Consider the following 112,082-nt stretch of genomic DNA (forward strand, 5'->3'; position numbering starts at 1 on the left):
CGCAGTCTGACAAAACGAGGTGATCCGGAGGCGCGCCGACTTTTGCACAATGCAGCCATGTCGGCCAGCCGAACAGCAGCCTGGAAAGGTTTTTATGAAGAGCAACGAGCTAAAGGGTTCAGCACCACTCAGGCACTGGTGATTCTGGCCCGTAAACTTGCTCGGGTCGTATTCGCGCTACTGAAGGGGCAGAGCGAATACCAGCCGAAAGCAAGTTGAGGGTTTCCCCTCAACCATAGAATCTCCCACGCTCTGCGTGGGAATGATCGGGGTCGGGAATTCAGGGATACTCCAGCACCGCTTTAATCTGCCGCAGATTACGCTCGATCCACCCCCGATCAATCGCCCCCCACTCGCGAATTCGATAGCGCCCCGCGTGGTTGCGCGCGCCTTCTTCCTGCTCGAATTCACAAACGATATCCAGATCCGCCAACGCCGCGATGGTGTCCTGAGCCGTGCGTCGGGGCATGCCGGTCACTTCGGTCAATGCAGGGACGTTACTGGCCAGCCCGCTGTCGATCAGGTACGCCACGTACAATCGGCGGTAGAAGCTGCTCTTGGTCTTGCTCACGTCCATCCATGCGCTCCTTATTAGAAGATCTTCAGTGCATATCCCGCCAAGTCAGGTACACCCGCAAATCGAACTCCACCTGGTGATACCCCGGCAACATGTGTTCGCACAGTTTGTAGAACGCCTTGTTGTGATCCGACTCTTTGAAGTGCGCCAGCTCATGCACCACGATCATCTTCAGAAACTGCGGCGCCGCGTCCTTGAACAGCGAGGCGATGCGAATTTCTTTCTTGGCCTTGAGCTTGCCGCCCTGCACCCGTGAGACAGCAGTGTGCAGACCGAGCGCGCGGTGGGTCAGGTCCAGGCGGTTGTCGAACAACACCTTGTCGATGGCCGGGGCGTTACGCAGGTATTCCTGCTTGAGGTCCAGGGCATAGGCGTACAGCGCCTTGTCGCTCTGCACCCCGTGTTTTTCCGGATAGCGCTGGCTCAGGTAATCGCCCAGCCGACCTTCGGCGATCAGTTGGCGCACCTGGTCCTGCAACGCGGCGGGATAAGCCTGGAGGTATTTCAACACAGTCATTGGAGCGGCAACACGCGTCACGAAAAGGTCGCCAGTGTAGCGAATTCAACTCGTCAGCGCGCCCCAGTCGAACGGCTCGACAAAGTGACCGGTGTCCTCGGCCATCAACGGCCGCGCCACCAGGAAACCCTGCACATACTGGCAACCGTTGGCTTGCAGCCACTCATACTGCGCCACCGTTTCAACCCCTTCGGCGATCACCAGCAGCCCTAACCGTTTGCACAAATCGATGACACTACGTGCCAGCGCCGCATCCCGTTCGGATCCCGGCAGCCTGGCGATCAAATGCCGGTCGAGTTTGAGTGTGTCCAGTTCCAGGTCCCGCAAGTGCGCCAGCGAACAAGCCCCGGAGCCGAAATCATCCAGCGCCACCCGCACCCCCAGATTGCGCAATAAACGCAGTTGTTTGCGGGTCTCGTCGGGGTTAGACATCAAGGCCTCTTCCGTGACCTCGACTTCCAGCTGCTGCGGCTTCAGGCCATGGCGTTCCAGCACCTGACGCAGCTCGGTGACCAGATTGGGCAAACCGAATTGCGTACTGCTCAAACTGACGCCCAGCACCAGATCTTCGGCAAACAAGGTTTCCCAGGCTTTGCGCTGTTTGGCCCCGCGCTGGTAAATCCAGCTGCCCAGGCGACTGATCAACCGCGCCTCTTCCAGCAACGGCAAAAACAGCCCCGGCGGCACATCGCCGACACTCGGGTGCTGCCAGCGCAGCAACGCTTCGAACCCGCGGATCTGCCCATCGGCAATCGCTACCTGGGGCTGATACACCAGGTTGAAATCGCGGTTCTCGATGGCCGTGCGCACGCTCTCTTCAAGCATCAGCCGCGAGCGTGCCCGACCGTTCATTTCGTGATCGTAGAAGCGATATTGCTGACGCCCGGCGCGCTTGGCTTCGTACATGGCAATGTCGGAGGCGCGCATTAATCCGTCCAGATTAGCCCCGCAATCGGGATAAGTGGCAATGCCGATGCTCGCGCCCAAGGCGATGTCCATACCTTCGATCTGCTGACAGATCGATACCCGCTCGATGAGCTTCTCGGCAATTTTTGCCGCCTGTTCGGGAAGCTCAAGATCCAGCAGCGCAGTGAACTCATCGCCCCCCATCCGCGCCAGAATATCGAAGGGCCGAAGGCATGCCTTCAACTGCTCGGACACCCAACGCAGCACCCGGTCGCCGGCATCGTGGCCGAGGGAATCATTGACCCGCTTGAAGCCGTCGAGGTCCAGGTACAACAGCACCCAAGTGCTGCCGGAGCGTTCGCCACGCAGCAGCAGGTTTTCAACGGTCTGGTAGAAACCCCGGCGATTGAGCAGCCCGGTCAGCGGGTCGGTCACCGCCTGAAACTCCAGTTGCTGATGCAGATGGCGCACCACCGACATGTCCAGCACCGTCACCACCATGGCATGTTGTTCGGCGGGCAAAGGCGCGCAAGACAACGCCACCGGCACTTGCTGGCCGGACTCCGTACGCAGCAGCGCATCGTGCAGGCGCAGGGTTTCACCGCGTTTGTAACCGGCAAACAACTCGGAATCAGCCCAGATCGGGATGTGCGGTTTTTGCAGAAAATCCAAAAACTCTTTGCCTTGCAGGTCATGCACCTTGGCATTGAGCAGGCGCGACATCGCCGGGTTGGCAAAGCGAATCAACCCGTCCTCGCCCACCACCAGAATGCCTTCGGCGGCATTATCCAGCACCGAGGCATTGAAGGCCCGGGCGACTTCCAGATCATGGCTCAACCGCTGCAAGGCACGACGATTACGCTGATGCTCGAGCAACGCCTGGACTTTGGGCTTGAGAATTTGCGGGTCGAACGGTTTGAACAGGTAATCCACCGCGCCACTGGCGTAACCCTTGATCACGGCGTCCTGGGTTTGTTCGTTGGCGGTAAGAAAAATGATTGGCGTAAGACGGGTTCGCTGGCTGCCGCGCATCAAGCGCGCCACTTCAAAACCGTCCATGCCCGGCATCTGCACATCCAGCAGCACCAGGTCGACATCGTGTTCGAGTAACAGGCCAAGGGCTTCAAAACCGGAAGCCGCGGTCATGACCTGCCAGTCCTGGCGTTGTAACAACGCGCGCATGCTGATCAGGTTTTCAGGGTAATCATCGACAATTAACAGGATTGAGTTGCCTTCAGCTGGCGTAAGTTCTGCGCATTCCATGCTGCATCTCTTGTTCGGGACGTCAGGCCGGCTTTTGTTAAAACCGGTCACCTATTGCGACTTCACTCTAGACCCGGATCCGGGAAAGCAGAAGCCGCTGATATCCCATCACTTCGGTAAAGTTTCATATAGCCGACTAACGGTCAGTCCTACAGGCCTTATAAACCGGGAAGGATGGCATTTCGACAGGTTGTTGACGCCAATCATCTGCCAGACGGGCATTAACAAACAAGCTTTCAGCGCTTATAAAGACCGCCTAGAAGGCGCGAGCTAGAGCTTCTGGCACGCACGTGCAGTCAAAAATGTGGAAGCTTGAATTATGATCGATCTCGCAACCTGGAACCTCAGCGTTCCTGTCGGCAGCCCGCCGTATACCGTCGAAACAGCCAAGCTGGTAGACGGTTTCAAGGATCAATACTTCCACTCCGACACCGGCACTTTATTTTTCTGGTCCCCGGTCACCGGTTCCAAAACCGAAAACGCGATCTACCCGCGCACCGAACTGCGCGAAACCTACAGCAACGGCACGCTGAAAAACTGGTACTACCCTGACGCAGACAACTCCCTGCGTGCCACCCTCTCGGTCAGCCAGGTGCCCAGCTCGGGCAAGATCGTCATTGGCCAGATCCACGCCTTCAACAGCCAGAAGCCCATGGTGAAGGTCGAGTATCAATACAAGGACTACAGCGCGACCGGCAACATCGTCGCCAAAGTCCGCATGCACCCCGACGACGACACCGCCCGGGTCATCACCATCGCCACCGGCGTGAAACTCAATCAGGAATTCTCCTACCTCATCCACCTCAGCCCAGGTGGTGCATTGGGCATCAGTGCGGCGGGGTATCAATGGGACACCGACATCAGCACGATGTGGCGCGACAAACCGTTGTACTTCAAGGCCGGGGTTTATGTGCAGGACAACACCGGGTACACCACTGAAGGCGGGGAGGTGACGTTCAGCCATCTGGATATCGATCACGATACGTAATCCCTGAAAGACCGCAGGAATCCACCCTTTGTGGCGAGGGAGCTTGTTCCCTCGCCACAGGTTCTTTGTGTCCAACGCCATCTCTTCTCTGATTGGCATCAGGCCCCACTTAAACGCCAACGTTTAAAGACACGCAGCGTTACTTCATGAGGCCTACAACGGCTTGCGTCACCGCCTACAGGTACGCCAGAATCCGCCGGCTTGTGCGCCTGGGAGCCCATCGGTAACTTGATTCGTGTCACTGATTCACAGTGATCGGGTTTAGTAGCCCGTGGTTTCGAGCTTGGTGCACAAGCATCTGTCAGTCAGGGATTTCGATTCCTGCGCTTGATGGTAACTGTGCGCAGGGCACCTTCGGGTGCGCCGGCTTGCTCGAAACCCCGGTCTACTAACCTGCGTACAGTTGCCTCCACTTTGATTAGTAGCCAGAGAGGGGCACTCCAATCAGGTTTCGAGCAAATGACTAAATCAACGCCGCATCCGCCGGTCACAGACCCGGCCTCCCCCTACGAATCCCCCGATTCAAAGAAATTCCACGAAGCCGCCGAGCGCGCCCTCGATCATTACCTCAACCCGGCCGCCAAAATCATGGCCACCACCCACGAACCCGAGCCCATGTACTTGGCCAATCCGAAGTACAACACCGAAGCCCTGCTGGCCAACGCCAGCGAAACACTGGGCTCGGCCACCGAAATGCTCAACAATTTCGCGGCGCTGCTGGAGACCTCACATCGCAAGACCGCGTTGGGCATCGCCCAATTGGTCATGATCGGTGAACTGGCGGTGAATCAGGCGCTGGATCACGTCGAACCGAAGGAGTAATCGCGGCTCGGTTGGTGCAAGGCGAGCAAACTTTCTTCCAATAAAAAACCCGCCTTTCGGCGGGTTTCTTATCAACGCAGCTTAACGCTCGGGCTTAGTTAACCTCGATCCCTGTGTCGCCGATGGCCGTGGACTTAAATACGACGTAGATAAAATGTTGCGTATACGCTACATTTAGCTATAAATGTTACGGAAGCGGAACATGGATTATTTTCTGTTGATCAGCCGTCTTGGCAACCAAATACGCGAAAAACGTATAAATCGCGGGCTGACGCAAGCACAGCTTGCCGACCTCGCGGGACTGACACGATACAAAGTCATCGCAGTAGAGAAAGGTACTCTGTCTGTCGGCATGATCGCCTATGCGCGCGTCCTTGGCGCTCTGGATTGTGAGCTTGCTGTCGTTCCAGCTGCCATGCCGACCCTTGAAGAGCTTGGGGATTTATTCGAATGAAAATGTCCTCTCTCAAAGTCAGCACGCCCGAGGGGCGTAGCGGCAGGCTTTTCAGCGATGCCGAAGACTTCACATTCCGTTATCACGACGATGCATCGCCAGAAATGGCTATCAGCTTGTCGATGCCAGTAAGGCATAACGAGTTTCGTCGGCGCGAACTCCATCCTGTTTTTCAGATGAATCTGCCGGAAGGCTATGTATTGGAGCAACTGCGCAATCGATTGGCCAAGACCGTGAATGTCGATCCGATGCTTTTGCTGGCGCTTTCCGGCAGCACTTCGCCCATTGGCAGGGTGCAAGTGCGGTCTGAAACGGTTGACGCCTTGCTGGAGGAGCAACAATTTCCGGGGGAGAAACTCGAAGAGATTCTGACATGGGACGGCACGGAAGATATCTTCGCTGACATTCTTGATCGCTACATCCTGCGTGCCGGCATTTCCGGCGTTCAACCCAAAGTGTTGGTACCGGAACGCCTGGAAACCGGATTGCCACGGGTGACATCGAAAACCTCGGACCTGATTATCAAAAGTGGCCGAGACGAATTTCCCGGTCTGGCAATCAACGAGTTCCTTTGCATGTCCATTGCGAAGGAGGCCGGTATTCCCGTTCCGCCGTTTTACCTTTCCGATAATGCCAAGCTGTTTGTCATGCGTCGCTTTGATCGCGACGACCAGCTCAACCCAATTGGATTTGAAGACATGGCGGTGTTGATGGGGCTATCGGCTAACCAGAAGTACAGCAAAAGCTATGCGGCAATCGCCAAGGCTATTCGTGTGTTCTGCCCGACTAAGCATTTACGCACCTCCCTTGATCAACTCTTCGATAGCGTTGCCCTGAGCTGTATTGTCGGGAATGGCGACGCTCATTTGAAAAACTTCGGATTGCTCTATTCCGACCCTACGCAACGCGATGCACGCCTGGCGCCAGCCTACGACATCGTTAACACCACGGCCTATATTCCGGAAGATGTGTTGGCTTTGGATCTGGCGGGCAACAAGTCAATGTTTGCCTCGCGGCAAGGACTGCTTGAGTTTGCGCGCACCTGTGAGATCGAGCGACCTCAGGAGCGCATTCAGCAATTGCTTGCCTCGGTTGAAGCAGTACTTGAACGCTATCCTGAGTATCGGGAACAGGCGCCTCATGTGGTCAGTGCCATTGAGCAAGCGGCAGCGCCATTTTCTCTGACTTTTGGGTAGTTATTGTGCGCAAAAATCCCTGCCCAGAAAAAACCCGCCTCTCGGCGGGTTCTTCACAACACGGGTCAAATTCTAAGGCTTAGTTCACCTTAGCGTTCAACTCGCCTTTCAGGTAACGCTGGAACATCGCTTCCAACGAAATCGGCTTGATCTTCGAAGCATTACCGGCAGTACCAAACTGCTCATAACGCGCGATACACACGTCACGCATCGCAGTCACAGTCGCGCCGAAGAATTTACGCGGGTCGAACTCGCTCGGGTTGGTGGCCATCAGGCGACGCATCGCACCGGTGGACGCCAAACGCAGGTCGGTGTCGATGTTGACCTTGCGCACGCCGTGCTTGATGCCTTCGACGATTTCTTCAACCGGCACGCCGTAGGTTTCTTTGATGTCGCCGCCGTACTGGTTGATGATCGCCAGCCACTCTTGCGGAACCGAAGACGAACCGTGCATCACCAGGTGGGTGTTCGGGATGCGTTTGTGGATTTCTTTGATGCGGTCGATGGCCAGCACGTCGCCGGTAGGTGGCTTGGTGAACTTGTAGGCGCCGTGGCTGGTGCCGATGGCGATGGCCAGGGCGTCGACCTGGGTCTTCTTGACGAAGTCCGCGGCCTCTTCCGGATCGGTCAGCATTTGGCTGTGATCCAGAACGCCTTCGGCGCCGATGCCGTCTTCTTCACCGGCCATGCCGGTTTCCAGCGAACCCAGGCAGCCCAGCTCGCCTTCTACCGAGACGCCGCAGGCGTGAGCCATGGCCACGGTTTGTTGGGTAACGCGAACGTTGTACTCGTAGTCGGTCGGGGTCTTGCCGTCTTCGCCCAGGGAGCCGTCCATCATGACCGAGCTGAAGCCCAGTTGAATGGAGCGCTGGCAGACGTCAGGGCTGGTGCCGTGGTCCTGGTGCATGCACACCGGGATGTGCGGGAATTCTTCGATGGCCGCCAGGATCAGGTGACGCAGGAACGGGGCGCCTGCGTATTTGCGGGCACCGGCCGAAGCCTGGACGATCACCGGGGAGTCAGTCTTGTCAGCGGCTTCCATGATGGCGCGCATCTGCTCAAGGTTGTTGACGTTGAAGGCTGGAACGCCGTAGCCGAACTCGGCTGCGTGGTCCAGCATCTGGCGCATGCTGATAAGTGCCATTGTGTGTGTCTCTCCCGGTTGAGGGTCGTTAATCGTGCCAGCCTGCCGTAGCGGCGGCGGCTATTCAAGTTATTGCAGATCGGGGGTTGGCCCGGACTGCGAATTCGGTGTCACTAAAATCTCAAGAACTACACAGAACCACTGTGGGTCCGTGGTGTGTCAATTACTGCGCTTTACAACCGCGGCCGATCAAATCATTGGTGGCGACCCAGTACACCAGGCCTTCCTCACCTTTTACGTGAAACGCCAGCATGTCGTTGCTGTACAGCGAACCTTCGGCGCCCGGCTCAAGCTTCAGGCGGTAGACCTGATCGGCGCCGCCCAGGCGAACGTCGACTTCCTTGCGGCTCACATCAGTGTAGCGCCAGAGCACTTTGGCCTGGCTGTCGCAGGTCCAGGTGGCCCAGTTGTCCGTTGATGCGGCAGGCTTGAACAGGTCGAAATTCGAACAACCTGCCAGCAATACCAGCGCCGAAAGGGCGATAAAACCTTTCATCCATGTTCCTCGACTGACGGCGCATGCCGCCAGCCCTGAGTAAAGAGTCAGACCCGTCAAGGGCAGCCATGTTCCTTGGCCGGGGTCTGTGTCTCGTATTTGTCCAGGCCATCGGGCCCGGACCGCTTGTTGATCACCGGGTTGGTTTCCGCTTGCCAGTCAGCCTGGTAGCAACCCTTATCCGACGCAGATGGCTCGGGTTCCGGCGTGGCTTTCGGGTTACTCCCGCAAGCCGCCAGCATGCCCGCGGCGATCAACAGCATTAATGTCCTGACCATCTGAACACTCCTTTGCCTGGTCAAATGGGCAACCTCAGGCCTTGGCCCGGCTTTCCAGGACTTCAACGGCCGGCAGCACTTTGCCTTCGACGAATTCGAGGAACGCGCCGCCGCCGGTAGAAATGTAGGAGATTTGATCGGCAACGCCATATTTATCGATGGCCGCCAGGGTGTCACCGCCGCCGGCAATGGAGAACGCCGAGCTTTCCGCGATGGCCTGGGCCAGCACTTTGGTGCCGTTACCGAACTGGTCGAATTCGAATACGCCCACCGGGCCGTTCCACAGGATGGTCTTGGACGACTTCAGCAGCTCGGCGAAATTCGCCGCGGTCTGTGGGCCGATGTCCAGGATCATGTCGTCTGCAGCCACGTCGGCGATCAGTTTGACAGTCGCGGTCGCGCTTTCAGCGAATTCCTTGGCGACCACCACGTCCACTGGCAATGGCACGCTGACTTTCGCCGCGATTTCACGGGCGGTGTCGAGCAGGTCCGGCTCGTACAGCGATTTGCCAACCGGGTGACCGGCAGCGGCCAGGAAGGTGTTGGCGATGCCGCCACCAACGATCAGCTGGTTGCAGATTTGGCTCAGGCTGTTGAGCACGTCGAGTTTGGTCGACACTTTGGAACCGGCAACAATGGCGGCCATTGGCTGAGCCGGGGAGCCCAGGGCCTTGCCCAGTGCGTCCAGTTCGGCGGCCAGCAACGGGCCTGCGGCGGCGACTTTGGCGAATTTGGCCACGCCATGGGTCGAACCCTCGGCGCGGTGAGCGGTGCCGAAAGCGTCCATCACGAACACGTCGCACAGGGCGGCGTATTGCTTGGCCAGTTCGTCGGCGTTCTTTTTCTCGCCCTTGTTGAAGCGCACGTTTTCGAACAACACGATGTCGCCGGCTTTCACGTCGACGCCGCCCAGGTAATCGGACACCAGCGGCACTTCACGGCCCAGGGCCTTGCTCAGGTAGTCAGCCACTGGCTTGAGGCTGTTCTCGGCCGAGAATTCGCCTTCGGTCGGACGGCCAAGGTGCGAGCAGACCATCACGGCCGCGCCTTTTTCCAGGGCCAGCTTGATGGTCGGCAGCGAAGCCAGGATTCGCGCATCGCTGGTGACAACACCGTCCTTGACTGGGACGTTGAGGTCTTCGCGGATCAGTACGCGCTTACCTTGCAGATCGAGGTCGGTCATCTTCAACACGGTCATGGGTCGCATTTCCTGGATAGCTGTTTTAGAGAGCAGGTTTTTGAAAGACAGATTGTGGAGTAGCAGCTGCTTGTAAATAGTGTTCTGCAACGTCCAGCATTCGATTGGCAAAACCCCATTCGTTGTCGAACCAGGCCAGGATGTTCACCAGCCGTGGGCCGGAAACGCGGGTCTGACTGGCATCGACGATGGCCGAATGTGGGTCATGATTGAAATCACAACTGGCGTGAGGCAACTCGGTGTAGGCCAGAAGGCCTTTGAGCGGGCCATGGGTGGCGGCCTCGCGCAGAATCCGGTTGACCTCGGTGGCGTCGGTATCGCTTACGGTCTGCATCGTAATATCGAGGCAAGACACGTTAACCGTCGGCACCCGCACGGCTTTGGCCTGAATTCGCCCGGCAAGTTCCGGCAGCAGGCGTTCAATGCCTCGCGCCAGACCAGTGGACACCGGAATCACCGACTGGAACGCCGAACGGGTGCGGCGCAGGTCTTCGTGGTGATAGGCGTCGATCACCGGCTGATCGTTCATCGCCGAGTGGATGGTGGTGATCGACACGTATTCCAGACCAATGGCCTGATCCAGCAGGCGCAACAGTGGAACGCCGCAGTTGGTGGTGCAGGACGCGTTGGACACCAGCAGCTCGTCGCCGGTCAGGCAATCCTGGTTCACGCCATAGACGATGGTGGCGTCGACATCCGCCTCGCTGGCCATCGGCTGGGAAAACAGCACCCGTGGCGCACCGGCGTCGAGAAAACGCTGGCCATCCTGACGGGTGTGATAAGCGCCGGAGCACTCCAGCACCAGATCGACGCCCAATGACGCCCAATCGATGCCTTCGGGGGTGGCACTGCGCAGGACCTTCACGCAGTCGCCCTTAATATGCAGACAATCGCCCTCAACCCTCACTTCACCGGGAAACCGCCCGTGAGTGGAGTCGAAGCGTGTCAGGTATTCGATGCTGGCCATGTCGGCCAGATCGTTGATCGCGACAATTTCAAACCCAGCCGTCGAGCCTCGCTCAAACAACGCACGCAAGACACAACGACCAATCCGGCCGTAGCCGTTGAGTGCAACTTTGTAAGGACGCGGTTGAGGCATGGGGTTCTCGATAGTCGCGGCAGACGAATTCTTGCTAACAACACAAATCCCTGTAGGAGCTGGTAGGAGCTGGTAGGAGCTGTCGAGTGAAACGAGGCTGCGATCTTTTAAAATCAAGATCAAAAGATCGCAGCCTGCGGCAGCTCCTACACAGGGAACGCGGTGGCCATAAAACCACCGCGGCGTGCCTTAGTCTTCCAGCAGCTCTTCAGCCTGACCCAGGATGTTTTCCAGGGTGAAGCCGAACTCTTCGAACAAGGCCGGCGCAGGCGCCGACTCGCCGTAGGTGGTCATGCCGATCACGCGACCTTCCAGGCCCACGTACTTGTACCAGTAGTCCGCGTGGGCGGCTTCGATGGCGATACGCGCGCTGACCTGCAATGGCAGAACCGATTGCTTGTAGCCGGCGTCCTGTGCTTCGAAGACACTGGTGCATGGCATCGAAACCACACGTACCTTGCGACCTTGCTCGGTCAGTTTGTCGAAGGCTTGAACGGCCAGGCCGACTTCCGAACCGGTGGCGATCAGGATCAGCTCAGGCTCGCCTGCGCAGTCCTTCAACACGTAACCGCCACGGGCGATTTCTTCGATCTGGATCGCATTGCGGGTTTGATGCTGCAGGTTCTGACGGGAGAAGATCAGCGCCGAAGGGCCGTCATCACGCTCCAGGGCGAACTTCCAGGCCACCGCCGATTCAACGGCATCGGCCGGACGCCAGGTGTCGAGGTTCGGGGTGCAGCGCAGGCTGGCCAGTTGCTCGATCGGCTGGTGAGTCGGGCCGTCTTCGCCCAGACCGATGGAGTCGTGGGTGAACACGTAGACGATGCGTTTCTTCATCAGCGCCGACATGCGTACCGCGTTGCGGGCGTATTCCATGAACATCAGGAAGGTCGCGCCGTAAGGCACCAGGCCGCCGTGCAGGGCCACGCCGTTCATGATCGCGCTCATGCCGAACTCGCGAACGCCGTAGTACATGTAGTTGCCGCTGGCATCTTCGGCGGTGACGCCTTTGCAGCCTTTCCACAGGGTCAGGTTGGAACCGGCCAGGTCAGCCGAACCGCCAAGCAGTTCCGGCAGCAGCGGGCCGAACGCGTTCAGGGCGTTCTGGCTGGCTTTACGGCTGGCGATGGATTCGCCTTTGGCCGCGACTTCAGCGATGTAGGCCTGGGCCTTCTCGGCGAAATCGGTCGGCAGGTCGCCGCTCAGACGACGAACCAGTTCGTTGGCCAGCTCAGGGAACTCAGCGGAGTAAGCCGCGAAACGCTGATCCCACTCGGCTTCGGCAGCGCGGCCGGCTTCCTTGGCGTCCCACTCGGCGTAGATGTTGGCCGGGATTTCGAACGGGCCGTAGTTCCACTTCAGCGCTTCACGGGTCAAGGCGATTTCCGCGTCACCCAACGGGGCGCCGTGGCAATCTTCCTTGCCTTGCTTGTTCGGCGAACCGAAGCCGATGGTGGTCTTGCAGCAGATCAGCGTCGGTTGTGCGCTTTTGCGCGCGGTTTCGATCGCGATCTTGATTTCTTCCGGGTCGTGACCGTCGACATTGCGGATCACTTGCCAGTTGTAGGATTCGAAACGCTTCGGCGTGTCGTCGGTGAACCAGCCTTCGACTTCACCGTCGATGGAGATGCCGTTGTCATCGTAGAAGGCGATGAGTTTGCCCAGGCCCAGCGTACCGGCCAGGGAACTGACTTCGTGGGAAATGCCTTCCATCATGCAGCCATCACCCAGGAATACGTAGGTGTGGTGATCGACGACGTTATGGCCAGGACGGTTGAACTGCGCCGCCAGGACTTTTTCCGCCAGGGCGAAACCGACTGCGTTGGCCAAGCCTTGGCCCAGTGGACCGGTGGTGGTTTCAACGCCCGGGGTGTAGCCATATTCCGGGTGACCCGGGGTACGGCTGTGCAGCTGGCGGAAGTTTTTCAGGTCATCGATCGACAAGTCGTAGCCGGTCAGGTGCAGCAGCGAGTAGATCAACATCGAGCCGTGACCGTTGGACAGCACGAAGCGGTCACGGTCGGCGAACGATGGATTGCTCGGGTTGTGCTTCAGGTAGTCACGCCAAAGTACTTCGGCGATATCCGCCATACCCATAGGGGCACCGGGATGGCCGCTGTTGGCTTTTTGCACGGCATCCATGCTGAGGGCACGAATGGCGTTGGCGCGCTCACGACGGCTGGGCATCGCTGATCTCCTGCGGATATTGAATCGAGAGTGAATAAAACGAAACGGAAAAAAGGCGAGCATTTTCCCTCACCGACCGCCTTCGGGGCAATGACAGATAGTCATCTGAAGGCGTTTTTCCAATGGATAACGACGTATTCGACTGGTGAAACCTTTCTGCCGTTCGTTTGCTGACTGAACCTAACGCTGAGAAGTGCCATCTATCGAGCAATATCAAAACTTTTTGATATTGCTCTTGCGGTGATTTCTGAGCGTCACTAGACTGCTGGCCTTATGAATTTACGCGTGCCTTCCATTCAACATGACGATTGCGATGAGCTGGCGGCCCTGTGCAAGGCCGGCGGCGATCCTCTGCGGCTGAATGTATTGCGCGCGCTGGCCAACGATTCGTTCGGCGTACTGGAACTGGCGCAGATCTTCGGCATCGGTCAGTCCGGCATGAGTCATCACCTCAAGGTTTTGGCCCAGGCCGACCTGGTGGCGACCCGCCGTGAAGGCAATGCGATTTTCTACCGTCGCGCCCTGCCCCACACCGATCTGCTGGGCGGCAAGCTGCATACCGCGCTGCTCGAAGAAGTGGACAACCTGACCCTGCCGACTGACGTTCAGGCGCGGATCGGTCAGGTCCACGGGCAACGTGAGGCGGCCAGCCAGGACTTTTTCTCACGGGTCGCGGAGAAGTTTCGCGCCCAGCAAGACTTGATCGCCGGCCTGCCGCAATACCGCGAAAGCGTGGTGGCACTGCTCGACAAGCTGAGTTTCGTCCCCGGCGCCACGGCCATCGAAGTGGGCCCCGGCGATGGCGCTTTTCTGCCGGAACTGGCGCGTCGCTTCACTCAGGTCACGGCGCTGGACAACAGCCCGGCGATGCTCGAACTGGCCCGCCAGGTCTGCGAACGTGAAACGCTGGCTAACGTCAGCCTGCAATTGGCCGATGCATTGAACGGTGTAAGCCTTCAGGCCGACTGCGTTGTATTGAACATGGTGCTGCACCATTTTGCCGCGCCGGCCGAAGCGCTCAAGCACATGGCCGGTTTGCTGCAACCAGGCGGTAGCCTGTTAGTGACAGAGTTATGTAGCCACAACCAGAGTTGGGCCAAGGAGGCCTGCGGTGATCTCTGGTTGGGGTTTGAACAGGACGATCTGGCCCGTTGGGCCACCGCTGCGGGACTCGTTCCCGGGGAAAGCCTCTATGTAGGCTTACGTAATGGTTTCCAGATTCAGGTCCGCCATTTTCAGCGACCGGCTGGCGACACTCACCATCGGTAAATTCAGGAAAAAATCGAGATGAGCGAATACTCCCTCTTCACCTCCGAGTCCGTGTCTGAAGGGCATCCGGACAAAATCGCCGACCAGATTTCCGATGCGGTGCTGGACGCCATCATTGCAGAAGACAAGTTCGCCCGCGTGGCGTGCGAGACTCTGGTGAAAACCGGCGTGGCAATCATCGCAGGTGAAGTCACCACGTCGGCCTGGGTCGATCTGGAAGACATCGTCCGTAACGTGATTCTCGACATCGGCTACAACAGCTCCAATGTCGGCTTCGACGGCGCGACCTGCGGCGTGATGAACATCATCGGCAAGCAGTCCCCCGACATCAACCAGGGTGTTGACCGTGCCAAGCCTGAAGATCAGGGCGCCGGCGACCAGGGCCTGATGTTCGGCTACGCCAGCAACGAAACCGACGTGCTGATGCCAGCACCGATCACCTTCTCGCACCAACTGGTTCAGCGCCAGGCCGAAGCCCGCAAGTCCGGCCTGCTGCCTTGGTTGCGTCCAGACGCCAAGTCGCAAGTGACCTGCCGCTACGAAAACGGCAAGGTTGTCGGTATCGACGCCGTTGTACTGTCGACCCAGCACAACCCGGAAGTGTCCTATAAAGACCTGCGCGAAGGCGTGATGGAACTGATCGTCAAGCACGTGCTGCCTGCCGAACTGCTGTCCAAGGACACCCAGTTCCACATCAACCCGACTGGCCAGTTCATCATCGGTGGCCCGGTGGGCGACTGCGGCCTGACCGGTCGCAAGATCATCGTTGACAGCTACGGCGGCATGGCCCGTCACGGCGGCGGCGCGTTCTCCGGTAAAGATCCATCGAAGGTTGACCGTTCGGCGGCCTACGCCGGTCGTTATGTGGCCAAGAACATCGTGGCTGCCGGCCTGGCCGAGCGTTGCGAGATTCAGGTTTCCTACGCAATCGGCGTCGCTCAACCGACTTCGATTTCGTTGAACACCTTCGGCACCGGCAAGATCAGCGACGACAAGATCGTCAAACTGGTCCGCGAAGTGTTCGACCTGCGTCCATACGCGATCACCACCATGCTCGACCTGCTGCACCCGATGTACCAGGACACCGCTGCGTACGGCCACTTCGGTCGCACCCCGGAAACCAAAACCGTGGGCGACGATACGTTCACCACGTTCACCTGGGAAAAAACCGACCGCGCCGACGCTCTGCGTTCTGCTGCCGGCCTGTAAGACTTTCCCGGCTGTACAAAAAGCCCCGCACGGTTCGCCGTGCGGGGCTTTTTCATGAAGAAGATCCCACCTCGAAACACGCAGAATTACACCTCTGCACTCCACACTCGAAACCTGACTAGCCTTGAAAGCATCCCAACGAGCAAGGACGCTCTCGATGCTGCCCAACCTGCGCCTGTTTTTCGGTTTCCTGCTGACCCTCACCTGCCTGACCGCCAATGCCTCCGACTGCCCCGATTGGCCGCCGGCCCGCGCTCTGGACGAAATCAACGCACTGCAAAAGCGAATCGACCTCTGGGACGACAGCTATCATCGCGAAGGACGCTCTTTGGTCGCCGATGAACTCTATGATCAATCCCGCATACGACTAAGCGAATGGCGCGAGTGTTTTGACTCAGGCCCTTCAGCCGAACCGTTGCGCACTGCCGGTGGCACGATTGCTCACCCGATCGCCCACACCGGCCTGGAAAAACTGCGCGATGGGCGCGCCGTCGAAGCCTGGCTGAAAAATCGGGATGAGGTCTGGATTCAACCCAAGGTCGACGGTGTGGCTGTGACGTTGATCTATCGCAACGGCTGGCTGCACCAGGCGATCAGTCGTGGTGACGGGATAACCGGCCACGACTGGACTGCCTCAGCGCGCCAGATCGCCGCCATCCCTCAAAAACTTCCACAACCGCTCGACCTGCTGTTGCAAGGCGAACTCTATTGGCGCCTGACCGAACACGTGCAAGCCGAGGCCGGCAGCCTCAATGCCCGCGCCACGGTGGCCGGGTTAATGGCACGCAAGACGCTGACCCCCGAGCAAGCCGCCGGTATCGGCGTGTTCGTCTGGGACTGGCCACAAGGCCCGAAAAGCCTGCCCGCCCGCGTGGCGGCTCTGGATGAGCTGGGATTCCCGAGCACCGCGCCCTACAGCCAGCCGATCGAGGCATTCGCCGATGCCGAACGCTGGCGCGATCACTGGTATCGCTCGCCCCTGCCCTTTGCCAGCGACGGCGTCGTTTTACGACAGAACCAGCGCCCACCCGCCGAGCGCTGGCAGGCGAAAACGCCTTTCTGGAGTGTCGCCTGGAAGTACCCCTTCGCCCAGGCGTTGGCCGAGGTGCGCAAGGTCCACTTCAAGATTGGACGGACCGGCCGGATCACACCGGTGCTGGATCTGGCACCGGTGATGCTCGATGACCGGCAGGTCAAGCGTGTCAGCGTCAGCTCCCTGCAGCGCTGGGAGGCACTGGACATTCGCCCCGGCGATCAGGTCGCCATCAGTCTGGCGGGGCTGACCATTCCCAGGCTCGATGGTGTCGTATTACGCAGCACCGAACGCCCTGAATTGAACGTACCGCTGGCAGCAGATTTTCATCCGTTGAGTTGCTGGCAGCCGACGCCCGGATGCGAAAGTCAGTTCCTCGCACGCCTGGCCTGGCTCAGCGGCAAACAGGGGCTGGCCTTGCCGCATGTCGGGCCGGGCACCTGGGAGAAACTGCTCAAGGCCGAACGTCTCGACAACCTGCTCGATTGGTTGACCCTCGATGAGCAAGAGCTTGCTAACATTGACGGCTTCGGCGAGCGCAGCAGTGCTCGTCTTTTGAACAGTTTCAACAGCGCCCGACAACGCCCGTTCGCTCGCTGGCTCAATGCCCTGGGCTTGCCGCCGACAGGTCAGGCACGCCTCGCCGATTCATGGCAGGTGCTGGCACAACGAAACACCGAACAATGGCAGGCTGAAACCGGCATCGGCCCGGGACGCGCGGCGCAATTGAGCGCATTTTTCCGCGACCCGCAGGTCCTGGCCTTGAGCGAGACATTACGTGTTGCCGGGATTGACGGTTTTTAGCAGCCGGCGACGCCCGCCAGCCTGGGAACCCATATGTGCGGATGCGCTCAAACAGCCCATCGCTACATCGATTTTTTCACCTGGAGCTTTTATGAAACTTCTTTCACCGCTCGCCTTGTTGACCCTGTGCAGCGTGATGGCCGCTCCATTAATGGCCGACGAAGACGCCCCGGGCCTCACTGGCTGCGCCGCGAAAAAACAAGGCATCATCAACCAGATCGAACTGGCCAAGTCTCACGGCAACGCCGATCAACAGGCTGGCCTGGAAACCGCCCTGAGCGAAGTCACCGCCCATTGCACCGACGCTTCCTTGAAGAAGGAACGGGAAAACAAGGTGCTCGACGCCAAGCACGAAGTCAGCAGGCGTCAGGCCGACCTCGACAAGGCGATGAAAAAAGGTGACGCCGAGAAGATCAACAAACGCAAAGACAAACTGGCTCAATCGCGCAAGGATTTACAGGACGCGCTCGACGAGCTGGATAAGTAATCCGGTTTAAGTACGCCGCTTCAATGATCCCGAAACTCTTTATGGCAGGCACTACAGGCATCTTCGACTTTCTGTACCGCCGGCCCCAGGTTGCTGGCCTTGTAAGGTTGAACCTGGCTGGCGATCACCAGTTCACCGGTGGCGCCTTCAAGGGTGCGGGCCATTTCCTGGAAGCGTGCCTGCTTCTGCCAGACTTCGTCCTTGGCGCTGGTGTGATCTTCTTCGCGCACCTGCGGGAAATGTTTCCACGGTTCATGGGACAACACGTCGAGCTTCACGGCACCGTCGGCGAATTTCGGGCCATCGAACGGAATACGCCCACGCAACATGCCACCCAGGTCTTCGCCGGTCTTGAGCATTTGCTTGAAGATCGCCTTGCGCTGGCCCAGAGGCGAGTTCGGGTCGACACCGCCGCAGGCGGACAAGGTCAGGCAGGCCAGCAATACAACAGAGAGTCTTTTAAGAGTCATGGTGGCTTCAGATCACTGGAAACGGCGGCCAGTATCCTCGCGTCACCGGCAAAGACCAATAGCCCTATTATCAATACGGATTGTTTGAGCGCATGGAGCACTCAGGCAACCGGCAAAGGAATTACTCCATGAACAGCCGTTTCAAGGCGTGGCGTCACAACCTGGCCTGGACCCTTCCGATGGTGGCCGTGCTTGCGGGCTGCACCGGTGGCGACAGCAGCACACCGAAAACCCACGCACTGGCGACCTACTCCAGCGCTACCTGGGAAGCCCTTCCAGCGGTGTCCGACAATGACCTCGTCGCCGGTTTTGGCTCGTGGCGCAGCGCCTGCACCCGACTCAAGGCCGACCCGGTCTGGGGTGGTACCTGTGCCGCTTCCGCTAACGTGCAGCCAACCGCCAGCGATATCCGTGGTTTTCTCAAACAGAACCTCGACGTCTACGGCCTGCGTGCCGCCAATGACAACCCCAACGGCCTGATCACCGGTTACTACGAACCGGTGTATCCCGGCAGCCTGACCCAGACCAAGCAAGCGAACATCCCGGTGTACGGCGTGCCCGAGGACATGATCATCGTCTCGCTGGACAGTATTTACCCGGAACTCAAAGGCAAACGCCTGCGCGGACGGCTCGAAGGTCGCGTGCTCAAGCCTTATGACGATGCGGCAACCATTGAAACCAAAGGCGTGAAGGCGCCGGTGATTGCCTGGCTGACCGACCCGATGAACCTGCAGTTCCTGCAAATCCAGGGTTCGGGGCGCATCCAGCTCGAGGATGGCCGTCAATTGCGCATTGGTTATGCCGACCAGAACGGCCATCCCTATCGACCTATCGGCCGCTGGCTGGTGGATCAGGGCGAGCTGAAGAAAGAAGAGGTAACCATGAGCGCCATCGATAACTGGGCCAAGGCCAATCCGACGCGCATTCCCGAACTGCTGGGCAGCAACCCCAGCTACGTGTTCTTCAATCGCAACCCGGACAGCAACGAAGGGCCGCGCGGTTCGCTGAATGTGCCATTGACCGCCGGTTATAGCGCGGCAGTGGATCGCAAGGTGATTCCGCTCGGCAGCTTGTTGTGGTTATCGACGACGCGACCGGACGGCAGCGCACTGGTGCGTCCGGTGGCCGCTCAAGATACCGGCGGCGCGATTGCCGGCGAGGTCCGCGCAGACCTGTTCTGGGGCACGGGCGAGGCGGCCGGGCAATTGGCTGGCGACATGAAACAGCAGGGGCAGATCTGGATGCTCTGGCCTAAAGGGGCGGCGTTGCCTCAGGTGCCGCAGGTGGCTGACAAACTTTAGAAGCAAAAGATCGCAGGCTGCGATCTTTTGTCTTTAAACAGACACCACAAAGAAACTGACAATCAGCCCCATGCCAATGGCCCACACCAGCGACCGCAGAATCGCCCAGTCCGCCAGATAGCAAATGATGTACAGCAGCCGACTGGTGATGAACAGCACCGACAGCACATTGATCGTCACCAGCTCGGCATTGCCGGCCAGATGCGCCACGATCACCGCCGCGGCAAACGCCGGGGTCACTTCGAAGCTATTCAACTGCGCCGAATGCGCACGCCTGGCCACGCCTTCGAGCGAATCCAGAAACGCCCTTGGGTCGTGATTCTGTTTCAGCCCGAACTTGCCATTGCTGAACTTGGCGACGCCTGTGCACAGATAAGGCAAGCAGATCGCAATCAAAATGCACCACAGAGCAACCGTCATAACGCAGTCCCTTCTTCAAGTTGTAGAGAATCGAATTCCATCAGCGGCGACTAAAACTTCATCACCAACATGCCGATCAATACCAGCCCACAGGCTAAGAGCCGTGGCCTGCCAAAAGGTTCTTTGAGGTAGCGCATACCGAACAGCACCACCAGAATCACGCTGATCTCGCGCAGCGCCGCTGCCTCGGCAATCGATCCGAGCTGCATGGCCCACAGCACCAGAGCGTAACTGAACAACACGCAGAACCCGACCGCCAACCCCAACCGCCACTGTTCGCGCCAGAACAACATGAACGCCGGGCGTTTGCGCACCAGCGCCAGCAATGGGAACGGCCAGGCACTGAGCACTGTGACCCAAACCAGGTAGTCCAGCGGATGGGACCAGCGCCGCAAGGCCTGGCCATCGATGAAGGTGTAGCAACCGATGCACAACCCGATCAGCGCCACCACCGGCAGCATCGACCACGGCAGGCGCACCCCGCCACCGCCCTGCCAGAGCAGGCACACCATGCCGAACGGGATGAGCAAAATCCCGAAGATCTGCTGAGCCGTCAGCACTTCACCGGCGAAGATCAGCGTCAATGCCAGCACCACCAGCGGCGACAGGCCACGCATCAACGGATAGACCAGGCCGAGATCGCCGACCCGATAGGCCTGGATCAACAGGTAACGATAGAGCAACTCGAATGCCGCCGAGGCGAGAATCCACGGCCACATATCCAGTGGCGGCAGCGCCACGAAGGGCAGCATCAGCGCGACAAACAGCAACGCCACGCTGTCCATGCAGGCCACCACCAACAGCCGCTCCGCGCTGAACTTGATCAGGGTATTCCACGCCGCGTGCAACAGCGCCGCCACCAACACCAGAATCGTCGCAAGCACGGCACACTCCTTTTATATCCCCACCCTCCCCCCGTAGGAGCTCCTACGCTGGCAGGGTAGAGATTTGATTCGCCATATGTCCGCAGCTGTTTATACTGCAAGCGACCACGCCGCACTCAGTTGCGCACAGACTAATTCCAATAATTCCTGCCTCTGCCCGCTCTCATCGAGAACGGTCGTCGGCCTGCGTATGCCTGATCAAAGCGTCAAGACTACCGACAGAGACCTTGCGCATGCCACTCGCCTTGCTTGCACTGGCCGTTGCCGCTTTCGGCATCGGCACCACTGAGTTCGTCATCATGGGCTTGCTGCCCGATGTCGCCCGCGACCTCGCCGTGAGCATTCCTCATGCTGGCCTGCTTATCACCGGTTATGCCCTGGGCGTGGTGTTCGGTGCGCCGATCCTCGCGGTCGGCACCGCCAACATGCCGCGTAAAGCCACGCTGTTGGGCATGACGATGATGTTCATTCTCGGCAACATCCTCTGCGCCCTTGCGCCGAACTACGCCACCTTGATGGCCGCACGGGTGATTACTGCTTTGTGCCATGGTGCGTTTTTCGGCATCGGCTCAGTGGTCGCTGCCAGTCTGGTGGCACCGAACAAACGAGCCCAGGCAATTGCCATGATGTTCACTGGCCTGACCTTGGCCAACGTGCTGGGCGTGCCGTTGGGTACTGCGCTGGGGCAATACGCCGGCTGGCGCTCGACCTTCTGGGCGGTGTCGGTGATTGGCGTGATTGCGGCGGTTGCGCAGTGGGTCTGGCTGCCCAAGGAAATCCCCATGGACAAAGCCAACCTGGCCAGCGAATTCAAAGTGCTGGGCAAGGTCAATGTGCTGCTGGCGCTGGGCATGAGCGTGCTGGCGTCCACCAGCCTGTTCAGCGTGTTCACTTACATTGCACCGATCCTGCAAGACATCACCGGCGTCAGTCCGCATGGCGTGACCATCATGTTGCTGGTGTTCGGGGTCGGCTTGACCGGGGGCAACATGCTTGGCGGTCGATTGGCGGACAGTCGTTTGCTGCCTTCGCTGGTGGGGATGACATTGGCCGTGGCCGTGGTGCTGGCCGCCTTCAGCCAGACCAGCCATTCGGTGATCCCGGCGGCGATCACGCTGGTGTTGTGGGGTATTTTCGCATTCGCATTGTGCCCGATCCTGCAGTTGCTGATCATTGATGAGGCTCATGAGGCACCGAACCTCGGCTCGACGTTGAACCAAAGCGCATTCAATCTCGGCAACGCCGCCGGGGCGTGGATTGGCGGGCTGGTGGTGGCCAGTGGCGCGGACCTGGCGGACTTGCCGTGGACCGGCGCGCTGGTCAGCGTGTTCACGTTGCTGACGGCGCTGTTCTTCATCTACCTGCAACGTCGCAGTGCTGCTGCGGTCAATGTCTCTGGCTGACATTGATCATTTTTTGATCTTCTGCGGTTCGGATTCCTGGGCCCGCTCCGCAGAGGACTTCGGCGGCCCGCTTTCACTGCGAATCTGCGCGTGACTGATCAGCGCGAAGATAAAACTGCCGCCGATGATGTTCCCCGCCAGCGTCGGCCCGGCAAACACCCACCAGAAATCCTTCCACGGCAACTCGCCGGCAAACACCAGGTACGAAACCTCGACCGATCCGACCACGATGTGGGTGAAATCGCCCAGCGCCATGAAATAGGTGATGAGGATGATGATCCACATCTTGGCGCTTTCCATCGACGGAATCATCCAGACCATGGTGGCGATCATCCAGCCGGAGATGATGCCTTTGGCGAACATTTTGCTGGCGTCGTTTTCCATGACCTTGCGCCCGATCTCAAGGAAGGCCAGATCGGTCTTGGTGTCGAAAATCGGCAGGTGCAGCATCACGTACGCCACCAGCAAGGTGCCGCAGAGGTTGCCCACCAGCACCACCGTCCACAGCCGCAACAACCGACCGAAATTGCCCAGCGTTGGCTTGCTCATGATCGGCAGCACGGCGGTCAGGGTGTTTTCGGTGAAGAGTTGCTGGCGGGCGAGAATCACCGCGAGAAAACCTGCGCAATAACCGAAGCTGGCGATCACCTTGAAGCCTTCGCCGTCCGGCAGACGCGAATTGAGCAGACCCATCCCCATCAGCGACAAGCCCATGGTCAGGCCGGCCGCCAGCGCCGACCACCACAGTGCCGCAACGCTGCGCTCGAGTTCCTGGTCGCCTTGGGTACGAATGATTTCGTGCAGCACCGCCGCACGCGGGGGCTGGTTTTTATCGACCTCGCGCTGTTCCTGTGCCGAGAGGTCCGGGGTCTTGCCGTCTTTGGGCGTGTCCATAAGGCTCCTGAACCGGTGGCGTGTCTAAGTTACGACACGCGGGGTTCAGGTCCGTTCTGTAGGATCGGTTAAACGCCGATTTCCATGTGTTACCCGTCGATCACATCATCCTTGAACTGGTCTTTGACGTACCTGATCTCGGTCCGGCCATGTGGCATGGGCAGGCCGTCTTCGCCCAGGTTCACGAACACCATCTTCTCTACCGTCAGGATGCTCTTGCGGGTGATCTTGTTGCGCACTTCGCAGGTCAGGGTGATCGAGGTGCGACCGAACTCGGTGGCGGTGATGCCCAGCTCGATGATGTCGCCCTGACGCGAAGCGCTGACGAAGTTGATTTCGGAAATGTACTTGGTAACCACGCGCTGATTACCCAGCTGGACAATGGCGTAGATCGCCGCTTCTTCGTCGATCCAGCGCAGCAGGCTGCCACCGAACAGCGTGCCGTTGGGGTTGAGGTCTTCGGGTTTTACCCATTTGCGGGTGTGGAAATTCATACTCACTCCTGACCGTCTTGCCGATTGATGCCGGCCATCATGGCAGAGCCCGGACTAGAGCTCTATCAAGCATCGACTATGGTCTCGATTACCGTTCGGACATTGACCAACAGAAACGCTTTGGAAGATCAGCATAGCCCGCTATAATCGCCCCCGTTTCAAAACGGTAACGTTCCATTGATACCGTTTTCCCGCCACCTGTCCGAGGGGCGCTGCAGCAGGTTCAACCTGTCAGGCTCGGATGGGGCGTTGACTGGCCACGGCCAGACACTAAACGCACAACGGCGCCCATTCGCATACATTACGAATGGAGGCTCTTCATGAGCGCTGTTATCACGCCTGCAGATTTTAACGATTACAAAGTCGCCGACATGTCCCTGGCAGCCTGGGGCCGTCGCGAAACCATCATCGCCGAATCCGAAATGCCAGCCCTGATGGGTCTGCGTCGCAAGTACTCCGTCGAGCAACCGCTCAAGGGCGCGAAGATTCTCGGCTGCATCCACATGACCATTCAGACTGCCGTGCTGATCGAAACCCTGGTTGCCCTGGGTGCCGAAGTACGCTGGTCGTCCTGCAACATTTTCTCGACTCAGGATCAGGCCGCCGCTTCCATCGCCGCTGCCGGCATCCCGGTGTTTGCCTGGAAAGGCGAGACTGAAGAAGAGTACGAGTGGTGCCTGGAGCAAACCATCCTCAAGGATGGCCAGCCTTGGGATGCCAACATGATCCTCGACGACGGCGGCGACCTGACCGAGCTGCTGCACAAGAAGTATCCGCAGGTGCTGGATCGCGTTCACGGCGTCACCGAAGAAACCACCACCGGCGTTCACCGCCTGCTGGACATGCTGGCCAAGGGCGAGCTGAAAATCCCGGCCATCAACGTCAACGACTCGGTGACCAAGAGCAAGAACGACAACAAGTACGGCTGCCGTCACAGCCTGAACGACGCGATCAAGCGCGGCACCGACCACCTGCTGTCCGGCAAACAAGCGCTGGTCATCGGTTACGGTGACGTGGGCAAGGGCTCGGCCCAGTCCCTGCGTCAGGAAGGCATGATCGTTAAAGTCTCCGAAGTCGACCCGATCTGCGCCATGCAAGCCTGCATGGACGGTTTCGAACTGGTTTCGCCGTTCATCGACGGTATCAACAACGGTACCGAAGCGAGCATCGACAAAGCGCTGCTGGGCAAGATCGACCTCATCGTGACCACCACCGGCAACGTCAATGTTTGCGACGCGAACATGCTCAAAGCCCTGAAGAAACGCGCTGTTGTCTGCAACATCGGTCACTTCGACAACGAAATCGACACCGCTTTCATGCGCAAGAACTGGGCATGGGAAGAAGTGAAGCCACAGGTTCACAAGGTTCACCGTACCGGTCCAGGCGCTTTCGACGCTCAGAACGACGACTACCTGATCCTGCTGGCTGAAGGCCGTCTGGTTAACCTGGGTAACGCCACTGGTCACCCAAGCCGCATCATGGACGGCTCGTTCGCCAACCAGGTTCTGGCTCAGATCTTCCTGTTCGGCCAGAAGTACGCCGACCTGTCGCCAGCCCAGAAAGCCGAGCGCCTGACCGTTGAAGTACTGCCGAAGAAACTCGACGAAGAAGTGGCCCTGGAAATGGTCCGCGGTTTCGGCGGCGTGGTCACTCAACTGACCAAGCAACAGGCTGACTACATCGGCGTCACCGTCGAAGGCCCGTTCAAGCCGCACGCTTACCGCTACTGATCGACGCTGACTGACCGCTCCCTGTAGGAGCTGCCGCAGGCTGCGATCTTTAAGATCAAAAGATCGCAGGCTTCGCCAGCTCCTACGGGGGCCAGCGTCCGGCTTACGTGTTTCCAAGGATATGACCATGTCCCAAGAACGTCGCTACAGCTTCGAATTCTTCCCGACGAAGACCGATGCTGGGCATGAAAAACTGATCGCCACTGCCCGTCAGCTCGCGACCTACAATCCCGACTTCTTCTCCTGCACCTACGGCGCTGGCGGTTCGACCCGTGATCGCACCCTCAACACCGTGTTGCAGCTGGAAAGTGAAGTCAAAGTCCCTGCCGCACCGCATCTGTCTTGCGTGGGCGATAGCAAGGACGACCTGCGCGGCCTGCTGAGCCAGTACAAGGCAGCTGGCATCCAGCGAATCGTTGCACTTCGCGGTGACCTGCCCTCGGGCATGGGCATGGCCAGCGGCGAGTTGCGTCACGCCAATGACCTGGTTGAATTCATTCGTGAAGAGACTGGCGATCATTTTCACATCGAAGTTGCCGCTTACCCGGAAATGCATCCACAAGCGCGAAATTTCGAAGACGATCTCAACAACTTCGTGCGCAAGGCCAACGCCGGTGCCAACAGTGCGATCACCCAGTACTTCTTCAACGCCGACAGCTATTTCTACTTCGTCGAGCGTGTACGGGCCAAGGGTGTGAACATCCCGATCGTGCCGGGGATCATGCCGATCACCAACTACAGCAAGCTGGCGCGCTTCTCCGACGCTTGCGGTGCGGAAATCCCGCGCTGGATCCGCAAGCAACTGGAAGCCTACGGCGACGACACCCAGAGCATTCAAGGCTTTGGTGAGCAAGTCATCACCGAGATGTGCGAACGCCTGTTGCAAGGTGGCGCACCGGGGCTGCACTTCTACACGCTGAACCAGGCTGAGCCGAGTCTGGCGGTGTGGAATAACCTGAAGTTGCCCCGTTAAGAAAGAAGCAGAAGTAAAAGCAAAGGCAAGATCAAAAGATCGCAGCCTTCGGCAGCTCCTACGCGCCTGTGGGCGCTGCCGAAGGCTGCGATCTTTTGCTTTTAATGCCCGATCCAGAGCTTCTGGATCCGGTTTCTGGCTCTTTATGATTTCTCGTCGTAATCTCAAGCCATGCCCCTGATCGCTCAGTTACTGACCGTGCTTCTGTTCACTTGCCTGAGCTTCACCGCTCGAGGCGAGAAGCTGCGTATTGTCACCGAACCCTGGGCGCCCTACGTCTATGAAGAGGGCGGCAAGAACCTCGGGCTCGACTACGAAACCACGGCCATCGTCTTCAAACGTCTCGGAATCGACGTGGAATGGCAGTTCCTGCCGTGGAAGCGCTGCCTGTCGATGCTTGAGCAAGGCCAGGCCGACGGTGTGCTGGATATTTTCCATAGCGATGAACGCGAAGCGACTCTGCTCTACCCCAGCGAACCGCTCTCGCAAGTGGAGTTCGTGATGTTCTACGCCAACGAGCGACCGTTCCCGTTTCGCACCCTGGACGACCTGAAAGGCCTGACCATCGGCACCTCGCCGGGCTACCTGTACAGCAAGGACTTCAGCGAATCGACGCTGTTCACCCAGGAGCCTGCGCCCACCCATGAAGCCAACTTCGGCAAACTGGTGCGCGGGCGGATCGACCTGCTGATCACCGATCGCCGGGTCGGCCAGTACTTGCTCGATCAACTGGATATCCGCGACAAGATCACCGAGAACCCGACCGTCATCAGCCAGCAGAGCCAGTATCTGGCGGTACGCCGCAATGCCGGGATGGATTTGTTGGCGCAGCGGTTCGGCGCCGAGCTCAAGCGCTTCAAGCGCGAACCCGCCTATGCCGAACTGAGCGCCCGCTATGGTGCCGGTCCGGCTACCGAAGCCCGGGCCGCCAGCGCTACCGCAACCGGCGGAAAAACCGTTGAGCAGCAGGAAAGCGGCGCACAGTGATTGCTCTGTTATACTCCGGCCTTCCCGCCAGGCTCACGCCCGGACGCTCGGACTTGTTCAAGGCATCTCGATCCCGCTACAGCGCAGCTTTTCAGCCCGCGCGAGCGCTCCAGACGAGCCTTCGAGGCCCAGCAGGACCGGACGGGATTGCGTCCTCTTAAACGCCATTCGCGCCAGGCAAGACTCCCATTGGGCCAAGCCCTAACTAAAACAGGATTACTCATGTCCTTTGCTTCCCTCGGTCTCTCCGAGGCTTTAGTCCGCGCCATCGAGGCAGCGGGCTATACCGAGCCTACTCCGGTGCAACAGCGGGCCATTCCCGCCGTGTTGCAAGGTCGCGACCTGATGGTTGCGGCTCAGACAGGTACTGGTAAAACCGGTGGCTTCGCCCTTCCGATTCTGGAGCGGTTGTTTCCCAACGGTCACCCGGACAAATCCCAGCGTCACGGCCCGCGCCAACCACGCGTACTGGTCCTGACCCCCACCCGCGAACTCGCGGCTCAGGTGCACGAGAGCTTCAAGGTCTATGCCCGTGACCTGAAGTTCGTCAGCGCCTGCATTTTCGGTGGCGTCGGCATGAACCCGCAGGTTCAAGCCATGTCCCGTGGTGTCGACGTGCTGGTGGCCTGCCCCGGTCGCCTGCTCGACCTCGCCGGCCAGGGCAGTGTCGATTTGTCCCACGTGGAAATCCTCGTGCTGGACGAAGCCGACCGCATGCTCGACATGGGCTTTGTCCATGACGTGAAAAAGGTCCTCGCCCGCCTCCCGGCCAAACGGCAGAACCTGTTGTTCTCGGCGACGTTCTCCAAAGACATCACCGACCTCGCCGGCAAGCTGCTGCACAACCCGGAACGCATCGAAGTCACGCCACCGAACACCACGGTCGAGCGGATCGAACAACGCGTATTCCGCCTGGCCGCCAGCCACAAGCGTTCGTTGCTGGCGCACCTGATTACTGCCGGCGCCTGGGAACAGGTGCTGGTATTCACCCGCACCAAGCACGGCGCCAACCGCCTGGCCGAGTACCTGGACAAACACGGCCTCACCGCCGTCGCGATCCACGGCAACAAGAGCCAGAACGCCCGCACCAAAGCCCTGGCCGACTTCAAGGCCGGTGAAGTGCGCATCCTGGTCGCCACCGACATTGCTGCTCGCGGCCTCGACATCGACCAGTTGCCTCATGTGGTCAACTTCGAACTGCCAAACGTCGACGAAGATTACGTGCACCGTATCGGTCGTACCGGCCGTGCCGGTCGTTCGGGCGAGGCGATCTCGCTGGTCGCTCCGGACGAAGAAAAACTGCTGAAAAGCATCGAGCGCATGACCAAGCAGAAAATCGCCGACGGCGACCTGATGGGCTTCGACGCCAGCGCCGTGGAAGCCGAGAAACCGGAAGTCCGCGAGCGTCCGGATGTGCGTAACCCGCGCGCCCCACGTGGCCCGCGCGGCGACGGCCCGAACGGCAGCGGTGGTGGCGGCGGTCGTAAAGACAAAGGCAAGGACAAGGGCGGCAAGGAAAAACCTGCCGCAGGCCGTGGCGAGCGCCCGGCCCGTGAACACAAGCCACGCGAAGGCACCCCGGCCCGCGAGCAACAGCGCCCGGCTCCTCGCGCCGCCGCCGACCGTGCTCCGGACGAGTTCCTGGACGACGATATCGATAACTTCGGTAACCGCGTCGACTACGTGCCTCAAGCCAAACCGGCTCAAGGCCGTGGCCGCCGTCCGGGCGCACCCGCACAGGGCGCTGGCGCTCCGCGCGCCGGTCAGCCACAAGGTCGCCAGAACGGTCCGCGCAACAGCAGCGGCGCAACCACCGGCACCCCACCGGCCAAGCGCAGTGGCCCACGCAACGGCGCTCCACGTGACGGCCAGGCCCGTCGCGAAGAGTCCCGCAACCGCCGTCCGGCCCGTGACGACCAGTCTCGTTCGGAACCGGCCGTGCAGAACCCGCGGAGCCCGGCACCGAAGATCATTCACAAGGAGTCGAAAAGCGATCGCTTCCCGACCCCTGAGCAACTGGATCAACTGCCAGGCCGTCCACGCGGCGAAAAACCAGCGTTGCTGACCCGCAACCGCTGAGTTTTTCAAAGCCATGAAAAATGCCCCGGATCGCGAGATTCGGGGCATTTTTTTGGGTACTGCAAACCGCTTTTGCAGGAGCTGGCGAAGCCTGCGATCTTTTGATATTCAGCGGTGATCCTGAAAAGATCGCAGCCTGCGGCAGCTCCTGCGTCTCAGCATTACTTCGCTTTGACACCTTCAAACGTCACGTACAGATCGACCGCATCGGACGCTGGGCCCAGGTCTTTCTGCTTGCCGAAATCGGAGCGCTTGATGCTGGTGGTGCCTTCGAAGCCGGCACGGTAGCCGCCCCATGGATCCTTGCCTTCACCCAGGAACGTGGCTTTGACTACGATTGGCTTGGTCACGCCCAGCAGGGTCAGGTTGCCGGTCACGTCGGCAGTGTCTTTGCCTGCGGCGTTTTTACCGGTAGGTTTGACGCTGGTGGAGACGAACTTGGCGTCGGCGAATTTGCCCACGTTCAGGAAGTCACCGCTGGCGATGTGCTTGTCGCGTTCGGCGTGGTTGGTGAACACGCTGGCGGTGCGCACATTGAACTCGATCTTGCTGTCTTCAGGCTTGGCAGCGTCGAAGCTGAACTTGCCGTCGATATCCTTGAAGGTACCGATGATGTAGCTGTAGCCCAAGTGGCTGATCTTGAAGTCAACAAAGGCGTGCTGGCCTTCTTTGTCGACCACATAGTCGGCCGCCATCACGTTAGCCGACAGCAGAGCAGAACCGATTGCCAGAGCGGCGAGCGTCTTTTTCAACATGCTTTCTATTCCTTTGGAGTCGAGGTAGAACATCAGGCTTTGCGCCCCAGCATTCGCGTCAGGGTCGCATCACGATCGATAAAGTGGTGCTTCAATGCAGCCAACGCATGGAAACCGGAAAAAATTACCAGCAGCCAGGCCAGGTACAAATGAATCACACCCGCGGTGTCTGCCTGGTCCGGTAGTCCGGAAACCAGTGCAGGAATTTCAAACAGGCCAAACACCGGAATCCCGACACCGTCTGCGGTGGAAATCAGGTAACCGGCAATCATCACAGCGAACAGACTGAGATAAAGGAAGGAATGGCCGAACTTGGCGCCAAGGCGGGTCATGCGGCTATAGCTTGGCAGGAGCGGCGGCGGTGGGCTGATGAAGCGCCACACTACCCGCAGCAACATCACGGCAAATAACAACAGACCAATGCTCTTGTGCAGATCCGGCGCGTCTTTACGCCAGGTGCTGTAGTAATCGAGCCCGACCATCCACAATCCCAACGCAAACAGGCCGAAGACGGCCAACGCCACACCCCAGTGCATGAAGATGCTGACCCAACCATAGCGGGAAGAAGAGTTACGTAGCTGCATTGCCCAAATCCTGTAAGAACTGCGCCCAAGACTATCGAGTTATCTATCGATTTAAAGCGGAAAATTTTGCTCTGAAATATCGAGAAATACGATCAAGACCTTGGGGCCGAGAGGTTAAGAGAGTGTTAACCGAAGGAAAAAACCTTCACGCACCCTCCTTATATTCATTTAAGAGCCGATACCACTCGTCAGAACTGTCACATTTAACAGTAGCTTTCTTCATAGGTCATTGATGAACTTGAGCTTGGACGTGAGTCCAAGTGTCTGAACAGGAGTTCTACCATGAGTCACAATTCGAGTTCATCCCCCGTGATAACACGCAATCAATCCAATTCGATACTCGTAGGGGACGGACCGCGAGGGATGGCCATCAGCAACGATGGATCACGTGTATTTGTTTGCAATTACATGTCGGACAATGTGTCCGTCATCGACACCCGGAACAAAAAGGTAATCCGCACCATCGCTGTAGAGCAGTATCCCCGAAGCATTGCCCTTGGCCATGAGGGAAAAAGAGCTTACGTGACCAACTACGGTTCAAGTTCGGTTTCGGTTATTGATACCGAAACATACGCGGTGGGTAACATCACGGTGGGTAGACACCCTTGGGGAGTCGTCGTGAGCCGGGACGGGAGGCATGTTTACGTCACCGTACGGCAGGATAAAGAGTGGCTGGCAATGATTGACGCTCGCACTTATGTGGTGAGCAGAGTCCGAGGGTTACCTTCACCGTCCATAAGTGTGGATATCAGCCAGGACGATTCGCGTCTCTATATTTCCAGTACCGATTCCCCTGGTCGCCCTTTTGAGGACGCGCTCACGGTCATCAACAGCAAGACGTTCGAAGTCATCAACATCATCAAAACCGAAAAATATCCGTCAGCCGTTACTGTCAGTCCCGACGGTAGAACAGTGTATATCGTGGGTCTGGACGCTCGAAAACTGACCGTGTTGGACACCCGGTCACTGACCACCCGGCATTTCGATTTTGTGGCTTGCGAAGGGGAAATAGTGTTTAGCAAAAAGAACGCTTATGCCGTTGATCAAACCGAAAAAGAGGTCGTGGAAGTGAATACCTCCACCCATAAGATTGTTCGCAGGTTTCCCATCCCTGGCGCTATCGACCCGCATCATATGGTTCTTGATCATCATAACTGCGCCTATATCAGCGACTACCAAGGCGACGAAGTCCATATCGTCGACCTACCTTAGTACCAAAAAAACCAGCTGCCTCCACGGAAGGACAAAGACATAAAAAAAGCGCGGCATCCCTGCCGCGCTTTTTTTTGATCCCAAGACTTACTGTGTCTTGGTTTCAGTCGCCACCGGGGCCTTCGCAGCGGTACTCACCACTGGTTTCTTCACTGGCTCAGCCTTTTTCGCCGTTGCCTTGGCCGGAGCCTTTTTGGCCTCGGTTTTGGCAGCAGGCTTTTTCACTGGCGCTTTGGCCGGTGCTTTCTTCACCGGCTCAGCTTGCGCCGGCACCACTGGCTTCGGTGCCTCAACCGGTGCAGGTGCCGGGGCCGGCGCAGTGACTGGAGCGGGTGCTGGAGCAACAGGCGCCGCAGGTTCTGGCGCCTTGGCCGGAGCCTTGTCGGAACCGCCACCGAACATCCGCGAGAAGAAGCCAGGTTTGGTCTCTTCAGCTTTCGCTTCAACCTTGGCCGGTTCTGCTTTATCGGCCGCTTTATCGGACGAACCACCGAACATGTTGCTGAAGAAGTTGCCTTTCTTCGCCACGACCGCGCCTGCTGCCGCAGCGGTTGCCGCCGGCACAACTTTCGCCGGTTCAAACGATTTGCCCGCTGCCAGGTCTTCCAGCTGACTGGCTGCACGCTGACCGGTGCGCAAGGCACCTTCCAGGGTGCCTGGGTACAAGGTGTCAGTGTGTTCGCCGGCAAAGGCTACCCGTTGCAGCGGACGCTCCCACAGGCGCCAGTATTTGCTGATCTGCCCCGGACCGAAGGCCAGGTAAGCGCCGCCCATCGATGGGTCGGTGCTGTAGCGGCGGATTTCATAACCGGTGAACGAACCGCGTGCCTGTGGATAAAAGGTGTGCAGACGAATCAGCACCTGATCGGCCATTTGCTTGTCGCCAAAGGCCTGCATCACCCGCGCGTTATCGCCGGAAATGTTGATCACCACGTTGGCGCCGCCCTTCAAGGCCGGCTCGATCCACAACATGCCCAGACCGGCGTTGCTGTAGATCTCGCCAGACATGCGCGCCTTGCTTTCCCACACTGGTGTCTTGAACTTCAGCATGATCTGGTCACGCCAGCCGTAGTTGGTGCCCTTGATGGCGCCCATGTGCTGGGCGTCCAGCGCCGGAGTCATCTGGATCTTGCTCAGTGCGCGCAACGGCACGGCCAGCACGACGTAGTCCGCCTGATAGCCAACACTGCCGACCTTGACGCTCACGCCGTCCTTGTCCTGGGTAATGGACGAAACCGGGGAACTGGTCTTGATGGTTTTCAATTGCTTGACGAAGGCCTGGGCCAGCACCGGGCTGCCGCCGGGCAGGCGCGAGGCACGCAGGTCACGGTCGGCAACGCCACGGTAGACGCGGCTTTGTTGTGCAAAATACAGCAGCGACAGGCGCGAAGGTTCGTCGTAACGGGTACGAATCTCCTGATTTACCAACTGACGCGCAGTGGCTGGCAGGTTCAGGCGATCGAGCCAGTTGGCCACGTTGATCTGGTCCAGGGCGAACAGCGTGCTGTTGGCGGCCGGGTTTTGCGGGTCTTCGATCGAGCGCGCCAGGTCATCCAGGGTTTTTTCGTAGCGTTTCAGCGCGTCGCTGGTGGCCGGCTGTTTAGTCGCCAGATCGGCGGCGCTGAAGTATTCACCGTCGATCAGGTAACCCGGGGTCCGCACGAACTCGGGGGCTGGCGTGGTACTCAGCTTGAACGTCGAGATGTACTTGTTCAAAACCGGTTGGGTCTTGTCGTTGCCGATCCACTCACTGGTGGCCATGCCGGAGCGACCGCCCAGGCTCGGTTTGGCTTCCAGCAGGGTCACCTGCCAGCCTTTGCTCTGCAGTTCGTACGCCGCGGTGAGGCCCGAAAGCCCGCCGCCGACCACGATCGCCGTTTTATCCTTGGCCAGCGCCGAAACGCTGAACAGCCCTAACATCACCAGCGCACAGGCGCGCAGCCAACCAGCAGACATTCAGAGAACTCCGGAAATACACGAGGAAATAGCGCTTTTACGAGTCAGACGACTCAAAGAGCCGCGAAGAATACGTCAGCCATCAAAACGCCGCCAGCGACGTCTATCGTCCTATACAAAGTAGCTCAATCGACACAATGGGTTGTCCCGGTGACGCGCATTGCATAGGCTTGCGCGATTGTTTACCCGCCTACGTCACGGGTAGCCTCGAGGAGACAGAAAATGGGCCTGAATAAACAGTGGATGGAACGCGATCTCGCCGTGTTATGGCATCCCTGCACCCAGATGAAAGACCACGAACAGCTGCCGCTGATCCCGATCAAGCGCGGTGAAGGCGTATGGCTGGAAGACTTCGAAGGCAAACGCTACCTCGACGCCGTCAGCTCCTGGTGGGTCAATGTGTTCGGCCACGCCAACCCGCGGATCAACCAGCGCATCAAGGACCAGGTCGATCAGCTGGAACATGTGATCCTCGCCGGTTTCAGCCATCAGCCGGTGATCGAGCTGTCCGAGCGTCTGGTGAAGATGACGCCCGAAGGCCTGACCCGGTGTTTCTACGCCGATAACGGTTCATCGTGCATCGAAGTCGCGCTGAAAATGAGCTTTCACTACTGGCTCAACCGCGGCCAGCCGAACAAGAAGCGCTTCGTCACCCTCACCAACGGCTACCACGGCGAAACCATGGCGGCGATGGCGGTGGGCGACGTGCCGCTGTTTACCGAAACCTACAAGGCCCTGCTGATGGACACCATCAAGGTGCCGAGCCCCGATTGCTACCTGCGCCCCGAGGGCATGAGCTGGGAAGAACACTCGCGCAACATGTTCGCCGCCATGGAGCAGACGCTGGCCGACCACCACGATACCGTGGCCGCCGTGATTCTGGAGCCGCTGATTCAGGGCGCCGGCGGCATGCGCATGTATCACCCGGTGTACCTCAAGCTGCTGCGCGACGCCTGTGATCGTTATGGCGTGCACCTGATCCACGATGAAATCGCCGTCGGCTTCGGTCGTACCGGCACGATGTTCGCCTGCGAACAGGCCGGCATCCGCCCGGACTTCCTCTGCCTGTCCAAGGCCCTGACCGGTGGTTACCTGCCGTTGGCGGCCTGCCTGACCACCGATGAGGTGTACAGCGCGTTCTACGACGACTACCCGACCCTGCGCGCCTTCCTGCATTCCCACAGCTACACCGGCAATCCGCTGGCCTGCGCGGCGGCATTGGCGACGCTGGATATCTTCGAAGAAGACAACGTCATCGAGAACAACAAGGCCCTGGCCCAGCGCATGGCCTCCTCCACCGCGCACCTGGCCGATCACCCGAACGTCTCCGAAGTGCGCCAGACCGGCATGGTGCTGGCGATCGAGATGGTCAAGGACAAGGCCAGCAAGACCGCTTACCCGTGGCAGGAACGTCGTGGTTTGACCGTGTTCCAGCATGCCCTGCAACGAGGTGCTTTACTGAGGCCGTTGGGCAGCGTGGTGTATTTCCTGCCGCCTTACGTGATTACCCCGGAGCAGATCGATTTTCTGGCCGAAGTGGCCAGCGAAGGCATCGACATCGCCACCCGTGACAGCATCAGCGTGGCGGTGCCGAAGGACTTTCATCCGGGCTATCGTGATCCGGGCTAGGTTTTTCTCGTTCCCACGCGCAGCAAAGGAACGCAGCCGGGGACGCTCTGCGTCCCAAAAGCGGACGCGGAGCGTCCCAAAAGCGGACGCGGAGCGTCCGGTGAGGCATTCCCACGCAGAGTGTGGGAACGATCAGTTCAGACGAATTACAGAGACCATTGATGAGACTGTCCCGCTTCTTTATCGACGCCCCTTTGAGCACCGGCGAACACGAGCTGCCCGAAGCCCAGGCGCATTACATCGGCCGTGTGCTGCGCATGGCCGAGGGTGATGCGGTGCAATTGTTCGACGGCTCGGGCCACGAGTTTCGCGGCACGCTGGTGGAAGTCGGCAAGAAGCGCGTGGTGGTGCAAATCGATGAAAGCTTTACCGGTCAGGTCGAGTCGTCGCTGGCGGTCCATCTCGGCCAGGGTTTGTCCCGTGGTGAGCGGATGGACTGGGCGATTCAAAAAGCCACCGAACTGGGCGTCACTGAGATCACGCCGATTTTCACCGACCGCTGCGAAGTCCGCCTCAAGGACGAACGCGCCGACAAACGCCTGATGCATTGGCGTCAGGTGGCGATCAGCGCTTGCGAGCAGTGTGGGCGTTCACGGGTGCCAGTGATTCATCCGCCTTTGCTGTTGGCCGACTGGTTGAAGCAGACGGCGGCCGAATTGAAACTGGTGCTGCACCCAGTGGCCGAACCGTTGGTGAGCCACGCCAAACCTGCAAGCCTGGCGTTCCTGATCGGCCCGGAGGGCGGCTTGTCCGACGTCGAAGTCGAACAGGCCAAGGCTGGCGGTTTCCACGCCGCCCGCCTCGGCCCGCGCGTGCTGCGCACCGAAACCGCGCCGGTGGTGGCGTTGGCGGTGGCCCAGCAGTTGTGGGGCGACTTTTAGGTTGATCGCTTGATCGTTCCCACGTGCGTGGGAACGATCTTTCAGGCACTACTGCACCGGATCACTCACCGGCTTGGCGATAATTGCCTTCAACTCGCTGGTCATCGGAAACTCCAGGTTCAACCCCTTGGGCGGAATCGGCTGCTGGAACCAGCGGTTGTAGATGCCATTGATTTCCCCTGAGCGATACAAATCGGCAAGCGTCGAGTTCACCAACTCAAGAAATTGCGGATCGTCCTTGCGCACCATGCAGCTGTAGATTTCCCGCGATTGCTCCTCCCCCACCACCACCCACTTGTGCGGATCGCGAGCCTTGGCCCGTTCGCCGTAGAGCAGCGCATCGTCCATGTAGAACGCCGCCGCCCTTCCGGACTGCAGCATCTGGAACGCCTCGCCGTGGTCCTTGGCGCTGATCACGAACATGTCGATCTTGTGATCGACGTTGTAGCTCTTCAGAAACCGCTCGTTGGTAGTACCAGCGGTGGTCACGACGTTCTTGCCGCGCAGGTCGGCGAAACTCTTTATCCCGCTGTCCTTCGCCGTGAGCAACTGCCCCTTCACGTAGATGAACCCATAGGAAAACGCCACTTGCTGCATGCGCTCGGCGGTCACGCCGGTGGAGCCGCATTCAAGGTCGACCGTGCCGTTCTGCACCAGTGGAATGCGCGTTTGCGAGGTCACCAGGTTGTACTTCACCTGCAGATCCGGCCGCGCAAGTCTTTGCTTGATGCGCTCGACAATCTTGCTCGCCAGATCCACCGAATAGCCCATCGGCTGCCCGCTTTGATCACCCACGTAAGAAAACGGCACCGAGGCATCGCGATAGCCCAGCGTGATGCTGTTGGCATTGGCGACCTTGCTCAGCGTGCCGGTCAGTGGCGCTTCATTGGCCTGGACCTGACTGCCGAGCAGCAGGCCGAGGGTGCAGCCGATCAACGTGATTTTTTGCATTGTTATTCTCCGTTGTGGGTAAGGCGATTAGCGGTGACGCGGGGGTGCCAGGCCCTGCATTTCGATCGAGGGTGCGCGCCGGGCAATTAAATCACCCAGCAGCCGAGCGCTGCCGCAGGCCAGGGTGAAGCCGAGGGCGCCATGGCCGAGATTGAGCCAGAGGTTGCGGTACGCCGTGGCGCCAATCAACGGCACGCCGCTGGGGGTGGCCGGACGCATGCCGGCCCATTCGATGGCGGCGTCGTAATCGCCGGCATTGGGCAAGGTCTCCCGGGCCTGGCGTTTGATCAGCGCCAGGCGCTTGGGATCGAGCGCCGGGTCGAAGCCGACAATGTCGACCATCGCCGCCACGCGCAGTTGTGCACCGATGCGGGCGTAAACGATCTTGCGGTTGTAATCGGTGATGCTCAGCTGCGGCGCACGGTGTTCGGCGCGGATCGGCACGGTCAGGCTGTAGCCCTTGAGCGGGTACAGCGGCAGGTTCATGCCCGGCAACGCCAGTGCCGGGCTGCGATGACCGGCAGCGATCACCAGTTGCTCGACCGGCAGCACCTGCGCGCCCATTTCGACAGCCTGCACCGTGCCGTCCACGTGGCGAATGCCGGTGACCGTACGGCCCAGCAAGAATTCGCAACGCCCCGACGCCTTGAGCCGAGCCACCAGTTGCTGGCAGAAAGCATGGCAATCGGCGACTTCTTCATCGGGCGTGTAKATCGCGCCAACGAATGGCGCCTCGGCGAGCGCCGGCTCCAGCTGCGCGCACTCGACGCGGGACAACACCTGTTGCTGTTGCGGGTCCGCCAGACATTGGCGCGCATGCTCGAAACTCGCGGCTTCCCGAAACGTCACCAGTTTGCCGTTGCGCCGCCAGTCGAAACCGTCGAGGCGATCTTCGTCGCGCCAGCCTTGCAGCGTGGCCTGGCTCAGCAACGCCAGACGCAGCAGATGCGCGCCATTGCGCTGATTCACTGAACGACGGCAGGCCGCCACAAAGGACGCCATCCAGCGCCATTGCGCCGGGTCCAGGCGCGGGCGCAGCTTCAAGGGCGAATCACCGCGCAACATCCAGCCCAGCGCCTGCAACGGTACGCCGGCATCGGCCAGTGGCGCGACATAGCGGTAGGACAACTGGCCGCCATTGGCGAAGCTGGTTTCGCTGGCAAACGATTCCCGGGCCTCGATCAGCGTCACGTCGATGCCGTCGCGAACCAGTGCGTAAGCCGTCGTCAGCCCGATGACGCCGCCACCGATGATGCAAACCCGCTGAGCCATGTCTGTCCTTAAGCGTTGTGGGAACATGCCTCAGGTTAGGACCAGGTGACAGGCGTTGAACAATGCATAAAGATGCCTGACCCATAAACAAAGGTTATGGACTTGCCATGCGACTGCGACACATCGAGATTTTCCAGGCCATTCGCCAGACCGGTTCGGTCAGTGGCGCCGCCCAGTTGCTGCACGTGTCGCAGCCGGCGGTGAGCAAAGTGCTGCAACACGCCGAACAGCAACTGGGTTTTCCGCTGTTCCTGCGGGTGCGCGGCAAATTGCAGCCGACGCCCGAAGCCCTGGAGCTTGAACGCGAGGTCGACAAGGTCACTGAAAGCCTGCAAGGCGTGCGACGCCTGGCCCAGAGCCTGCGCCGCGAGCCGGGCCACAGTGTGCGGATCGGCGCGATCCCGGCGCTGGCCTTGTCGCTGCTGCCGCCGGCGATCAACGAATGGACGCAACGCTACCCGGAAATCGCCTGCGAACTGTCCAGCGCCCACAGCCGTGAGCTGATGCAGAATCTGTTGATGCGCGAAGTGGATGTCGCCCTGACGCTGCAACCACCGGATCATCCGGGCCTGAAGGCGCAGGCCCTGGCCTGTGGAATGCTGGTGGCGCTGGCGCCAAAGGGCTATTGGGCCGACGACACCCTCGGTAAACCGCTGCCGTTGATCGAACTGGCCGGTGCGCCGCTGATCGGCCTGTCCAGCGCCGACCCGCTGGCCGCCAGGCTCGACAGCTACCTTGAGGCAGTCGATCCGCCGCCAAAGGTACGCATCGCGGTGCAAACCTATTCACTGGCGCGGGCGATGGTTGAATCCGGGGCTGGATTGGCGGTGATCGATCCGTTCACCGCCCTCGGCGCGTCCCCCACGGCCACGGCGATTCGCCCCCTGGCACCAGCGCTACCGATTACCCTGTACGCGGTGACTCGCGCCGACGAACCGCCGCCGCATACCTTGAACGATTTATTGCAGGTATTCAGCCGACGGGCGCAGGCGCAACTGGATCGTTTGATCCCGTAAAGGCCTCAAAGCACATAAAACCAAATCGCCACAAAGTGCAGCAAACTCCCGGCGATCACGAACAGATGCCAGATCCCATGGGCGTGGCGCAGACGATGGTCGAGGGCAAAAAAGATAATCCCCACGGTGTACAACACCCCGCCCGACGCCAGCAAGGTAAAGCCGACAGGGCCCAGTGCCGCCAGTAACGGCTTGACCGCCACCAGCACGATCCAGCCCATCACCGCGTAAATCACGACCGACAGAATCCGTGCTTCCGAGCGCGGTTTGATCTCTTGCAGGATGCCGATCAGCGCCAGCCCCCAGACAATCCCGAACAGCGTCCAGCCCCACGGCCCACGCAGGGTCACCAGGCAGAACGGCGTGTAACTGCCGGCGATCAGCAAGTAGATCGAAAAATGATCGACCTTCTGCATGATCGCTTTCTTGCGCCCGCGCACGCTGTGATACACGGTCGAGGCGCTGTAGAGCACCAACAAGGTAAACACGTAAATCGCCACACTGACGATCTTCCACGGACTGCCGTCCATACTGGCGATCACCAGCAGCCACACGCCCCCGACCAATGCCGCCACCGCCCCAACCAAATGCGTCCAGGCGTTCAATCTTTCCCCGTGATACATGTGTTGCTCACCTCTACGTTCATTACCGCCGCGCGCAAGGCTCAGGCCTCAAGGTTAAAAGCGCAATGTTTCAGAACACAATGCCCCTACGAAAGCCATCAAGCCAAACGTCAGCCAATTGGGCACAATCGAGACATTCGAATAAGAGTCTGGCCCATGTTGATCGATGAAGAGTTGACCCTGAAAAAACTCGAGGTGTTCCTGGCCTTCATGCGCACCGGCAACCTGGCCCGCGCCGCCGTCGAGTTGCAGACCAGCAACGTCAGCGTGCATCGCGCCATCCACTCCCTGGAAAGCGCCTTGCGTTGCCCTCTATTCAAGCACGAAGGCCGCAACCTGACCCCGTTGGAAAGCGCTTATGTGCTGGAAGAGCGGGCGCAGAAGCTGATTCAGGACGTACTCGAAACCGTGCGTCTGACCCGCGAAGCCGCCGGGTTCTCCGCCGAACGGTTCAAACTCGGCTCGCTGTATTCGCTGACGGTGAAAACCGTGCCGCAGCTGATCATGGGCCTGAAAATCCGCCGCAGCGAACTCAATATCGACCTGATCCTGGGCTCGAACATCGACCTGTTGTACAAGCTCAAGAACATGGAAGTCGACGCGATCCTGGTGTCGCTGGACGACAGCGTCAACGACCCGGACTGCGAGCAAATCCCGCTGTTTTCCGATGACATCTTCCTCGCCACCCCGGCTGATTCGCCCTTTGCCCAGCGGAGCGAAGTCGACTTGGCCGAGGTGCGCGACGAAACGTTCATCACCCTGACCCAAGGTTTCGCCACGCACCAGGACGGTATTCGGGTGTTCAAGCAGGCGGGGTTCGAGCCGAAGGTGGCGATGCAGGTCAACGACATCTTCACCCTGCTGAGCATGGTCAGCTCAGGGGTGGGATATGCGTTGCTGCCGGGGCGGATTGCCGCGGTGTATGAGAACCGGGTGAAACTGATCCCATTGCAGGAAAAGTACCGGTTGCAGCAGCACATTGGCGTGGTGTTTCTCAAGGCCAAGGAGCGTGATCCGAATTTGCTGGCGCTGTTGGCGGAGTGCCGGATGTATGCCAATCGCCAAGCCATCCAATGATCGTTCCCACGCGCAGCAAAGGAATGCAGCCCGGGACGCTCCGCGTCCCAAAGCGGACGCAGAGCGTCCATTGAGGCATTCCTTTGCTGCGCGTGGGAACGATCAGTCAGCCAACAATCCCGCGAACAATGAAGTACAGCAACGAAGGCCCAAGCAAGCATCCAAGCCCGGTATGGAACGTCGCCGTCAGCGCGCCATAGGGCACCAGCCGCCGATCCGTCGCGGCCAACCCGGCGGTCACACCGCTGACAGTCCCGGCCAAGCCGCCAAACACCATCGCCGAGCGCGGGTTATCCAGGCCCATCCAGCGCGCCGCCATCGGCGTGCCGACCATCACCAGAATCGCCTTGATCAACCCGGTGGCAATCGACAACGCCATCACATCAGACGTGGCACCAATCGCCGCCCCGGTCACTGGCCCGACGATGTACGTCACCGCGCCTGCGCCAATGGTGGTCATGCTGATCGCATCGCGATAACCGAACACCCAGGCAATGCTCGCCCCGACAATGAACGGCAGAATCGTGCCCAGCAGTAGCGCGATAGCGCCAATCATCCCGGCCTTTTTCGCTTCGGTGGCCTGTACCTCGAACGCCGTGGCGACGATGGCGAAGTCACGCAGCATGGCGCCGCCCATCAAACCGATGCCGGAAAACAGTGACAAATCCGCCAGGCCTTTTTGCCCGCCGGTCAGGGTGCCGCCGACCCAGGCCAGCACCAGGCCGATGACGATGGCAATCGCCGAGCCATGAATTCGGCCGAAGGTCAGGCGTTTGGACAACACCACCGACACCCACATGATCACGCCAACGAAGGCGAACGCCGTGACCAGACTGTTATTTACCAGGCCTTTCTCGATGAGTTCCCACATATCAGCGACCTCCTACTGGCGTGCCGACCGGGGTGACTTCCACCGGCTCATCGGGCAAGGGTTCGCCTTTGTGGCTCCGGCTGATCAGGGCAATGGTGCAACCGCAGATCACCACCGAACCGATCGCCGCCAGCACCGCCACCGGGCCGCCGTGCAGCGCCGTCACAACGTTCTGTTGCGCGGCCATGGCAACCACCACCGGAATGTACATGGCGCCCCAGAAGCCGACGCCCATCTCGCAATCCTTGGTCATGCCGCCGCGTTTTTGCATCCACAACCGCGCGCAAATCAGCAGGATCATCGCGATCCCGACCCCGCCGACGTTGGATTTCACACCCAGCAACACGCCGAGCATGTCACCCATGATCACCCCTGCCAGCGTACAGATCGCCAACAGCGCCACACCGTAAATAATCATTGTTGTAGTCCTCAAAGTGCATCGTCGGAATTGTTGTTTTTGTAGTTCGCAACCTGAGTCGGTGGTCTAGGGTTGGCGGCTTCCCTCCTCACGCAACAGCGCCTGCAAGGTATCGAGCCGTGCACCGTCGAAGGCAATGACGGTGCCCTGCTCGAACACCCGGCGCGCCAGCCCGGTCAACACCGCACCGGGCGGCAGTTCGATCTGTAAACGCACGCCGCGCTCGTAAGCGCTTTGCACCGTACCGCGCCAATCGACGACGCGGCACATATTGAACGCCAGGTCGTCGCGCAAGGCATCCGTGTTGATGACGGGCCGGGCTCGACTGCCGCTCAGGTAACCCAGGGCCGGCGTTTTCAATTGCACCTTGGCGAAGGCTTCGGCCAGGGTTTTCGCCGGTGTTTCCAGCAGCGGGCAATGGGACGGCACGCTGACCGCCAGACGCTTGGCCAGACCGGCACCACGACCTTTGGCCAATTCGGCGACCGCTTGCATCGCGCCATCGCTGCCGGCGATGACCACCTGGTTATCGGCGTTGATATTGGCCAGGTAAACCGGCGTATCAACACTGTGAACCTGCGCCAGCAACCCTTCCACCGTCGCTAACTCCAGACCGATGATCGCGGACATGCCATAGCCCTGAGGATATGCCTGCTGCATCAGCTCACCACGCAGGCTGACCAGATGCAGCGCATCGCTGAAGCTCAAGGCGCCGGCCACCACCGCCGCCGGGTAGGCACCGATGGACAATCCGGCCACATAATCCGGCGCCATTGATAACTGACGCGAAGCGGCAACACCGGCAATCAGCAGGCACAGCTGAACCGCCCTCGTCGACTGCAACGCCTCGGCAGAATCGAGCAGCAAGACGTCTTCGCCAAGCACCTCGCTCGCCTCGATCAGCGTTTCCCGAGGCAAGCGATGGAGCATGCCTGGTTGCTGCGCGCCCTGGCCGGGGAACACCAGCAAGCTGCTCACGCTGCTTGCTCCTGCGGGTTCCACGGATCGATAACCAGACACGCTTCACGGGCGTTTTTGAGCAGAACCCGTTGAGAAGGGCCAGCCCATTCGCGCAGGGCGACAGCGCCATTCGGCGTCTGCAATTGCATGTCCACCAGGCACTCGGCGGTGCCGATCAGCATCATCAACACCTGCGCTTGAGATCGGCTCAGCGGCTGCGCAGTACGCAGGATCAAGTCGAGATCGCTGCGCTCATGGAGCGCCGCAAAACCGCTGCCCAGTTCGAACCCGGCACTGCCGCTGACCCCCCACACCCAACCGCAGGCGTCGAGCATCGGTCGCAGGTGCGCCAGCGCTCGCAGACTCGGCAGGTCGCGGGTCGACTCGACATGGCAGAGCTCTTCCGGCCGTACCCGATGAGAAATCGCAGCAACGGCCATCGACGTTGCATAACGCTGCTCGCGCAAGCGTCCGCGCACCCCGACCGCGATTTGACCCGGCATGGTTATCGCACGCCGAACCACCACCGGCTGACCCGCGCTGATCGACTCGACCACCCACGCAGGCGCATCCGCCGGCAACTGCTCCGGGGTCATCCCCCAAAGCAGGTCGTGGGCCAGAAACCTGTTCACCACTGCGCTCTCAGCAACTGGCGAACCTTGCTCGACGCGGCGCGGTTACTCGCACCCAGGCGGCGGCTCAGATCGCGACCGTTGGCAGCGACATCGCCAATCGCCTGGCTCAGGCACTCCGTCACGCGAGCCAGATCCGCCGTCGTCGGCTGCTCGATCTGCTCCACCGACAAGGTTTCCCAGAGCAAGCCCAGGCTGGCATAGCTGTCGATGTCATAGGCCATCGGCGGCACGCTGGCGGCCAATGCCTCCAGCTCTTCGACGCTGCGCAACGTCACCCGCGCTGCCGAAGCCTTGCCCATCGCATGCACCATCACGCCCGGATCGCGCAATGCGATCAACCGGTTGGCCTGATAGCCATGAGCGAGAAAGGCGCCAGACATCGCCTTGCCCACCAGCAAACCGATCACCGCATGCCCGGCCAGTCGGGCGCGGGCATAACTGTCCGCCGCACCGGCCAGAGCCTGATGAATGCCGAGGGCTTCTTCGCGCCGACCGTAAGCCTGGCTCGGCACATCGACGATGGCGATCAACGCCCGTTTGTGCGGTTTATCCCGATCGGCTTCGATCACCTCATCCACCGCTTTGGCCAGGCCCCAACCTTCCAGCAGACCAACCTCGCCATTGCGAGCACGGACGAAACGGTTGTCGGGATCAGCCACCACCGCAATAAACCGCACGGGCTGATCGCCCAGTACACCGTCGGCGACTTTCAACGAAGCCGGCAAACCCTCGACCGATTTTGCGCCAGCGCTCAAGGCGTTGAACCAGTTCAGGCCCCTCAGGGAATACGAACTCATGAGCGCTCTCCTTGATACAGATCGCGAACCGTCGTCGGCTCGATTTGCGGTTCGGCGTCCAGGCACGCCAGCCGTTGCAGGAACCATTCGGCCTGGCGGCTGCGGGTTTGCGCCGGCAAACCTTGCTTGAGCAATTCGCCGACCTGCAGCTGAATCTGCGCCACGTCGTCGGCGACATAGCGATCCACCAAGCCACTGGCGAACCGTTGCTCGCCGCCGGTCAGGCTCCAGATAAACGGGCGATCACGGGAGTCGTATTCCTCAAGCCCGGCTTCCTGCTCGATCACCTGCGGGCCGTTGAGGCCAAGGCGCGCCTCCTGAGTCACCAGCAAATAACTGCACAACCCGGCGGCAATCGACATCCCACCAAAACAGCCGACGCTGCCGGCGACCACGCCGACTACCGGCTGGTACTGGCGCAAATCGACAATTGCCGCATGAATATCCGCAATCGCCGCCAGCCCGAGATTGGCTTCCTGCAAACGCACACCACCGGTTTCCAGCAGTAATACGGCGCGAGTGGCAATGCCTTTGCGGTTGTCCTCGGCGGCCAGCTCCAGCGCACCGGCAATCTTCGCCCCGCCGACTTCACCCAGGCTGCCGCCCTGAAACGCGCCTTCGATGGCCGCGATCACCACCGGCAAACCGCCGATGCTGCCCTTGGCGATCACCACGCCGTCATCGGCTTGCGGCACCACGCCCTGGCGCGACAGCCATGGCGACATGACGCGCTGAAACGGGTCGAGCAATTCGCGGAAGGTGCCGGCGTCGAGCAGCGCTTTTGCCCGTTGCCGGGCACCGAGTTCGACGAAGCTGTGTTTGTGGAGCAACGCTGCGCTATCAGTCATGGTCGATCTCCTCAAAGCCCTGTTCCAGACGCAAGCGCACTACGCCGGGGGTGGCGCCGAAATCGTGGATATCGATCGCCATCGCCGGCGGTGTCTGGCCATCGAACATCCGTGCGAACAGATGCTGCCAGCGTTGTGCGCTGCCATTGACCGAGGTCTGCACCTGGATCGTCAACTTGCCCGCCAGCCCCGGCTCGATCAGCACTTCCAGATCGCCCGAGCCCACACAGCCCACCAGCGCCCTGCCCCGAGGAGGCTGCCCGGCGGGGAATTCAAAGGATAAGGTTTCCATCAAAACGCTCCCTGGAAGATGCCATCGTGCGACTCGATACGGTCGATGAACAGACAGGCTGCGAGCAAGTCCGCAGCGCCGCCGGGCGAGGCATTCAACGCGATTAATTGTTGGTCCAGCTCATGCAAACGACGGCGACCGGCGAGGCTGGCGCTGCCGCCGGCGTCGAGTACGGCTTGAGCGCCGAGTTGCATGGCGTGCAGGCCGGTTTCGCCGGCGCGGTAGAGGACGCAGGTATCGGCCAGTGTCGTCATGATCGCCAGCAAGGCATCGAGCCGGGCGTTCTGTTCAGCATGGCCGGCGGCGCGGCTGCGTTTGAGTTGCGGCAGTGCGCGTTGAATCACCGCCGGGAAACCGAGCTGTGCCTCTTCACGGGCACCCCGTGCGCCATAACGCTGTGCGACTTGCGCACCGTGGCTGAGCGGACGCGGGGCGTAACGGTCGTCGAGAAGGGCCAGGCGCGCAGCGCGCAAGGTGATGGCGCTTGCGGCACTGGACTCAGGTTCCAGCGCGACGGCCGTGACCAAAAGCCCCAAGGCCCAGATCGCCCCACGATGGGTGTTCACGCCGCCCGTAGTTGCGAGCATCGCTTGCTCCCCTTCACGACCAATGCCCCCGACTGCTTCACGCAGGGGCAGGCCGACTTCACCGAACTCGATGGCCGCGTCCGCCATTGCCTTGAACGCCGGCCACAGGGACAACGCCGAAGCGTGCATCAGCCCGAGGTGCAAATCGGTGTGCGCACCATTGCCGCGACGGTCCACCAGCGCCGGTTTCGGCGACAGGTCCGCTTCGTCGATCAGCGCGTCCACCGCCAGGTCCGCCAGCCGTTCGGCCAGGGTTAACGTTTTCGGTTGCAGGTTGAATGCGTGCATTACCAGCTCCTGAACTTGGCGGGCGGGTTGTAGAGGCCACCGGACCACTCCACCAGATCGGCCACACTTTTCGCTGCGAGCAGTTCGCGAGTGGCGTCGGTACGGCGGATGCCGAGGTCTTCGGGCAAGGCGATCAGGCCTTCGCGGCGCATGCGCGCGGTGTCTTTGGGGTTGTGGCGCAAGCCGATGGCGGTCACCCCGGCGACTGCAGCGATCATCGCCTGGCGTTCCTCGAGGGAACGGGCCTTGTACAGATAGGCGATGCCTTCTTCGGTCAGCAGGTGGGTGACGTCGTCGCCGTAAATCATGATCGGCGCCAGCGGCATGCCGCTTTTCTTCGCCACCTCCACCGCGTCGAGGGTTTCGACGAAGGTCGGTTTACCGCCCTCCTGGAAGGTCTCGACCATCTGCACCACGAGTTTCTTACCGCGTTCGAGCATCGGCTCCGCCACGTCGGTGTGGCGCATGTCGAGCCAGGCTGGCGTGCCGTGACGGCGACCACGCGGGTCGTGGCCCATGTTCGGCGCACCACCGAAACCGGCCAGGCGGCCGCGAGTCACGGTGGAGGAATGGCCGTCGCCGTCGACTTGCAGGGTCGCGCCGATGAACAGGTCCACCGCGTATTGCCCGGCGAGCTGACTGAACATCCGGTTGGAGCGCAGGGAGCCATCGCGGCCGGTGAAGAACACGTCAGGCCGGGCGGCGATGTAGTTTTCCATGCCCAGTTCGGTGCCGAAGCAATGCACGCTTTCGACCCAGCCACTTTCGATGGCCGGGATCAGGGTTGGGTGCGGATTGAGCGTCCAGTTGCGGCAGATCTTGCCCTTCAAACCTAGGGATTCGCCGTAGGTCGGCAGGATCAATTCGATGGCGGCGGTGTTGAAGCCGATGCCGTGGTTGAGCGACTGAACGTTGTGTTTTTCGTAGATCCCGCGGATCGCCATCATCGCCATCAACACGTGCACAGGCTTGATGTGCCGTGGGTCTCGTGTGAACAGCGGCTCGATGTAGAACGGCTTGTCCGCCACCACCACGAAGTCGACCCAGGACGCGGGGATATCCACGCGAGGCAAGTCGCTGACATCGTCCACCAGTTGATTGACCTGGACGATGACGATGCCGTCGCTGAAGGCCGCCGGTTCGATCAATGCGGGCGTGTCTTCGGTGCTCGGGCCGGTGTAGATGTTACCGGCGCGGTCGGCCATGAAACCGGCCGAGAGCACGACGTTGGGAATCAGGTCCACCACCAGCCGCGCATAGAGCTCGATGTAGGTGTGGATCGCACCGATTTCCAACAGGCCATCTTCCAGCAACTGGCTGATGCGCAGGCTCTGGGTACCGGCGAACGAGAAGTCGAGCTTGCGTGCGATGCCGCGTTCGAACAGGTCCAGGTGCTCGGAGCGCCCGACGCTGGGCATGATCATGTGCAAATCATGCAGCTTGCCCGGATCGGCCTTGGCCAGGGAGCGGGACAGGAAATCCGCCTGCTTCTGGTTATTGCCCTCCAGCACCACACGGTCGCCAGGCAGGATCAACGCCTCCAACGCCGCCACGATTTTATCGGTGGGCAACACCACACCGTCGGCAAGCCCCTTCACCAATTCGAGACGCCGCTGCTTTTCGCTGCGCCGCCGCGTCCAGCGCGAGTCGGGGGATATTGTTGTTGTCATGACCACTCCACGGGTTCGCTGTCGTGGGAGTCACCTTAGGAGTGTTGGGTGTAGGGCATCAATCAAGCAGAGTGTTGGATCGTTACGGTCAGGGTAATGGTTGTCGGGATTCGTTGCCCGTGCCGACGCCTTCGCGAGCAAGCCCGCTCCCACAGTTTGATCGAGTAGTTGCTAAGAACTCGGTCAAACTGTGGGAGCGGGCTTGCTCGCGAAGGGGCCCGAACAATTCCCGCAGTTTTTAATGACGGAGCACTACAGTCAGATCATCTGCTGCTGTACGCGAATCAATAGTTGCTCGGTGCTTTCCAATAGCTGCGCCAACAACGCCGGATCTTCATCCATATAGCCTTCGTATTCCGCCAGGTTTCGTCGCTCATGACACAGGGCGAATAGCCGAACCTGTACTTTGCCAATATCAGCGGTATGAACCAGGCACTGAAACACCAGATAGCGTTTGTCTGAACGGTAGCCGCACAAGCGAAGAGCCGTCAGTGCAAGGGCATGGGCAGCGTTGTACGCCAGGTCGAAACGACTCGCGAAGGAAAGTGAAGACGTTTGGGCGTCCTTCAATCGATCCACAGCCGAACGCATCAGCCCTTCGCATTCCTTGCGATCCGGCGGCTCAGCTTTCAGTCCACCACTACGTAACAGGTTTTCCAGGTTCTCGTTGCTGCCCATCCTTGGACTCCAAAGGGTTTGCCCCCATCAGATTGATCTTGTCCTGCTGCGCTACCCGCACGACAAAACTATTTTCAGCCGCCAGTTTTGCGGCCCAGTCGTCGGGGGTGTAGAGCGTCGGGTTGAGGACGCGGCCCAACTGCTCCTCCATTGGTATAAGCCGCTCCATCACTTCACTGTAGTGCAGGCCCTCGCCGATCAGCATGAGATCAATGTCACTGGATGCGTTTGCCTGATCCTTGGCGATAGAGCCGTACACAAATGCCCAGGTGATCTGTTCGGCAAAGGGTTGAAGCGCCTGACGCAGAGGCTCTGTAATACCAAAGGTTTTGCGGGCAATGCCCAGCAGTTCGGCATAGATCGGGCAGTCGGGATTGGCTTGATAGTGGGTCTGGTTGCCCTGACGGGTCATGGTCAGCACGCCTGCCCGCTGCAACCGATCCAGCTCGCGCATGAGGCTGCCTTTACCCACTTGAGCCCAGCGGGCGATCTCGTTGGCGTAAAAACTTCGGTCGGGTTTACCAAACAGCAGGCCGAGCACTTTTTGCTGGGTGGTGGTGAACAAGGCTTCGCTCAATGACAGGTTTTTCACGGCAACGACCGATAAGTCCCAAAAAAGGAACGATAGGTCCCTTTTTGGGAATCTTCAACCTAATGCAGAAACCTTTGTGGCAAGGGGGCTTGCCCCCGTTCGGCTGCGCAGCAGTCGTAAAACCATTGTTATCGGTGTACCTGATACACCTCGGTTGCAGGTTTTGGGGCTGCTTCGCAACCCAACGGGGGCAAGCCCCCTCGCCACAGGGAGGTCCGACAGCCTGGGGTTTTGTGTTTAAAAGTTTGTCGGCAGGAACGGTRTGAGGCTACACAGTCGTGCGTCGCTGCCTACAGCAATGCCGGAAGCCGCTGACTGGTACGCTTTGGCGTTGATCTTTATCGTTTGGGGGTCGCTGCCAACCGCAGCGACCGGGATTGGAACCCCGTGGTGTTAACGAGGCAAAAGCGCCTTTCATAACGTATGCTTGCGCACCTTTAATGTGTGCACTCCGTTATGGCGGCTGTGCGCGGGAGACCTTAGTGTCTGTCGGGTTTTGTCCGTTTGCCCGGGTTCCAGCCCGCGTACAGCTGCCACCCCTTCGATTGGAACCCGATGGAGCAGCTGAAACTCATTAAATGGAGCTTCACTATGTTCAAAGCTACTCCCAATCCCCCGGAAACCGACACTGATTCCCAAGCATCCCTCGACGCAGAAAAAATGAAGGAAGCCGCCGACCGCGCCCTCTCCCATTACTTCCCTCCGCTCCACGAAAAACCGGCCAAACGCCGCAAACTCCGCCTCTTCAGCGTCTCCCCCGACATCGACACCGAAGCCCTTCTGGCCAACGCCTCCGAAGACCTGCTGTCTATTAGCGCCATTGCTGCCGATCTGGCGGACGATGTGGAAGGCTCACGCCGCTCTGTAGCCTTGGCGCTCAGCCGTTTGGCCGATGGCGTGCAGTTGTTGGTGGAGCGGGTGCTGGATCATCATGAGTCGTTGCAGATGAAGGCTCGGGCCGGGGTTTAACGCACTACCCCCTGTGGCGAGGGGGCTTGCCCCCGTTGGGTTGCGAAGCAGCCCCAAAACCTGCAACCGAGCTGTATCAGGTAAACCGAGAACAATGGTTTTACGACTGCTGCGCAGCCGAACGGGGGCAAGCCCCCTCGCCACAGGGATCCGGTCAGACCAGACCCGCACTTACAAGCAGTTCCTCCAGCGCGAGCAAGTCAGGCACCTTCGCCACTTGCTCCCCCACCTGCACCGCCGCCTTTTCCAGCGAACACAACGGCACATCCACATAGCTCAACTGACTGTCGAGCTTGTAAGAACGCGGAATCCCCTGCACCAGCAGCGCAATGAACTTCAACTCAGGCCGCCCGCCAAGGGCATTGAGGATGACGATCCGCGCCCGTTCCCCGATCACCACTTTGTTGCCACACGCCGACTCGAAACTGAGCAGTGGAATCTGCCGTTCGCGCCAGGTCACCCGCCCCAGGTACCACGGCGGTGTATCGAGATCGAAAGCCCCCGGCTGATAGTCGATGAGTTCAGCGACGGCGACGTTGGGCAGGATCAGGTTGCGGTCGGCCAGGGGCAGCAGCAAACCGGTGAGGTTGCTGGAGCGGTGCTCATGCATGGGTTTTGCTCCAACGGGCGATGCTGTCGAGCAGCACCGATTCCTGATACGGCTTGCCGAGGTAGTCGTTGACGCCGATGGCCATGGCGCGGTCGCGGTGTTTTTGGCCGGTACGAGAGGTGATCATGATGATGGGCAGATGCTGCAAACGTTCGTCAGCGCGCACTTGGGTCGCCACTTCGAAGCCGTCCATGCGTGGCATTTCGATGTCCAGCAGCATCAGGTCGGGCATGTGCTCTTCCAGTAGAAGCATGGCGTCGACACCGTCCTTGGCGGTCAGTACGTTCATGCCGTGGCGCTCCAGCAGACGGCTGGTGACCTTGCGCACGGTGACCGAATCGTCGACTACCAGCACCAGCAACGGCCGTTGCGCCTCGGGTTCTACGTCCTGCGTCACCGGCCGTTGCGGCACCTGCGCTTGCATCGCGCGGATCGGCGCCAACAAGTCGAGAATCAGCACCACCCGGCCATCACCCAGGATCGTCGCGCCGGACAAACCCTGCACCGCAGCGAACTGCGGGCCGAGGCTTTTGACCACGATTTCCCGGGTGCCGGCCATGGCGTCCACCTGCACCGCGACGTGCCGCTCGTTGCACTGCACCAGCAACACCGGCAACGGCTGGTTCTGGCCCAGCAGTTTCGGGCGGGTACTGGTTTTCAGCAGATCGCCGAGGTAGCACAGCTCATAGCGTTGCCCGGCGTATTCGTAGCTCGGTGGATCGAGCCGGTAATGCCCTTCGAGTTCGTTGGGCAGCACGCGAACGATGCCGTCGATGGTGTTCAGCGGGATCGCGTATTGATCCTCCCCGCATTGCACCATCAGCGCGCGATTGACCGACACGGTGAACGGCAGGCGAATCCGGAAATGCACGCCCTGCCCCGAAGTCGAGTCGATGCTCATGGTCCCGCCGAGCTGCCGGACTTCTTCGTGAACCACGTCCATGCCGACGCCACGCCCGGAGATCTGGGTGATTTTCTCGGCGGTGGAAAACCCCGGTTGCAGGATGAATTGCAGCACGTCGCGATCGCTGATGTCGCTGTCCGGGGCGAGCAGTCCGCGCTTGATCGCCTTGCGCCGTACGGCGTCCAGCGGCACGCCGGCACCGTCGTCGCAGATGTCGAAAATGATGTCGCCGCCCTCTCGCGACAAGTCGAGGGTGATCTTGCCCTGGGCCGGTTTACCGGCCGCGATCCGCACCTCGGCCGATTCCAGCCCATGGTCGACGGCGTTGCGCAGCATGTGTTCCAGCGGCGCGGCCATGCGCTCGAGGACGTTGCGGTCCATCTCGCCTTCGGCGTTGCCGACGATGAACTCCACATCCTTGCCCAGTTCGCTGGAAACCTGACGGACGATGCGCTTCAAACGCGGCAGCATTCGCTCGAACGGCACCATGCGCGTGCGCATCAGGCCTTCCTGCAATTCGGTGTTGATGCGGCCCTGCTGTTGCAGCAGGTTTTCCGCATCCTGATTGCGCCGGTCGAGGGTTTCCTTGAGGTCGAGCAGGTCGGAGGCGGACTCGAACAACGCCCGCGACAGCTGTTGCAACTGCGAGTGACGGTCCATCTCCAGCGGGTCGAACTCTTCATAACCCAGGCGCTCGGCCTCGACTTGCTGACGGCTGAGAATCCGCCCCTGGGTTTCGGTATCGAGGCGGCGCAACTGGTCGCGCATACGTTCGATGGTGGTTTCCATCTCGCTCAGGGCCACCCGTGCATCGTTGACCTGTTGTTCGATACGGCCACGAAAGATCGAAGTCTCCCCGGCCAGGTTGACCAGGTCGTCGAGCAACTCCGCCGAGACCTTGACCGTGTCGACGCCTTCGGGTTGCAGCGTGGCTGGCTCGGCTTTGGGCGCTGCGGGCATCGCCACCGGTGTCGGTGTTTCGGGCACCGCCGGATGGCTGAAATTCTTGATCGCCTCGATCAGTCGATCGGCCGGCGGCAGTGGCTCACCGGCGCGGGTGGCGTCGAGCATCTGCGCCAGTCGGTCATGGCTGCTCTGCAACAACGTGAACAGCGCCGCGGTCGGTTGCAGCACACCGGCGGACAAGCCTTCGTAGAGGAATTCCAGCTCATGGGCCAGGTCGCCGATCGGCGCGATTTCCACCATTCGTGCGCCACCCTTGAGGGTATGCAGGTCGCGCAGCAGGGTTTCCACTTCTTGACGATTCGATGGTTCGGCCTGCCAGCGCAACAGCGCCGCGCCGGAGTTTTCGATGATGTCGAAACCTTCTTCGAGGAAGATTTCCAGAAGCTCGGGATCATGCCCCGGCGAGTCGTTGCTGGCCGCCGGTTCGATCACCTCGGCACTGCCGGCATTACCCAGACGAAACTCACGAATGGCCTCGATCAATTCGCCCGGATCGCCCAACGGACGGTTGTGCTGCAACTGTTCGAGGAACACGGCCAGTCGGTCATGGCTCTGTTGCAGCAACTGCGCCAGCGCTTCGCTGTGGCTGTAACGGCGGTCCACCAGGCCTTCGTAAAGACTTTCTAGCTCATGGGCCAGATCGCCGACCGGCTCGACCTCGGCCATCCGCGCACCACCCTTGAGGGTGTGCAAATCGCGCTGCAAAGACAGTAGCGGCGCGGCGTTTTCCGGGTCGTTCAACCAGCGTTGCAAGGCCTGGCCGGCGCTTTCAAGGATATCCACCGCTTCCTCAAGAAAGATCGAAACGATTTCGTCGTCCAGATCTACCTCAGTCGCGGCCTGCTCCAGCTCGGCCGTGGCGCTGCCCAGTTCTCGAATGCTCAGGGTGCGGCTGCCATCACTGCGAATCAAGCCCATGGAGGATGGGTCGAGACTCTCATCCAGCAAGTCGCGCAAGGCCCGCACCCGCTGCGGTTGCGCGGTGACTTCCTGGCCGGCGGCCAGTTCATCGAGCATGTTGATCAGCGCTTCGTGGGCACTTTGTGCTTCGTGGAAAAACCTGTCGCTGACCGCCAAACTGCTTTCTTCCACCGCGCCATAAAGATCGAGCAACGCTTCGCAGAGCTCATCCACTGGATGCAGATCGGCCAGGTGCGCGCCTTCGCCGAGGGTAGTCAGTTCATCCAGCAGCGCGCTGAGTTCCTGCCGCTCGCCGGGATGCTGCTGCCAGCGCTGCAACAGGCTTTCGGCGTCCAGCAGGATGTCCATGCCCTGGGCGAGGAAGTTGTTGATCAGTTGCGGGTCGCGCTTGATCCGCAGCCCCGTGTTGGGCGCGCTCGACAGGCTTTGCAGATGTTCGGCCAGCAATGTCCGGGTGCGTTCAATCAACGAACGGGCGCCGGGGATTTCGGCCAGCGGGTCGCTCTTGAGCTGTCGCAGCCCCAGGCGGAACAAGCCTTCGGCTTCCAGCAGCAACTCGACTTCGTCCAGGTCGAGGGCAATCCGGTGCGCCTTGTACTCCCGGGCCAGTTGATCCAACGACGCCGCCAGCTCGGCAATCGGCAGCACGCCGGCCATCGAGGCGCTGCCCTTGAGGGTGTGCAAGGCTCGCTGCAACTCGTCACTGGCCTGCAGCGGTACGTGCTCGGCGGCCTGATCGAGGAAGCGATTGAGGCTGTTCAAATGGGTTTCGGCTTCGTTGCGGAAGATCTCCAGCAACAGCGGATCGAGCGCCGCGACATCCTGCGCGTCCTCATCGGACAGCGGCTCATCACCCTTGGCGAGGGCATGGGCGCGGGCGGCCAATTGATCGACATCGTTGCGCTGGCGTTGGGCATGGGCGGCGAACTCGGCCACCAGTTCCGGCAGCAACTTCAGCGCGTCGCCCACCAGTTGCTGCACTGCAGGCAAAGGTGCAACGCTGTGTTCAAGCACGCGGTTGAGCAGGTTTTCCACCGCCCAGGCCAGCTCGCCCAGCACCAGCGCACGGACCATTCGGCCACTGCCTTTGAGGGTGTGGAAGGCGCGGCGTAACTCACTCAAAGCCGATGGGCTGTCGGGATTGGCCGACCAGCGCGGCAGGTACTCCCGGAGGATTTCCAGAACTTCGTCGGTTTCTTCGAGGAAGACTTCCCGCAGCTCATCGTCCACCGGTTCTTCATCGGCGGGCGGCGGTAATAGACTGCCCGGCGTGGTCAGTGCGGGTGGATTGACCGACGACACCGGGCTGGCCAACACATCGGCCAGAGACTGAACGATCTCGGGATCATCCAGCTCCTGCATGTCCTGCATGACCAGGGCTTCACTGGGGCTGAGCACATCCTCAAGCATCGGCACATGGTTTTCGCTGGGGAAGAAACCAAGTGCGGCCAGGCCTTTTTCCGCGACGTCGAGCAGTTGTTCACCGGGCGCTTCGGGGTCGTCGCTGAGGCGCTCCAGGTAATACTCGATGCTGGTGATGACGTCGGCCAGGCTGTCCAGTTGCTGCCAGCCGGGCTGCCCCGGGTCCACCAATAGATGCTCGCGGATGAAACCGTTACAGGCCTCGACCAGGCTCGCCGCGCGGGCCAACGGAATCATCGCCAGCGCACCGCGCACTTGGGTCAGCAACGCCGGCAACGGTTGCAGATACTGACGGTCCCAGTCGGCTTCAATGTAGTCGACGATCATGTCCTTGGCCTGTTGCAGACAGATGCGCGCTTCCTTGATCACGATCTGGTGGATCTGCGTCAGGTCGGTGGTCGGCAGACGGCTGTCTTCCGGGCTTTCCGGTTCCACGGTGCCGACCATGCCGGCCAGGGTCGCTTCAACGTAGAGCAAGGCCCCGGCAACGTCCATGAGGGTCGCGTCGTTGGGTTCGCGCTGGCCCTGGACGAGGCTCAACACCACCGCCAGTTGATCGATGATGACCTTGCGCGGCTGACCGAAACCGAGCACCGCCAGGGTGTCGGCGATTTGCCGCAGGGGCGCCAGCAGGCTTTCGAGGTCCGAGGTGTGTTGGCGGTCACTGCGCACGAACAGGTCCAGGCGCTCCTTGACCCGCACCAGCTCTTCGCACAACGCCGCCAATACCGAACGCATGGCGTCGCGATCAGGGCCGGCCAGCCTGGCCCGTTCTTCATCGACCATCGCACTGTCGGGTAGCGCGTCGTCCAGTGAGTAGCGATCTTTCATGGTCAGCATCTGCCCGGTGGGGTGTTCGGCCTTGGCAATATAGAACAACAAACTCTTGAGCAGCTCTGGCGGTGCCGGTTGATTGATCGCGGGCATGCCTTGTTCGAGCAGACGCTTGAGTTCTTTGTCGGCCTCCTTGAACAGGCTGCGCAACGCGGGGCTGTTGGCGATCGAGCCATTGCGCATGCCTTCGACCAGCGCCGAAACGACGTGCCATAACGGGCTCAGCGGCGCATTGCCGCACAGCCCTTCAAGGCGTGCAAAAACCCTGGCCAGGTAAGCCAAGTGGGTTTCGTCATCCTGCTCGCGCAGCAAGCCGACCAGCGCCATCTGCAGCATTTGCCGCAACTTGCGCAGCACATTCGGCAAGTCGGACGGTTCCAGCAGCGCCAGGGCTTCTTCACTCAGGGGCGGCAGTTCAGGGAGTTGCGGGCTGAACAGGCTGGTTTCCGACAACAGGCTTTCGCCACGGGCACTGCGCAGGTCGTTGATCAGCGGCAACACCACCAGCGGCAAGTCACGCCGGGCGCCTTGCACCCGGTCGAGGTAAGTCGGCAATTGCCCCAGGGCATGCAGCAGCAAACGAATGGCCTCGTCGCGATGGCTGACGCGGTTCTGCTGCAAGGCGCTGGTCAGTTGCTCGATCTCTTCGGCGAGCAGCGCCGCGCCGTAGAATTCGACCATCTGCAAACTGCCGTGTACCTGATGGACACAGGCCAGGCACTCACTCAGCGCGTGCGTCGCCTGCGGGTCGTCGATCAGGGTTTCGATCGCCTGATGAGCCTGCTTCAGCGTTTCGGCAATCTCGCCTTTGACCCATTCGAGGGCCACATAGTCGTGCCGATCACCCATAACTACTCCAATCAAATGCATACGCCCTGAGGCGGTTCAAGCGTTGTCCGCAGCTTGCGCAGGCTTGGCCGGCAAGGTGAAACCGGACACCGAACGCCGCAGCTGGCTGGCCATTTTCGCCAGGTTGCCAATGCTCTCGGCGGTGGCGGTGGAGCCGGACGAGGTCTGCGTGGTGATCTGCTGGATCACGTTCATCGTCAGGGAAATCTGGCCGGCCGAAGACGTCTGTTGCTGCGCGGCGTTGGAAATACTCTGGATCAATGCCGCGAGGGTCTTCGATACGCCTTCGATTTCTTCCAGGGCCACTCCGGCATCCTGCGCCAGACGCGCGCCGCGCACCACTTCGGTGGTGGTCTGCTCCATGGAAATCACCGCTTCGTTGGTGTCGGTCTGAATGGCCCGCACCAGCGTTTCGATCTGCCGGGTCGCCGCGGACGAGCGCTCGGCCAGCCGCTGTACTTCGTCGGCCACCACCGCAAAACCGCGCCCGGCGTCACCGGCCATGGACGCCTGAATGGCCGCGTTGAGGGCGAGGATGTTGGTCTGATCGGCAATGTCATCGATCAGGCTGACAATGTCGCCGATTTCCTGAGAAGACTCACCGAGGCGCTTGATGCGCTTGGCGGTGTCCTGGATCTGTTCGCGAATATTGTCCATGCCGTGGATGGTGTTGTGCACCACCTCGTTGCCCTTGTTGGCAATTTCCACCGAGCGCTCGGCCACCGCTGAGGATTCGGCGGCATTGGCCGAGACCTGATCGATGGACTCGGCCATGTCGTTGATCGCCATGGAGGCCTCGGAAATCTGCTGCGCCTGATGCTCCGAGGCCTGGGCCAGGTGCATCGCGGTGGCCTGAGTTTCCTGCACGGCGGCGGCGACCTGGCCGGCGGTGAGGTTGATGGTCGCCACCAGATCGCGCAACTGGTCGACGGAATAGTTGATCGAGTCGGCGATGGTCCCGGTGAAGTCTTCGGTCACCGAGGCGGTCACGGTCAGGTCACCGTCGGCCAGGTCTTCAATTTCGTCCAGCAGGCGCATGATCGCGCTCTGATTGCGCTCGTTCTTCTCAGCGGTCTCACGCAACTGACGGTTGGTTTCGCGCACCATCACCAGGCCAATGAGGATGATCGACATCAACGCGAGCAAACCCAGCACGTAGCCACCGATGGTATCGGTGCTGCGCCCGCCGGCGAGGTTTTCGAAACGGCTGGCCAGGTGCGAAGCTTCATCGAGCAGGGTTTGCGACAGGGTAAAAATGTTGCTGGCCGATTCGCGGACCTTGAACAGCTCCGGCGAGGTTTCGAGGATTTCGTCCACCGAGCCCGACACGAATTCAAACAACTCGGAAATCTCGGTCAACCGGGCACGGGCATCGCGGTCTTCGACCTGGCTGATTTTCAGGGTCGCATTGCCCTGAAGCATGCCGTTGAGTACCTGGCCGAAACGCGCCGCGTCGCGACCGAAGGCGTCGGCGGCCTGCTGCGAGTTTTCGTCGCCGGACAGCACGGTGTTCACTGCACCGAGAATCCGCTCGGCCAGCAGCGACTGACGCTGGGCCATCGCCACCTGAGCGGCCGGGGCGCCACGTTGCAGGAGGGTTTCGACGACCTTTTCATACTCGACCTGCAACTGCGGCACGGTTTCGGCCAGGGTCGCGGCGACTTGATGCAACGACAACACAGTCTGTTCGCTGGAGAGAATGGCGTCGGTGTTTTTCAGCAGCCGCTCCCAATCCAGCTGCACCGCGCGCATTTCCGGGCGCACGGTGGACGGTGCCGGCGGCAGGCCGGTGGAGGGATCGCCTTTCTTCAGATAGCCCCAACGCAGGGCGAAGTCGTTGCGCGCATCACTGAGCAACTTGAACGCCGCAGCCTTGCCGGCGGCGGCTTCGGTGGCATTCTTGGCAATGCGTTGCGACAGCACGCGCAGCTCACCGGCGTGGCCGATGTACTGTTTGTCGTAATTCGCCTGGGTGTTGAGGTACGCGAAGTTGGCGAACAGCAGCATGATGAAGATGATCAGCGCGATGAACAGCACGATGATCTGCGACCGGCTGCGCGACCCTTCCGGCGTACCTGCGTTTGCTTTAATCATCGGTCCTCGCCTGTCCTGCCCAATTCAACCTACGCCCCGGCTACAGCGCTACATTCATGAAACCTTGCGACTGCGCCAACGCAAACGGGCTGAACACCTGCCAATTCTGCTCACGCTGAAAGCGGCCTTTGACGAACGGCGCGATCGGCCCCCGCAGCTCGTCCATGGGCACCGGCTCCAGGCTGTCCTGGGCAAAGTGCTGCAAGCCGAAGACCTCATCGACCAGCAACCCGGCGAACACGTCGTTGTGCTCCACCACCAGTATCCGCCGCTGCTTGCGCAGGGCCGACAGTTCATGGCCGGCCTCATAACCATAAAAGAAGCCGTACACATCCATGATCGGCAGCAGCCGCCCACGCAGGTTCGCTACGCCCTTGACCCAGGGCTTGACCCCCGGCATTTGGGTAACGCGCGGTTCGTGCAGGACTTCGCTGACTTCGCCCATGGGCGCGACGTACCCGTGCTCGCCCAAGCGAAAACCGATGCCGCTCCAGCTGTCCTGTCGAGTCGGCTGGGACGGCAGGTCCGCCGCCAGCAGACGACAACGTTGATCAATCTGCAGCAGCAGTTCGAAGGCTGTCAGCGACTCGGTCATGGCCGCACGATCAACCGGCCAGCACGTTGTTCAGCGTCTTGATCAGGGTGTCTTCATCGACCGGTTTGGTCAGGTAGTCCTTGGCGCCCTGGCGCGTGCCCCAGACCTTGTCGGTTTCCTGATCCTTGGTGGTGATGATGATCACCGGGATGTGTGCGGTTTCCGAGTCTTTGGTCAGCTGACGGGTCGCCTGGAAACCATTGAGGCCGGGCATGACGATGTCCATCAGCACCGCGTCGGGTTTTTCCTGACGGGCCAGGGCCACGCCGTCGGCGCCGTTTTCGGCTTTCAACACTTCATGACCGTGCTTTTCGAGCATGCCGGTCAGTTTGTACATTTCGGTCGGCGAATCATCGACGATCAGAATACGTGCCATGGTCTTCCCCATTCTTGTCGACACCAGGCCCCATGGCCGAGCGTCACTGTGCGTGTCCTACTGCGGCGAAACGACAGCAAAGCCCGGTACGTGGGCCTGAATCGCGTTCAGCAGTTCTTCCTTGCTGAAAGGCTTGGTCAAAAACTGGTCGGAGCCGACGATCCGCCCCTTGGCCTTGTCGAACAACCCGTCCCTGGACGACAGCATAATCACTGGCGTGGACTTGAACGCACTGTTGTTCTTGATCAACGCGCAGGTCTGATAGCCATCCAGACGCGGCATCATGATGTCGACAAAGATGATGCCTGGGTGATTGTCGGCAATCTTGGCCAGGGCATCGAAACCATCGATTGCGGTGATGACTTCACAGCCCACGTTTTTCAACAGCGTTTCGGCGGTGCGACGAATCGTTTTCGAATCATCGATCACCATGACCTTCAAGGCGCTGGAATGCTGTTCCATAGGGGCTCTACCGTCGCCTTTGTGAATCAATTTGTCCGTTTGCGGCCCGAAACCCTTGATACTCAAGGGCCAAGACGGCATGGCAGCCTTTTTAGCACAGTCTCCCCCTCCAATCTATCGGGTGACCTGTGCGGTGGTTTTTCCTTGACCGGGAACCCACTCAGCGCCACTCTGACGCCACTTTTTCATCGCACTTTCCACCCCAATTTCGAGGAAAACCCCATGAGCGTTCGCGTCGGGATTGTCATGGATCCTATCGCCAGCATCTCCTATAAAAAGGATAGCTCGCTGGCCATGCTGCTGGCTGCGCAAAAGCGTGGCTGGGAACTGTTCTATATGGAACAGCGCGATTTGTATCAGGCCGAGGGCCAGGCGCGTGCGCGGATGCGTCCGCTGAAAGTATTCGCCGACCCGCACAAGTGGTTCGAGCTGGGCGCCGAATCCGACGCACTGCTGAGCGACCTGGACGTGATCCTGATGCGCAAGGATCCGCCGTTCGACATGGAGTTCGTCTACTCCACTTACCTGCTGGAGCAAGCCGAAAACGCCGGCGTGCTGGTGGTCAACAAGCCGCAAAGCCTGCGTGACTGCAACGAGAAGCTGTTCGCCACGCTGTTCCCGCAGTGCACGCCACCGACCATCGTCAGCCGTCGCCCGGACGTGTTGCGTGAATTCGCCGACCATCACGGTGACGTGATCCTCAAGCCGCTGGACGGCATGGGTGGTTCGTCGATCTTCCGTCATACCGCGGGCCACCCGAACCTGTCGGTGATCCTCGAAACCCTGACCCTGCATGGCAAGCAGCAGATCATGATCCAGGGCTACCTGCCGGCGATCGTTGATGGCGACAAGCGCATCCTGATGATCGACGGCGAGCCGGTGGATTATTGCCTGGCGCGGATTCCGGCAGCAGGCGAAACCCGTGGCAACCTCGCCGCCGGTGGCCGAGGCGAAGCCCGACCGCTGACCGAGAAAGATCGCTGGATCGCCGCGCAAGTCGGCCCGACCCTGCGCGAGAAGGGCTTGCTGTTCGTCGGTCTCGACGTGATCGGTGAGCACCTGACCGAAATCAACGTCACCAGCCCGACCTGCATTCGCGAGATCGATAACGCGTTCGGCACCGACATCGGCGGCCTGCTGATGGATGCCATCGATCAGAAGCTCAAGACTCGTTGATCGAGAACAGCCAAGAGACAACCAACATTGCGTTATCATCGCCGGCTTGTAAAAAACGCGATGTTGGTTTTCTTGTCATGACACTCCCGTCCGATCTGCCCGCTGAACTCGCCCATCGTGGCGTGCGCCCGGCCGATCGCCTCGGCTTTACCCTGTTTCTCGCGGCGCTGATTCACCTGGCCTTGCTGTTGGGCGTCGGGTTCACCATGGTCGAACCCAAGCAAATCAGCAAAACCCTGGAAATCACCCTCGCCACCTTCAAAAGCGAAACCAAGCCGAAAAAAGCCGATTTCCTCGCTCAAGAGAATCAGCAAGGCAGCGGCACCCTGGATAAAAAGGCCATTCCCAAGACCACCGAGGTCGCGCCCTTCCAGGACAACAAGGTGCAGACGGTCACTCCGCCGCCAACCGCTAAACCCCAAGTGCAGGAAGCCGCACCCAAGGCCGCCGTGACGACTGTCGCGCCGAAGCCGAAAAAAGCCGCGACCAAGCAGGAAGACGTCAAGACCGAGACCAAGCCCAAGGTCGAAGCGCCGACCTTCGACAGCTCACAGCTGTCCAGCGACATCGCCAGCCTGGAAGCAGAACTGGCCAATGAACAACAGCTGTACGCCAAGCGCCCGCGCATCCACCGCTTGAGCGCCGCGTCGACCATGCGCGACAAAGGTGCCTGGTACAAGGATGAATGGCGCAAGAAGGTCGAGCGCATCGGCAACCTCAACTACCCCGACGAGGCCCGACGCAAACAGATTTATGGCAATTTGCGCCTGATGGTCTCGATCAATCGCGACGGCTCGCTGTATGAAGTATTGGTGCTGGAATCGTCCGGCCAACCGCTGCTGGATCAGGCGGCGCAGCGCATCGTGCGGCTGGCCGCGCCGTTCGCACCGTTTACCGGGGATCTGTCGGACATCGACCGCCTGGAAATCATCCGCACCTGGAGGTTTGCGCGCGGGGACCGGTTGTCCAGTAATTAGCCGGAAGATTTGCAGTGATCGAGCCAATGCCTTCGCGGGCAAGCCCGGATCAAAAAGACACCTGCACAGGCATTTCCTGTGCATCCTCAGCTTGTCAGTTCGCCCCTCCAACGCCACACTAGCGCTCATGAAGAACGTCAGCCCCAGCTACCTCAAGCATCACTTCCTGATCGCCATGCCTCACATGGCCGACCCGAACTTTGCGCACACCTTGACCTACATCGTCGAGCACACGGCCAATGGCGCCATGGGGTTGGTGGTCAATCGTCCGCAGGACCTGAACCTGGCCGATATCCTCGAGCAATTGCGCCCCGATATCGAACCGCCAGTGCTCTGCCAGCACGTGCCGATCTTTATCGGCGGCCCGGTGCAAACCGATCGCGGCTTTGTCCTGCACCCGTCGGGAAAAACCTATCAGGCCACCGTTGATCTGGAAGGTGAGTTGTCGCTGTCGACCTCCCAGGACGTGCTGTTCGCCATCGCCGACGGCGTTGGCCCCGCGAAAAGCGTGATTACCCTCGGCTACGCCGGTTGGGAAGCCGGGCAACTGGAAGCCGAACTGGCCGACAACGCCTGGCTGACATGCCCCTTCGACGCCGACATCCTGTTCAACACCAGCAGCGAGTTACGTCTCGAAGCGGCGGCCAGGCACCTGGGTATCAACCTCAGCCTGCTCACCAGCCAGGCGGGGCACGCCTGATGGCCCTGCGGCTGATTCTGGGTTTCGACTACGGCACCAAGCAGATCGGCGTTGCGGTCGGCCAGGTGATTACCGGCCAGGCCCGCGAGCTGTGCACCTTGAAGGCACAAAACGGCATTCCCGACTGGAATCAGGTCGAAGCCCTGATCAAAGAGTGGAAACCCGACGCCGTGGTGGTCGGCCTGCCGCTGAACATGGACGGCACACCCAGCGACATGTGCCTGCGGGCCGAAAAGTTCGCCCGGCGCCTGAACGGCCGCTACAACCTGCCCTTCTATACTCACGACGAACGCCTGACCACCTTCGAGGCTAAAGGTGAACGCCTGGTCCGTGGCGGCCAGAAGGGCAGTTACCGCGACAACCCGGTCGATGCCATCGCCGCCGCCCTGCTGCTGCAAGGCTGGCTCGACGAAAACACCGCACTGTTCGAATCCTCAAGCAACTGATTCTGAAGAGTCGCTACGGCGACTCCCTTAGCTACAACCCGAGCCCTACCCACGCGCCATACCCACAAAGCGGGCTCGGGACCAAGAAGGAGCAAACCATGAGCCTGCCTAATCCCGCCGAACTGATCAGCCAGATGGCGATCCGTCTCAAGGCTTATCTGGAAAACCGTGGCATCAGCGAACCGCGTTACATCGGGATTCGGACCGGTGGCATCTGGGTCGCGCAGGCGTTGCTCAAGGAGTTGGGCAGCGACGCGCCGCTGGGCACCCTCGATGTGTCCTTCTACCGCGACGACTTCAGCCAGAGCGGCCTGCACCCGCAAGTCCGCCCTTCGGCGCTGCCGTTCGAGATCGAAGGCCAGCACCTGGTGCTGATCGACGACGTGCTGATGAGCGGTCGGACCATCCGCGCCGCGATGAACGAACTGTTCGACTACGGCCGCCCGGCCAGCGTGACGCTGGTGTGCCTGCTGGACCTGGACGCCGGTGAGCTGCCGATCCGCCCGAACGTGGTTGGCGCGACCCTGTCGCTGGCGGCCCACGAACGGGTGAAGCTGTCCGGTCCGGAACTCAAGCTCGAACTGCAAGACCTCGCCCTTTAATTCGCCCTATTGAGAGTCCCCCTCGCGATGACGCCTCTAGAAACCAAGCGCCCGCTGCAGCTCAATGATCAGGGCCAGCTGCGCCACTTCCTCTCGCTCGACGGTTTGCGCCGCGAGCTGCTGACGGAAATCCTCGACACCGCCGACTCGTTCCTCGAAGTCGGCGCCCGGGCGGTGAAGAAAGTCCCGTTGTTGCGCGGCAAGACCGTGTGCAATGTGTTCTTCGAGAACTCCACCCGCACCCGCACCACCTTCGAACTGGCGGCCCAGCGGCTGTCGGCCGACGTGATTACCCTGAACGTATCCACGTCGTCGGCGAGCAAGGGCGAAACCCTGCTCGACACCCTGCGCAATCTGGAAGCCATGGCCGCCGACATGTTCGTCGTGCGCCACGGTGATTCCGGCGCGGCGCACTTCATTGCCGAGCATGTCTGCCCGCAAGTGGCGATCATCAACGGTGGCGACGGCCGTCACGCGCACCCGACCCAGGGCATGCTCGACATGCTCACCATTCGTCGGCACAAGGGTGGCTTCGAAAACCTCTCGGTGGCCATCGTCGGCGACATCCTGCACTCGCGGGTAGCACGCTCGAACATGCTGGCCCTGAAAACCCTCGGCTGCCCGGACATCCGCGTGATCGCGCCGAAAACCCTGCTGCCGATCGGCATCGAGCAATACGGTGTGAAGGTCTACACCGACATGACCGAAGGCCTGAAAGACGTCGACGTGGTGATCATGCTGCGCCTGCAGCGTGAACGCATGACCGGCGGCCTGCTGCCGAGCGAAGGCGAGTTCTACCGCCTGTTCGGCCTGACCACCGCGCGCCTGGCCGGCGCCAAACCCGATGCCATCGTGATGCACCCGGGGCCGATCAACCGAGGGGTGGAGATTGAGTCGGCGGTGGCCGACGGTCCGCACTCGGTGATTCTCAACCAGGTGACCTACGGCATCGCGATTCGTATGGCCGTGCTGTCCATGGCCATGAGCGGGCAAACAGCCCAGCGCCAATTCGAGCAGGAGAACGCCCAGTGAAGCTCAGCATTCTCGGCGCACGCGTTATCGATCCGGCCAGCGGCCTGGATCAAGTGACTGATATCCACGTTGAAGCCTGCAAGATCGTCGCCCTTGGCGCCGCTCCAGCCGGTTTTGTTGCCGTCGACACCATCGACGCCAAGGGCCTGGTGGCCGCCCCGGGCCTGGTTGACCTGAACGTAGCCCTGCGCGAGCCGGGCTACAGCCGCAAAGGCTCGATCGCCAGCGAAACCCGCGCGGCCGCCGCCGGCGGCGTGACCAGCCTGTGCTGCCCGCCGAAAACCAAACCGGTGCTGGACACCTCGGCCGTGGCCGAACTGATCCTCGACCGTGCCCGTGAGGCCGGCAACACCAAAGTATTCCCGATCGGCGCCCTGAGCAAAGGCCTGGACGGCGAACGGCTGGCCGAACTGGTCGCCTTGCGCGATGCCGGCTGCGTGGCCTTCGGCAATGGCCTGGAGAGCTTCCGCAACACCCGCACCCTGTGCCGGGCGCTGGAATACGCGGCAACGTTCGACCTGACGGTGATTTTCAACTCGCAGGATCACGACCTGGCCGAAGGCGGCCTGGCTCACGAAGGCCCGACTGCGAGCTTCCTCGGTCTGCCGGGCATTCCGGAAACCGCCGAAACCGTGGCCCTGGCCCGGGATCTGCTGCTGGTCGAGCAAAGCGGTGTGCGGGCGCACTTCAGCCAGCTCACCAGCGCGCGCGGCGTAGCGCTGATCGCTCAGGCCCAGGCTCGCGGGCTGAAGGTCACGGCGGATGTGGCGTTGTACCAGTTGATCCTCACCGACGAAGCGCTGATCGACTTCAGCAGCCTCTATCACGTCCAGCCGCCGCTGCGCACCCGCGCCGACCGCGACGGCCTGCGGGCAGCGGTGAAGTCCGGGGTGGTATCCGCCATCTCCAGCCATCACCAGCCCCATGAGCGCGACGCCAAGCTGGCACCGTTCGGCGCGACCGAACCGGGCATCAGCAGCGTTGAACTGCTGCTGCCGCTGGCGATGACCTTGGTGGAAGACGGTTTGCTCGACCTGCCGACGCTGTTGGCACGCCTGAGCGCCGGCCCTGCCGAGGCGTTGCGCCTGCCGGCGGGTAAATTGGCGGTGGGTGGTGCGGCGGATATCGTGCTGTTCGACCCGGCGGCTTCGACCGTGGCCGGTGAAACCTGGCTGTCCAAGGGCGAAAACTGCCCCTTCATTGGCCACAGCCTGCCGGGCGTGGTGCGTTACACCCTGGTGGATGGACGGATCAGCCACCAGGCGTAAAAACGAAAAGATCGCAGGCTTCGCCAGCTCCTACAGGGCATATCCCATGTAGGAACTGGCGAAGGCTGCGATCTTTTGATCTTCGCTTACAGGCTCTGCGCGTTGCGAATCGAAACCTGGTCGTTCAGCGTCCAGAAGTCATATAACACTCCCAGAAAGAACAACCCGCCCGTCACCAGGTACAGCAACCCGCTGATCCACTTCCCCTGATACATCCGGTGTACACCGAACACCCCCAGAAACGTCAGCAAGATCCACGCAACGTTGTATTCGATAGGTCCGGCGGTAAACCGCAGGTCCGCTTCACGATCCATGGCCGGAATCAGGAACACGTCGATCAACCAGCCAATACCCAGCAAGCCCAAGGTCAAAAACCAGATCGTCCCGGTCACCGGCTTGCCGTAATAGAAGCGGTGAGCCCCGGTAAAACCGAAGATCCACAGCAGGTAACCGATTACTTTGCTGTGCGTGTCTTGTTGTGAAACGGGTTGTCGATAGGTGTTCATGGATAGCCTCGATTCACACGATAGAGAAATATTCTTGAATTCTTTGTGACTTTTTTACAGGCAGCCGACATACGGCAAATGCTACCTTCACTTCCGTCAAAGCCCTGTGCCGCCTGACTTGTGTCAGACAATTGCGTCCTTTTTTCGCTTATTTGGTTCCGTTGACCCCAAGGTTGAATCGACCAACGGCCTCGGAAGGGCCAAAAAAGCTGTTATAAAGTTGCGCGCCAACCCATACGAGCCTTGCCTAATGCGTCCATTTTTCAAGACATGGCTAACCATTTGCCTATTATTGCCCCTGGCCGCCCACGCCACCAATCGTGAGCAACGTCTTCCGAACGTTAATGGTTACACCCCAAAATCCCATGTTTCTGCTCCTTCGAGCAAAAACCAACAGACGGTAACACGCTCCACCCAACTGAGCCGCGCCAACGGCAAGCTGGTTCCGCCGATGGCGACCAAGGAAAGCAGCAACGTATTGAGCCGCGCGGTAAACGTCCTCGGCACGCCTTATCGTTGGGGTGGCAGCAGCCCAAGTAAAGGGTTCGATTGCAGCGGTCTGGTGAAATACGCGTTCAACGACGCCACCTTCGACCTGCCACGCACCTCCAATGCCATGGCCAGCGGTCACGGTGAGAAAGTCGATCGCAACGAACTGAAGCCAGGCGACCTGATTTTCTTCAACATCAAGAGCCGCCGGGTCAATCATGTTGCCATCTACCTGGGCAACGACCGCTTCATCCACGCGCCACGCCGTGGCAAGTCGGTGACCATCGACACCCTGAAGAAACCGTACTGGGAAAACCACTACGTGGTTGCCAAGCGGGTTATGCCAAAAGAACCGAACGCGTTGCGGGTTGTTCAGCGCTAATTTCAAGCAAGATCAAAAGATCGCAGCCTTCGGCAGCTCCTACAGGAAAACGCGTATTCCTGCGTAGGAGCTGCCGAAGGCTGCGATCTTTTGCTTTATAAGGCACTCAGAAATTATCTGGCGACCGTGCCTTCTCCCGCGCATGCTCGCGACTGATCACGCCCTTGGTCACGAGATCCTTCAGGCACATATCCAGCGTCTGCATCCCCAGCGACCCACCGGTCTGAATCGACGAGTACATCTGCGCCACCTTGTCTTCACGGATCAGGTTACGGATCGCCGAGGTGCCGAGCATGATTTCGTGGGCGGCAATCCGCCCGCCGCCGATTTTCTTGATCAATGTCTGGGACACTACCGCCAGCAGCGACTCGGAGAGCATTGAGCGCACCATCGATTTCTCGTCTCCCGGAAACACGTCCACCACCCGGTCGATGGTTTTTGCCGCCGAGGTGGTGTGTAGCGTGCCGAATACCAGGTGACCGGTCTCGGCGGCGGTCAATGCCAGCCGAATAGTCTCCAGGTCACGCATTTCCCCCACCAGAATCACGTCCGGGTCTTCACGCAGGGCCGAGCGCAGGGCCGTGGCGAAGCTGCGGGTATCGCGATGGACTTCACGCTGATTGATCAGGCATTTACGCGATTCGTGGACGAACTCGATGGGGTCTTCGATGGTGAGGATGTGGTGATGGCGATGGTTGTTCAGGTAATCGATCATCGCCGCCAGCGTCGTGGACTTGCCGGAACCGGTCGGGCCGGTCACCAACACCAGGCCCCGGGGCGCTTCGGTAATCTTGCGAAACACGTCCCCCATGCCCAGATCGTCCATGCTCAGGACCTTCGACGGAATGGTCCGGAACACCGCGCCCGCGCCACGATTCTGGTTGAAGGCATTGACCCGGAAACGTGCCACGCCGGGCACTTCGAAGGAAAAGTCGGTTTCAAGATGCTTCTCGAAGTCCACCCGCTGGAGGTCGTTCATGATGTCGTAGATCAGGTCGTGCACCTCCTTGTGGTCCAGGGCCGGCAAGTTGATGCGTCGCACATCGCCATCGACACGGATCATCGGTGGCAGGCCGGCAGACAGGTGCAGGTCGGACGCGCCTTGTTTGGCGCTGAAAGCCAGCAGCTCAGTGATATCCATAGCGCTCCTCAATTCCAGTAGAATGCCGCGAACCTTCAGACCGCTGGCGCCTAATCCTCGCCTGAAAAGTCGCCGAGCGACGATCAGGCAAGGCAAAAGTCGGCGAAGAAGCGGAGTTGACGTCAGTCAATGAGCATTCTGAGTCGACTTTTAACGCCGCATGATCGAGTGCAGGCACTTTTCAGGCAGGATTTGATGTCCACGATAGCAGACAACACTCTTCAGGTTAGTTCACGCATCCAGGCAGCAGCCAAAGCCGCTCACCGTGATGAGAACAGCACCCAGCTACTGGCCGTGAGCAAAACCAAGCCCGCCGAGGCCCTGCGTGAAGCCTATGCCGCCGGGATCCGCGACTTTGGCGAAAACTACTTGCAGGAAGCCTTGGGCAAACAGCTCGAATTGGCCGACCTGCCCTTGATCTGGCACTTCATCGGCCCCATTCAATCGAACAAGACTCGTGCTATCGCCGAGCACTTCGACTGGGTGCACTCCGTGGATCGTTTGAAAATCGCACAACGCCTGTCCGAACAGCGCCCTGCCGATTTGCCGCCCTTGAACATCTGCATCCAGGTCAACGTCAGTGGTGAAGCCAGCAAATCCGGCTGCACCCCGGCTGACCTGCCCGACCTGGCCAATGCCATCAGCGCGCTGCCGCGTTTGAAACTGCGCGGGCTGATGGCGATTCCCGAGCCGACTGAAGATCGCGCCGCCCAGGACGCCGCCTTTGCTGCCGTGCAGAGCCTGCAAGCCAGCCTGAACCTGCCACTCGACACACTTTCCATGGGCATGAGCCACGACCTCGAGTCGGCCATCGCCCAGGGCGCCACTTGGGTCCGCATCGGTACGGCCCTGTTTGGCGCCCGCGATTACAGTCGACCATGAACTTGGCTGACTCACCTCTCTATAAGGACCTGACATGAGCAAGACTCGTATTGCCTTTATCGGAGCCGGCAACATGGCCGCCAGCCTGATCGGCGGCCTGCGCGCCAAAGGTCTGGACGCCGCGCAGATCCGCGCCAGCGATCCGGGCGAAGAAACCCGTGCCCGCGTGCACGCCGAACACGGCATCGAAATGTTTGCCGACAACGCCCAAGCCATCGAAGGCGTGGACGTGGTCGTGCTGGCGGTCAAGCCCCAGGCGATGAAAGCCGTTTGCGAAGCCATCCGCCCAAGCCTCAAGCCGAACCAGCTGGTGGTGTCGATTGCGGCCGGCATCACCTGCGCCAGCATGAACAACTGGCTTGGCGCCCAGCCGATCGTGCGCTGCATGCCCAACACCCCGGCGTTGCTGCGCCAGGGCGTGAGCGGCCTGTATGCCACGGCCCAAGTGAGCGCCGAGCAACGCCAGCAGGCCCAAGAACTGCTGTCGGCGGTCGGCATCGCTTTGTGGCTGGACGAAGAACAGCAGCTGGACGCGGTCACCGCCGTTTCCGGCTCCGGCCCTGCGTATTTCTTCCTGCTGATCGAAGCCATGACCGCTGCTGGCGTGAAGCTCGGCCTGCCACCCGAAATCGCTGCACAACTGACCGTGCAAACCGCGCTGGGCGCTGCACACATGGCAGTCGCCAGCGATGTTGACGCGGCTGAACTGCGTCGCCGCGTGACCTCGCCTGCGGGCACCACCGAAGCGGCGATCAAAGCGTTCCAGGCCGGTGGCTTCGAAGCCCTGGTGGAAAAAGCACTCGGCGCCGCCGCGCACCGCTCGGCCGAGATGGCCGAACAACTGGGCAAATAAGGAGCCTTACATGATTGGTTTGAACACCGCAGCGATTTACGTGCTGCAAACCCTCGGCAGCCTGTACCTGCTGATCGTGCTGCTGCGTTTCGTGCTGCAACTGGTGCGTGCAAACTTCTACAACCCGCTGTGCCAGTTCGCCGTAAAAGCGACCCAGCCACTGCTCAAGCCACTGCGCCGGATCATCCCGAGCCTGTTCGGCCTGGACATGTCCTCGTTGGTGCTGGCAATCCTCGTGCAACTGGCGTTGATGGCCCTGACCCTGCTGCTGACCTTCGGCACCACCGGTAACCCGCTGCAATTGCTGATCTGGTCGCTGATCGGCGTAACGGCGCTGTTCCTGAATATCTTCTTCTATGCCCTGATCATCAGCGTGATCCTGTCCTGGGTCGCACCGGGCAGCCACAACCCCGGCGCCGAGCTGGTGAACCAGATCTGCGAGCCGGCCCTGGCGCCGTTTCGCAAGATTCTGCCAAACCTCGGCGGCCTGGATATCTCGCCGATCCTGGCGTTCATGGTGCTCAAGCTGATCGACATGCTGGTGATCAACAACCTCGCAGCCTTGACCATGATGCCGCAAATCCTGCGCCTGCTGATCTGAGCCGGTGAGCTACTTTCGCTGGGACGGTGATGACCTGATTCTGGAATGTCACCTGCAACCTGCGGCCCGCAGCGATGATTTCGCCGGGCTGCACGGCGATCGCCTGAAGATCCGCCTGACGGCGCCGCCAGTCGAGGGCAAGGCCAATGCGTACCTGATGGCGTTTCTGGCCAAGGCGTTCGGGGTTTCCAAAAGCCAGGTCAGCCTGATCAGCGGCGAGTTGAACCGGCAGAAGCGGGTGCGGATCTGTTCGCCGAAGAAGCTGCCGGAGTTGCCGGATCTGGTGCGCCCGGCCTGACCTCAATGTGGCGAGGGAAAATCAGGCCCGGCCTTTGCTTGCCGCTAGCCACAGCGGTCTTTAGACTTACGCCTCATTTCAATGAGAGCAGGGTCGATGCCAGCTGCCTTCCCCCCCGATTCTGTTGGTCTGGTGACGCCGCAAGTGGCGCACTTCAGTGAACCCCTGGCCCTGGCCTGCGGTCGTTCGCTGCCAGCTTATGACCTGATCTATGAAACCTATGGCACGCTGAACGCCACGGCGAGCAATGCCGTGCTGATCTGCCATGCCTTGTCCGGTCACCATCACGCCGCCGGCTTCCACAGCCCCGACGACCGCAAGCCCGGTTGGTGGGACAGCTGCATCGGCCCCGGCAAACCGATCGACACCAACAAGTTCTTCGTGGTCAGCCTGAACAACCTTGGCGGTTGCAACGGTTCCACCGGCCCCAGCAGCATCAATCCGGAAACCGGCAAGCCGTTCGGTGCCGACTTCCCGGTACTGACCGTGGAAGACTGGGTACACAGCCAGGCGCGCCTGGCCGACCTGCTCGGCATCGACCAATGGGCGGCGGTGATCGGCGGCAGTCTGGGCGGCATGCAGGCCTTGCAGTGGACCATCTCCTACCCGGACCGCGTGCGGCACTGCCTGGCCATCGCCTCGGCGCCGAAACTGTCGGCACAGAACATCGCATTCAACGAAGTCGCACGCCAGGCGATCCTCACCGACCCGGAGTTCCACGGCGGTTCGTTCCAGGAAGCGGGCGTGATCCCCAAGCGCGGGCTGATGCTGGCGCGGATGGTCGGGCACATCACCTACCTGTCCGATGACTCCATGGGCGAAAAATTCGGTCGCGGCCTGAAGAGCGAAAAGCTCAACTACGACTTCCACAGCGTCGAGTTCCAGGTCGAAAGCTACCTGCGTTATCAAGGCGAGGAGTTTTCCGGACGTTTCGACGCCAACACCTACCTGCTGATGACCAAGGCGCTGGATTACTTCGACCCGGCGGCGAACTTCGACGATGACCTGGCGAAAACCTTCGCCAATGCCCAGGCCAAGTTCTGCGTGATGTCCTTCACCACCGACTGGCGTTTCTCCCCTGCCCGCTCGCGGGAACTGGTGGACGCGCTGATGGCGGCCAGGAAAGACGTCTGCTACCTGGAGATCGACGCTCCGCAAGGCCACGACGCGTTCCTGATTCCGATCCCGCGTTACTTGCAGGCCTTCAGCAATTACATGAACCGCATATCGCTTTGAGGAAGACATGAGAGCCGATCTGGAAATCATCCAGGAATGGATCCCCGCCGGCAGCCGCGTGCTCGACCTCGGCTGCGGTGACGGCGAGCTGCTGACCTGGCTGCGCGACCACAAGCAGGTCACCGGCTATGGCCTGGAAAACGACCCGGACAACATTGCCGAGTGCGTGGCCAAGGGCATCAACGTCATCGAGCAGGACCTGGACAAGGGCCTGGGCAACTTTGCCAGCAACAGCTTCGACATCGTGGTCATGACCCAGGCCCTGCAAGCCGTGCATTACCCGGACAAGATCCTCGACGAAATGCTGCGGGTCGGTCGCCAGTGCATCATCACCTTCCCCAACTTCGGCCACTGGCGCTGCCGCTGGTACCTGGCGAGCAAGGGCCGGATGCCGGTTTCGGAGTTTCTGCCGTACACCTGGTACAACACGCCAAACATTCACTTCTGCACCTTCGAAGACTTTGAAGCGCTGTGTCGCGAACGTGAAGCCAAGGTCATTGATCGACTTGCCGTGGATCAACAGCATCGACACGGGTGGGCCAGTAAGCTATGGCCTAATCTGTTAGGTGAGATCGGCATCTATCGCGTCAGCAGCCCCGGTCTGCCGGACCACAAGGTCGCGGTCTGAATCACGACACTTCGAGGAGAACGATCATGGGTCGTCTAGCGCTGTTTGTACTTACTGCCTGCCTGAGCGTCACCGCCATGGCCGCCGACGTCATCAAGAGCGAACGCCAGGAAACATTTGGCGATGTGACAGTGCACTACAACACCTTCAACTCGACTTATCTGACACCGGACATCGCCAAGGCGGCCGAGCTGACTCGCAGCAAAAACCAGGGCGTGATCAACGTCTCGGTGATCAAGGACGGCAAACCGCAAACAGCGCAAGTCAGCGGGACGGTCAAAGACCTGACCAGCCAAAGCGTTCCGTTGAAGTTCAAACAGATTACCGAAACCGGCGCGGTCTACTACATCGCCCAGTATCCGGTGGATCAGCAGGAAATCCGCACCTTTGAAATCAAGGTGCAGACCGGCGACAAAATCAACACCATCAATTTCAACCAAGAGCTTTTCCCCGGCGAATGATCAATTTCACGCAACTCGTACTGGCCAGCCATAACGCCGGCAAACTCAAGGAACTCCAGGCCATGCTCGGCGAGTCGGTGCACTTGCGCTCGATCGGCGAGTTCAGCAGTGTCGAGCCTGAAGAAACCGGCCTGTCGTTCGTCGAAAACGCCATTCTCAAGGCCCGCAATGCCTCGCGCATTTCCGGCCTGCCGGCCTTGGCCGACGATTCGGGGCTGGCGGTGGATTTCCTCGGCGGTGCGCCGGGTATCTATTCAGCCCGTTACGCTGACGGCAAGGGCGATGCGGCGAACAACGCCAAACTGCTCGACGTCATGAAGGACGTGCCACAAGCGGAGCGCGGCGCGCAATTCGTCTGCGTGTTGGCGCTGGTGCGTCATGCCGACGATCCGTTGCCAATCCTTTGCGAAGGCCTGTGGCATGGGCGCATCCTGACCCAGGCCAGCGGTGAGCACGGTTTCGGCTACGATCCGCTGTTCTGGGTGCCGGAGCGCGAGTGCTCCAGCGCCGAATTGAGCCCGAGTGACAAGAACCTCATCAGCCACCGCGCCCGTGCAATGGATCTGCTGCGCCAGCGTCTGGGCTTGAAATGACCATTGAATCGTCCGCGTCGCCGCTGATCTTCGGCGGCGCGCAATCGCCTCGGGCCGCTTTGCCTGTGCTGCCGCCCCTGGCGCTGTACATCCACATCCCGTGGTGTGTACGCAAATGCCCTTATTGCGACTTCAACTCCCACACCGCCAGCCCGGTGCTGCCGGAACAAGAGTATGTGGACGCCTTGCTCGCCGACCTCGATCAGGACCTGCATGCGGTCTATGGCCGCGAGCTGAGCTCGATCTTCTTCGGCGGCGGCACACCGAGCCTGTTCAGCGCCGAGGCGTTGGGCCGTTTGCTCAAGGGTGTCGAGCAACGCATTCCGTTTGCCAGCGACATAGAAATCACCCTGGAAGCCAACCCCGGGACGTTCGAGCAGGAGAAATTCCGCGCTTACCGGGCGCTGGGCATCAATCGCCTGTCGATCGGCATCCAGAGCTTTCAGGAAGAAAAACTCAAGGCCCTGGGGCGAATTCACAACGGCGATGAAGCCGTGCGCGCCGCCGGCATGGCCCGTCAGGCTGGCTTCGACAACTTCAATCTGGACCTGATGCACGGTTTGCCCGATCAGACGCTGGACGATGCCCTGAGCGACCTGCGCCAGGCCATCGCCCTGAAGCCGACGCACCTGTCCTGGTATCAGCTGACCCTGGAGCCGAACACGGTGTTCTGGAACCAGCCGCCGACGCTGCCGGAAGATGACGCCCTGTGGGACATTCAAGAGGCCGGTCAGGCGCTGTTGGCCGAGCACGGTTACGCGCAGTACGAAGTCTCGGCCTATGCCCAGCCCGGCCGTCCGGCGCGGCATAACCTCAATTACTGGAGTTTCGGCGACTTCATCGGCATCGGCGCCGGTGCCCACGGCAAGCTCAGCCATCCGGACGGGCGTATCGTGCGCACCTGGAAGACTCGCCTGCCGAAGGATTACCTCAATCCGGCCAAAAGCTTCAAGGCTGGCGAGAAAGCGCTGACCAACGAAGAACTGCCGTTCGAGTTCCTGATGAACGCCTTGCGCCTGACCGAGGGTGTCGAAGCGCGGTTGTATACGGAGCGCACCGGGATGCCCCTGGAAAGCCTTGCCGAAGGCCGCCGCGAGGCCGAACAAAGTGGCTTGTTGCAGGTCGAACCGTCACGTCTGGCAGCCACGATGCGCGGACAACTCTTTCTCAATGACTTGCTGCAGACTTTTCTGACATAAGGAAATCGAATGGATCTGGTACTCGACCTGCTCGCCACCGTGTCCCGCTGGAGCCGTAGCAACCTGTCGGAAATCTCTCTGGCACTGGTGGGCTGCTTGCTGGTGCTGTTTGGCGCCGACCTCAAGGGCTGGGTCGAGCAACGCCTGGGCAGCATCGCCGGCGCCTTGCGCATCCCGCTGATGGCCCTGCTGTGCATGGTCGGCAGCGGCGTGGCGCTGATCTATGCCACGCCATGGATCATCAAAGGCTTGAGCCAGTTCAACAACTACAGCCTGGCGCCGGTGTTGTTGGTGGTGCTGGTGTTGATCGGCGTCGTCGCCGACCGCCGCTGAGTGCTGATGATCGTTCCCCCGCTCTGCGTGGGAACGATCACAGCGTTGTGGCTTAGGACTGCTTCTCGAACTTCAGGTCCCACACGCCATGCCCAAGACGTTCGCCGCGGCGTTCGAACTTGGTGATCGGGCGTTCGGCCGGGCGCGGCACGCATTTGCCGTCTTCGGCGAGGTTGCGATAGCCCGGGGCGACGTTCATCACTTCCAGCATGTACTCGGCGTACGGTTCCCAGTCGGTGGCCATGTGCAGAATGCCGCCGACCTTCAGCTTGCTACGCACCAGTTCAGCGAACGATGCCTGAACGATACGACGCTTGTGGTGACGGCTCTTGTGCCACGGATCCGGGAAAAACAGCATCAGGCGGTCGAGACTGTTGTCGGCGATGCAACGGTTGAGCACTTCGATCGCATCGCAATCGTAGACACGCAGGTTGGTCAGGCCCTGAGTCAGCACGCCATTGAGCAGCGCGCCGACACCCGGACGGTGAACTTCAACGCCAATGAAATCCTGCTCCGGCGAAGCCGCGGCCATTTCCAGCAGCGAATGGCCCATGCCGAAACCGATTTCCAGCGAGCGCGGCGCCGAACGGCCGAACACCTGGTCGAAATCCACCGGCGCATCGGCCAGAGGCAGTACGAACAGCGGAGCGCCCTGCTCCAGGCCGCGTTGCTGGCCTTCGGTCATGCGCCCGGCGCGCATCACGAAACTCTTGATGCGGCGGTGTTGGCGCTCTTCGCCTTCTTCCTGCTGGATAGGCGTGTCGTTTGATTCAGTCATCAATGGCTCTTACTTGATCAGACCATCCAGCGGCGAGGAGGCGCTGGCATAGAGTTTTTTCGGCATGCGGCCGGCGAGGTAGGCCAGACGACCTGCCACGATGGCGTGTTTCATGGCTTCGGCCATCATGATCGGCTGCTGGGCATGGGCGATGGCCGAGTTCATCAGCACCGCGTCACAGCCCAGTTCCATGGCGATGGTGGCGTCGGAGGCAGTACCGACACCGGCATCCACCAGCACCGGAATTTTCGCCTCTTCGAGGATGATCTGCAGGTTGTACGGGTTGCAGATCCCCAGGCCCGAGCCGATCAGACCAGCCAGCGGCATGACCGCGATACAGCCGATTTCCGCCAGTTGACGGGCAATGATCGGATCATCGCTGGTGTACACCATCACGTCGAAACCTTCCTTGACCAGCACTTCGGCGGCCTTGAGGGTTTCGATCACGTTGGGGAACAGGGTTTTCTGATCCGCCAACACTTCCAGCTTCACCAGGTTGTGGCCGTCGAGCAGCTCACGGGCCAGGCGGCAGGTGCGCACGGCTTCAATGGCGTCGTAGCAACCGGCAGTGTTCGGCAGGAAGGTATAGCGATCCGGCGACAGGACTTCGAGCAGGTTCGGTTCGCCCGGGTTCTGGCCGAGGTTGGTCCGGCGCACGGCGAAGGTGACGATCTCGGCACCCGAAGCCTCGATGGCCAGGCGGGTTTCTTCCATGTCACGGTACTTGCCGGTGCCTACCAGCAAACGCGACTGGTAAGTACGACCGGCCAGGACGAAGGGCTTGTCGCTACGAACGATGCTCATGGGAAATCCTCTGTTGGGATGAGGTTCTTGCACAATGATTCTGTGGCCGATCGGGCCAGACGACTAGCCGCCGCCGATGGCGTGCACCACTTCGACCGAATCACCGTCGTTCAAGGTGGTATCTGCGTGCTGGCTGCGCGGGACGATATCCAGATTGAGCTCGACCGCCACCCGGCGCCCGGTCAGTTCCAGACGGGTCAGCAGGGCCGCAACGGTTTCACCGTCGGGCAGTTCAAGGGATTCGCCGTTCAACTGAATGCGCATGCCGAATGCCGCCATCATTTTTAGGGGCTGGCATTCTAGCCCGATCAGACTTGGCGACCCAAGCCATTCGTCACGAAATGGACTGCGTGGTCAGCTCAGCCGCCAGGCGGCAAGCCCCAGGCACAACCAACCGACCAGGAACGCCAGACCACCAAAGGGTGTGACGATCCCAAGCTTGCTGACGCCAGTCATCGTCAACAAGTACAGGCTGCCGGAAAACAACACAATACCGATGGCAAACGACGCACCGGCCCAAGTAATCAGACGACCGGGAATCTGCGTGGCCAGCAGCGCCACCCCCAGCAACGCCAAGGTATGCACCAGTTGATAAGTGACGCCCGTATGGAAAATCGTCAAATACTCAGGCGTCAGGCGGCTTTTCAGGCCGTGGGCGGCGAATGCGCCCAAGGCAACGCCGGTGAAACCGAAGAAAGCGGCTAGCACCAGAAAGCTACGCAGCATGAAGAACTCCAGTCAGACTCGATCAACAGGGTCTGTATAATGGCCGGCTCAACGGGTTCGGCCAAGCCATCTCTATGCTGCAGTTAATTTTCCGTCGTTTCACAAAGGCCCTGCTCTGGTTCGCGGCCGGCAGTGTCCTGCTGGTTCTGCTGTTTCGGGTGGTACCGCCACCGGGAACGGCGCTGATGGTCGAGCGCAAGATCGAATCCTGGTTCGACGGCGAGCCCATCGATCTGCAACGCACCTGGAAACCCTGGGATGAAATCTCCGACGACCTGAAAGTCGCGGTGATTGCCGGCGAAGACCAGAAGTTTCCCGAGCATTGGGGCTTCGATTTCAGCGCGATTCAGGCGGCGTTTGCACATAACGAGCGCGGCGGCTCGATTCGAGGCGCCAGCACCCTGAGCCAGCAAGTGTCGAAAAACCTGTTTCTGTGGTCTGGTCGCAGCTGGCTGCGTAAAGGCCTGGAAGCCTGGTTTACCGGACTGATCGAAGTGTTCTGGCCCAAGCAGCGGATTCTTGAGGTATACCTCAATAGCGTCGAGTGGGATGAAGGCGTGTTCGGCGCCGAAGCGGCGGCCCGACATCACTTTGGCGTGGGCGCTGGTTCGCTGTCCCGGCAGCAGGCAAGTTTGCTGGCCGCGGTACTGCCAAACCCGCGGGTGTGGAGCGCCAGCCATCCGACTTCTTACGTTGCAAGGCGGGCCGGGTGGATTCGCCAGCAGATGAATCAGTTGGGCGGGGACAGCTATCTGGTCGGCCTCAACGATTCCCGCCGGGCGCCGTGGGCTCAGTAACGCTGAAGATCCCACATTAGTTTTGTGGCGTATGCAGAAATAAAAACGCCCCGATCAAATGATCGGGGCGTTTTTTATTGCCGTTGCCGCAGTTACGCAGCGATCGACAACTTGAGCTTGTTCATCGCGCTCTTCTCGAGCTGAYGAATACGCTCGGCCGACACGTTGTACTTCTGCGCCAGGTCGTGCAGCGTGGCCTTTTCTTCTGCCAGCCAGCGCTGGTAGAGGATGTCGCGGCTGCGGTCGTCCAGCACTTCAAGCGCTTCGTGCAGGTTGTGGTTGGAGTTGTCGCTCCAGTCGGCGTCTTCCAGTTGACGAGCCGGATCGTACCGGTGGTCTTCCAGGTAGTTGGCCGGCGATTGGAAGGCACTGTCGTCGTCCGCTTCCGCGGCCGGGTCGAAGGCCATGTCATGGCCGGTCAGGCGACTTTCCATCTCGCGCACTTCCCGCGGCTCTACACCGAGGCTTTCCGCCACACGATGGACTTCCTCGTTGTTCAGCCAGGCCAGACGCTTCTTCTGGCTGCGCAGGTTGAAGAACAGCTTGCGCTGAGCCTTGGTGGTCGCGACTTTGACGATCCGCCAGTTGCGCAGGATGAACTCGTGGATTTCCGCCTTGATCCAGTGCACCGCAAAGGACACCAGGCGCACACCCATTTCCGGGTTGAAACGCTTGACCGCTTTCATCAAGCCGACGTTGCCTTCCTGGATCAGGTCAGCCTGGGCCAGGCCGTAACCGGAATAGCTACGGGCAATGTGTACGACAAAACGCAGGTGGGCGAGCACCATCTGCCGAGCCGCCCCCAGATCCTGCTCATAATAGAGACTCTCGGCCAGTTCACGCTCCTGCTCCGGCGTCAGCAATGGAATGCTGTTCACCGTGTGCACATAGGCCTCCAGGTTCGCACCCGGGACCAGAGCATATGCAGGCTGCAAAGAATTGGTCATACGAAAAAACCTCCGACTTACATAACTCGTGCAGTTCAGCACTGCGAAAATTGACCGGAAACCAAAAAACAAGTTCCCATAAACGCTGAAAGGTCAATACGAGCAAAATGATATTACTTTGGCGCAAGCTCCCGCAGGTGGCGTGCGACTGCAATCCATGCACCGATATACCCCAACAGCACCGCGCCAAGCAAGAGCGACAGACCGTCGGCAACTGGCACTCCGGCCAGCGCAAAATCACTGCCGTACAAACCGGCCAGTCCAACCACCGCGTCGTTCAGCCAGTTCAGGCCGAACGCCAATACGCCCCAGGAAAGAATCCCCGCACCGAAGCCATATAGCGCGCCCATGTACAGAAAGGGCCTGCGCACATAACTGTCCGTGCCGCCGACGAGTTTAATCACTTCTATCTCTGTGCGGCGGTTTTCAATATGAAGACGAATGGTATTGCCTATCACCAAAAGTAATGCAGAAACCAAAAGCACGGTCAGACCGAAGACAAAACGGTCGCCCAGCTTGAGGATGGCTGCCAGACGCTCGACCCAGACTAGATCAAGTTGCGCCTGTTGTACCTTCGGCAATTCGGAAAGTTTTTGTCGTAATGCTTCAAGCGCAGGCTTGTCGACCTCTTTCGGAGTCACCAGAACCACGCCCGGCAGCGGGTTTTCCGGCAGTTCCTTAAGGGCTTCGCCCAGTCCGGACTGCTGCTGGAACTCTTCCAGCGCCTGATCGCGACCCACGTATTCGGCATCCGCTACCCCCGGCATGCCTTTGATCTGCTCACGCAACGACTCACCCTCGGCAGGGCTGGCCTCAAGTTGCAGGTACAGGGAAATCTGCGCCGCACGCTGCCAGGAGCCACCGAGACGCTCAACGTTATTCAGCAAAAGTGACAGGCCCATCGGCAAGCTCAGGGCCACCGCCATCACCATGCAGGTGAAAAAGCTGCCGATCGGGTGCTTGCCCAAGCGACGCAAGCTGTCCAGCAAACTGGCACGATGACTTTCGATCCAGGCGCGGAACAGGGTGGCGAAATCCGGGCCATCGTCATCGTCGCGTTTTTTCTTCTGCTGTGGTTGCGGATCGGCGGCCTTCGGGGCCACACGCTCGGAAACCTTGGGGCTACGTGTCGCACTCATACGCCGGCCTCCCCGTCGCCGATCAATCGACCACGCTGCAGGGTCAGCATGCGATGACGCATGCGGGCAATCAGCGCCAGGTCGTGACTGGCGATCAGCACGCTGGTGCCCAGGCGGTTGATGTCTTCGAACACGCCCATGATTTCTGCCGCCAGACGCGGGTCGAGGTTACCGGTCGGTTCATCCGCCAGCAGCAAGGCCGGGCGGTGAACGATGGCGCGAGCGATGCCGACGCGCTGTTGCTGGCCGGTAGACAGGTCGCCAGGGTAGAGATCGGTTTTGTCCGAGAGCGCCACGCGCTCCAGGGCCGAGTCCACACGCTTGACGACCTCGGCTTTGGACAGGCCAAGGATCTGCAACGGCAACGCGACGTTATTGAACACCGTGCGATCGAACAGCAACTGGTGGTTCTGGAACACCACGCCGATCTGCCGGCGCAGGAACGGAATCTGCGCGTTGCTGATGGTGCTCAGGTCTTGCCCAGCCAGCAGCAATTTGCCGGTGGTCGGACGTTCCATGGCCAGCAACAGCCGTAACAAGGTGCTTTTTCCGGCGCCGGAATGGCCGGTGACAAACAAGAATTCGCCCCGACGGACTCGAAAGCTCAGCTCATGCAAGCCGACGTGACCGTTCGGGTAGCGTTTACCGACCTGTTCGAAACGAATCATGAACGCTCCCGCTCGGCAAACAATGCCTGGACAAAGGGTTCTGCTTCAAAAGTACGCAAATCGTCGATGCCTTCACCAACACCGATGTAACGGATCGGCAAGCCAAACTGCTTGGCCAGGGCGAAAATCACCCCGCCCTTGGCGGTGCCGTCGAGTTTGGTCAGCGCCAGGCCGGTCAATTCGACGGTCTGGTTGAATTGCTTGGCCTGGTTGATGGCGTTCTGGCCGGTACCGGCGTCGAGCACCAACAGCACCTCATGAGGCGCGTCGGCGTCGAGCTTGCCGATCACCCGGCGAACCTTCTTCAACTCTTCCATCAAATTGTCTTTGGTGTGCAGGCGACCGGCGGTGTCGGCGATCAACACATCAATGCCACGGGCCTTGGCGGCCTGCACGGCGTCGAAGATCACCGAAGCCGAGTCGGCGCCGGTGTGCTGGGCGATCACCGGGATCTTGTTGCGCTCGCCCCAGACCTGCAGTTGCTCGACCGCCGCGGCGCGGAAGGTGTCACCCGCGGCGAGCATGACTTTCTTGCCTTCCAGCTGCAGCTTCTTCGCCAACTTGCCGATGGTGGTGGTTTTGCCGGCGCCGTTGACGCCGACCACCAGAATCACGAACGGCTTGTTCTGCGAGGTAATTTTCAGCGGCTGCTCGACCGGTTTGAGCATCGCTGCCAATTCGGCTTGCAGGGATTTGTACAGCGCGTTGGCATCGGCCAGCTCCTTGCGCGCGACTTTCTGAGTCAGGCGCTGAATGATCACCGATGTCGCTTCGACGCCGACATCGGCGGTCAGCAGACGGGTTTCGATGTCTTCGAGCAGCTCGTCATCAATGATTTTCTTGCCGAGGAACAGGCTGGCCATGCCCTCGCCAATGCTGGCGCTGGTCTTGGACAGGCCTTGCTTGAGACGGGCGAAGAAACCGGCTTTGGTCTCTTCGGTACGCACAGGCTCGACTGGAGTCTGGACGGGAGCAACAGGCTCGGTGGCGACAGGAGCGATGACCGGTGCAGGTGCAGGTGCAGGTGCAGGTGCAGGTGCAGGCTCAGGCGCTTGAGCAACCGGAGCAACAAATGCTGGCACAACAGGCTCTGGAACCACTGGAGCAGGTTCGGCCACGAACACGGGCGCAACGGCTGCCGGCTCAACCACTGGCGCCCGAACCGGCTCCGGAGCAAACGCAGTCGGGGCCGGAATCGGCGGGGTGATGTGCGGCGCTTGCTCATCTTCAACCAGCGCCACCGGCTCTTCCGCTACCGGCAACGTCAGCCACGGCGTGGCAACTGGCGTCAGCGGCAATGGAGCCGCGACTTCGGTTTCAGGTACAAGCGCGGCCGCAGGTTGCAGCACCGGCTCGGCAATTGGCGCAGGCTTTTGCTCTATAACCGGTGCCGGGGTTGGCTCAGAAAGTGGCTGTGGCTGTTCGACTACGGGTTCCTGCGGCTTTTTGCGCAGCCATCCGAACAGGCTTTTCTTCTCACCAGCCGCAGCTGGGGTCTTCTTGTCGTCGTTGGAACCAAACATGGAGGACGGCTATCTCACGGTAGCGACGCGCCAAAAGGCGCCTCGGCAAATAAATAATTCGATGCTGAACAGACTGCGATTCATCCAGCTTGTTCACGCGCAACATTTTGTCGAGGTGCGAACGGCACCTCACAGAAACGATTTCACGAAGGACTGAAGCGGCAAAATCGGCGAAAAAGCAGAGTTTAGTTGATAAATCTCAGCCTTCTGCCGCAAACCCATACAACCTGATCAAACACTAAGGCTTGATAGGCGTGGCCGCCAGTAAAACGGATCAGTATCCTAGCACCCTCTCGCCCGCCGACGCTAAGACCAAGCGGGCAGCCCAACAGGTTTAAAAACGAATGAATGCTCTAGCCCGCCGCGCTGCAGGCCTGCTGCTCAGCACAGTTTGTCTGCCCCTCTCGGCCCTGGCTGCCGATCCACAACCGACCCACGAATTCACCCTCGACAACGGCCTGAAGGTTGTCGTGCGCGAAGATCATCGTGCGCCGGTCGTCGTTTCTCAAATCTGGTACAAGGTCGGCTCCAGCTACGAGACCCCGGGCCAGACCGGGTTGTCCCACGCGCTGGAACACATGATGTTCAAGGGCAGCGAGAAAGTCGGCCCCGGCGAAGCCTCGCTGATCCTGCGTGACCTCGGTGCCGAAGAGAACGCCTTCACCAGCGACGACTTCACCGCGTATTACCAGGTGCTGGCCCGCGACCGCCTGGGCGTGGCCTTCGAACTGGAAGCCGACCGCATGGCCAACCTGCGCCTGCCGGCCGACGAGTTCACCCGCGAAATCGAGGTGATCAAAGAAGAACGTCGCCTGCGCACCGACGACAAGCCGATGTCCAAGGCCTACGAACGCTTCATGGCCATGGCCTACCCCGCCAGCGGTTACCACACGCCGACCATCGGCTGGATGGCCGACCTCGACCGCATGAAAGTCGAAGAACTGCGCCATTGGTACCAGTCCTGGTATGTGCCGAACAACGCCACTCTGGTGGTGGTCGGCGATGTGACCCCGGACGAAGTCAAATCCCTGGCCCAGCGTTACTTCGGCCCGATCGCCAAGCGCGACGTGCCACCGGCGAAAATCCCGCTGGAGCTGCCTGAGCCCGGCGAACGCAAGATCACCCTGCATGTGCAGACCCAATTGCCGAGCCTGATGCTGGCCTTCAACGTGCCGAGCATTGCCACCGCCGCAGACAAACAATCAGTGAGCGCCCTGCGCCTGATTTCCGCCCTGCTCGACGGTGGCTATAGCGGCCGCATTCCGACGCAACTGGAGCGCGGCGAAGAGCTGGTGTCCGGCGGGTCGTCGAGCTACGACGCCTATACCCGTGGCGACAGCCTGTTCACCCTGTCGGCTTCGCCGAACACCCAGAAAAATAAAACCATGGCTCAGGCCGAAGCCGGCCTGTGGAAACTGCTCGAACAACTGAAAACCACAGCGCCGTCCACTGAAGAACTGGAGCGGGTACGAGCGCAGGTCATTGCCGGCCTGGTCTTTGAGCGCGACTCGATCACCAGCCAGGCCACCGCCATCGGCCAACTGGAAACCGTCGGCCTGTCCTGGAAACTGATGGACACCGAACTTGCCGACCTGGAAAGCGTGACTCCGCAAGACATTCAGAAGGCCGCCAAGCTGTATTTCACCCGCGAACGTCTCAGCGTCGCCCATGTACTGCCACAGGAGACGACTCATGAGTGAGCGTAAAAAGTCGCGTCTGGCCCTGATCGGCCTGATCGCTGTTGCACTGATCGGGTCTGCCGCCTTCTATCTGTCAAAACCCGACGAGTCCAACGCCAGCGAAGCCCTCGACAAGGCCAAGTCCACCCAGAAACTGCAATCGCTGGCAGAACTCGACGGCAAGGCCCCAAGCCATCGCTCGCTGAACGTGCAGACCTGGAACACCGCCGAAGGCGCCAAGGTGCTGTTCGTCGAAGCCCGTGAACTGCCGATGTTCGACATGCGCCTGATCTTCGCCGCCGGCAGCAGCCAGGACGGCGATGCACCCGGCCTGGCACTGCTGACCAACGCCATGCTCAACGAAGGTGTGGCCGGCAAAGATGTCGGCGCCATCGCTCAGGGCTTCGAAGGATTGGGCGCCGACTTCAGCAACGGCGCGTACAAAGACATGGCGCTTGCCTCCCTGCGCAGCCTCAGTGCCGTAGACAAACGCGAGCCTGCCTTGAAGCTGTTCGCTGAAGTCGTCGGCAAGCCGACCTTCCCCGCCGACTCGTTTGCGCGTATCAAGAACCAGATGCTCGCCGGCTTCGAATACCAGAAACAGAACCCCGGCAAACTCGCCAGCCTGGAGCTGATGAACCGCTTGTATGGCGATCACCCGTATGCACACTCCAGCGACGGCACAGCCAAGAGCATTCCACCGATCACCCTGGCGCAGTTGCGAGCCTTCCATCAGAAAGCCTACGCCGCCGGCAACGTGGTGATTGCGCTGGTGGGCGACCTGTCGCGCGCCGAGGCAGAGGCAGTTGCCGCACAAGTGTCCGCCGACCTGCCCAAAGGCCCGGCCCTGGCGAAAATCGAACAACCGACCGACCCCAAGCCCAGCATCGGCCATATCGAGTTTCCGTCCAAACAGACCAACCTGATGATCGCGCAACTGGGTATCGACCGTGACGATCCGGATTACGCAGCGCTGTCCATGGGCAACCAGATTCTTGGCGGCGGCGGTTTCGGCACCCGACTGATGAGCGAAGTGCGCGAGAAGCGTGGCCTGGCTTACGGCGTGTATTCGGGTTTCAGCCCGATGCAGGCTCGCGGCCCGTTCATGATCAACCTGCAAACCCGCGCCGAAATGAGCGAAGGCACCCTGAAACTGGTGCAGGATGTGCTCGCCGACTACCTCAAGACCGGCCCCACAGAGAAAGAACTCGACGACGCCAAGCGCGAACTGGCCGGCAGCTTCCCGCTGTCCACCGCCAGCAACGCCGATATCGTCGGCCAGATCGGTGCCATGGGTTTCTACAACTTGCCGCTGAGCTACCTGGAAGACTTCATGCAACAGTCCCAGAGCCTGACCGTCGAGCAAGTCAAAGCCGCACTGAACAAACACCTGAGTACGGACAAGCTGGTCATCGTCAGCGCTGGCCCGACCGTGCCACAAAAGCCGTTGCCGGCCCCAACTGACAAACCCGCCGAGCAACCGCTCGGGGTCCCGGAGCATTAATGGCCACTCGCCCAAAAAAACCTGTCCATAACGTGCATAACGGTGTGAACCAACTGCGCATCATCGGTGGCGAATGGCGCAGCCGTAAGCTGAGCTTCCCGGATGCTCCAGGCCTGCGCCCGACCCCAGACCGGGTACGTGAAACCTTGTTCAACTGGCTGGCGCCTTACGTCGCCGGGGCCAAGGTGCTCGATCCGTTTGCCGGCAGCGGCGCGCTGTTCCTGGAAGCCTTGTCCCGTGGCGCGGCCATGGGTCAGGCGCTGGACGCCAGCAACATCGCGGTGTCCAGCCTGAAAGAACATCTGGGCACCCTGCGCTGCACCAACGGCCAGGTACAGACTGCCGACGCMTTGCGTTATCTGGAAACCCAACCGGCCACGGCGTTCGACCTGGTATTCCTCGACCCGCCGTTCAATCAGAATCTGTTGCCTGTGGTTTGCACTCTGCTCGAAGAACGTCATTGGCTGGCCGACGATGCGTGGGTCTACACTGAAAGCGAAAGCGCACCGTCGATATTGGGTTTGCCAGAAAATTGGCGCCTGCATCGGGAGCAAAAATCGGGACGGGTGTACTACGCGTTGTGGCAACGTATGGCAGGGATCGCCGGCTAGTCCGGCCTGAGAAAACGGTGCGAAGCTCAGTCAGCTAACGCTGCGGGTACGCGCCGCAGCATCGAGAGCAATCGTGTCCCATCTGCCAGAACAATTCACCCCCGCCTTCACGCCCGCCTACGGCCTGGGTAATCCACACTTACAAACCCTGTGGGGTCCGCTATGGCGCAAAACCACGCATATCGAGCGTGAGCGCGAGCGATTGTGGCTTGAAGATGGCGATTTCCTTGACCTGGACTGGCACGGCCCCCACAGCGCGAATGCACCGTTGGTGCTGGTATTGCACGGCCTGACCGGCTCGTCGAATTCGCCTTATGTGGCCGGCATGCAGAAAGCGCTGGGTGCCCAGGGTTGGGCCAGCGTCGCGCTGAACTGGCGAGGTTGCTCCGGCGAGCCCAATCTGTTGCCGCGCAGTTACCATTCCGGGGCCAGTGAAGATTTGGCGGAAACCATCAGGCACCTGCGCACCCAACGCCCCCTCGCGCCGCTGTATGCGGTCGGTTATTCCATGGGCGGCAACGTGTTGCTCAAGCATCTGGGTGAAACCGGCAGCAACAGCGGTGTACTCGGTGCAGTGGCAGTGTCGGTGCCGTTTCGCCTCGATCACTGTGCCGATCGTATCAGCCAGGGTTTTTCCCAGTTCTACCAAGCGCATTTCATGCGAGAGATGGTCGCCTACATCAAGAACAAGCAACGCAGATTCCAGCATGAGGGACATGAGGATGGCCTGGCGGCATTGGAGGCGCTGGGCTCTTTGGAGAACTTGCGCACCTTCTGGGATTTCGACGGCCGGGTCACCGCACCGCTCAATGGTTTCGCCGATGCCGCGGATTACTATCGTCGCGCTTCGAGTCGTTATTTCCTTGGAGAGATTCGCACGCCGACCCTGATTATCCAGGCGGCTGACGATCCGTTTGTGTTTCCGCATAGCCTGCCGCAAGCCGACGAATTGTCCGCCAGCACTCAATTCGAGCTGCAGGCCAAGGGCGGGCATGTCGGTTTCGTCGAGGGTTCGTTCAGACAACCGGGTTACTACCTGGAACGGCGCATTCCCCAATGGCTGGCCGCCACGGGGCGCAAGTAAAACGTGGAGGTCAATCAGGGCGAGTCGATCCACTTCTGGCAAACGGCGCCGCTGGCCGGGGTCGAGTTGTTGTCCGCGCGTTACATCGAACACCGTTTCGCCCCTCATGTGCATGATGGCTATGTGATCGGCATGATCATGGCCGGCGCCCAGCGTTATCGCTATCGCGGTGCCGAGCATTTGGCGGGCAGCGGTACGCTGGTGCTGATCAACCCGGACGAACTGCACACTGGCCACAAAGGTACGGAAGACGGTTGGTTGTATCGGGCGTTTTATCCCGACAGCGGGCAAATTCTCTCGCTGCTGGAGGAGCTTGAGCTGCCGAGCAACACCCTGCCTGCGTTTGGCGCCACGCTGTACCGCGACCCGGATCTGGTGAGGGGCTTCTGCCAACTGCATCGACTGCTGGAAAGTCCGTCCACGGCCCTGCAGCAGCAAACGGTCTGGCGGGAAATGATGCTGTCGCTGTTGCAACGCCACGCAGCCGTCCCGATCGCCGGCAAACCCGGCAAGGAACACCGCGCGGTGACCTTGGCCAAAGAACGGCTGCAATCGCAATTGGCGGCGCCGCCCTCGCTGGAAGAACTGGCGGCGACGGTGAGCCTGTCCCCCTTCCACTTCGCCCGGGTGTTCCGCCGCGCCACCGGCATGCCGCCCCACGCCTGGTTGATGCAGCAGCGCATTGCTCGGGCACGGGCGTTGTTACAGGACGGCTGCCTGCCGCTGGAAGTCGCGACGCAACTGGGTTTTGCCGACCAGAGCCATCTGAGTCGGCAATTCAAGCAGGTTTATGGCGTTGGACCGGGAGCGTATCGCAGTGCGCGGCAGTTACCCGGTTGATGACACCAAAGATCCAAATGTGAGAGCCAGCCAGCCCCCACATTGGCTCTGCGCTTACTCGCCGGTGGCGACGCCTCGCGCGGGGTCGTTGATCCACTCGCTCCACGAACCGGCATACAACGCCCCCAACGGATAACCCGCCAGGCACAGGGCGAACAGGTTGTGGCAGGCCGTCACGCCGGAACCGCAATACGCGACCAGCTCCGTCGGCGAACGATCTCCGAGCTTCGCGGCAAACCGCTGCTTGAGCTGATCGGCGGGCAGAAAACGCCCGTCGCTGCCCAGGTTTTCGGTGAACGCGGCGCATTGTGCGCCGGGGATGTGCCCGGCAATCGGATCGATTGGCTCCACTTCGCCCTTGAAGCGCGGCATGGCGCGGGCGTCGAGCAAGGTCAACGCGGGCTGGCCGAGACGTTGCTGGAGCTGTTTGGCGCTGAGCACCAGCGAAGCATCCGGCGTCCCGGTGAACGTGCCGCGAGTGATCGACGGCGGATCAAGACTCAGGGGTAATCCGGCGGCGTGCCAGGCTTTCAGCCCGCCATCGAGAATGAACACACCGTCGCGCTTGCCCAGCCAGGCCAGCAACCACCAGGCCCGCGCCGCGTAGGCGCCAGGACCGTCATCGTACAAAACCACTTCGCTGTCGGCATTGATGCCCCAGGCTTGCAGGCGCTCGATCAGCTTTTCGGGTTCAGGCAACGGATGACGCCCGGTAACCCCCTTGACCACCGCCCCGCTCAGATCACGCTCAAGATCGGCAAAATTCGACCCGGCAATATGCCCTTCGGCATAACTGCGCTGACCGTAATCCGGGTCTTCGAGGGCAAAACGACAATCCAGAATCACCAGCCCCGGGGTCTCCTTTTTCAGGTCCAACGCTTGCGGGCTGATCAGTTGCGCAATGGGCATAACAGGGCTCCTGTGATGTTGTCGGTCTTGAATCCTAATGCACTTCTTCCAGCGCCTGGGCCAGTGGCACGTAAAATTCGTCGAACAGCGCATTTACCGCGTCGCGCGATTGATCGGTGACGAACCCGGCCTCAAGCACCAACACCTGATACACGCCGCGCTTAATAGCCTGTTCGCTCAAGTGGTTGGAGTTTTCCCGCGTGGTACACAGAAACCGTACCCACGACGTGAGGATGATCCAGGCGTTCAGCGTCAGGGACTCGATCTGAACCTTATCCATGTTCAGGATGCCAGCGGCGACGAACCCTTCGTAAATGGCGGTGCCCTGGATCAGACAGCGCTGGGAAAAGCGCCGGTAACGGGCGGCCAGCTCGGGATCGCTATCGAGCAAGTGCTCGAGGTCGCGATGCAAAAACCGGTAGCGCCACATGGCGGCGAGCAATTCCTTGAGGTAGAAGCGCTTGTCTTCGACCGTCGCGGCGCGGCCCTGGGGTGGGCGCAGGAAGCTGTCCACCAGGCTTTCGTACTCACTGAACAGTACAGCGATGATCGCCTGCTTGTTGGGGAAGTGGTAGTACAGGTTGCCCGGAGAAATCTCCATGTGGGCAGCAATGTGGTTGGTGCTGATGCTGCGCTCGCCCTGCTGATTGAACAGCTCCAGGCTGTTCTGCACGATGCGCTCGCTGGTTTTGATCCGAGGGGCCATGGCTTGAGCTTTAATTCAGAGTGCGGTGACGGGCATCTTACGACCTATCCGTGGGTGGATAAAACAAAGCTGCGTCAGGATGTCATTTGACTTTTTAGAGCATGGACTCTAAAAATCCCCTCATTACAATAAATCCGGAGCCGACCATGCCTGCTGACATCGCCTACCTGAAGAACTTGCAGCAGCCTCTGGACGAGCTCCAAACCCTGTTCGATGCTCAACGCGCCGCGTATGCAGGCAACCCGATGCCACCCGCGGCTCAGCGCCAGCAATGGCTAAAGGTATTGCGGGACCTGTTGAGCAATGAGCGCCAGGCCTTGATCGACGCCATCAGCCAGGATTTCAGCCATCGCAGCGCCGACGAAACCCTGCTCGCCGAATTGATGCCCAGCCTGCACGGTATTCACTACGCCAGCCAGCATCTCAAAGGCTGGATGAAAACCTCACGGCGTAAAGTCGGCATCGCCTTTCAACCGGCGTCGGCCAAAGTCGTTTATCAGCCGCTGGGCGTGGTTGGGGTGATCGTGCCGTGGAACTATCCGCTATATCTGGCCATCGGGCCGTTGGTGGGGGCTTTGTCGGCGGGCAACCGGGTGATGCTCAAACTCAGCGAATCGACCCCCGCCACCGGTTTGCTGCTCAAGGAATTGCTGGGGCGGGTATTCCCTCAAGATCTGGTCTGCGTGGTGCTCGGCGAGGCCGATATCGGTGTGGCGTTCTCCCGGCTGCGCTTCGATCATCTGCTGTTCACTGGCGCCACCAGCATCGGCAAACACGTGATGCGCGCCGCCGCCGAGAACCTGACCCCGGTGACCCTCGAACTGGGCGGCAAGTCCCCGGCCATCGTTTCCCGCGACGTGCCGCTCAAGGACGCCGCCGAACGCATCGCTTTCGGCAAGACCCTCAACGCCGGGCAAACCTGTGTCGCCCCGGACTACGTGCTGGTGCCGGAAGACCGCGTCGGCTCTTTCGTCGAAGCCTATCGCCAGGCAGTTCGCGGGTTTTATCCGACCCTGGCCGACAATCCGGACTACACCGCCATCATCAATGACCGACAACTGGCGCGGCTCAACGGCTACCTCAGCGACGCTACCAGCAAGGGCGCGCTGCTGATTCCGCTGTTCGATCAGGGCCAGGGCCGGCGCATGGGTCATAGCCTGCTGCTCAACGTCAGCGACGACATGACGGTGATGCAGGACGAAATCTTCGGCCCGCTGCTGCCGATCGTGCCGTACAAGGACCTCGATGAAGCGTTTGCCTACATCAACCAACGGCCTCGTCCGCTGGCGCTGTATTACTTCGGCTACGACAAGCGCGAGCAAAGCCGCGTTCTCCACGAAACCCATTCCGGTGGCGTTTGCCTCAACGACACCTTGCTGCACGTCGCCCAGGACGACATGCCGTTCGGCGGCATCGGCGCCTCGGGCATGGGCCACTACCACGGCCATGAGGGCTTCCTGACCTTCAGCAAGGCCAAGGGAGTGCTGATCAAACAGCGTTTCAATGCGGCAAAGCTGATCTATCCGCCGTACGGCAAATCCATTCAGAAACTGATCCAGAAGCTGTTTATTCGCTAACGATCAACACCGCCGGGTAATAACAATAATGAGCCCAAGCCTGTCCGACACACCCGCGCTGTCACGGCGCGGCCTGCTTAAATTCAGCCTGGGCGCCAGCGCTTTTCTGGCCACGGCAGGATTAGGCGCGAGCCTCAGCGGCTGCTCGTCGAGCACGGCGGCCAGCGGTTTCGCGACTCTGCGCAGCGGTGACCTGTTGTTTCTGCGGGCACTGATCCCGGTAATGCTCGACGGTGCCGTGATCGTCGAGAAAATGCCGGCCGCCGTCGAAGGCACCCTCAAGAGCCTGGATTACAGCCTCGATCACCTGTCTGCGGAAATGCTCAAGCTGACCCGGCAATTGTTCGATGTGCTGGGGATGAGCATCACCCGCGGCCCACTGACCGGGATCTGGGGCAGCTGGGAAAACGCCAGCGGCGAAGATATCCGACACTTTCTCGATCGCTGGGAAAACAGCTCGCTGAGCTTGCTGCGCATGGGCCATGGCTCGTTGCTGCAAATGGTGATGATGGCGTGGTACAGCCGGGCGGAGTCTTGGGTGCATTGTGGGTATCCGGGGCCGCCTACGGTTTAAAACCTCTCGAGCAAGCCCGCGAAGACGCCAGCCGCCTCACCATCGCACCCAAAAACATAACAACAAGAGAGCCTGACAATGCCCGTACCCGATCCATTCCGTGAAGGCCTGGCCCGTGGCTGGAAAACCTACAACGGCGCCCAGCTGAGCCAGGACCTGACCCTCGAAGCGGATGTGGCGATCATCGGCAGCGGTGCCGGCGGCGGGACCACCGCCGAAATCCTCAGCGCCGCAGGCTACAAGGTATTGCTCATAGAAGAAGGCCCACTCAAGACCAGCAGCGACTTCAAGATGCTCGAAGATCAGGCCTACACCAGCCTCTATCAGGAAGGCATCGGACGCATGAGCAAGGACGGTGCGATCACCATCCTCCAGGGCCGGGCGGTGGGCGGTACCACGCTGATCAACTGGACCTCGAGCTTTCGCACCCCGGATCCGACGCTCGAACACTGGGCCAAAGAACATGACGTCGTAGGCCACACACCGGCCGAAATGGCGCCCTGGTTCGAGAAAATGGAACAACGCCTGGGCATCGCCCCGTGGCGGGTGCCGCCCAACGCCAACAACGACGTCATCCGCAAGGGCTGCGAAAAACTCGGCTACGCCTGGCATGTGATCCCGCGCAACGTGCGCGGTTGCTGGAACATCGGCTACTGCGGCATGGGTTGCCCGACCAACGCCAAGCAATCGATGCTGGTCACGACCATCCCGGCGACCCTGGAAAAAGGTGGCGAGCTGCTCTATCTGGCCCGCGCTGAAAAGCTGTCGATCAAGGACGGCAGGGTCACAGGCCTGCACTGCGTGGCGATGGATGAGCGTTGCGTCGCCCCTACCGGTCGCACGATCACGGTCAAGGCACGGCATTACGTGCTGGCCGGCGGCGGGATCAACAGCCCGGCGCTGCTGTTGCGTTCAGAGGCGCCGGATCCGCATGAGCGACTGGGAAAACGGACGTTCCTGCATTTGGTCAACATGTCCGCCGGGCTGTTCGACGAGGTGATCAACCCGTTCTACGGCGCGCCGCAGTCGATTTATTCCGACCATTTCCAGTGGCAGGACGGCACCACCGGCAAGATGTCCTACAAATTGGAGGTCCCACCGCTGCACCCGGCGCTGGCCACCACCCTGCTCGGTGGCTTCGGCATGGAAAACGCCCGGCACATGGAGAATCTGCCACATACCCACGCGATGCTGGCGTTGCTGCGAGACGGTTTTCACCCGGACAGCCCCGGCGGCAGTGTCGAATTGCGCAGTGATGGCACGCCGGTGCTCGACTATCAGGTTTCACCGTATGCCTGGGACGGGTTGCGCCGGGCGTTCCATAGCATGGCCGAGATCCAGTTCGCCGGTGGCGCCAACGCTGTGATGCCGATGCATGCCGACGCCCGTTACGTGAAAACCCTCACCGAAGCGCGTGCATTGATCGACGGATTGAGCCTTGAGTTGTATCGCACGCGCCTGGGCAGTGCTCATGTAATGGGCGGTTGTGCCATGGGTGAAGATCCGAAAAACGCCGTGACCGACAGCCTCGGCCGACATCACCAACTGCACAATCTATCGATCCACGACGGCTCGCTATTCCCCACCAGCATTGGGGCAAACCCACAATTGTCGGTCTACGGACTGACAGCGCAACTGGCGAATTCACTGGCCGAGCGTTTGAAAAACCCATGAAAACGCGGAATATTCCCATCGTCTATAGTGCTTTCTTACCCAACAGGCGACTTGGCCGACCGGGAAGGCTGCGATACCATCCGACTCCCCAACGGACTCCCGCCAGGACGACGCGATGAACCGAGTGTTGTACCCAGGTACCTTCGACCCTATTACCAAGGGCCATGGCGATCTGGTCGAACGCGCCTCGCGCCTGTTCGATCACGTGATCATCGCCGTCGCCGCCAGCCCGAAGAAAAACCCGCTGTTTCCCTTGGAACAACGTGTGGAGCTGGCCCGCGAGGTCACCAAACATTTGCCGAACGTTGAAGTCGTCGGCTTCTCGACGCTGCTCGCGCATTTCGCCAAAGAGCAGAACGCCAATGTGTTCCTGCGTGGTTTGCGCGCGGTGTCGGACTTCGAATACGAATTCCAGCTGGCCAACATGAACCGCCAACTGGCACCGGATGTGGAAAGCCTGTTTCTTACCCCGTCCGAGCGTTATTCGTTCATTTCCTCGACACTGGTCCGTGAAATCGCGGCCCTGGGCGGCGATATCACCAAGTTCGTCCACCCGGTGGTGGCCGACGCCCTCACCGAACGCTTCAAAAAGTAGGCGCTGCCGAAGGTTGCGATCTGCTGCACTTGATCGCGCCCGCGTGCACTGCGGGCGCCAATGCGGCACAATTGTACGCATTGGTTTATTGCGCCAGGGCCTGCCGCCCCGGCTGGAGTTAGCATGTCCCTGATCATCACCGACGATTGCATCAACTGCGACGTCTGCGAACCCGAGTGCCCGAACGCCGCCATTTCCCAGGGCGAAGAGATCTACGTGATCGACCCGAACCTGTGCACGCAATGTGTCGGCCACTACGACGAACCGCAGTGCCAGCAGGTCTGCCCGGTGGATTGCATTCCGCTGGACGAGGCCCATCCGGAAACTGAAGAACAGTTGATGGAGAAATACCGGAAGATTACCGGTAAGGCTTGAAAGCCTGAAAAGATCGCAGCCTTCGGCAGCTCCTACGCTGGAATGCGTACACCAGTAGGAGCTGCCGAAGGCTGCGATCTTTTGATTTGCTTCACTCCCGCTGCTCAAACCCTTCCCCGACACACCCCAGACACCGCACAAACGCCGCTTTCGCCGGGTCGACCACCAGCGCCTGCCCTGCATCGCCAATGCCGCCGCCCAGCGCGGTAAATGGCAGCGACACCACAAACGCCCCGGCACCGATCACTGTCGCCACCACCAGCAACGGTCGGGCAATCAGCAGATCGCCAAGCATGGCGTAGGCCGGTGGATTCTGGATGGTGTAACGCGGGTCGCCGCTGCCGTTCTCAGTAGCCAGCGCGGGCGCAGCGATGCTCAGCAGCAGCGTGACGACAAAGGTTCGAAACAGATTCATGGCACGGTCCTTCGGCTAGGCAGTGAGAACACTGACTATAGACCGTAGCCGATATCAGCTTTGACAGCGCGGACAAAAGACGCTGGCGCGCTGCCCGAGTTTGACTTCCCGCAGCCCCGTGCCACAGACCTTGCAGTGTTCACCACCACGGCCGTACACGAACAGCTCCTGCTGGAAGTACCCCGGCTGGCCGTCGCCGCCGATAAAGTCCCGCAACGTGGTACCGCCCCGTTCGATGGCGAGCGCCAGGATGCGCTTGATCTCGATCGCCAGCTTCAAATAACGCCCCCGGGAAATGCTCTTGGCCTCGCGGCGCGGGTCGATGCCGGCAGCAAACAGCGCTTCGGTCGCGTAGATATTGCCGACGCCAACCACCACCGCGTTATCCATGATGAACGGCTTGACCGCCATGGATCGCCCGCGGGACAGCTGGAACAGACGCTCGCCATCGAACAGATCGGTCAACGGCTCCGGCCCCAGGCGAACCAGCAGTTCGTGATTCAGCGGGTCGAGACTCCAGAGCATCGCCCCGAACCGACGCGGGTCGGTGTAACGCAGGGCCAGGCCCGATTCCAGCTCGATGTCCACATGCTCATGCTTGGCCGCCGGCAAGCCGGCTTCCACCAGCCGCAGATTCCCCGACATGCCCAAATGGCTGATCAACGTGCCGACTTCGGCATTGATCAGTAAATACTTGGCCCGCCGTTCCACCAGCACGATGCGCTGGCCCGACAGCCGCACATCCAGGTCTTCGGGGATCGGCCAGCGCAGACGGCGCTCACGCACGATCACCCGGCTGACGCGCTGGCCTTCCAGGTGCGGTGCAATTCCGCGGCGGGTGGTTTCGACTTCCGGCAGTTCTGGCATGGGGCTCTCGAATCAGGCGAGTTCGACACTCAACGCGTGGCGAGGTCGCGAATCTCTTGTTTCTGGGTTTCGAAATCGTATTCCGATAGACCGATGTAATCGAGCACAAGGTGCCCGACGTTGTTCCATTCGTGGTCTTCGGACTGGTTGCCCAGCACCCGATAGGAGGCGCAAATGTGCTCGGCCATCTTCAGGATTGCCAGCAGGTTTTTCAGTGGCGTATTGCGGCACGACTCATCGCTGAAAATGGCCAGGGCATTGTGATGGTTGGCAATGGCCTGGGTGACGTGTTCCGGCAGACGCCAGGACTTGGCGGTGTAATACCCGACCACCGCGTGGTTGGTGTTGTATTGCCTGTTCTCGGTATCCACCACGCGGCATTCGGCGCTGGCGTTGGCATAGGCCTGTTCCAGCACTTTCATGTAATCGGGGAATTTCTTGAGCATCAGCGGGATGCCGCAATCGTGGAACAGGCCCAGCGCATAAGCTTCATCACCGGCCTGGACGCCGACGCGCTTGGCCAGGCTCAGGCAGGTCATCGCCACGTCCTGCGCCGTGTCCCAGAAACGGTTGAGGGTGACGATTGCATCGTCGTTCAGCGCGCCCTTGATCGACTGCGCGTTAATCAGGTTGATGATCGAACGACTGCCCAACAGGTTTACTGCACGCTGGATCGCGGTGATCTTGTTACTCAAGCCGTAGTACGGCGAATTGACGATTTTCAGCAAGGCGCCGGAAAGGCCAGGGTCCTGGGAGATCAGCTTGGCGATCACCTCCAGGTCCGGGTCGGGCATATATTGCTCCATCTGCAGATCCACCATGATCTGCGGCTGGGCCGGCACACTGATGCCTTGCAGGGACTGTTGAATCTGTTCAGAAGACAGCTCTTGGGACATAAGTACGCACTCCGGGTCAGGCGGGGATTCTACCCCTTAAAAAGATCGATCCGACAGCCAGTCAAACTCAATCCATATGTGTGCGGGCCCGCGATGGCGTCATGCGCGTTTCATCGTCCGTCAAACCCGCCACTCCCTCAACACGCTATACTCCCGCTCTTTTTTCCGGAGCGACGTCATGTCCCTGCCTAGCCTGCGCCTCAAAGCCAACGCCGACCGACGCCTGCGCAACGGTCACTTGTGGGTCTACAGCAACGAAATCGATGTAGCCGCCACCCCATTGCACGGCTTCAAGGCCGGCGACCAGGCGATCCTCGAAGCCGCCGGCGGCAAGCCGCTGGGCATCGTTGCCATGAGCCCGAACAATCTGATCTGCGCCCGCCTGCTGTCGCGCGACATCAAGTTGCCGCTGGACAAGTCGCTGCTGGTGCATCGCCTGAACGTCGCCCTGTCGCTGCGCGATCGCCTGTTCGACAAGCCGTTCTATCGTCTGGTCTACGGCGACTCCGACCTGCTGCCAGGCCTGGTGGTCGACCGTTTCGGCGACATCCTGGTGGTCCAGATCGCTTCGGCGACCATGGAAGCTCACAAAGATGACGTGATCGCGGCCCTGACCCAAGTGCTCAAGCCAAGCGGCATCCTGTTCAAGAACGACTCCGCCGCCCGTGACGCCGAAGGCCTCAACCGTTACGTCGAAACCGTGTTCGGCCTGGTGCCGGAGTGGGTGGCGCTGGAAGAGAACGGCGTGAAGTTCGAAGCGCCGGTCATCCAGGGCCAGAAAACCGGCTGGTTCTATGACCACCGCATGAACCGCGCGCGTCTGGCACCTTATGCCAAAGGCAAACGCGTGCTGGACTTGTACAGCTACATCGGCGGCTGGGGCGTGCAAGCGGCCGCCTTCGGCGCCAGTGAAGTGTTCTGCGTCGATGCGTCGGCCTTCGCCCTCGACGGCGTCGAGCGCAACGCCGCACTGAACGGTTTCGCCGAAAAAATGACCTGCATTGAAGGCGACGTGTTCGAAGCCCTCAAAGAGCTGAAAGCCAGCGAAGAGCGTTTCGACGTCATCGTGGCCGACCCTCCTGCATTCATCAAACGCAAGAAAGACATGAAAAACGGTGAAGGTGCCTACCGTCGCCTGAACGAACAAGCCATGCGCCTGCTCAGCAAGGACGGCATCCTGGTCAGCGCATCGTGCTCGATGCACCTGCCGGAAGACGATCTGCAGAACATCCTGCTGACCAGCGCCCGTCACCTGGACCGCAACATCCAGATGCTGGAGCGCGGCGGACAAGGCCCGGATCACCCGGTTCACCCAGCCATTGCCGAAACCCGCTACATCAAGAGCATTACCTGCCGTCTGCTGCCAAACAGCTGAGTACGCCGGTTTGACGGGGAGCCGACAGGCTCTCCGTCAGCCATTCTGACGCCGCGACATCTCCTCTCCCACCCCATCGTCTTACTCTTGCAGTCCTACAAACTTGCAGGACGTTTCTCTGCACATTTGATTTGAAAGAATACAACTTACAAACTTTCTCCAACCCCAAGACTGCTCCGACAAAATTACTGGAATATTCCTACTTGATCTCCCCTTGATAAGAGCCCATTAAAGCCTATGATTGAGTTGTCACCTCGAAGTGACACTTACTATCAAATGACAAGGAGTCAACAACATGAAAGCAATTACTCTGGAAGCTAACAAAATCGCCAACCTGGCTTTTCTGGTTGCACCAAAAGCCCGCTAAGTAAATGAGACGCTGGGGAGTGCCGGCTACCCAGCGTGTTCTATGGCACCCGTCCAGAGCGAACCGCCCACCATGCAGATAAACCCATATCTATTCATACTTCCTCGCACGCCCGGCCAAATAGTCTGGGATTACAAAAATCACAAACAATTTGAACTAAGCCTTGAATACTCAAGCAGACTTACGCAACTTATCAACAACCCCGAACTTTATAACGACAGCAACATAGTTGACACTCAACTCCTGAACGCAGGAATACTGACAACATCAATACAAGGTACTGTTGAATGGGGCTGGGATGAACTGTCGAAGATATTCCATATCGGTACCAAAAACATCCCCTGCGAACATGTCCCTCAGGATATTCATGAATGGTCTAGACACTACCTGGACCACTGCACCGAAGTGCTGGCCGCTCCTGCGCCGAGCAACCGACCCACAGAACGCCAGGCGCGGGAGCTGATTGGCCTGCCAAAGCCTTCCTGCCTGCCGGAAGGGTCTCTTGCCAACGTCCTGATCGGCCGAAAAACCTGCCGCACCTTCACCGATGCCGCCGTTTCACTGGAAGCTATCGGCACGCTGCTTTACCTGTCCCTGGGCTACTTGCATGAGCGCGAAAACGATGTCGACGAAACCCTTGTCGAAGGTCTCGATGCCCGGCGCAGCAGCCCATCCGGTGGCGGGCTGAATGCCTGCGAAGGATTTCTGCATGTACACAACGTCAGCGGCCTGAAGCCCGGGCTCTACGCCTACCATCCCGCCGACCACGCCCTGAGTTTCGTCAACCCGACACCTGACTCACCACTGGGGCAGTTGTTGTGCGGGCAGCACTTCATCAACAACCTGCCCGTGGGCCTGTTCATCACCAGTCGGTTCGACAAGCTGTGGTGGAAATATGAACACTCGCGAGCCTACCGAATGGCCTTCGTGGAAGCAGGGCATATTTCTCAAACATTCCAACTGGTGGCCACTGCACTGGGGTTGAACACCTGGCTGACGGGGGCGCTGGCCGATGATCAGGTCGAGGTGTTGCTGGGGATCGAGGACAGCGCAGAACAACCGTTGTTTTTTGTCGGCTGTGGCTACAGCGACGGACAAATGATGTGCAAGGAATTGAAAGATCTTCTGAGCAGTCGGGAGCCGCAACAATGACCACTCCCATCGTTGCCCCGCCGGACCACCCCGTGTCCTGGGCTCATCGTTACACCCTGGGCGACTGGAATACCCGCGCATCTGTGCGCACCAGCGAACACGATTATCTATTACCGCCAGACCTGGAACAGCAACTGGAAACGCGCCACTGGTTTCCTCCAGGCTTCCTGGCTTACCTGACTCACCCGGCTATCCAGGCGGCAGGTCAAACCGTCATCCATCGGTTGTCGGCCAATCATCTGGTGTACTTCCTCGACTACACCACCTTGCTTGAGCACCGCATCGTCAACCGCTCCGTGGAAACCATCATCCACGATGAACTGAACGTCCACATTCCCTCACGAATGAAGACCGCCGCGCTTCAGCTTTATACAGACGAGGGATACCACGCCCTGTTCTCCAATAGCCTTGCCGAACAGGTTGCCCTGTTCTACGGAATCAGTCGGCGTCCGGTCATGCCCCACCGCATCATGCGATTGAACACCCTGCTCGAACGCGCCCCTGAAAGACACAGGGCGCTGGCCTGGTTTCTCGTCGGGTTCGTGTCGGAGACGATCATTGCCAAGGAACTACTCGATGTCTGTCGTAACGACCTGGTTTCCAGCGTCCAGGCAATGCTCAGGGATCATCTGGCGGACGAGGCGCGCCATAGTCGCTATTTCTCTGAAGTGTTCCATTACCTGTGGCTGACGCTGAACAGCCCTCAACGCACGTTTGCCGCCAAAACGCTGCTGGACGTCATCCGGACGTTCTTCGAGGCCGATGAGCGATGGATGCACGAAAGCCTGCACAGCGCGGGTCTTGGCCAGACCACCATCACGGACATTCTCGGCGCCCTGAGTAGCCCGCAAGCCACTGATCTACGGGCGCGATCCGGGACTGGCGCGACGCTTCAAGCTTTGAAAAAGGCAGGCTTCTTCGACTCGCCTGACAACCAGCAACTGTTCATGAAGGCAGGGCTTATCGATGGCTGAAGGACAATCCGCAGTAACGGCCAGACAACGTCGAGGAGCGGCCAGCCTGTTGTTGGCAATGGTGCTGCTTGGCGTGTTCCCGCTGGATGTCCTGCTGCCCTCTTTCCCTGCGCTCGCTGAACATTTTCGCAGTACGCCCGCCGATATTACGCTGTCGATCAGTCTGTTTGCCGTCGGCATAGCGGCCTCTCAACTGCTGATCGGGCCGCTGTCGGATGTGATCGGGCGCAAAGGACTGTTGCTCGCTGGAATAACCATCTCGATGCTGGGTGCAGTGGGCTGCACGCTGACCACGGACTATGTTCACTTCCTGTTGTTCCGTGTGATTCAGGCACTCGGCTGCGGGTGTTTCGTGCTGTCACAAGCATTGATCCAGGACCTGTTCGAGGGCGAGGAGCGTGACCGGTTGCGGATCCTGATGGTGACTGCCACCGGCGTTTTCATCTCGGTCTCACCGTTGGCCGGCACGTTCCTGCAAGCCACGCTGGGCTGGCAGGGCAGCTTTGGGGTGTTTATCGCACTGGCTGGAATAGTGCTGCTCAAGGCCTGTTTTTTTCTCGAAAACACTCGACCTGCGGCAACCGGGGCGCTATCGAATATCTTCCAGCCCTACCGCCGGGTCTTGTGCGATGTCGACTTTCTGTCCTACTGGCTGATTTCCGCCTTTGCTTTCGCCTGCCATTTTTCCTTCATAGTGATTTCGCCGCTGATTTTCATGGATCAACTCCAGCTGTCGGCCTATGACTTCTCGCTGATTCTGCTGGTCTATGGCGGCGCCTACATTGTCGGCGGCACGGTTGCGACGCTGCTGGGTAAACGTATCAGTCCCGGTCATCAAGTCATCAGCGGGCTGAGCCTGATCCTGCTGTCCGGCGTGATCATGCTTTACCTCTCAAGCCACTTTACGCTGTCCCCGTTTACCGTCCTGGTACCGATGCTCATCTGTACTGCCGGCACTACCATCGCCCGACCGGCCGCCACGTCCAAAGCCATGAGCCTGTTCCCTGAAAATGCGGGAACTTCGGCGTCGGCCGGCAGCACGGTGATTTTCATCTGTGGCGGGTTGATCAGTGCGCTCATCAGCCTGAGCCCGGCCAACCTGCAATCCACGCTGGGATACAGCTTTATCATCCTGAGCAGCGTGGCGCTGGTGCTCAACAGTCGTATCCATAGCCGAGCCAAAAGCCCGGGAGCCAACCCAAGTGTCGAATAATCCTGCCGGTCGTCATCCCACACGCCCCGTCAGCACTGGATCAACGTTTTCCGGCATTCCCTCCTGACGCCAGCGGTGTAGAATCGCGAGATTCATCGCCAGTCATCCCCCGGCGGGTTTATGAGCTCAAGCTGAAGCGCGCGGCGATCCCGCAAAGTTATCGGCAACTTCCGGACACACGGCCATTTCTGAGTGTTCCAGACGTCAATAGAAGCTCACTTCCCTTTTGATACCTGATTTGCCGCCCGGAGTGCTCCATGCCTGATTACCGCTCGAAAACATCCACCCACGGCCGCAACATGGCCGGTGCTCGCGCACTGTGGCGCGCCACGGGGATGAAAGATGACGACTTCAAGAAGCCGATCATCGCCATTGCCAACTCCTTTACCCAGTTCGTACCGGGCCATGTGCACCTGAAGGATCTGGGTCAACTGGTCGCTCGTGAAATCGAACGGGCCGGCGGCGTAGCCAAAGAATTCAACACCATCGCCGTGGATGACGGCATTGCCATGGGCCACGACGGCATGCTCTATTCGCTGCCGAGCCGCGAGATCATCGCCGACTCCGTCGAATACATGGTCAACGCCCACTGCGCCGACGCCATTGTCTGCATTTCCAACTGCGACAAGATCACCCCTGGCATGCTGATGGCCGCCTTGCGCCTGAACATCCCGGTAATCTTCGTGTCCGGCGGCCCGATGGAAGCCGGCAAGACCAAACTGGCCAGCCACGGTCTCGACCTGGTCGACGCCATGGTGATCGCCGCCGACTCCAGCGCCTCTGACGAGAAGGTCGCCGAGTACGAGCGTAGCGCCTGCCCTACTTGCGGCTCCTGCTCCGGCATGTTCACCGCCAACTCGATGAACTGCCTGACCGAAGCCCTTGGTCTCGCATTGCCGGGCAACGGTTCGACCCTGGCGACCCACAGCGACCGCGAACAGCTGTTCCTGCAAGCCGGCCGCACCATCGTCGAGCTGTGCAAGCGTTATTACGGCGAGAACGATGAGTCGGTATTGCCGCGCAACATCGCCAACTTCAAGGCGTTCGAAAACGCCATGACCCTGGACATCGCCATGGGCGGTTCCACCAACACCATCCTGCACTTGCTGGCCGCGGCCCAGGAAGCCGAGATCGATTTCGACCTGCGCGACATCGACCGCCTCTCCCGCCATGTACCGCAACTGTGCAAGGTCGCGCCGAACATCCAGAAATACCACATGGAAGACGTGCACCGTGCCGGCGGGATCTTCAGCATCCTCGGCTCCCTGGCCCGTGGCGGCCTGTTGCACACCGACCTGCCGACCGTACACAGCAAGACCATGGCCGAAGGTATCGCCAAGTGGGACATCACCCAGACCAACGACGAAGCGGTGCATCACTTCTTCAAGGCTGGCCCTGCGGGCATCCCGACGCAAACCGCGTTCAGCCAGTCGACCCGCTGGGAAACCCTGGACGACGACCGTGAAAACGGCTGCATCCGCAGTGTCGAACACGCTTACTCGAAAGAAGGCGGCCTGGCCGTTCTGTACGGCAACATCGCGCTGGACGGTTGCGTGGTGAAAACCGCCGGTGTCGACGAGTCGATCCACGTCTTCGAAGGCAACGCGAAGATCTTCGAAAGCCAGGACAGCGCCGTACGCGGCATCCTCGCCGACGAAGTGAAGGCTGGCGACATCGTGATCATTCGTTATGAAGGTCCGAAAGGCGGCCCGGGCATGCAGGAAATGCTCTACCCGACCTCTTACCTGAAATCCAAAGGTCTGGGCAAAGCCTGCGCCCTGCTGACCGACGGCCGTTTCTCCGGCGGCACTTCGGGCCTGTCCATCGGCCACGCTTCGCCAGAAGCCGCTGCCGGTGGCGCGATCGGTCTGGTGCAGGACGGCGACAAGGTCCTGATCGACATTCCGAACCGCTCGATCAACCTGTTGGTCAGCGACGAAGAACTGGCCGCGCGCCGGGTCGAGCAGGACAAGAAAGGCTGGAAGCCGGTGGAAAAGCGTCCACGTAAAGTGACCACCGCTCTGAAAGCCTATGCCCTGTTGGCGACCAGCGCCGACAAGGGTGCCGTGCGTAACAAAGCGATGCTCGACGGGCTGTAATACTTAACCGTCGAACAAAAAATGCCCCGCCAAGTGCGGGGCATTTTTTTGATCGTTCCCACGCTCCCGCGTGGGATCGCCTCAAGGGACGCTCTGCGTCCAGTGACGCGGAGCATCACGGGCTGCATTCCCACGCAGAGCGTGGGAACGATCATAGGCAACAACGCGGTCTTACTGAATCTCTTCTGGCTTCACGATCACCCAGTTCTTGTCCGCCGTCACCGCCAACCCTTCTTTCGCCTGGGCCGCAGCGTGCTTGGCCATCATGCCGTTAATCTGGGTCATGTACTTGTCTTTGCGGTTGACCCACAAATGGATGCCGCCCTTGGACACGTCGACGCTGTGGAACAGCATGTAACCGTCGCTGCTCGGCGTATCACCACCCACCAGGACCGGTTTTTTCCATTCATCGATGTAGGTCAGGATGGCCGCCTGCTTACCGGACATCCAGGTGGCCGGGGTCCACAGGTACGGAGTCAGTTCCAGGCCCAGGTTAGCCTTCTCGTCATACTTGCCGGCAGTAATCTGCTTACGCGCCGTGGTCAGCTCGCCAGTCTTGCGGTCCTTGAGCAGCGTGGTCACGCCGATCACGTTCTGTGGTTTGACGTTGTAGCCGTACTTCGGATCGGCAGCGACCATGCGCACCAGCTCTTCGGAAGCAGCGGTCATCACGTAGACCTCAATGCCATTTTCCATCAGCTTGTTGTAGAGCTCTTTCTGACCGGTGAAGATTTTCGGCGGATTGACGTCGATGGTCTTGACCACGTCGCCATCGTAATAAGTGCTCGGCACCGGCTTGCCAGACGCCATCAGCTCATCGACGTTGGCCTTGAGCTCCTGAAGCGTGAAGCCGGAAAACACTTGGGCGACCCATGGATAGCAAACCATGTCGTCGATTTCGCAGAGGCGATAGTAGTAGCTGAACAGGCTTTCCTTGTGGTCGGCGGTGTCCTTGAACGGCATCAGTTTCAGGGAGGGGTCGAGGCTCTCGCGAGTGATCAGGCCCTTGTTTTCCATGAACGGTAGCAACGACTCTTCGAGGTCGTAGCGGTAACTGGTGTTGTCCATGTCGAACACCGCAAAGTTACCCTTGTTGGCATTGGCCGCGATCATCGCGTCCAGCGCCTTGGCCTGATCCGCTGGCCAATGCTTCAGGTCAGTAGCGAACGCCTGGCCGGCAAGGCCAAGACTCAAACCCAATCCAAGTGCAGCAGCAAGAAATTTCGGTGCAAGCTTCATCGGCGTTTCTCCCCGGTTCAAAGAGTTCGACGCTAACAAATAAGTGTGACAGTCCTCGTCTGCCCGCGACCGCTTACATCCTGATTCCGTCAGAGGCATTCCCCACAGCGTCAACCGCTTATTCCAAAAACGACAGACAACCGCTGTTTTTGATATTAATTCATTACATATCAAGCTGTTAGGCTTGCCGGTTCGCAGCTGCGCCGGAATGCGGCTGACACGTTTATTGGAGCCTCTATGAATCTGCCGCTGATCCTCAATCTGCTGGTGTTCCTCGCCTTGCTCTTTGGCCTGGCGCAAACCCGTCACACCACCTGGAGCCTGGCCAAAAAGGTTTTGCTGGCGCTGGTGCTGGGCGTGGTATTCGGTGTTGCTTTGCACTCGATTTATGGTGCGGGCAACCCGGTACTCAAAGCCTCGATCGGTTGGTTCGATCTGGTGGGCAACGGTTACGTGCAATTGCTGCAAATGATCGTGATCCCGTTGGTGTTCGCCTCGATCCTCAGCGCCGTGGCCCGTCTGCACAACGCTTCGTCACTGGGCAAAATCAGCTTCCTGACCATCGGCACGCTGCTGTTCACCACCGCCATCGCAGCGCTGATCGGCATTGGCCTGACCAACCTGTTCGGCCTCACCGCCGAAGGTCTGGTCGCCGGTACCCAGGAAATGGCTCGCCTGCAAACCATCCAGACCGACTATGCGGGCAAGGTCGCCGACCTGAATGTGCCGCAACTGTTGTTGTCGTTCATCCCGCAGAACCCGTTCGCCGACCTCGCTCGCGCCAAACCGACGTCGATCATCAGTGTGGTGATCTTCGCCGCATTCCTTGGGGTCGCGGCGCTGCAACTGCTCAAGGATGATGTCGAGAAAGGTCAGAAAGTGATCAACGCCATCGACACCCTGCAAGCCTGGGTGATGCGTCTGGTGCGCCTGGTGATGAAGCTGACTCCATACGGCGTGYTGGCGCTGATGACCAAAGTGGTYGCYGGCTCCAACCTSCAMGACATCATCAAGCTSGGCAGTTTCGTGGTGGTGTCCTACATCGGCCTGGGCCTGATGTTTGTGGTCCATGGCGTGCTGGTGTCGGCCGCCGGGATCAACCCATTGCGCTTCTTCCGCAAGATCTGGCCGGTGCTGACGTTCGCCTTCACCAGCCGCTCCAGCGCCGCGACCATTCCCCTGAGCATCGAAGCCCAGACCAGCCGTTTGGGTATTCCACAGTCCATCGCCAGTTTCGCTGCCTCGTTTGGCGCGACCATTGGCCAGAACGGCTGTGCCGGTCTGTACCCGGCAATGCTGGCGGTGATGGTTGCGCCAACCGTGGGCATCAACCCGCTGGACCCGCTGTGGATCGCGACGTTGGTGGCGATTGTGACGCTGAGTTCGGCCGGGGTGGCCGGGGTGGGTGGCGGTGCAACCTTCGCCGCGCTGATCGTGTTGCCGGCCATGGGATTGCCGGTGTCACTGGTGGCGTTGCTGATTTCCGTTGAACCGCTGATCGACATGGGTCGCACGGCGTTGAACGTCAGTGGCTCGATCACCGCTGGGGCGATCACCAGCCAGATCATGCAGCAGACGGATAAAGCGCTGTTGGATGCAGATGAGCATGGGGCATTGGCTCAGGCTTGATTGGCGCCTGATGGATCGCTATCGCGGGCTTGCCCGCGATGCTTTCAGGCCTTCTCCCAAACCTCAAAGCTGTACGCGGGCTTGTCGCCCTCTGCCGGATTCGGAACATTCGACACCAGCGTCCACTGGTTCAGATCAAACTCCGGAAACCACGCATCCCCTTCCGGGCTCAGCGCCACGCGGGTCAGGTATAGCCGATCGGCCTGCTCCAGACCTTGCGCATACAACTGCGCACCACCAATCAACATCAACTCATCGGCACCCTGCTCCAGCGCCCATTCCTCGGCGCGAACCACGGCCGCCTCCAGTGACGGATAAACCTCCGCGCCTTCCAATTGCAGATCCGCCTGACGACTGACCACGATGTTCAACCGGCCCGGCAGCGGACGACCGAGGGAATCCCAGGTCTTGCGCCCCATGATGATCGGCTTGCCCAGGGTGGTTGCCTTGAAGTATTTGAAGTCCCCCGGCAAGTGCCAGGGCATGCTGTTGTCGACGCCGATCACACGGTTTTCACCGAGGGCTGCGATCAGGCTGAGGGGGAGTGATTTAGTCATGCCGGCGAGGATACCAGAGCCTCCCTTACCCCGATAAGCGTCACAGCGGTTATGCTCACAGCTCAATTGAGCAACGGAATGTCGCGTGACTGAACTGACGCCACTGCAAAGCCTCTGGTTGACCGAAACCGTGCGCCTGCGTGAAGAACACGCCGGGCCCCTGGATGATCTGGAAGCCAACCGAGTCGCCCGTAGCGCCGGTGGCGACCTGCCCACGCGCATTCAATGCCGCGCCCGCTGGCTGGCTGAGCGCGACGGGCAGACCCGCGCCCTCAAACACTGGCTGCAAGGCGCGCGACTGGCGCTGATCGTGCTCGCCGTGCTGGCGGTGATCAGTGGCGCCGGCCTGGCGTTTGCCGCGCTGGGTGACGGCCAGACCCCGGTCAATGTGTTCTGGGCCTTGGGCAGCCTGCTGGGGCTGAACCTGATTCTGCTATTGAGCTGGGCCCTGGGCCTGGTGTTCGCCGGCGAACAGGGCGCCGCCCTCGGACGCTTGTGGTTGTGGCTCAGTGAAAAACTCGCCCGCGATGCCAACGCCGCGCAACTGGCGCCGGCCCTGCTGCTGTTACTGCAACGGCAGAAACTCAATCGGTGGGCGCTGGGTGTGCTGGTCAACGGCTTGTGGTTGTTGGCGATGCTCAGTGCCTTGGTGATGCTGCTGACGCTGATGGCAACCCGGCGCTACGGCTTCGTCTGGGAGACCACCATCCTCGGCGCCGACACCTTCGTCGCCATGACTCAGGCCCTCGGCGCCCTGCCGGCCTTGCTCGGTTTCAGTGTACCCAGCGTGGAGATGATCCGCGCCAGCGGCGATGCCGCGCTGAACATCGAAAGCGCCCGCCAGGCCTGGGCGGCGTGGCTGGTGGGCGTGCTGCTGGTATACGGCGTGTTACCGCGTTTGCTGCTCGCATTGTTCTGCCGGTGGCGCTGGAAAACCGGCCAGGTAGCCTTGCATCTGGACTTGAACCTGCCCGGCTACGCCCAACTGCGCGAACGGCTGATGCCTACCAGCGAACGCTTGGGTATTAGCGATGCCGCGCCTGAGCAACTTCACCGGGTTGAAAACGCGGCCAGCGATCGGCAAAGCGATGGCGCACTGTTGGTGGCCATCGAGCTGGACGATCAACGCCCCTGGCCACCGCAGCTGCCGAAAAGCGTCAACGACGCCGGCATCCTCGACAGCCGCGAATCCCGGCACAAACTGCTCGAACAGCTGAGTCGCTTTCCCCCGGCCCGGCTGGCCATCGCCTGCGATCCACGGCGTTCGCCGGACCGTGGCAGCCTGGCGCTGATTGCCGAACTGGCTCGCAGCGCCACCGCCACCCGCGTGTGGTTGCTGCAAGCGCCGCCCGGCGAAGCGCTGGATGCCGAACGCCTGGGCGACTGGCATGTTGCGCTACGACAACTGGACCTGCCATTCGCCGATTGCGCGCCATTGAACTGGCTGGAGACGGGTCATGACTGATACCTGGAAACAGCCCTTGAAGCTCGCCGTGGTCGGCCACACCAACGTCGGCAAAACCTCGTTGCTGCGCACGCTGACGCGGGATGTCGGCTTCGGCGAAGTCTCCCATCGCCCCAGCACCACGCGCCACGTCGAAGGCGCGCGATTGTCGGTAGACGGCGAGCCGTTGCTCGATCTGTTCGACACGCCGGGCCTGGAAGATGCCATCGCCCTGCTCGACTACCTCGAGCGCCTGGAACGCCCCGGTGAACGCCTCGACGGCCCGGCGCGGCTGGCGCGCTTCCTTGAGGGCAGCGAAGCCCGGCAGCGCTTCGAACAGGAAGCCAAGGTGTTGCGACAATTGCTCGCCTCGGATGCCGGCCTCTATGTGATCGACGCTCGGGAGCCAGTGCTGGCCAAGTACCGCGACGAACTGGCGGTGCTGGCCAGTTGCGGTAAACCGCTGCTGCCGGTGCTGAACTTTGTCAGCAGCGCCCATCATCGCGAACCGGATTGGCGTGAAGCCCTGGCGCGATTGGGCCTGCATGCGTTGGTGCGGTTCGACAGCGTCGCGCCGCCGGAAGATGGCGAACGCCGACTGTATGAAAGCCTCGCGCTGCTGTTGGAGAACTCCCGCGAACAACTGGAACGCCTGATCGCCGATCAGCAGGCCCAACGCCTGGCCCGTCAGCAGAGTGCAGCGCAGTTGATTGCCGATTTATTGATCGATTGCGCCGCCTGCCGCCGCAGTGTCGCCAGCGAGGCGGCGCAGGAACAGCAAGCGATCAGCGAATTGCGCAAAGCGGTGCGTCAGCGTGAACAGCGCTGCGTCGAAGCCTTGCTCAAGCTCTACGCCTTCCGCCCACAGGACGCGGCGGCCAGTGACCTGCCGCTGCTCGATGGCCGCTGGGGCGATGACCTGTTCAACCCGGAAACCCTGAAACAGCTCGGTGTGCGGGTCGGCGGCGGCATCGCGGCCGGCGCGGCGGCCGGGGCCGGGGTCGATTTGCTGGTGGGCGGCCTGACCCTCGGCGTAGCGGCGCTGGCCGGAGCGATTGCCGGCGGCGCCCTGCAAACCGCCCGCAGCTACGGCAACCGCCTGCTGGGCAAGATCAAGGGCCAGCGAGAACTGACTGTCGACGACAGCGTGCTGCGGCTGTTGGCCCTGCGTCAGCGACAACTGCTGCAAGCCCTGAATCAGCGTGGGCACGCGGCGATGGACAGCATTCAGGTCGCCACACCGCAGGACAAAACCTGGCGCGAAGGCAAACTGCCGGAAGCGCTGAACAAGGCGCGGGCCCATCCGCAGTGGTCGTCGCTCAATCCTCATTCGAAGTTGAATCAGGCGGAGCGGCAGGAGCAGGTTGAGCTGTTGGCGCAGCAGCT

At 60.4% G+C, this 112,082-nt stretch carries 111 protein-coding genes, 1 pseudogene and 1 riboswitch (1 of these 113 running past the window's edge); of the genes and pseudogenes, 58 read left to right on the plus strand and 54 right to left on the minus strand.

The window, feature by feature from the left end:
* Window positions 1-219 (plus strand): annotated as a pseudogene (locus AC1D2Q_RS23450) (IS110 family transposase); the annotation flags it as partial.
* Window positions 220-280: 61 nt separating this feature from the next.
* Here the strand turns inward: AC1D2Q_RS23450 and AC1D2Q_RS23455 are convergent.
* From AC1D2Q_RS23455 to AC1D2Q_RS23465, 3 genes are read right to left on the minus strand one after another with little or no spacing between them, the layout of a single operon-like run.
* Window positions 281-577 (minus strand): winged helix-turn-helix domain-containing protein, encoded by a 297-nt coding sequence (locus AC1D2Q_RS23455; RefSeq protein WP_007937940.1) that lies wholly within the window; start codon window positions 575-577, stop codon window positions 281-283.
* Window positions 578-602: 25 nt separating this feature from the next.
* Entirely contained in the window at window positions 603-1,094 is a 492-nt protein-coding gene (locus AC1D2Q_RS23460) for a M48 metallopeptidase family protein (RefSeq protein WP_477814704.1), read from the minus strand.
* Window positions 1,095-1,139: 45 nt separating this feature from the next.
* Window positions 1,140-3,263 carry a putative bifunctional diguanylate cyclase/phosphodiesterase gene (locus AC1D2Q_RS23465; protein ID WP_477814705.1) on the minus strand — a complete coding sequence of 708 codons (2,124 nt, stop codon included), beginning with the start codon at window positions 3,261-3,263 and terminating at the stop codon, window positions 1,140-1,142.
* A gap of 319 nt (window positions 3,264-3,582) precedes the next feature.
* Here AC1D2Q_RS23465 and AC1D2Q_RS23470 point away from each other — a divergent pair, with 319 nt between their 5' ends.
* From AC1D2Q_RS23470 to AC1D2Q_RS23485, 4 genes are all read left to right on the plus strand, one after another.
* Entirely contained in the window at window positions 3,583-4,251 is a 669-nt protein-coding gene (locus AC1D2Q_RS23470; protein ID WP_477814706.1) for a polysaccharide lyase family 7 protein, read from the plus strand.
* Between the two features lie 459 nt (window positions 4,252-4,710).
* Complete coding sequence (locus AC1D2Q_RS23475) at window positions 4,711-5,073, plus strand: DUF6124 family protein (protein ID WP_477814707.1); 363 nt, start codon at window positions 4,711-4,713, stop codon at window positions 5,071-5,073.
* Window positions 5,074-5,275: 202 nt separating this feature from the next.
* Complete coding sequence (locus AC1D2Q_RS23480; RefSeq protein WP_064620880.1) at window positions 5,276-5,527, plus strand: helix-turn-helix domain-containing protein; 252 nt, start codon at window positions 5,276-5,278, stop codon at window positions 5,525-5,527.
* A complete protein-coding gene (locus tag AC1D2Q_RS23485; RefSeq protein WP_477814708.1) occupies window positions 5,524-6,723 on the plus strand; it encodes a type II toxin-antitoxin system HipA family toxin in 1,200 nt (399 codons plus the stop codon). The genes AC1D2Q_RS23480 and AC1D2Q_RS23485 overlap by 4 nt, the downstream gene beginning before the upstream one ends.
* Window positions 6,724-6,802: 79 nt before the next feature.
* Here AC1D2Q_RS23485 and fba read toward each other — a convergent pair whose 3' ends face one another.
* The 6 genes from fba to tkt form a co-directional block, all read right to left on the minus strand.
* On the minus strand, window positions 6,803-7,867 hold the full coding sequence (gene fba / locus AC1D2Q_RS23490) for a class II fructose-bisphosphate aldolase (protein WP_018928755.1): 1,065 nt from the start codon (window positions 7,865-7,867) through the stop codon (window positions 6,803-6,805).
* A 163-nt stretch (window positions 7,868-8,030) separates the two neighbouring features.
* Window positions 8,031-8,363 (minus strand): MliC family protein, encoded by a 333-nt coding sequence (locus AC1D2Q_RS23495; RefSeq protein ID WP_477814709.1) that lies wholly within the window; start codon window positions 8,361-8,363, stop codon window positions 8,031-8,033.
* Window positions 8,364-8,419: 56 nt separating this feature from the next.
* A complete protein-coding gene (locus tag AC1D2Q_RS23500) occupies window positions 8,420-8,641 on the minus strand; it encodes a hypothetical protein (protein WP_477814710.1) in 222 nt (73 codons plus the stop codon).
* 34 nt (window positions 8,642-8,675) lie between these two features.
* The gene (locus tag AC1D2Q_RS23505; protein ID WP_105340859.1) at window positions 8,676-9,839 is read right to left on the minus strand and encodes a phosphoglycerate kinase; all 1,164 of its coding nucleotides are present in this window, start codon (window positions 9,837-9,839) and stop codon (window positions 8,676-8,678) included.
* A 25-nt stretch (window positions 9,840-9,864) separates the two neighbouring features.
* On the minus strand, window positions 9,865-10,938 hold the full coding sequence (gene epd / locus AC1D2Q_RS23510; protein ID WP_477814711.1) for an erythrose-4-phosphate dehydrogenase: 1,074 nt from the start codon (window positions 10,936-10,938) through the stop codon (window positions 9,865-9,867).
* Window positions 10,939-11,127: 189 nt separating this feature from the next.
* Window positions 11,128-13,125: a transketolase gene (gene tkt / locus AC1D2Q_RS23515; protein ID WP_105340857.1), complete on the minus strand. Its 1,998-nt coding sequence runs from the start codon at window positions 13,123-13,125 to the stop codon at window positions 11,128-11,130.
* Window positions 13,126-13,398: 273 nt separating this feature from the next.
* Here tkt and AC1D2Q_RS23520 point away from each other — a divergent pair, with 273 nt between their 5' ends.
* From AC1D2Q_RS23520 to AC1D2Q_RS23535, 4 genes are all read left to right on the plus strand, one after another.
* A complete protein-coding gene (locus AC1D2Q_RS23520; RefSeq protein WP_477814712.1) occupies window positions 13,399-14,394 on the plus strand; it encodes an ArsR/SmtB family transcription factor in 996 nt (331 codons plus the stop codon).
* 18 nt (window positions 14,395-14,412) lie between these two features.
* Window positions 14,413-15,603, plus strand: a complete 1,191-nt coding sequence (metK, locus tag AC1D2Q_RS23525) for a methionine adenosyltransferase (protein WP_007937912.1) — start codon at window positions 14,413-14,415, stop codon at window positions 15,601-15,603.
* A 157-nt stretch (window positions 15,604-15,760) separates the two neighbouring features.
* A complete protein-coding gene (ligB, locus tag AC1D2Q_RS23530) occupies window positions 15,761-17,440 on the plus strand; it encodes an NAD-dependent DNA ligase LigB (RefSeq protein ID WP_477814713.1) in 1,680 nt (559 codons plus the stop codon).
* Window positions 17,441-17,531: 91 nt separating this feature from the next.
* The gene (locus tag AC1D2Q_RS23535; protein ID WP_018928748.1) at window positions 17,532-17,927 is read left to right on the plus strand and encodes a DUF1090 domain-containing protein; all 396 of its coding nucleotides are present in this window, start codon (window positions 17,532-17,534) and stop codon (window positions 17,925-17,927) included.
* A gap of 20 nt (window positions 17,928-17,947) precedes the next feature.
* Here the strand turns inward: AC1D2Q_RS23535 and AC1D2Q_RS23540 are convergent, their stop codons facing one another.
* On the minus strand, window positions 17,948-18,397 hold the full coding sequence (locus tag AC1D2Q_RS23540; protein WP_477814714.1) for a c-type cytochrome: 450 nt from the start codon (window positions 18,395-18,397) through the stop codon (window positions 17,948-17,950).
* 128 nt (window positions 18,398-18,525) lie between these two features.
* Between AC1D2Q_RS23540 and mltA the strand changes: the two genes are divergently transcribed.
* On the plus strand, window positions 18,526-19,698 hold the full coding sequence (mltA, locus tag AC1D2Q_RS23545) for a murein transglycosylase A (RefSeq protein ID WP_477814715.1): 1,173 nt from the start codon (window positions 18,526-18,528) through the stop codon (window positions 19,696-19,698).
* Window positions 19,699-19,731: 33 nt separating this feature from the next.
* Here mltA and AC1D2Q_RS23550 read toward each other — a convergent pair whose 3' ends face one another.
* The gene (locus AC1D2Q_RS23550; RefSeq protein WP_018928745.1) at window positions 19,732-20,118 is read right to left on the minus strand and encodes an MAPEG family protein; all 387 of its coding nucleotides are present in this window, start codon (window positions 20,116-20,118) and stop codon (window positions 19,732-19,734) included.
* A 50-nt stretch (window positions 20,119-20,168) separates the two neighbouring features.
* Window positions 20,169-21,002 (minus strand): EamA family transporter, encoded by an 834-nt coding sequence (locus AC1D2Q_RS23555; protein ID WP_018928744.1) that lies wholly within the window; start codon window positions 21,000-21,002, stop codon window positions 20,169-20,171.
* Between the two features lie 233 nt (window positions 21,003-21,235).
* Between AC1D2Q_RS23555 and AC1D2Q_RS23560 the strand changes: the two genes are divergently transcribed.
* A complete protein-coding gene (locus AC1D2Q_RS23560) occupies window positions 21,236-22,405 on the plus strand; it encodes an MFS transporter (RefSeq protein WP_477814716.1) in 1,170 nt (389 codons plus the stop codon).
* 6 nt (window positions 22,406-22,411) lie between these two features.
* Here AC1D2Q_RS23560 and AC1D2Q_RS23565 read toward each other — a convergent pair whose 3' ends face one another.
* Window positions 22,412-23,299, minus strand: a complete 888-nt coding sequence (locus AC1D2Q_RS23565) for a formate/nitrite transporter family protein (RefSeq protein WP_477814717.1) — start codon at window positions 23,297-23,299, stop codon at window positions 22,412-22,414.
* 89 nt (window positions 23,300-23,388) lie between these two features.
* Entirely contained in the window at window positions 23,389-23,793 is a 405-nt protein-coding gene (locus AC1D2Q_RS23570; RefSeq protein WP_477814718.1) for an acyl-CoA thioesterase, read from the minus strand.
* 198 nt (window positions 23,794-23,991) lie between these two features.
* Window positions 23,992-24,090, plus strand: a riboswitch (S-adenosyl-L-homocysteine riboswitch).
* Between the two features lie 23 nt (window positions 24,091-24,113).
* Here AC1D2Q_RS23570 and ahcY point away from each other — a divergent pair.
* The 4 genes from ahcY to AC1D2Q_RS23590 all read left to right on the plus strand — a co-directional run bounded on the left by ahcY (window position 24,114) and on the right by AC1D2Q_RS23590 (window position 29,562).
* Window positions 24,114-25,523 carry an adenosylhomocysteinase gene (gene ahcY, locus AC1D2Q_RS23575; RefSeq protein WP_018928740.1) on the plus strand — a complete coding sequence of 470 codons (1,410 nt, stop codon included), beginning with the start codon at window positions 24,114-24,116 and terminating at the stop codon, window positions 25,521-25,523.
* Between the two features lie 127 nt (window positions 25,524-25,650).
* Entirely contained in the window at window positions 25,651-26,496 is an 846-nt protein-coding gene (gene metF, locus AC1D2Q_RS23580) for a methylenetetrahydrofolate reductase [NAD(P)H] (protein ID WP_007937898.1), read from the plus strand.
* 171 nt (window positions 26,497-26,667) lie between these two features.
* Window positions 26,668-27,483 carry a substrate-binding periplasmic protein gene (locus AC1D2Q_RS23585; protein ID WP_477814719.1) on the plus strand — a complete coding sequence of 272 codons (816 nt, stop codon included), beginning with the start codon at window positions 26,668-26,670 and terminating at the stop codon, window positions 27,481-27,483.
* 222 nt (window positions 27,484-27,705) lie between these two features.
* Window positions 27,706-29,562 carry a DEAD/DEAH box helicase gene (locus AC1D2Q_RS23590; protein ID WP_477814720.1) on the plus strand — a complete coding sequence of 619 codons (1,857 nt, stop codon included), beginning with the start codon at window positions 27,706-27,708 and terminating at the stop codon, window positions 29,560-29,562.
* Window positions 29,563-29,723: 161 nt separating this feature from the next.
* On the opposite strand, the gene AC1D2Q_RS23595 is transcribed toward AC1D2Q_RS23590, so the two are convergent.
* Together AC1D2Q_RS23595 and AC1D2Q_RS23600 are read right to left on the minus strand one after the other, a co-directional pair.
* The gene (locus AC1D2Q_RS23595; RefSeq protein ID WP_018928736.1) at window positions 29,724-30,317 is read right to left on the minus strand and encodes a YceI family protein; all 594 of its coding nucleotides are present in this window, start codon (window positions 30,315-30,317) and stop codon (window positions 29,724-29,726) included.
* Window positions 30,318-30,349: 32 nt separating this feature from the next.
* The gene (locus AC1D2Q_RS23600) at window positions 30,350-30,901 is read right to left on the minus strand and encodes a cytochrome b (protein ID WP_305410376.1); all 552 of its coding nucleotides are present in this window, start codon (window positions 30,899-30,901) and stop codon (window positions 30,350-30,352) included.
* A gap of 363 nt (window positions 30,902-31,264) precedes the next feature.
* On the opposite strand from AC1D2Q_RS23600, the gene AC1D2Q_RS23605 reads away from it, so the two are divergent.
* Complete coding sequence (locus tag AC1D2Q_RS23605; RefSeq protein WP_477814721.1) at window positions 31,265-32,113, plus strand: YncE family protein; 849 nt, start codon at window positions 31,265-31,267, stop codon at window positions 32,111-32,113.
* Between the two features lie 87 nt (window positions 32,114-32,200).
* On the opposite strand, the gene AC1D2Q_RS23610 is transcribed toward AC1D2Q_RS23605, so the two are convergent.
* A complete protein-coding gene (locus AC1D2Q_RS23610) occupies window positions 32,201-34,069 on the minus strand; it encodes a flavin monoamine oxidase family protein (protein WP_477814722.1) in 1,869 nt (622 codons plus the stop codon).
* 222 nt (window positions 34,070-34,291) lie between these two features.
* Here AC1D2Q_RS23610 and AC1D2Q_RS23615 point away from each other — a divergent pair, with 222 nt between their 5' ends.
* Window positions 34,292-35,698 (plus strand): adenosylmethionine--8-amino-7-oxononanoate transaminase, encoded by a 1,407-nt coding sequence (locus AC1D2Q_RS23615; RefSeq protein ID WP_477814723.1) that lies wholly within the window; start codon window positions 34,292-34,294, stop codon window positions 35,696-35,698.
* 161 nt (window positions 35,699-35,859) lie between these two features.
* Window positions 35,860-36,579 carry a 16S rRNA (uracil(1498)-N(3))-methyltransferase gene (locus tag AC1D2Q_RS23620; protein ID WP_064620925.1) on the plus strand — a complete coding sequence of 240 codons (720 nt, stop codon included), beginning with the start codon at window positions 35,860-35,862 and terminating at the stop codon, window positions 36,577-36,579.
* Window positions 36,580-36,627: 48 nt separating this feature from the next.
* On the opposite strand, the gene AC1D2Q_RS23625 is transcribed toward AC1D2Q_RS23620, so the two are convergent.
* Window positions 36,628-37,530, minus strand: coding sequence for a transporter substrate-binding domain-containing protein (locus AC1D2Q_RS23625; RefSeq protein WP_477814724.1), 903 nt, complete (start codon window positions 37,528-37,530; stop codon window positions 36,628-36,630).
* A gap of 27 nt (window positions 37,531-37,557) precedes the next feature.
* On the minus strand, window positions 37,558-38,802 hold the full coding sequence (locus AC1D2Q_RS23630; protein ID WP_477814725.1) for a D-amino acid dehydrogenase: 1,245 nt from the start codon (window positions 38,800-38,802) through the stop codon (window positions 37,558-37,560).
* 107 nt (window positions 38,803-38,909) lie between these two features.
* On the opposite strand from AC1D2Q_RS23630, the gene AC1D2Q_RS23635 reads away from it, so the two are divergent.
* Window positions 38,910-39,818 carry a LysR family transcriptional regulator gene (locus tag AC1D2Q_RS23635; protein ID WP_477814726.1) on the plus strand — a complete coding sequence of 303 codons (909 nt, stop codon included), beginning with the start codon at window positions 38,910-38,912 and terminating at the stop codon, window positions 39,816-39,818.
* 5 nt (window positions 39,819-39,823) lie between these two features.
* Here AC1D2Q_RS23635 and trhA read toward each other — a convergent pair whose 3' ends face one another.
* On the minus strand, window positions 39,824-40,441 hold the full coding sequence (gene trhA, locus AC1D2Q_RS23640) for a PAQR family membrane homeostasis protein TrhA (protein WP_477814727.1): 618 nt from the start codon (window positions 40,439-40,441) through the stop codon (window positions 39,824-39,826).
* Between the two features lie 156 nt (window positions 40,442-40,597).
* On the opposite strand from trhA, the gene AC1D2Q_RS23645 reads away from it, so the two are divergent.
* On the plus strand, window positions 40,598-41,518 hold the full coding sequence (locus AC1D2Q_RS23645) for a LysR family transcriptional regulator (RefSeq protein ID WP_477814728.1): 921 nt from the start codon (window positions 40,598-40,600) through the stop codon (window positions 41,516-41,518).
* Window positions 41,519-41,624: 106 nt separating this feature from the next.
* Here the strand turns inward: AC1D2Q_RS23645 and madM are convergent, their stop codons facing one another.
* From madM to AC1D2Q_RS23700, 11 genes are all read right to left on the minus strand, one after another.
* A complete protein-coding gene (gene madM, locus AC1D2Q_RS23650; protein ID WP_477814729.1) occupies window positions 41,625-42,389 on the minus strand; it encodes a malonate transporter subunit MadM in 765 nt (254 codons plus the stop codon).
* Window position 42,390: 1 nt separating this feature from the next.
* The gene (gene madL, locus AC1D2Q_RS23655; RefSeq protein WP_477814730.1) at window positions 42,391-42,807 is read right to left on the minus strand and encodes a malonate transporter subunit MadL; all 417 of its coding nucleotides are present in this window, start codon (window positions 42,805-42,807) and stop codon (window positions 42,391-42,393) included.
* A gap of 66 nt (window positions 42,808-42,873) precedes the next feature.
* Window positions 42,874-43,785, minus strand: coding sequence for a malonate decarboxylase subunit epsilon (gene mdcH, locus AC1D2Q_RS23660; RefSeq protein ID WP_477814731.1), 912 nt, complete (start codon window positions 43,783-43,785; stop codon window positions 42,874-42,876).
* Window positions 43,782-44,402 carry a malonate decarboxylase holo-ACP synthase gene (locus tag AC1D2Q_RS23665; RefSeq protein WP_477814732.1) on the minus strand — a complete coding sequence of 207 codons (621 nt, stop codon included), beginning with the start codon at window positions 44,400-44,402 and terminating at the stop codon, window positions 43,782-43,784. The genes mdcH and AC1D2Q_RS23665 overlap by 4 nt, the downstream gene beginning before the upstream one ends.
* Window positions 44,396-45,199, minus strand: a complete 804-nt coding sequence (mdcE, locus tag AC1D2Q_RS23670) for a biotin-independent malonate decarboxylase subunit gamma (protein ID WP_477814733.1) — start codon at window positions 45,197-45,199, stop codon at window positions 44,396-44,398. Before mdcE ends, AC1D2Q_RS23665 begins: the two co-directional genes overlap by 7 nt.
* Window positions 45,196-46,047 (minus strand): biotin-independent malonate decarboxylase subunit beta, encoded by an 852-nt coding sequence (locus tag AC1D2Q_RS23675; RefSeq protein ID WP_477814734.1) that lies wholly within the window; start codon window positions 46,045-46,047, stop codon window positions 45,196-45,198. Before AC1D2Q_RS23675 ends, mdcE begins: the two co-directional genes overlap by 4 nt.
* Window positions 46,040-46,339 carry a malonate decarboxylase subunit delta gene (locus tag AC1D2Q_RS23680; protein ID WP_477814735.1) on the minus strand — a complete coding sequence of 100 codons (300 nt, stop codon included), beginning with the start codon at window positions 46,337-46,339 and terminating at the stop codon, window positions 46,040-46,042. Before AC1D2Q_RS23680 ends, AC1D2Q_RS23675 begins: the two co-directional genes overlap by 8 nt.
* Window positions 46,339-47,214 carry a triphosphoribosyl-dephospho-CoA synthase gene (locus AC1D2Q_RS23685; protein ID WP_477814736.1) on the minus strand — a complete coding sequence of 292 codons (876 nt, stop codon included), beginning with the start codon at window positions 47,212-47,214 and terminating at the stop codon, window positions 46,339-46,341. The genes AC1D2Q_RS23680 and AC1D2Q_RS23685 overlap by 1 nt, the downstream gene beginning before the upstream one ends.
* A complete protein-coding gene (mdcA, locus tag AC1D2Q_RS23690; RefSeq protein ID WP_019580630.1) occupies window positions 47,214-48,884 on the minus strand; it encodes a malonate decarboxylase subunit alpha in 1,671 nt (556 codons plus the stop codon). Before mdcA ends, AC1D2Q_RS23685 begins: the two co-directional genes overlap by 1 nt.
* 258 nt (window positions 48,885-49,142) lie before the next feature.
* Window positions 49,143-49,562 (minus strand): hypothetical protein, encoded by a 420-nt coding sequence (locus AC1D2Q_RS23695; RefSeq protein WP_019580629.1) that lies wholly within the window; start codon window positions 49,560-49,562, stop codon window positions 49,143-49,145.
* Window positions 49,525-50,154: a nucleotidyltransferase domain-containing protein gene (locus tag AC1D2Q_RS23700; protein ID WP_026331824.1), complete on the minus strand. Its 630-nt coding sequence runs from the start codon at window positions 50,152-50,154 to the stop codon at window positions 49,525-49,527. Before AC1D2Q_RS23700 ends, AC1D2Q_RS23695 begins: the two co-directional genes overlap by 38 nt.
* A 591-nt stretch (window positions 50,155-50,745) precedes the next feature.
* On the opposite strand from AC1D2Q_RS23700, the gene AC1D2Q_RS23705 reads away from it, so the two are divergent.
* The gene (locus tag AC1D2Q_RS23705) at window positions 50,746-51,123 is read left to right on the plus strand and encodes a DUF6124 family protein (protein WP_019580627.1); all 378 of its coding nucleotides are present in this window, start codon (window positions 50,746-50,748) and stop codon (window positions 51,121-51,123) included.
* A gap of 154 nt (window positions 51,124-51,277) precedes the next feature.
* On the opposite strand, the gene AC1D2Q_RS23710 is transcribed toward AC1D2Q_RS23705, so the two are convergent.
* From AC1D2Q_RS23710 to pilG, 6 genes are read right to left on the minus strand one after another with little or no spacing between them, the layout of a single operon-like run.
* Window positions 51,278-51,733 carry a chemotaxis protein CheW gene (locus tag AC1D2Q_RS23710; protein WP_019650236.1) on the minus strand — a complete coding sequence of 152 codons (456 nt, stop codon included), beginning with the start codon at window positions 51,731-51,733 and terminating at the stop codon, window positions 51,278-51,280.
* Entirely contained in the window at window positions 51,726-57,629 is a 5,904-nt protein-coding gene (locus tag AC1D2Q_RS23715; RefSeq protein WP_477814737.1) for an Hpt domain-containing protein, read from the minus strand. Before AC1D2Q_RS23715 ends, AC1D2Q_RS23710 begins: the two co-directional genes overlap by 8 nt.
* A gap of 36 nt (window positions 57,630-57,665) precedes the next feature.
* Window positions 57,666-59,723, minus strand: coding sequence for a methyl-accepting chemotaxis protein (locus AC1D2Q_RS23720; protein ID WP_477814738.1), 2,058 nt, complete (start codon window positions 59,721-59,723; stop codon window positions 57,666-57,668).
* Between the two features lie 40 nt (window positions 59,724-59,763).
* Window positions 59,764-60,318, minus strand: coding sequence for a chemotaxis protein CheW (locus AC1D2Q_RS23725; protein ID WP_477814739.1), 555 nt, complete (start codon window positions 60,316-60,318; stop codon window positions 59,764-59,766).
* A 10-nt stretch (window positions 60,319-60,328) separates the two neighbouring features.
* Window positions 60,329-60,694, minus strand: coding sequence for a twitching motility response regulator PilH (gene pilH / locus AC1D2Q_RS23730; protein WP_019580623.1), 366 nt, complete (start codon window positions 60,692-60,694; stop codon window positions 60,329-60,331).
* A gap of 57 nt (window positions 60,695-60,751) precedes the next feature.
* Window positions 60,752-61,156, minus strand: coding sequence for a twitching motility response regulator PilG (gene pilG / locus AC1D2Q_RS23735; protein WP_007897954.1), 405 nt, complete (start codon window positions 61,154-61,156; stop codon window positions 60,752-60,754).
* 222 nt (window positions 61,157-61,378) lie between these two features.
* Between pilG and gshB the strand changes: the two genes are divergently transcribed.
* From gshB to AC1D2Q_RS23770, 7 genes are all read left to right on the plus strand, one after another.
* The gene (gshB, locus tag AC1D2Q_RS23740) at window positions 61,379-62,332 is read left to right on the plus strand and encodes a glutathione synthase (RefSeq protein ID WP_477814740.1); all 954 of its coding nucleotides are present in this window, start codon (window positions 61,379-61,381) and stop codon (window positions 62,330-62,332) included.
* Window positions 62,333-62,409: 77 nt separating this feature from the next.
* Window positions 62,410-63,309 (plus strand): energy transducer TonB, encoded by a 900-nt coding sequence (locus AC1D2Q_RS23745; protein ID WP_026331823.1) that lies wholly within the window; start codon window positions 62,410-62,412, stop codon window positions 63,307-63,309.
* Window positions 63,310-63,436: 127 nt separating this feature from the next.
* Complete coding sequence (locus AC1D2Q_RS23750) at window positions 63,437-64,009, plus strand: YqgE/AlgH family protein (RefSeq protein ID WP_477814741.1); 573 nt, start codon at window positions 63,437-63,439, stop codon at window positions 64,007-64,009.
* Window positions 64,009-64,455 carry a Holliday junction resolvase RuvX gene (ruvX, locus tag AC1D2Q_RS23755; RefSeq protein ID WP_019580620.1) on the plus strand — a complete coding sequence of 149 codons (447 nt, stop codon included), beginning with the start codon at window positions 64,009-64,011 and terminating at the stop codon, window positions 64,453-64,455. Before AC1D2Q_RS23750 ends, ruvX begins: the two co-directional genes overlap by 1 nt.
* A gap of 98 nt (window positions 64,456-64,553) precedes the next feature.
* A complete protein-coding gene (pyrR, locus tag AC1D2Q_RS23760) occupies window positions 64,554-65,057 on the plus strand; it encodes a bifunctional pyr operon transcriptional regulator/uracil phosphoribosyltransferase PyrR (protein WP_086944407.1) in 504 nt (167 codons plus the stop codon).
* 27 nt (window positions 65,058-65,084) lie between these two features.
* Window positions 65,085-66,089, plus strand: a complete 1,005-nt coding sequence (locus tag AC1D2Q_RS23765; RefSeq protein ID WP_007939362.1) for an aspartate carbamoyltransferase catalytic subunit — start codon at window positions 65,085-65,087, stop codon at window positions 66,087-66,089.
* On the plus strand, window positions 66,086-67,357 hold the full coding sequence (locus AC1D2Q_RS23770) for a dihydroorotase (protein WP_477814742.1): 1,272 nt from the start codon (window positions 66,086-66,088) through the stop codon (window positions 67,355-67,357). Before AC1D2Q_RS23765 ends, AC1D2Q_RS23770 begins: the two co-directional genes overlap by 4 nt.
* Window positions 67,358-67,443: 86 nt before the next feature.
* On the opposite strand, the gene AC1D2Q_RS23775 is transcribed toward AC1D2Q_RS23770, so the two are convergent.
* Window positions 67,444-67,863 (minus strand): NINE protein, encoded by a 420-nt coding sequence (locus AC1D2Q_RS23775; RefSeq protein ID WP_477814743.1) that lies wholly within the window; start codon window positions 67,861-67,863, stop codon window positions 67,444-67,446.
* A gap of 250 nt (window positions 67,864-68,113) precedes the next feature.
* On the opposite strand from AC1D2Q_RS23775, the gene AC1D2Q_RS23780 reads away from it, so the two are divergent.
* Window positions 68,114-68,734, plus strand: coding sequence for a C40 family peptidase (locus tag AC1D2Q_RS23780; protein ID WP_477814744.1), 621 nt, complete (start codon window positions 68,114-68,116; stop codon window positions 68,732-68,734).
* A 106-nt stretch (window positions 68,735-68,840) separates the two neighbouring features.
* Here the strand turns inward: AC1D2Q_RS23780 and AC1D2Q_RS23785 are convergent, their stop codons facing one another.
* Window positions 68,841-69,875, minus strand: a complete 1,035-nt coding sequence (locus tag AC1D2Q_RS23785; RefSeq protein WP_018928707.1) for a type IV pilus twitching motility protein PilT — start codon at window positions 69,873-69,875, stop codon at window positions 68,841-68,843.
* A gap of 195 nt (window positions 69,876-70,070) precedes the next feature.
* On the opposite strand from AC1D2Q_RS23785, the gene AC1D2Q_RS23790 reads away from it, so the two are divergent.
* From AC1D2Q_RS23790 to AC1D2Q_RS23835, 10 genes are all read left to right on the plus strand, one after another.
* Window positions 70,071-70,757 (plus strand): YggS family pyridoxal phosphate-dependent enzyme, encoded by a 687-nt coding sequence (locus AC1D2Q_RS23790; RefSeq protein WP_477814745.1) that lies wholly within the window; start codon window positions 70,071-70,073, stop codon window positions 70,755-70,757.
* A gap of 34 nt (window positions 70,758-70,791) precedes the next feature.
* Entirely contained in the window at window positions 70,792-71,610 is an 819-nt protein-coding gene (gene proC, locus AC1D2Q_RS23795) for a pyrroline-5-carboxylate reductase (protein WP_477814746.1), read from the plus strand.
* 10 nt (window positions 71,611-71,620) lie between these two features.
* Window positions 71,621-72,211: a YggT family protein gene (locus AC1D2Q_RS23800; RefSeq protein ID WP_019580613.1), complete on the plus strand. Its 591-nt coding sequence runs from the start codon at window positions 71,621-71,623 to the stop codon at window positions 72,209-72,211.
* A 4-nt stretch (window positions 72,212-72,215) separates the two neighbouring features.
* Complete coding sequence (locus AC1D2Q_RS23805) at window positions 72,216-72,509, plus strand: DUF167 domain-containing protein (protein ID WP_477814747.1); 294 nt, start codon at window positions 72,216-72,218, stop codon at window positions 72,507-72,509.
* Between the two features lie 96 nt (window positions 72,510-72,605).
* Window positions 72,606-73,745 carry a homoserine O-succinyltransferase MetX gene (metX, locus tag AC1D2Q_RS23810; RefSeq protein ID WP_477814748.1) on the plus strand — a complete coding sequence of 380 codons (1,140 nt, stop codon included), beginning with the start codon at window positions 72,606-72,608 and terminating at the stop codon, window positions 73,743-73,745.
* A gap of 7 nt (window positions 73,746-73,752) precedes the next feature.
* On the plus strand, window positions 73,753-74,373 hold the full coding sequence (gene metW, locus AC1D2Q_RS23815; RefSeq protein WP_007939351.1) for a methionine biosynthesis protein MetW: 621 nt from the start codon (window positions 73,753-73,755) through the stop codon (window positions 74,371-74,373).
* A 26-nt stretch (window positions 74,374-74,399) separates the two neighbouring features.
* Complete coding sequence (locus AC1D2Q_RS23820) at window positions 74,400-74,834, plus strand: DUF4426 domain-containing protein (RefSeq protein WP_477814749.1); 435 nt, start codon at window positions 74,400-74,402, stop codon at window positions 74,832-74,834.
* Window positions 74,831-75,427, plus strand: coding sequence for an RdgB/HAM1 family non-canonical purine NTP pyrophosphatase (rdgB, locus tag AC1D2Q_RS23825; protein WP_477814750.1), 597 nt, complete (start codon window positions 74,831-74,833; stop codon window positions 75,425-75,427). The genes AC1D2Q_RS23820 and rdgB overlap by 4 nt, the downstream gene beginning before the upstream one ends.
* The gene (gene hemW, locus AC1D2Q_RS23830) at window positions 75,424-76,626 is read left to right on the plus strand and encodes a radical SAM family heme chaperone HemW (protein ID WP_477814751.1); all 1,203 of its coding nucleotides are present in this window, start codon (window positions 75,424-75,426) and stop codon (window positions 76,624-76,626) included. The genes rdgB and hemW overlap by 4 nt, the downstream gene beginning before the upstream one ends.
* Window positions 76,627-76,635: 9 nt before the next feature.
* Window positions 76,636-76,959, plus strand: a complete 324-nt coding sequence (locus AC1D2Q_RS23835; RefSeq protein ID WP_019650219.1) for a DUF3392 domain-containing protein — start codon at window positions 76,636-76,638, stop codon at window positions 76,957-76,959.
* A gap of 52 nt (window positions 76,960-77,011) precedes the next feature.
* On the opposite strand, the gene trmB is transcribed toward AC1D2Q_RS23835, so the two are convergent.
* From trmB to AC1D2Q_RS23855, 4 genes are all read right to left on the minus strand, one after another.
* The gene (trmB, locus tag AC1D2Q_RS23840) at window positions 77,012-77,737 is read right to left on the minus strand and encodes a tRNA (guanosine(46)-N7)-methyltransferase TrmB (RefSeq protein ID WP_477814752.1); all 726 of its coding nucleotides are present in this window, start codon (window positions 77,735-77,737) and stop codon (window positions 77,012-77,014) included.
* Window positions 77,738-77,746: 9 nt separating this feature from the next.
* Window positions 77,747-78,541 (minus strand): thiazole synthase, encoded by a 795-nt coding sequence (locus AC1D2Q_RS23845; protein WP_477814753.1) that lies wholly within the window; start codon window positions 78,539-78,541, stop codon window positions 77,747-77,749.
* Window positions 78,542-78,604: 63 nt separating this feature from the next.
* A complete protein-coding gene (thiS, locus tag AC1D2Q_RS23850; protein WP_008026157.1) occupies window positions 78,605-78,805 on the minus strand; it encodes a sulfur carrier protein ThiS in 201 nt (66 codons plus the stop codon).
* Between the two features lie 90 nt (window positions 78,806-78,895).
* On the minus strand, window positions 78,896-79,267 hold the full coding sequence (locus AC1D2Q_RS23855) for a DUF423 domain-containing protein (RefSeq protein ID WP_477814754.1): 372 nt from the start codon (window positions 79,265-79,267) through the stop codon (window positions 78,896-78,898).
* 74 nt (window positions 79,268-79,341) lie between these two features.
* Here AC1D2Q_RS23855 and mtgA point away from each other — a divergent pair, with 74 nt between their 5' ends.
* On the plus strand, window positions 79,342-80,064 hold the full coding sequence (mtgA, locus tag AC1D2Q_RS23860) for a monofunctional biosynthetic peptidoglycan transglycosylase (protein ID WP_477814755.1): 723 nt from the start codon (window positions 79,342-79,344) through the stop codon (window positions 80,062-80,064).
* Window positions 80,065-80,156: 92 nt separating this feature from the next.
* On the opposite strand, the gene rpoH is transcribed toward mtgA, so the two are convergent.
* The 4 genes from rpoH to ftsY form a co-directional block, all read right to left on the minus strand.
* The gene (gene rpoH / locus AC1D2Q_RS23865; protein WP_477814756.1) at window positions 80,157-81,011 is read right to left on the minus strand and encodes an RNA polymerase sigma factor RpoH; all 855 of its coding nucleotides are present in this window, start codon (window positions 81,009-81,011) and stop codon (window positions 80,157-80,159) included.
* 113 nt (window positions 81,012-81,124) lie between these two features.
* Window positions 81,125-82,150, minus strand: a complete 1,026-nt coding sequence (gene ftsX / locus AC1D2Q_RS23870) for a permease-like cell division protein FtsX (RefSeq protein WP_018928695.1) — start codon at window positions 82,148-82,150, stop codon at window positions 81,125-81,127.
* Window positions 82,147-82,818, minus strand: coding sequence for a cell division ATP-binding protein FtsE (gene ftsE, locus AC1D2Q_RS23875; protein WP_018928694.1), 672 nt, complete (start codon window positions 82,816-82,818; stop codon window positions 82,147-82,149). Before ftsE ends, ftsX begins: the two co-directional genes overlap by 4 nt.
* On the minus strand, window positions 82,815-84,341 hold the full coding sequence (gene ftsY / locus AC1D2Q_RS23880) for a signal recognition particle-docking protein FtsY (RefSeq protein WP_477814757.1): 1,527 nt from the start codon (window positions 84,339-84,341) through the stop codon (window positions 82,815-82,817). The genes ftsE and ftsY overlap by 4 nt, the downstream gene beginning before the upstream one ends.
* A gap of 344 nt (window positions 84,342-84,685) precedes the next feature.
* Between ftsY and AC1D2Q_RS23885 the strand changes: the two genes are divergently transcribed.
* The 5 genes from AC1D2Q_RS23885 to AC1D2Q_RS23905 all read left to right on the plus strand — a co-directional run bounded on the left by AC1D2Q_RS23885 (window position 84,686) and on the right by AC1D2Q_RS23905 (window position 90,059).
* Entirely contained in the window at window positions 84,686-86,041 is a 1,356-nt protein-coding gene (locus AC1D2Q_RS23885) for a M16 family metallopeptidase (protein WP_477814758.1), read from the plus strand.
* Window positions 86,034-87,524, plus strand: coding sequence for a M16 family metallopeptidase (locus tag AC1D2Q_RS23890; protein ID WP_477814759.1), 1,491 nt, complete (start codon window positions 86,034-86,036; stop codon window positions 87,522-87,524). Before AC1D2Q_RS23885 ends, AC1D2Q_RS23890 begins: the two co-directional genes overlap by 8 nt.
* Window positions 87,524-88,135 carry a 16S rRNA (guanine(966)-N(2))-methyltransferase RsmD gene (rsmD, locus tag AC1D2Q_RS23895; RefSeq protein WP_018928689.1) on the plus strand — a complete coding sequence of 204 codons (612 nt, stop codon included), beginning with the start codon at window positions 87,524-87,526 and terminating at the stop codon, window positions 88,133-88,135. Before AC1D2Q_RS23890 ends, rsmD begins: the two co-directional genes overlap by 1 nt.
* Before the next feature lie 73 nt (window positions 88,136-88,208).
* Complete coding sequence (locus tag AC1D2Q_RS23900; RefSeq protein WP_477814760.1) at window positions 88,209-89,219, plus strand: hydrolase; 1,011 nt, start codon at window positions 88,209-88,211, stop codon at window positions 89,217-89,219.
* A 3-nt stretch (window positions 89,220-89,222) separates the two neighbouring features.
* Window positions 89,223-90,059 (plus strand): AraC family transcriptional regulator, encoded by an 837-nt coding sequence (locus AC1D2Q_RS23905; RefSeq protein WP_477814761.1) that lies wholly within the window; start codon window positions 89,223-89,225, stop codon window positions 90,057-90,059.
* Between the two features lie 54 nt (window positions 90,060-90,113).
* Here AC1D2Q_RS23905 and AC1D2Q_RS23910 read toward each other — a convergent pair whose 3' ends face one another.
* Both AC1D2Q_RS23910 and AC1D2Q_RS23915 read right to left on the minus strand, forming a co-directional pair.
* Window positions 90,114-90,968: a sulfurtransferase gene (locus tag AC1D2Q_RS23910; protein ID WP_477814762.1), complete on the minus strand. Its 855-nt coding sequence runs from the start codon at window positions 90,966-90,968 to the stop codon at window positions 90,114-90,116.
* Window positions 90,969-91,002: 34 nt separating this feature from the next.
* The gene (locus tag AC1D2Q_RS23915) at window positions 91,003-91,674 is read right to left on the minus strand and encodes a TetR/AcrR family transcriptional regulator (protein ID WP_018928685.1); all 672 of its coding nucleotides are present in this window, start codon (window positions 91,672-91,674) and stop codon (window positions 91,003-91,005) included.
* Window positions 91,675-91,820: 146 nt separating this feature from the next.
* Between AC1D2Q_RS23915 and AC1D2Q_RS23920 the strand changes: the two genes are divergently transcribed.
* The 5 genes from AC1D2Q_RS23920 to AC1D2Q_RS23940 all read left to right on the plus strand — a co-directional run bounded on the left by AC1D2Q_RS23920 (window position 91,821) and on the right by AC1D2Q_RS23940 (window position 96,469).
* Entirely contained in the window at window positions 91,821-93,251 is a 1,431-nt protein-coding gene (locus AC1D2Q_RS23920) for a coniferyl aldehyde dehydrogenase (protein WP_477814763.1), read from the plus strand.
* A gap of 28 nt (window positions 93,252-93,279) precedes the next feature.
* On the plus strand, window positions 93,280-93,825 hold the full coding sequence (locus AC1D2Q_RS23925; protein WP_477814764.1) for a twin-arginine translocation pathway signal protein: 546 nt from the start codon (window positions 93,280-93,282) through the stop codon (window positions 93,823-93,825).
* Between the two features lie 78 nt (window positions 93,826-93,903).
* Entirely contained in the window at window positions 93,904-95,499 is a 1,596-nt protein-coding gene (locus AC1D2Q_RS23930) for a GMC family oxidoreductase (protein WP_477814765.1), read from the plus strand.
* Between the two features lie 115 nt (window positions 95,500-95,614).
* Window positions 95,615-96,094: a pantetheine-phosphate adenylyltransferase gene (gene coaD, locus AC1D2Q_RS23935; protein WP_007939322.1), complete on the plus strand. Its 480-nt coding sequence runs from the start codon at window positions 95,615-95,617 to the stop codon at window positions 96,092-96,094.
* Between the two features lie 123 nt (window positions 96,095-96,217).
* On the plus strand, window positions 96,218-96,469 hold the full coding sequence (locus tag AC1D2Q_RS23940; RefSeq protein ID WP_003195146.1) for a YfhL family 4Fe-4S dicluster ferredoxin: 252 nt from the start codon (window positions 96,218-96,220) through the stop codon (window positions 96,467-96,469).
* Between the two features lie 91 nt (window positions 96,470-96,560).
* Here the strand turns inward: AC1D2Q_RS23940 and AC1D2Q_RS23945 are convergent, their stop codons facing one another.
* From AC1D2Q_RS23945 to AC1D2Q_RS23955, 3 genes are read right to left on the minus strand one after another with little or no spacing between them, the layout of a single operon-like run.
* Window positions 96,561-96,884 carry a multidrug transporter gene (locus AC1D2Q_RS23945; RefSeq protein ID WP_477814766.1) on the minus strand — a complete coding sequence of 108 codons (324 nt, stop codon included), beginning with the start codon at window positions 96,882-96,884 and terminating at the stop codon, window positions 96,561-96,563.
* Window positions 96,885-96,938: 54 nt separating this feature from the next.
* On the minus strand, window positions 96,939-97,751 hold the full coding sequence (gene mutM / locus AC1D2Q_RS23950; protein WP_018928680.1) for a bifunctional DNA-formamidopyrimidine glycosylase/DNA-(apurinic or apyrimidinic site) lyase: 813 nt from the start codon (window positions 97,749-97,751) through the stop codon (window positions 96,939-96,941).
* Between the two features lie 29 nt (window positions 97,752-97,780).
* Window positions 97,781-98,593: an HDOD domain-containing protein gene (locus tag AC1D2Q_RS23955; protein WP_477814780.1), complete on the minus strand. Its 813-nt coding sequence runs from the start codon at window positions 98,591-98,593 to the stop codon at window positions 97,781-97,783.
* A 232-nt stretch (window positions 98,594-98,825) separates the two neighbouring features.
* On the opposite strand from AC1D2Q_RS23955, the gene AC1D2Q_RS23960 reads away from it, so the two are divergent.
* From AC1D2Q_RS23960 to ilvD, 5 genes are all read left to right on the plus strand, one after another.
* Entirely contained in the window at window positions 98,826-100,022 is a 1,197-nt protein-coding gene (locus tag AC1D2Q_RS23960) for a class I SAM-dependent rRNA methyltransferase (RefSeq protein ID WP_017341306.1), read from the plus strand.
* 439 nt (window positions 100,023-100,461) lie between these two features.
* Window positions 100,462-101,541, plus strand: coding sequence for a SagB family peptide dehydrogenase (locus AC1D2Q_RS23965; protein ID WP_477814767.1), 1,080 nt, complete (start codon window positions 100,462-100,464; stop codon window positions 101,539-101,541).
* Complete coding sequence (locus AC1D2Q_RS23970) at window positions 101,538-102,515, plus strand: diiron oxygenase (protein WP_477814768.1); 978 nt, start codon at window positions 101,538-101,540, stop codon at window positions 102,513-102,515. The genes AC1D2Q_RS23965 and AC1D2Q_RS23970 overlap by 4 nt, the downstream gene beginning before the upstream one ends.
* Window positions 102,508-103,728, plus strand: coding sequence for an MFS transporter (locus AC1D2Q_RS23975; protein ID WP_477814769.1), 1,221 nt, complete (start codon window positions 102,508-102,510; stop codon window positions 103,726-103,728). The genes AC1D2Q_RS23970 and AC1D2Q_RS23975 overlap by 8 nt, the downstream gene beginning before the upstream one ends.
* 257 nt (window positions 103,729-103,985) lie before the next feature.
* Complete coding sequence (ilvD, locus tag AC1D2Q_RS23980; RefSeq protein WP_018928674.1) at window positions 103,986-105,827, plus strand: dihydroxy-acid dehydratase; 1,842 nt, start codon at window positions 103,986-103,988, stop codon at window positions 105,825-105,827.
* 171 nt (window positions 105,828-105,998) lie between these two features.
* Here the strand turns inward: ilvD and AC1D2Q_RS23985 are convergent, their stop codons facing one another.
* Window positions 105,999-107,066, minus strand: coding sequence for an HAD family hydrolase (locus AC1D2Q_RS23985; protein ID WP_477814770.1), 1,068 nt, complete (start codon window positions 107,064-107,066; stop codon window positions 105,999-106,001).
* 237 nt (window positions 107,067-107,303) lie between these two features.
* Here AC1D2Q_RS23985 and AC1D2Q_RS23990 point away from each other — a divergent pair, with 237 nt between their 5' ends.
* Window positions 107,304-108,695, plus strand: coding sequence for an L-cystine transporter (locus tag AC1D2Q_RS23990; protein WP_477814771.1), 1,392 nt, complete (start codon window positions 107,304-107,306; stop codon window positions 108,693-108,695).
* A gap of 44 nt (window positions 108,696-108,739) precedes the next feature.
* On the opposite strand, the gene AC1D2Q_RS23995 is transcribed toward AC1D2Q_RS23990, so the two are convergent.
* Complete coding sequence (locus AC1D2Q_RS23995) at window positions 108,740-109,252, minus strand: dihydrofolate reductase (protein WP_477814772.1); 513 nt, start codon at window positions 109,250-109,252, stop codon at window positions 108,740-108,742.
* An 85-nt stretch (window positions 109,253-109,337) separates the two neighbouring features.
* Between AC1D2Q_RS23995 and AC1D2Q_RS24000 the strand changes: the two genes are divergently transcribed.
* Window positions 109,338-110,717, plus strand: coding sequence for a DUF2868 domain-containing protein (locus tag AC1D2Q_RS24000; protein WP_477814773.1), 1,380 nt, complete (start codon window positions 109,338-109,340; stop codon window positions 110,715-110,717).
* Window positions 110,710-112,082, plus strand: the 5' portion of a protein-coding gene (locus AC1D2Q_RS24005; RefSeq protein ID WP_477814774.1) for a GTPase/DUF3482 domain-containing protein. Its footprint extends 4 nt past the window's final position; the window shows 1,373 of its 1,377 coding nt (coding positions 1-1,373); the start codon lies at window positions 110,710-110,712; its stop codon lies off the right edge, out of view. The genes AC1D2Q_RS24000 and AC1D2Q_RS24005 overlap by 8 nt, the downstream gene beginning before the upstream one ends.

The organism is Pseudomonas sp. P1_A1 (assembly GCF_056406935.1).

Excerpts from the sequence above, each read along its gene's own strand:
- mtgA (WP_477814755.1), top strand. The coding sequence starts at position 79,342 with ATGCTGCAGTTAATTTTCCGTCGTTTCACAAAGGCCCTGCTCTGGTTC.
- AC1D2Q_RS23975 (WP_477814769.1), top strand. The coding sequence starts at position 102,508 with ATGGCTGAAGGACAATCCGCAGTAACGGCCAGACAACGTCGAGGAGCG.
- AC1D2Q_RS23680 (WP_477814735.1), bottom strand. The coding sequence starts at position 46,339 with ATGGAAACCTTATCCTTTGAATTCCCCGCCGGGCAGCCTCCTCGGGGC.
- AC1D2Q_RS23535 (WP_018928748.1), top strand. The coding sequence starts at position 17,532 with ATGAAACTTCTTTCACCGCTCGCCTTGTTGACCCTGTGCAGCGTGATG.
- ahcY (WP_018928740.1), top strand. The coding sequence starts at position 24,114 with ATGAGCGCTGTTATCACGCCTGCAGATTTTAACGATTACAAAGTCGCC.
- AC1D2Q_RS23590 (WP_477814720.1), top strand. The coding sequence starts at position 27,706 with ATGTCCTTTGCTTCCCTCGGTCTCTCCGAGGCTTTAGTCCGCGCCATC.
- AC1D2Q_RS23595 (WP_018928736.1), bottom strand. The coding sequence starts at position 30,317 with ATGTTGAAAAAGACGCTCGCCGCTCTGGCAATCGGTTCTGCTCTGCTG.
- AC1D2Q_RS23560 (WP_477814716.1), top strand. The coding sequence starts at position 21,236 with ATGCCACTCGCCTTGCTTGCACTGGCCGTTGCCGCTTTCGGCATCGGC.
- pyrR (WP_086944407.1), top strand. The coding sequence starts at position 64,554 with ATGAGCCTGCCTAATCCCGCCGAACTGATCAGCCAGATGGCGATCCGT.
- AC1D2Q_RS23715 (WP_477814737.1), bottom strand. The coding sequence starts at position 57,629 with ATGGGTGATCGGCACGACTATGTGGCCCTCGAATGGGTCAAAGGCGAG.
- AC1D2Q_RS23940 (WP_003195146.1), top strand. The coding sequence starts at position 96,218 with ATGTCCCTGATCATCACCGACGATTGCATCAACTGCGACGTCTGCGAA.
- trmB (WP_477814752.1), bottom strand. The coding sequence starts at position 77,737 with ATGACTGAATCAAACGACACGCCTATCCAGCAGGAAGAAGGCGAAGAG.
- AC1D2Q_RS23820 (WP_477814749.1), top strand. The coding sequence starts at position 74,400 with ATGGGTCGTCTAGCGCTGTTTGTACTTACTGCCTGCCTGAGCGTCACC.
- AC1D2Q_RS23945 (WP_477814766.1), bottom strand. The coding sequence starts at position 96,884 with ATGAATCTGTTTCGAACCTTTGTCGTCACGCTGCTGCTGAGCATCGCT.
- trhA (WP_477814727.1), bottom strand. The coding sequence starts at position 40,441 with ATGTATCACGGGGAAAGATTGAACGCCTGGACGCATTTGGTTGGGGCG.
- AC1D2Q_RS23475 (WP_477814707.1), top strand. The coding sequence starts at position 4,711 with ATGACTAAATCAACGCCGCATCCGCCGGTCACAGACCCGGCCTCCCCC.
- ftsE (WP_018928694.1), bottom strand. The coding sequence starts at position 82,818 with ATGATTCGTTTCGAACAGGTCGGTAAACGCTACCCGAACGGTCACGTC.
- AC1D2Q_RS23465 (WP_477814705.1), bottom strand. The coding sequence starts at position 3,263 with ATGGAATGCGCAGAACTTACGCCAGCTGAAGGCAACTCAATCCTGTTA.
- AC1D2Q_RS23550 (WP_018928745.1), bottom strand. The coding sequence starts at position 20,118 with ATGACGGTTGCTCTGTGGTGCATTTTGATTGCGATCTGCTTGCCTTAT.
- AC1D2Q_RS23570 (WP_477814718.1), bottom strand. The coding sequence starts at position 23,793 with ATGAATTTCCACACCCGCAAATGGGTAAAACCCGAAGACCTCAACCCC.
- AC1D2Q_RS23455 (WP_007937940.1), bottom strand. The coding sequence starts at position 577 with ATGGACGTGAGCAAGACCAAGAGCAGCTTCTACCGCCGATTGTACGTG.
- AC1D2Q_RS23675 (WP_477814734.1), bottom strand. The coding sequence starts at position 46,047 with ATGACTGATAGCGCAGCGTTGCTCCACAAACACAGCTTCGTCGAACTC.
- AC1D2Q_RS23800 (WP_019580613.1), top strand. The coding sequence starts at position 71,621 with ATGATTGGTTTGAACACCGCAGCGATTTACGTGCTGCAAACCCTCGGC.
- AC1D2Q_RS23705 (WP_019580627.1), top strand. The coding sequence starts at position 50,746 with ATGTTCAAAGCTACTCCCAATCCCCCGGAAACCGACACTGATTCCCAA.
- AC1D2Q_RS23885 (WP_477814758.1), top strand. The coding sequence starts at position 84,686 with ATGAATGCTCTAGCCCGCCGCGCTGCAGGCCTGCTGCTCAGCACAGTT.
- AC1D2Q_RS23910 (WP_477814762.1), bottom strand. The coding sequence starts at position 90,968 with ATGCCCATTGCGCAACTGATCAGCCCGCAAGCGTTGGACCTGAAAAAG.
- mdcA (WP_019580630.1), bottom strand. The coding sequence starts at position 48,884 with ATGACAACAACAATATCCCCCGACTCGCGCTGGACGCGGCGGCGCAGC.
- AC1D2Q_RS23565 (WP_477814717.1), bottom strand. The coding sequence starts at position 23,299 with ATGGACACGCCCAAAGACGGCAAGACCCCGGACCTCTCGGCACAGGAA.
- AC1D2Q_RS23960 (WP_017341306.1), top strand. The coding sequence starts at position 98,826 with ATGTCCCTGCCTAGCCTGCGCCTCAAAGCCAACGCCGACCGACGCCTG.
- AC1D2Q_RS23600 (WP_305410376.1), bottom strand. The coding sequence starts at position 30,901 with ATGCAGCTACGTAACTCTTCTTCCCGCTATGGTTGGGTCAGCATCTTC.
- AC1D2Q_RS23775 (WP_477814743.1), bottom strand. The coding sequence starts at position 67,863 with ATGAACACCTATCGACAACCCGTTTCACAACAAGACACGCACAGCAAA.
- AC1D2Q_RS23605 (WP_477814721.1), top strand. The coding sequence starts at position 31,265 with ATGGCCATCAGCAACGATGGATCACGTGTATTTGTTTGCAATTACATG.
- AC1D2Q_RS23685 (WP_477814736.1), bottom strand. The coding sequence starts at position 47,214 with ATGCACGCATTCAACCTGCAACCGAAAACGTTAACCCTGGCCGAACGG.
- AC1D2Q_RS23470 (WP_477814706.1), top strand. The coding sequence starts at position 3,583 with ATGATCGATCTCGCAACCTGGAACCTCAGCGTTCCTGTCGGCAGCCCG.
- thiS (WP_008026157.1), bottom strand. The coding sequence starts at position 78,805 with ATGCGCATTCAGTTGAACGGCGAATCCCTTGAACTGCCCGACGGTGAA.
- AC1D2Q_RS23985 (WP_477814770.1), bottom strand. The coding sequence starts at position 107,066 with ATGAAGCTTGCACCGAAATTTCTTGCTGCTGCACTTGGATTGGGTTTG.
- AC1D2Q_RS23720 (WP_477814738.1), bottom strand. The coding sequence starts at position 59,723 with ATGATTAAAGCAAACGCAGGTACGCCGGAAGGGTCGCGCAGCCGGTCG.
- gshB (WP_477814740.1), top strand. The coding sequence starts at position 61,379 with ATGAGCGTTCGCGTCGGGATTGTCATGGATCCTATCGCCAGCATCTCC.
- AC1D2Q_RS23625 (WP_477814724.1), bottom strand. The coding sequence starts at position 37,530 with ATGCAAAAAATCACGTTGATCGGCTGCACCCTCGGCCTGCTGCTCGGC.
- hemW (WP_477814751.1), top strand. The coding sequence starts at position 75,424 with ATGACCATTGAATCGTCCGCGTCGCCGCTGATCTTCGGCGGCGCGCAA.
- AC1D2Q_RS23645 (WP_477814728.1), top strand. The coding sequence starts at position 40,598 with ATGTTGATCGATGAAGAGTTGACCCTGAAAAAACTCGAGGTGTTCCTG.
- AC1D2Q_RS23765 (WP_007939362.1), top strand. The coding sequence starts at position 65,085 with ATGACGCCTCTAGAAACCAAGCGCCCGCTGCAGCTCAATGATCAGGGC.
- AC1D2Q_RS23610 (WP_477814722.1), bottom strand. The coding sequence starts at position 34,069 with ATGTCTGCTGGTTGGCTGCGCGCCTGTGCGCTGGTGATGTTAGGGCTG.
- mdcE (WP_477814733.1), bottom strand. The coding sequence starts at position 45,199 with ATGAGTTCGTATTCCCTGAGGGGCCTGAACTGGTTCAACGCCTTGAGC.
- metK (WP_007937912.1), top strand. The coding sequence starts at position 14,413 with ATGAGCGAATACTCCCTCTTCACCTCCGAGTCCGTGTCTGAAGGGCAT.
- AC1D2Q_RS23965 (WP_477814767.1), top strand. The coding sequence starts at position 100,462 with ATGCAGATAAACCCATATCTATTCATACTTCCTCGCACGCCCGGCCAA.
- coaD (WP_007939322.1), top strand. The coding sequence starts at position 95,615 with ATGAACCGAGTGTTGTACCCAGGTACCTTCGACCCTATTACCAAGGGC.
- AC1D2Q_RS23635 (WP_477814726.1), top strand. The coding sequence starts at position 38,910 with ATGCGACTGCGACACATCGAGATTTTCCAGGCCATTCGCCAGACCGGT.
- AC1D2Q_RS23620 (WP_064620925.1), top strand. The coding sequence starts at position 35,860 with ATGAGACTGTCCCGCTTCTTTATCGACGCCCCTTTGAGCACCGGCGAA.
- AC1D2Q_RS23915 (WP_018928685.1), bottom strand. The coding sequence starts at position 91,674 with ATGGCCCCTCGGATCAAAACCAGCGAGCGCATCGTGCAGAACAGCCTG.
- AC1D2Q_RS23790 (WP_477814745.1), top strand. The coding sequence starts at position 70,071 with ATGTCCACGATAGCAGACAACACTCTTCAGGTTAGTTCACGCATCCAG.
- AC1D2Q_RS23505 (WP_105340859.1), bottom strand. The coding sequence starts at position 9,839 with ATGACCGTGTTGAAGATGACCGACCTCGATCTGCAAGGTAAGCGCGTA.
- AC1D2Q_RS23495 (WP_477814709.1), bottom strand. The coding sequence starts at position 8,363 with ATGAAAGGTTTTATCGCCCTTTCGGCGCTGGTATTGCTGGCAGGTTGT.
- AC1D2Q_RS23725 (WP_477814739.1), bottom strand. The coding sequence starts at position 60,318 with ATGACCGAGTCGCTGACAGCCTTCGAACTGCTGCTGCAGATTGATCAA.
- proC (WP_477814746.1), top strand. The coding sequence starts at position 70,792 with ATGAGCAAGACTCGTATTGCCTTTATCGGAGCCGGCAACATGGCCGCC.
- ftsY (WP_477814757.1), bottom strand. The coding sequence starts at position 84,341 with ATGTTTGGTTCCAACGACGACAAGAAGACCCCAGCTGCGGCTGGTGAG.
- AC1D2Q_RS23930 (WP_477814765.1), top strand. The coding sequence starts at position 93,904 with ATGCCCGTACCCGATCCATTCCGTGAAGGCCTGGCCCGTGGCTGGAAA.
- AC1D2Q_RS23750 (WP_477814741.1), top strand. The coding sequence starts at position 63,437 with ATGAAGAACGTCAGCCCCAGCTACCTCAAGCATCACTTCCTGATCGCC.
- madL (WP_477814730.1), bottom strand. The coding sequence starts at position 42,807 with ATGATTATTTACGGTGTGGCGCTGTTGGCGATCTGTACGCTGGCAGGG.
- AC1D2Q_RS23835 (WP_019650219.1), top strand. The coding sequence starts at position 76,636 with ATGGATCTGGTACTCGACCTGCTCGCCACCGTGTCCCGCTGGAGCCGT.
- AC1D2Q_RS23480 (WP_064620880.1), top strand. The coding sequence starts at position 5,276 with ATGGATTATTTTCTGTTGATCAGCCGTCTTGGCAACCAAATACGCGAA.
- AC1D2Q_RS23855 (WP_477814754.1), bottom strand. The coding sequence starts at position 79,267 with ATGCTGCGTAGCTTTCTGGTGCTAGCCGCTTTCTTCGGTTTCACCGGC.
- ilvD (WP_018928674.1), top strand. The coding sequence starts at position 103,986 with ATGCCTGATTACCGCTCGAAAACATCCACCCACGGCCGCAACATGGCC.
- AC1D2Q_RS23785 (WP_018928707.1), bottom strand. The coding sequence starts at position 69,875 with ATGGATATCACTGAGCTGCTGGCTTTCAGCGCCAAACAAGGCGCGTCC.
- AC1D2Q_RS23780 (WP_477814744.1), top strand. The coding sequence starts at position 68,114 with ATGCGTCCATTTTTCAAGACATGGCTAACCATTTGCCTATTATTGCCC.
- ftsX (WP_018928695.1), bottom strand. The coding sequence starts at position 82,150 with ATGAGTGCGACACGTAGCCCCAAGGTTTCCGAGCGTGTGGCCCCGAAG.
- AC1D2Q_RS23585 (WP_477814719.1), top strand. The coding sequence starts at position 26,668 with ATGCCCCTGATCGCTCAGTTACTGACCGTGCTTCTGTTCACTTGCCTG.
- metF (WP_007937898.1), top strand. The coding sequence starts at position 25,651 with ATGTCCCAAGAACGTCGCTACAGCTTCGAATTCTTCCCGACGAAGACC.
- AC1D2Q_RS23485 (WP_477814708.1), top strand. The coding sequence starts at position 5,524 with ATGAAAATGTCCTCTCTCAAAGTCAGCACGCCCGAGGGGCGTAGCGGC.
- rdgB (WP_477814750.1), top strand. The coding sequence starts at position 74,831 with ATGATCAATTTCACGCAACTCGTACTGGCCAGCCATAACGCCGGCAAA.
- madM (WP_477814729.1), bottom strand. The coding sequence starts at position 42,389 with ATGTGGGAACTCATCGAGAAAGGCCTGGTAAATAACAGTCTGGTCACG.
- AC1D2Q_RS23845 (WP_477814753.1), bottom strand. The coding sequence starts at position 78,541 with ATGAGCATCGTTCGTAGCGACAAGCCCTTCGTCCTGGCCGGTCGTACT.
- mutM (WP_018928680.1), bottom strand. The coding sequence starts at position 97,751 with ATGCCAGAACTGCCGGAAGTCGAAACCACCCGCCGCGGAATTGCACCG.
- fba (WP_018928755.1), bottom strand. The coding sequence starts at position 7,867 with ATGGCACTTATCAGCATGCGCCAGATGCTGGACCACGCAGCCGAGTTC.
- AC1D2Q_RS23460 (WP_477814704.1), bottom strand. The coding sequence starts at position 1,094 with ATGACTGTGTTGAAATACCTCCAGGCTTATCCCGCCGCGTTGCAGGAC.
- ruvX (WP_019580620.1), top strand. The coding sequence starts at position 64,009 with ATGGCCCTGCGGCTGATTCTGGGTTTCGACTACGGCACCAAGCAGATC.
- AC1D2Q_RS23540 (WP_477814714.1), bottom strand. The coding sequence starts at position 18,397 with ATGACTCTTAAAAGACTCTCTGTTGTATTGCTGGCCTGCCTGACCTTG.
- AC1D2Q_RS23615 (WP_477814723.1), top strand. The coding sequence starts at position 34,292 with ATGGGCCTGAATAAACAGTGGATGGAACGCGATCTCGCCGTGTTATGG.
- ligB (WP_477814713.1), top strand. The coding sequence starts at position 15,761 with ATGCTGCCCAACCTGCGCCTGTTTTTCGGTTTCCTGCTGACCCTCACC.
- AC1D2Q_RS23995 (WP_477814772.1), bottom strand. The coding sequence starts at position 109,252 with ATGACTAAATCACTCCCCCTCAGCCTGATCGCAGCCCTCGGTGAAAAC.
- epd (WP_477814711.1), bottom strand. The coding sequence starts at position 10,938 with ATGCCTCAACCGCGTCCTTACAAAGTTGCACTCAACGGCTACGGCCGG.
- metX (WP_477814748.1), top strand. The coding sequence starts at position 72,606 with ATGCCAGCTGCCTTCCCCCCCGATTCTGTTGGTCTGGTGACGCCGCAA.
- AC1D2Q_RS23500 (WP_477814710.1), bottom strand. The coding sequence starts at position 8,641 with ATGGTCAGGACATTAATGCTGTTGATCGCCGCGGGCATGCTGGCGGCT.
- AC1D2Q_RS23890 (WP_477814759.1), top strand. The coding sequence starts at position 86,034 with ATGAGTGAGCGTAAAAAGTCGCGTCTGGCCCTGATCGGCCTGATCGCT.
- AC1D2Q_RS23925 (WP_477814764.1), top strand. The coding sequence starts at position 93,280 with ATGAGCCCAAGCCTGTCCGACACACCCGCGCTGTCACGGCGCGGCCTG.
- AC1D2Q_RS23920 (WP_477814763.1), top strand. The coding sequence starts at position 91,821 with ATGCCTGCTGACATCGCCTACCTGAAGAACTTGCAGCAGCCTCTGGAC.
- AC1D2Q_RS23745 (WP_026331823.1), top strand. The coding sequence starts at position 62,410 with ATGACACTCCCGTCCGATCTGCCCGCTGAACTCGCCCATCGTGGCGTG.
- AC1D2Q_RS23695 (WP_019580629.1), bottom strand. The coding sequence starts at position 49,562 with ATGGGCAGCAACGAGAACCTGGAAAACCTGTTACGTAGTGGTGGACTG.
- AC1D2Q_RS23970 (WP_477814768.1), top strand. The coding sequence starts at position 101,538 with ATGACCACTCCCATCGTTGCCCCGCCGGACCACCCCGTGTCCTGGGCT.
- tkt (WP_105340857.1), bottom strand. The coding sequence starts at position 13,125 with ATGCCCAGCCGTCGTGAGCGCGCCAACGCCATTCGTGCCCTCAGCATG.
- AC1D2Q_RS23710 (WP_019650236.1), bottom strand. The coding sequence starts at position 51,733 with ATGCATGAGCACCGCTCCAGCAACCTCACCGGTTTGCTGCTGCCCCTG.
- metW (WP_007939351.1), top strand. The coding sequence starts at position 73,753 with ATGAGAGCCGATCTGGAAATCATCCAGGAATGGATCCCCGCCGGCAGC.
- pilH (WP_019580623.1), bottom strand. The coding sequence starts at position 60,694 with ATGGCACGTATTCTGATCGTCGATGATTCGCCGACCGAAATGTACAAA.
- pilG (WP_007897954.1), bottom strand. The coding sequence starts at position 61,156 with ATGGAACAGCATTCCAGCGCCTTGAAGGTCATGGTGATCGATGATTCG.
- mltA (WP_477814715.1), top strand. The coding sequence starts at position 18,526 with ATGAACAGCCGTTTCAAGGCGTGGCGTCACAACCTGGCCTGGACCCTT.
- AC1D2Q_RS23520 (WP_477814712.1), top strand. The coding sequence starts at position 13,399 with ATGAATTTACGCGTGCCTTCCATTCAACATGACGATTGCGATGAGCTG.